General features: G+C 63.6%; 86 protein-coding genes, 4 pseudogenes and 1 other annotated feature. Of the genes and pseudogenes, 38 read left to right on the top strand and 52 right to left on the bottom strand.

All coding sequences use genetic code 11. The features are described from left to right. The first annotated feature begins 150 nt into the window (after nucleotides 1-150). The 4 genes from BEMPMBAN_RS17900 to BEMPMBAN_RS17885 all read left to right on the top strand — a co-directional run bounded on the left by BEMPMBAN_RS17900 (nucleotide 151) and on the right by BEMPMBAN_RS17885 (nucleotide 3,994). Nucleotides 151-927, top strand: a complete 777-nt coding sequence (locus tag BEMPMBAN_RS17900) for a 3'-5' exoribonuclease domain-containing protein (protein ID WP_159232509.1) — start codon at nucleotides 151-153, stop codon at nucleotides 925-927. 1,279 nt (nucleotides 928-2,206) lie between these two features. Next, entirely contained in the window at nucleotides 2,207-2,647 is a 441-nt protein-coding gene (locus BEMPMBAN_RS17895) for a hypothetical protein (RefSeq protein WP_159232507.1), read from the top strand. 532 nt (nucleotides 2,648-3,179) lie between these two features. After that, the gene (locus tag BEMPMBAN_RS17890) at nucleotides 3,180-3,470 is read left to right on the top strand and encodes a hypothetical protein (RefSeq protein WP_159232505.1); all 291 of its coding nucleotides are present in this window, start codon (nucleotides 3,180-3,182) and stop codon (nucleotides 3,468-3,470) included. 56 nt (nucleotides 3,471-3,526) lie between these two features. After that, nucleotides 3,527-3,994: a DNA adenine methylase gene (locus BEMPMBAN_RS17885; RefSeq protein WP_159232503.1), complete on the top strand. Its 468-nt coding sequence runs from the start codon at nucleotides 3,527-3,529 to the stop codon at nucleotides 3,992-3,994. Here the strand turns inward: BEMPMBAN_RS17885 and tnpA are convergent. Continuing rightward, nucleotides 3,950-4,354, bottom strand: a complete 405-nt coding sequence (gene tnpA / locus BEMPMBAN_RS17880) for an IS200/IS605 family transposase (protein ID WP_159232518.1) — start codon at nucleotides 4,352-4,354, stop codon at nucleotides 3,950-3,952. The two genes, BEMPMBAN_RS17885 and tnpA, sit on opposite strands and share 45 nt — an antisense overlap. Nucleotides 4,355-4,452: 98 nt before the next feature. On the opposite strand from tnpA, the gene BEMPMBAN_RS17875 reads away from it, so the two are divergent. The 7 genes from BEMPMBAN_RS17875 to BEMPMBAN_RS17845 all read left to right on the top strand — a co-directional run bounded on the left by BEMPMBAN_RS17875 (nucleotide 4,453) and on the right by BEMPMBAN_RS17845 (nucleotide 9,073). Then, entirely contained in the window at nucleotides 4,453-5,670 is a 1,218-nt protein-coding gene (locus BEMPMBAN_RS17875) for an RNA-guided endonuclease InsQ/TnpB family protein (protein WP_159232501.1), read from the top strand. A gap of 458 nt (nucleotides 5,671-6,128) precedes the next feature. Then, the gene (locus BEMPMBAN_RS17870; RefSeq protein WP_159232499.1) at nucleotides 6,129-6,569 is read left to right on the top strand and encodes a hypothetical protein; all 441 of its coding nucleotides are present in this window, start codon (nucleotides 6,129-6,131) and stop codon (nucleotides 6,567-6,569) included. Between the two features lie 86 nt (nucleotides 6,570-6,655). Continuing rightward, nucleotides 6,656-7,138, top strand: coding sequence for a hypothetical protein (locus BEMPMBAN_RS17865; RefSeq protein ID WP_159232497.1), 483 nt, complete (start codon nucleotides 6,656-6,658; stop codon nucleotides 7,136-7,138). A gap of 404 nt (nucleotides 7,139-7,542) precedes the next feature. Further along, complete coding sequence (locus tag BEMPMBAN_RS17860) at nucleotides 7,543-7,734, top strand: hypothetical protein (protein WP_159232495.1); 192 nt, start codon at nucleotides 7,543-7,545, stop codon at nucleotides 7,732-7,734. A 69-nt stretch (nucleotides 7,735-7,803) separates the two neighbouring features. Continuing rightward, nucleotides 7,804-8,019: a hypothetical protein gene (locus BEMPMBAN_RS17855; protein WP_159232493.1), complete on the top strand. Its 216-nt coding sequence runs from the start codon at nucleotides 7,804-7,806 to the stop codon at nucleotides 8,017-8,019. 82 nt (nucleotides 8,020-8,101) lie between these two features. Next, a complete protein-coding gene (locus tag BEMPMBAN_RS17850) occupies nucleotides 8,102-8,437 on the top strand; it encodes a hypothetical protein (protein WP_159232491.1) in 336 nt (111 codons plus the stop codon). A gap of 387 nt (nucleotides 8,438-8,824) precedes the next feature. Further along, nucleotides 8,825-9,073 (top strand): hypothetical protein, encoded by a 249-nt coding sequence (locus tag BEMPMBAN_RS17845; RefSeq protein WP_159232489.1) that lies wholly within the window; start codon nucleotides 8,825-8,827, stop codon nucleotides 9,071-9,073. Nucleotides 9,074-9,716: 643 nt separating this feature from the next. On the opposite strand, the gene BEMPMBAN_RS17840 is transcribed toward BEMPMBAN_RS17845, so the two are convergent. After that, nucleotides 9,717-10,178, bottom strand: a complete 462-nt coding sequence (locus tag BEMPMBAN_RS17840) for a hypothetical protein (protein ID WP_159232487.1) — start codon at nucleotides 10,176-10,178, stop codon at nucleotides 9,717-9,719. On the opposite strand from BEMPMBAN_RS17840, the gene mobF reads away from it, so the two are divergent. Beyond that, nucleotides 10,090-16,773: a MobF family relaxase gene (gene mobF, locus BEMPMBAN_RS32970; RefSeq protein ID WP_425294987.1), complete on the top strand. Its 6,684-nt coding sequence runs from the start codon at nucleotides 10,090-10,092 to the stop codon at nucleotides 16,771-16,773. The genes BEMPMBAN_RS17840 and mobF overlap by 89 nt on opposite strands. Nucleotides 16,774-16,836: 63 nt before the next feature. Here the strand turns inward: mobF and BEMPMBAN_RS17830 are convergent, their stop codons facing one another. From BEMPMBAN_RS17830 to BEMPMBAN_RS17810, 6 genes and pseudogenes are all read right to left on the bottom strand, one after another. Next, on the bottom strand, nucleotides 16,837-16,971 hold the full coding sequence (locus BEMPMBAN_RS17830) for a hypothetical protein (RefSeq protein ID WP_425294986.1): 135 nt from the start codon (nucleotides 16,969-16,971) through the stop codon (nucleotides 16,837-16,839). Nucleotides 16,972-17,094: 123 nt separating this feature from the next. Beyond that, complete coding sequence (locus BEMPMBAN_RS17825; RefSeq protein ID WP_159232483.1) at nucleotides 17,095-17,511, bottom strand: type II toxin-antitoxin system VapC family toxin; 417 nt, start codon at nucleotides 17,509-17,511, stop codon at nucleotides 17,095-17,097. Beyond that, nucleotides 17,508-17,723, bottom strand: a complete 216-nt coding sequence (locus BEMPMBAN_RS17820; RefSeq protein WP_159232517.1) for a FitA-like ribbon-helix-helix domain-containing protein — start codon at nucleotides 17,721-17,723, stop codon at nucleotides 17,508-17,510. The genes BEMPMBAN_RS17825 and BEMPMBAN_RS17820 overlap by 4 nt, the downstream gene beginning before the upstream one ends. Nucleotides 17,724-17,802: 79 nt before the next feature. Then, nucleotides 17,803-17,952: pseudogene (locus tag BEMPMBAN_RS32740) on the bottom strand (Fic/DOC family protein); the annotation flags it as partial. A 7-nt stretch (nucleotides 17,953-17,959) separates the two neighbouring features. Further along, nucleotides 17,960-18,142, bottom strand: a complete 183-nt coding sequence (locus tag BEMPMBAN_RS17815) for an antitoxin VbhA family protein (RefSeq protein WP_159232515.1) — start codon at nucleotides 18,140-18,142, stop codon at nucleotides 17,960-17,962. Between the two features lie 103 nt (nucleotides 18,143-18,245). Then, on the bottom strand, nucleotides 18,246-18,929 hold the full coding sequence (locus BEMPMBAN_RS17810) for a GNAT family N-acetyltransferase (RefSeq protein WP_159232481.1): 684 nt from the start codon (nucleotides 18,927-18,929) through the stop codon (nucleotides 18,246-18,248). 218 nt (nucleotides 18,930-19,147) lie between these two features. On the opposite strand from BEMPMBAN_RS17810, the gene BEMPMBAN_RS17805 reads away from it, so the two are divergent. Beyond that, on the top strand, nucleotides 19,148-20,812 hold the full coding sequence (locus tag BEMPMBAN_RS17805) for a hypothetical protein (RefSeq protein WP_159232479.1): 1,665 nt from the start codon (nucleotides 19,148-19,150) through the stop codon (nucleotides 20,810-20,812). Nucleotides 20,813-20,952: 140 nt separating this feature from the next. After that, complete coding sequence (locus tag BEMPMBAN_RS17800; RefSeq protein ID WP_159232476.1) at nucleotides 20,953-21,978, top strand: winged helix-turn-helix domain-containing protein; 1,026 nt, start codon at nucleotides 20,953-20,955, stop codon at nucleotides 21,976-21,978. A gap of 335 nt (nucleotides 21,979-22,313) precedes the next feature. Here the strand turns inward: BEMPMBAN_RS17800 and BEMPMBAN_RS17795 are convergent, their stop codons facing one another. The 8 genes from BEMPMBAN_RS17795 to BEMPMBAN_RS17760 all read right to left on the bottom strand — a co-directional run bounded on the left by BEMPMBAN_RS17795 (nucleotide 22,314) and on the right by BEMPMBAN_RS17760 (nucleotide 32,226). After that, nucleotides 22,314-23,399 carry a hypothetical protein gene (locus BEMPMBAN_RS17795; RefSeq protein ID WP_159232474.1) on the bottom strand — a complete coding sequence of 362 codons (1,086 nt, stop codon included), beginning with the start codon at nucleotides 23,397-23,399 and terminating at the stop codon, nucleotides 22,314-22,316. A 79-nt stretch (nucleotides 23,400-23,478) separates the two neighbouring features. Beyond that, nucleotides 23,479-23,817, bottom strand: a complete 339-nt coding sequence (locus BEMPMBAN_RS17790) for a hypothetical protein (protein ID WP_234897549.1) — start codon at nucleotides 23,815-23,817, stop codon at nucleotides 23,479-23,481. 53 nt (nucleotides 23,818-23,870) lie between these two features. Then, nucleotides 23,871-25,064 (bottom strand): DUF1173 family protein, encoded by a 1,194-nt coding sequence (locus BEMPMBAN_RS17785; protein WP_159232470.1) that lies wholly within the window; start codon nucleotides 25,062-25,064, stop codon nucleotides 23,871-23,873. A gap of 201 nt (nucleotides 25,065-25,265) precedes the next feature. Next, nucleotides 25,266-25,784, bottom strand: a complete 519-nt coding sequence (locus BEMPMBAN_RS17780) for a hypothetical protein (protein ID WP_159232468.1) — start codon at nucleotides 25,782-25,784, stop codon at nucleotides 25,266-25,268. 232 nt (nucleotides 25,785-26,016) lie between these two features. Further along, nucleotides 26,017-27,174 (bottom strand): ImmA/IrrE family metallo-endopeptidase, encoded by a 1,158-nt coding sequence (locus BEMPMBAN_RS17775; RefSeq protein ID WP_159232466.1) that lies wholly within the window; start codon nucleotides 27,172-27,174, stop codon nucleotides 26,017-26,019. Between the two features lie 328 nt (nucleotides 27,175-27,502). Beyond that, a complete protein-coding gene (locus tag BEMPMBAN_RS17770) occupies nucleotides 27,503-29,857 on the bottom strand; it encodes a hypothetical protein (protein ID WP_159232464.1) in 2,355 nt (784 codons plus the stop codon). Nucleotides 29,858-30,625: 768 nt separating this feature from the next. Next, nucleotides 30,626-31,630: a nucleotidyl transferase AbiEii/AbiGii toxin family protein gene (locus BEMPMBAN_RS17765; RefSeq protein WP_159232462.1), complete on the bottom strand. Its 1,005-nt coding sequence runs from the start codon at nucleotides 31,628-31,630 to the stop codon at nucleotides 30,626-30,628. Beyond that, nucleotides 31,627-32,226: a DUF6088 family protein gene (locus BEMPMBAN_RS17760; protein ID WP_159232460.1), complete on the bottom strand. Its 600-nt coding sequence runs from the start codon at nucleotides 32,224-32,226 to the stop codon at nucleotides 31,627-31,629. Before BEMPMBAN_RS17760 ends, BEMPMBAN_RS17765 begins: the two co-directional genes overlap by 4 nt. Nucleotides 32,227-32,510: 284 nt before the next feature. Here BEMPMBAN_RS17760 and BEMPMBAN_RS17755 point away from each other — a divergent pair, with 284 nt between their 5' ends. The 4 genes from BEMPMBAN_RS17755 (at nucleotide 32,511) to BEMPMBAN_RS17740 (ending at nucleotide 34,553) form a co-directional block, all read left to right on the top strand. After that, complete coding sequence (locus BEMPMBAN_RS17755) at nucleotides 32,511-32,738, top strand: ribbon-helix-helix domain-containing protein (protein WP_159232459.1); 228 nt, start codon at nucleotides 32,511-32,513, stop codon at nucleotides 32,736-32,738. Continuing rightward, nucleotides 32,735-33,043, top strand: a complete 309-nt coding sequence (locus BEMPMBAN_RS17750) for a toxin (protein WP_159232457.1) — start codon at nucleotides 32,735-32,737, stop codon at nucleotides 33,041-33,043. Before BEMPMBAN_RS17755 ends, BEMPMBAN_RS17750 begins: the two co-directional genes overlap by 4 nt. A 194-nt stretch (nucleotides 33,044-33,237) precedes the next feature. Then, the gene (locus BEMPMBAN_RS17745; RefSeq protein WP_159232455.1) at nucleotides 33,238-33,726 is read left to right on the top strand and encodes a helix-turn-helix domain-containing protein; all 489 of its coding nucleotides are present in this window, start codon (nucleotides 33,238-33,240) and stop codon (nucleotides 33,724-33,726) included. Continuing rightward, nucleotides 33,723-34,553 (top strand): zeta toxin family protein, encoded by an 831-nt coding sequence (locus tag BEMPMBAN_RS17740; protein ID WP_159232452.1) that lies wholly within the window; start codon nucleotides 33,723-33,725, stop codon nucleotides 34,551-34,553. The genes BEMPMBAN_RS17745 and BEMPMBAN_RS17740 overlap by 4 nt, the downstream gene beginning before the upstream one ends. A gap of 81 nt (nucleotides 34,554-34,634) precedes the next feature. Here the strand turns inward: BEMPMBAN_RS17740 and BEMPMBAN_RS17735 are convergent, their stop codons facing one another. The 10 genes from BEMPMBAN_RS17735 to BEMPMBAN_RS17690 form a co-directional block, all read right to left on the bottom strand. Next, the gene (locus BEMPMBAN_RS17735; RefSeq protein WP_159232450.1) at nucleotides 34,635-35,144 is read right to left on the bottom strand and encodes a hypothetical protein; all 510 of its coding nucleotides are present in this window, start codon (nucleotides 35,142-35,144) and stop codon (nucleotides 34,635-34,637) included. Nucleotides 35,145-35,177: 33 nt separating this feature from the next. Continuing rightward, entirely contained in the window at nucleotides 35,178-35,657 is a 480-nt protein-coding gene (locus BEMPMBAN_RS17730) for a hypothetical protein (RefSeq protein WP_159232448.1), read from the bottom strand. Between the two features lie 280 nt (nucleotides 35,658-35,937). Next, complete coding sequence (locus BEMPMBAN_RS17725) at nucleotides 35,938-37,767, bottom strand: AAA family ATPase (RefSeq protein ID WP_159232446.1); 1,830 nt, start codon at nucleotides 37,765-37,767, stop codon at nucleotides 35,938-35,940. A gap of 134 nt (nucleotides 37,768-37,901) precedes the next feature. Next, nucleotides 37,902-39,833 (bottom strand): hypothetical protein, encoded by a 1,932-nt coding sequence (locus tag BEMPMBAN_RS17720; RefSeq protein WP_159232444.1) that lies wholly within the window; start codon nucleotides 39,831-39,833, stop codon nucleotides 37,902-37,904. Then, on the bottom strand, nucleotides 39,830-42,301 hold the full coding sequence (locus BEMPMBAN_RS17715; RefSeq protein ID WP_159232442.1) for an ATP-binding protein: 2,472 nt from the start codon (nucleotides 42,299-42,301) through the stop codon (nucleotides 39,830-39,832). Before BEMPMBAN_RS17715 ends, BEMPMBAN_RS17720 begins: the two co-directional genes overlap by 4 nt. 133 nt (nucleotides 42,302-42,434) lie before the next feature. Next, a complete protein-coding gene (locus BEMPMBAN_RS17710) occupies nucleotides 42,435-42,683 on the bottom strand; it encodes a hypothetical protein (RefSeq protein WP_159232440.1) in 249 nt (82 codons plus the stop codon). A gap of 117 nt (nucleotides 42,684-42,800) precedes the next feature. After that, complete coding sequence (locus tag BEMPMBAN_RS17705; protein ID WP_159232438.1) at nucleotides 42,801-43,106, bottom strand: hypothetical protein; 306 nt, start codon at nucleotides 43,104-43,106, stop codon at nucleotides 42,801-42,803. Nucleotides 43,107-43,117: 11 nt separating this feature from the next. Beyond that, nucleotides 43,118-44,074: a conjugal transfer protein gene (locus BEMPMBAN_RS17700; RefSeq protein WP_159232436.1), complete on the bottom strand. Its 957-nt coding sequence runs from the start codon at nucleotides 44,072-44,074 to the stop codon at nucleotides 43,118-43,120. A gap of 47 nt (nucleotides 44,075-44,121) precedes the next feature. Further along, nucleotides 44,122-45,156 carry a hypothetical protein gene (locus tag BEMPMBAN_RS17695; RefSeq protein WP_159232435.1) on the bottom strand — a complete coding sequence of 345 codons (1,035 nt, stop codon included), beginning with the start codon at nucleotides 45,154-45,156 and terminating at the stop codon, nucleotides 44,122-44,124. Beyond that, complete coding sequence (locus tag BEMPMBAN_RS17690) at nucleotides 45,153-45,554, bottom strand: hypothetical protein (protein WP_159232433.1); 402 nt, start codon at nucleotides 45,552-45,554, stop codon at nucleotides 45,153-45,155. The genes BEMPMBAN_RS17695 and BEMPMBAN_RS17690 overlap by 4 nt, the downstream gene beginning before the upstream one ends. Before the next feature lie 215 nt (nucleotides 45,555-45,769). On the opposite strand from BEMPMBAN_RS17690, the gene BEMPMBAN_RS17685 reads away from it, so the two are divergent. Both BEMPMBAN_RS17685 and BEMPMBAN_RS17680 read left to right on the top strand, forming a co-directional pair. Continuing rightward, nucleotides 45,770-46,108: a hypothetical protein gene (locus BEMPMBAN_RS17685; RefSeq protein WP_159232431.1), complete on the top strand. Its 339-nt coding sequence runs from the start codon at nucleotides 45,770-45,772 to the stop codon at nucleotides 46,106-46,108. After that, nucleotides 46,096-46,704 (top strand): hypothetical protein, encoded by a 609-nt coding sequence (locus BEMPMBAN_RS17680; RefSeq protein WP_159232429.1) that lies wholly within the window; start codon nucleotides 46,096-46,098, stop codon nucleotides 46,702-46,704. Before BEMPMBAN_RS17685 ends, BEMPMBAN_RS17680 begins: the two co-directional genes overlap by 13 nt. 98 nt (nucleotides 46,705-46,802) lie before the next feature. On the opposite strand, the gene BEMPMBAN_RS17675 is transcribed toward BEMPMBAN_RS17680, so the two are convergent. The 5 genes from BEMPMBAN_RS17675 to BEMPMBAN_RS17660 form a co-directional block, all read right to left on the bottom strand. After that, entirely contained in the window at nucleotides 46,803-47,183 is a 381-nt protein-coding gene (locus BEMPMBAN_RS17675) for an LppP/LprE family lipoprotein (protein ID WP_159232427.1), read from the bottom strand. Then, nucleotides 47,180-47,668, bottom strand: a complete 489-nt coding sequence (locus BEMPMBAN_RS32735; protein ID WP_234897548.1) for a hypothetical protein — start codon at nucleotides 47,666-47,668, stop codon at nucleotides 47,180-47,182. The genes BEMPMBAN_RS17675 and BEMPMBAN_RS32735 overlap by 4 nt, the downstream gene beginning before the upstream one ends. Before the next feature lie 20 nt (nucleotides 47,669-47,688). Next, nucleotides 47,689-48,030, bottom strand: a complete 342-nt coding sequence (locus BEMPMBAN_RS17670; RefSeq protein WP_159232425.1) for a hypothetical protein — start codon at nucleotides 48,028-48,030, stop codon at nucleotides 47,689-47,691. Nucleotides 48,031-48,111: 81 nt separating this feature from the next. Beyond that, nucleotides 48,112-49,641, bottom strand: a complete 1,530-nt coding sequence (locus BEMPMBAN_RS17665; RefSeq protein ID WP_159232423.1) for a hypothetical protein — start codon at nucleotides 49,639-49,641, stop codon at nucleotides 48,112-48,114. A gap of 4 nt (nucleotides 49,642-49,645) precedes the next feature. Then, on the bottom strand, nucleotides 49,646-51,034 hold the full coding sequence (locus tag BEMPMBAN_RS17660; RefSeq protein WP_159232421.1) for a type IV secretory system conjugative DNA transfer family protein: 1,389 nt from the start codon (nucleotides 51,032-51,034) through the stop codon (nucleotides 49,646-49,648). 95 nt (nucleotides 51,035-51,129) lie between these two features. On the opposite strand from BEMPMBAN_RS17660, the gene BEMPMBAN_RS17655 reads away from it, so the two are divergent. Continuing rightward, a complete protein-coding gene (locus BEMPMBAN_RS17655) occupies nucleotides 51,130-51,849 on the top strand; it encodes a hypothetical protein (RefSeq protein ID WP_159232419.1) in 720 nt (239 codons plus the stop codon). A 6-nt stretch (nucleotides 51,850-51,855) separates the two neighbouring features. On the opposite strand, the gene eccE is transcribed toward BEMPMBAN_RS17655, so the two are convergent. The 9 genes from eccE to BEMPMBAN_RS17610 form a co-directional block, all read right to left on the bottom strand. Beyond that, nucleotides 51,856-53,442, bottom strand: coding sequence for a type VII secretion protein EccE (gene eccE, locus BEMPMBAN_RS17650; protein WP_159232417.1), 1,587 nt, complete (start codon nucleotides 53,440-53,442; stop codon nucleotides 51,856-51,858). Further along, complete coding sequence (locus BEMPMBAN_RS32965; protein WP_272952243.1) at nucleotides 53,439-55,034, bottom strand: S8 family serine peptidase; 1,596 nt, start codon at nucleotides 55,032-55,034, stop codon at nucleotides 53,439-53,441. The genes eccE and BEMPMBAN_RS32965 overlap by 4 nt, the downstream gene beginning before the upstream one ends. 44 nt (nucleotides 55,035-55,078) lie before the next feature. Next, nucleotides 55,079-56,632, bottom strand: a complete 1,554-nt coding sequence (gene eccD / locus BEMPMBAN_RS17640; RefSeq protein ID WP_159232415.1) for a type VII secretion integral membrane protein EccD — start codon at nucleotides 56,630-56,632, stop codon at nucleotides 55,079-55,081. Continuing rightward, a complete protein-coding gene (locus BEMPMBAN_RS17635) occupies nucleotides 56,625-57,608 on the bottom strand; it encodes a MinD/ParA family ATP-binding protein (protein WP_159232412.1) in 984 nt (327 codons plus the stop codon). The genes eccD and BEMPMBAN_RS17635 overlap by 8 nt, the downstream gene beginning before the upstream one ends. Before the next feature lie 971 nt (nucleotides 57,609-58,579). Then, nucleotides 58,580-59,527: an ESX secretion-associated protein EspG gene (locus BEMPMBAN_RS17630; protein WP_159232410.1), complete on the bottom strand. Its 948-nt coding sequence runs from the start codon at nucleotides 59,525-59,527 to the stop codon at nucleotides 58,580-58,582. A 218-nt stretch (nucleotides 59,528-59,745) separates the two neighbouring features. Then, complete coding sequence (locus BEMPMBAN_RS17625; protein ID WP_159232408.1) at nucleotides 59,746-60,042, bottom strand: WXG100 family type VII secretion target; 297 nt, start codon at nucleotides 60,040-60,042, stop codon at nucleotides 59,746-59,748. Nucleotides 60,043-60,091: 49 nt separating this feature from the next. Continuing rightward, entirely contained in the window at nucleotides 60,092-60,388 is a 297-nt protein-coding gene (locus BEMPMBAN_RS17620) for a hypothetical protein (RefSeq protein WP_159232406.1), read from the bottom strand. 87 nt (nucleotides 60,389-60,475) lie between these two features. Continuing rightward, nucleotides 60,476-61,672, bottom strand: a complete 1,197-nt coding sequence (locus BEMPMBAN_RS17615) for a PPE domain-containing protein (RefSeq protein ID WP_159232404.1) — start codon at nucleotides 61,670-61,672, stop codon at nucleotides 60,476-60,478. Next, the gene (locus BEMPMBAN_RS17610) at nucleotides 61,672-61,905 is read right to left on the bottom strand and encodes a hypothetical protein (protein WP_159232397.1); all 234 of its coding nucleotides are present in this window, start codon (nucleotides 61,903-61,905) and stop codon (nucleotides 61,672-61,674) included. Before BEMPMBAN_RS17610 ends, BEMPMBAN_RS17615 begins: the two co-directional genes overlap by 1 nt. Nucleotides 61,906-62,130: 225 nt before the next feature. Here BEMPMBAN_RS17610 and BEMPMBAN_RS17605 point away from each other — a divergent pair, with 225 nt between their 5' ends. Next, nucleotides 62,131-63,213, top strand: coding sequence for a VldE C-terminal domain-containing protein (locus BEMPMBAN_RS17605; protein WP_159232394.1), 1,083 nt, complete (start codon nucleotides 62,131-62,133; stop codon nucleotides 63,211-63,213). A 28-nt stretch (nucleotides 63,214-63,241) separates the two neighbouring features. On the opposite strand, the gene BEMPMBAN_RS32720 is transcribed toward BEMPMBAN_RS17605, so the two are convergent. Then, nucleotides 63,242-63,646, bottom strand: coding sequence for a hypothetical protein (locus BEMPMBAN_RS32720; RefSeq protein ID WP_234897547.1), 405 nt, complete (start codon nucleotides 63,644-63,646; stop codon nucleotides 63,242-63,244). Between the two features lie 108 nt (nucleotides 63,647-63,754). Next, nucleotides 63,755-63,916 (bottom strand): annotated as a pseudogene (locus BEMPMBAN_RS33190) (helix-turn-helix domain-containing protein); the annotation flags it as partial. Nucleotides 63,917-64,072: 156 nt separating this feature from the next. Here BEMPMBAN_RS33190 and BEMPMBAN_RS17595 point away from each other — a divergent pair. Together BEMPMBAN_RS17595 and BEMPMBAN_RS17590 are read left to right on the top strand one after the other, a co-directional pair. Then, nucleotides 64,073-64,615 carry a WhiB family transcriptional regulator gene (locus BEMPMBAN_RS17595; RefSeq protein ID WP_159232390.1) on the top strand — a complete coding sequence of 181 codons (543 nt, stop codon included), beginning with the start codon at nucleotides 64,073-64,075 and terminating at the stop codon, nucleotides 64,613-64,615. A 605-nt stretch (nucleotides 64,616-65,220) separates the two neighbouring features. Continuing rightward, complete coding sequence (locus tag BEMPMBAN_RS17590; RefSeq protein ID WP_159232389.1) at nucleotides 65,221-67,203, top strand: hypothetical protein; 1,983 nt, start codon at nucleotides 65,221-65,223, stop codon at nucleotides 67,201-67,203. Between the two features lie 73 nt (nucleotides 67,204-67,276). Here the strand turns inward: BEMPMBAN_RS17590 and BEMPMBAN_RS17585 are convergent. From BEMPMBAN_RS17585 to BEMPMBAN_RS17565, 4 genes and pseudogenes are all read right to left on the bottom strand, one after another. Then, a pseudogene (locus tag BEMPMBAN_RS17585) lies at nucleotides 67,277-67,591 on the bottom strand (integrase core domain-containing protein); the annotation flags it as partial. A gap of 4 nt (nucleotides 67,592-67,595) precedes the next feature. Beyond that, nucleotides 67,596-68,945: an IS30 family transposase gene (locus BEMPMBAN_RS17580; protein WP_234713714.1), complete on the bottom strand. Its 1,350-nt coding sequence runs from the start codon at nucleotides 68,943-68,945 to the stop codon at nucleotides 67,596-67,598. Nucleotides 68,946-69,007: 62 nt separating this feature from the next. Beyond that, nucleotides 69,008-70,011 (bottom strand): annotated as a pseudogene (locus BEMPMBAN_RS32715) (IS3 family transposase); the annotation flags it as partial. After that, nucleotides 69,602-69,730 (bottom strand) — a sequence feature (AL1L pseudoknot). (Overlaps the previous pseudogene by 129 nt.) 304 nt (nucleotides 70,012-70,315) lie before the next feature. Beyond that, complete coding sequence (locus BEMPMBAN_RS17565; RefSeq protein WP_159232385.1) at nucleotides 70,316-70,573, bottom strand: ribbon-helix-helix domain-containing protein; 258 nt, start codon at nucleotides 70,571-70,573, stop codon at nucleotides 70,316-70,318. A gap of 208 nt (nucleotides 70,574-70,781) precedes the next feature. Between BEMPMBAN_RS17565 and BEMPMBAN_RS17560 the strand changes: the two genes are divergently transcribed. Then, nucleotides 70,782-71,036 carry a transcriptional regulator gene (locus tag BEMPMBAN_RS17560; protein WP_159232383.1) on the top strand — a complete coding sequence of 85 codons (255 nt, stop codon included), beginning with the start codon at nucleotides 70,782-70,784 and terminating at the stop codon, nucleotides 71,034-71,036. Nucleotides 71,037-71,498: 462 nt separating this feature from the next. On the opposite strand, the gene BEMPMBAN_RS17555 is transcribed toward BEMPMBAN_RS17560, so the two are convergent. Next, nucleotides 71,499-72,374 carry a DUF2637 domain-containing protein gene (locus BEMPMBAN_RS17555; protein WP_159232381.1) on the bottom strand — a complete coding sequence of 292 codons (876 nt, stop codon included), beginning with the start codon at nucleotides 72,372-72,374 and terminating at the stop codon, nucleotides 71,499-71,501. A gap of 525 nt (nucleotides 72,375-72,899) precedes the next feature. Here BEMPMBAN_RS17555 and BEMPMBAN_RS17550 point away from each other — a divergent pair. From BEMPMBAN_RS17550 to BEMPMBAN_RS32705, 3 genes are all read left to right on the top strand, one after another. Beyond that, complete coding sequence (locus BEMPMBAN_RS17550; RefSeq protein ID WP_234897546.1) at nucleotides 72,900-73,814, top strand: ParA family protein; 915 nt, start codon at nucleotides 72,900-72,902, stop codon at nucleotides 73,812-73,814. Nucleotides 73,815-74,217: 403 nt separating this feature from the next. Next, nucleotides 74,218-74,658 carry a hypothetical protein gene (locus tag BEMPMBAN_RS32710; RefSeq protein WP_234897545.1) on the top strand — a complete coding sequence of 147 codons (441 nt, stop codon included), beginning with the start codon at nucleotides 74,218-74,220 and terminating at the stop codon, nucleotides 74,656-74,658. 486 nt (nucleotides 74,659-75,144) lie between these two features. Further along, a complete protein-coding gene (locus tag BEMPMBAN_RS32705) occupies nucleotides 75,145-75,552 on the top strand; it encodes a hypothetical protein (protein ID WP_234897544.1) in 408 nt (135 codons plus the stop codon). Between the two features lie 63 nt (nucleotides 75,553-75,615). Here the strand turns inward: BEMPMBAN_RS32705 and BEMPMBAN_RS17535 are convergent, their stop codons facing one another. The 3 genes from BEMPMBAN_RS17535 to BEMPMBAN_RS17525 form a co-directional block, all read right to left on the bottom strand. Then, the gene (locus tag BEMPMBAN_RS17535) at nucleotides 75,616-75,804 is read right to left on the bottom strand and encodes a hypothetical protein (protein ID WP_200846025.1); all 189 of its coding nucleotides are present in this window, start codon (nucleotides 75,802-75,804) and stop codon (nucleotides 75,616-75,618) included. 13 nt (nucleotides 75,805-75,817) lie between these two features. Then, nucleotides 75,818-76,294: a hypothetical protein gene (locus BEMPMBAN_RS17530; protein WP_159232375.1), complete on the bottom strand. Its 477-nt coding sequence runs from the start codon at nucleotides 76,292-76,294 to the stop codon at nucleotides 75,818-75,820. Nucleotides 76,295-76,463: 169 nt separating this feature from the next. Continuing rightward, nucleotides 76,464-77,498, bottom strand: coding sequence for an XRE family transcriptional regulator (locus BEMPMBAN_RS17525; protein WP_200846024.1), 1,035 nt, complete (start codon nucleotides 77,496-77,498; stop codon nucleotides 76,464-76,466). Between the two features lie 317 nt (nucleotides 77,499-77,815). On the opposite strand from BEMPMBAN_RS17525, the gene BEMPMBAN_RS17520 reads away from it, so the two are divergent. From BEMPMBAN_RS17520 to BEMPMBAN_RS17500, 5 genes are all read left to right on the top strand, one after another. Further along, nucleotides 77,816-78,088: a type II toxin-antitoxin system Phd/YefM family antitoxin gene (locus tag BEMPMBAN_RS17520; protein WP_272952242.1), complete on the top strand. Its 273-nt coding sequence runs from the start codon at nucleotides 77,816-77,818 to the stop codon at nucleotides 78,086-78,088. 1 nt (nucleotide 78,089) lies between these two features. Next, nucleotides 78,090-78,365: a type II toxin-antitoxin system RelE family toxin gene (locus tag BEMPMBAN_RS17515; protein WP_234897543.1), complete on the top strand. Its 276-nt coding sequence runs from the start codon at nucleotides 78,090-78,092 to the stop codon at nucleotides 78,363-78,365. A gap of 115 nt (nucleotides 78,366-78,480) precedes the next feature. Further along, nucleotides 78,481-79,032 carry a hypothetical protein gene (locus tag BEMPMBAN_RS17510; protein ID WP_159232362.1) on the top strand — a complete coding sequence of 184 codons (552 nt, stop codon included), beginning with the start codon at nucleotides 78,481-78,483 and terminating at the stop codon, nucleotides 79,030-79,032. Between the two features lie 28 nt (nucleotides 79,033-79,060). Then, complete coding sequence (locus BEMPMBAN_RS17505; RefSeq protein WP_159232360.1) at nucleotides 79,061-79,441, top strand: hypothetical protein; 381 nt, start codon at nucleotides 79,061-79,063, stop codon at nucleotides 79,439-79,441. A gap of 19 nt (nucleotides 79,442-79,460) precedes the next feature. Continuing rightward, complete coding sequence (locus tag BEMPMBAN_RS17500) at nucleotides 79,461-79,805, top strand: hypothetical protein (protein ID WP_159232358.1); 345 nt, start codon at nucleotides 79,461-79,463, stop codon at nucleotides 79,803-79,805. Between the two features lie 251 nt (nucleotides 79,806-80,056). On the opposite strand, the gene BEMPMBAN_RS17495 is transcribed toward BEMPMBAN_RS17500, so the two are convergent. Next, nucleotides 80,057-80,407, bottom strand: a complete 351-nt coding sequence (locus BEMPMBAN_RS17495; RefSeq protein WP_159232355.1) for a hypothetical protein — start codon at nucleotides 80,405-80,407, stop codon at nucleotides 80,057-80,059. A gap of 73 nt (nucleotides 80,408-80,480) precedes the next feature. Further along, complete coding sequence (locus tag BEMPMBAN_RS17490) at nucleotides 80,481-80,627, bottom strand: hypothetical protein (RefSeq protein WP_159232353.1); 147 nt, start codon at nucleotides 80,625-80,627, stop codon at nucleotides 80,481-80,483. Between the two features lie 206 nt (nucleotides 80,628-80,833). Between BEMPMBAN_RS17490 and BEMPMBAN_RS17485 the strand changes: the two genes are divergently transcribed. The 5 genes from BEMPMBAN_RS17485 (at nucleotide 80,834) to BEMPMBAN_RS17465 (ending at nucleotide 85,996) form a co-directional block, all read left to right on the top strand. Further along, entirely contained in the window at nucleotides 80,834-82,555 is a 1,722-nt protein-coding gene (locus BEMPMBAN_RS17485) for a ParB/RepB/Spo0J family partition protein (protein ID WP_159232351.1), read from the top strand. A gap of 339 nt (nucleotides 82,556-82,894) precedes the next feature. Further along, nucleotides 82,895-83,932, top strand: a complete 1,038-nt coding sequence (locus tag BEMPMBAN_RS17480; RefSeq protein ID WP_159232349.1) for a DUF932 domain-containing protein — start codon at nucleotides 82,895-82,897, stop codon at nucleotides 83,930-83,932. A 511-nt stretch (nucleotides 83,933-84,443) separates the two neighbouring features. Further along, a complete protein-coding gene (nrdH, locus tag BEMPMBAN_RS17475) occupies nucleotides 84,444-84,680 on the top strand; it encodes a glutaredoxin-like protein NrdH (RefSeq protein WP_159232347.1) in 237 nt (78 codons plus the stop codon). A gap of 48 nt (nucleotides 84,681-84,728) precedes the next feature. Continuing rightward, on the top strand, nucleotides 84,729-85,373 hold the full coding sequence (locus tag BEMPMBAN_RS17470) for a hypothetical protein (protein WP_159232345.1): 645 nt from the start codon (nucleotides 84,729-84,731) through the stop codon (nucleotides 85,371-85,373). After that, nucleotides 85,370-85,996: a hypothetical protein gene (locus tag BEMPMBAN_RS17465; protein ID WP_159232343.1), complete on the top strand. Its 627-nt coding sequence runs from the start codon at nucleotides 85,370-85,372 to the stop codon at nucleotides 85,994-85,996. Before BEMPMBAN_RS17470 ends, BEMPMBAN_RS17465 begins: the two co-directional genes overlap by 4 nt. Nucleotides 85,997-86,146: the final 150 nt, after the last annotated feature.

Below are 86,146 nucleotides of genomic sequence, written 5' to 3'. Positions count from 1 at the left end.
CACCCCGGCAGCGCACCCGCCCGCGCCACCACCCTGATCGACAGCATGTACGTCCGCGCCCAAACCCGAGCCGAACGCCGAATCCGCAAGACCGCCACCGCAGCCTGAACATCACCGCCACGCCCACACACTGAGAAAGCAGAACCCCCAATGGACCACAACCCTGAGCCGCTCCATCACGACATGAGCAGGCTACGAGATGACGCGCTGGCATCTATCACCGGAGATTCACTGGCAGACGACTACGAACGAATGGCCATCTCAGCCGCTTTTGACGACGCCGAAGCGGTCGCTGCCCCGCAAAGAAGCGACTTCGGACGCAACCTGGCTCACATGTCCGCCCGGGCCGCCGACGCAAAATTCGGGACGAACATCGCAGCGAAATACGAAGGTAACCACACGACCGGCCAACCACCCCAATCCGAACCGTGGCGCTACTTTTACGACACCGAGCTGCACTGGGACGCAACCGGCATCCATCTGATATCGATCGGCATCGTCAGCGGTGACGGACGCGAGTTCTACGCCCACGCCGACCAATACGACGAGTCCTCCGCGTCAACAGATGTCTTCCTTGCCCAGCACGTTTTACCCGCAGTCACAGGTATGCCGCGCCGGCCATTGCATGAACTGCGCCAAGATCTCGACACCTTTTTCAACCCGCGTCCCCGCCAGCTGTGGGCCGACTTCGGCGCCTGGGATCAAGTCGCCTTGATGCAGATCTGGGGTGGGATGGGTCAACAACCGCAATGGCTGCCGATGCAAACCCGCGATGTTCGGCAGTATGCCGCACTGCTTGCCAGCCAGCTTCCCCCCTATCCATCCGACCGGCACAACGCCCTCGTCGATGCCAAGCACGTCCAAACAATGTTCGGCAGCATCGCTGAGCGCCTGGAACGAGTCTGCCGCATCATTCGGGTCCTTTGAGCACTTGATGCTGACTGGCTCTGGACCTGGGAACAAATTGGAACCCAGCATAGGGAAAGTGATCCAACAGTGACGATGACACTAGAGGTCGCATGCGACGGAGACGGATGCCAGGTCATCGAGGAAATTAGCGCAGGTGTTCTCGAAGCAAATGTGGTCGCTGATGTAGACCTCGGCGCCGAAGGCTGGCTCAGCATCGCCGGACAGGACTATTGCCCGAAATGCGCCCCGCAACACCAAGAGGAATCATGCACACCAACACCATCTTGACAACGCGAAATTTTCGGCGATGACAACACCAAAGGGCGACGAGTCCGGTCAACGCACATGCCGCGCTCACAGATGCCCGGCCGACGTGTCCGCAGACGAATTCATGTGCCTACCGCACTGGAAGATGGTCCCCTCAGCGCTCCGAGCTGTCATCCAGGCTAGCTATCCACTGAACCCCGAAGCCGTGGCTTCCGCGGAGTTTCTTGCCATCGCCCAGGGTGCGATTGATGCGGTCGCGCACAAAGAAGCGCGCACCGCACCTCGCAGAGAAGCGGAGGCGACCTCGACCACACGTAAGACAGCCAGCACCACAGCCGGCAAGAACACTGCCCGCCGGCGTAGCAAAGCCGAGCAACTAACCCTGTTTGAACTGAGCGACACCCCATAAACCCAACTGCGCCTGCCATCAACCACGCTCACAGCCGCCGGCGCCACACACCGTCGATTCCGCGTCTCGTACTCGTGCCCGAAACCGGAATGCCTTCCAGCACAGCGACGACGCGGTAATCGATCGACAACAGTGCGCGGCCGTCCCGGCAGCATCACCAACGCCATACAAGCACTTGCCGACGCTGACATTCGCGATCAGAGCCACTAACTACACGATCGTCTAGCCGCGGCGTCGCACGGACACGCGGCTGAGCTGGTTGGGCCGACAGATCCGGAGGTTACGTGGCGGGCCGGCCGTTGCGTTACGCCGGCGACCGGCGCACTAGGTGCGGCCCGCCGGTGTGGCCACCTGGCGGCGGCCAGTCGTCCGTAGCCCCTCACCTATAAGCCGTCAGCAGGTCGCCAAGCGTACTTCGGAACCGACCTCAGTAAACCCGTCGGGCGCAATGGGTTTCGACGGCGGAGGACATTTGCCGCCCTACCTGCTCGCTGCCGCTCGCGGGCGGCAAATCCGCCGAAACCCACCGCGTCCGCCAAGTTGACACCGGTCGTCTCCTTCAGTGATTGCTCCCCAGCGCTGACCGGCGCACCAATCACCACACAGAACGGGAGAACAACCATGGACCACGAATTCGACCTCGCATTCACACTTCTCGACGAAGCCGCCGACCGAATCGGACACCAGCAGTACGGAATCACCCGAATCCTCTTCCACAACTACGGGCCCATCCTGCTCACCACCGTCCACAACTACGACCGGGAAACCGGACACCACCTCGTCCTCCTGGCCGCCGACGACCACGGACAGATGGTCGCCATCGAAGCCACCGCCCCCGATCTCGACACCGACCCGGTGACCCGGATCGTTCACGTCCGAGCCGGAGACCTCACCTTCCACGCCGTAGACACCTGGACCTTCCGAGCCCGCAGCGAACACACCTGCACCCTCACCGCCGAAATCGGCGCCCAGCCGGCCTGGACCGTCCAGGTCGATAACGAAACCGCCACCACCTACCACAACATCGACGACGCCGTCGCCGACGCACTCGCCGCAGCCTAAGCCACCCGGTGGGGGCCGACATCCCGAAAGTCGGCCCCCACCGACTCCTCACAGAATTCCGGGGATCTCGGCGCGCCACGCGCTGCGCGACATCGAGAATCGCCAACAGCGCCAAACCGCTCCGCGACAGTCATTCGGTCAGAAATCGTGCTCCGGATCGACAACTCCAGATCCTTGTCTCTCGTACAGCATGGAGAAGGAAATGCGCATCACACCACGCCGGGCGCGCGAGCGCGCACCTTAGCTCCAATCACCGCAAATTCAACAAAACCACTTAACAGAAAAGATCCAGGTACTTCGTGAATTTACCGAAGCGCAGCCGCCCAAGAATGTTGAGCATCGAATTTCTTGGCAATAAAATTGACGAACTGCGCAAAAGAACTACACACCAAAGGAAAAGGTCGTGAAACTCCCGGTTGACGTCTTCACCAAAGTCCGCATGTCTCCAATCCGCTCCGCCGTGTCCCGATGAACCGACGAACCGACCACCAATCCGCAGACTGAACCCGCGCCCATTAACGAGGACTGACCAATGCCCACTCACGTTGTCATCGAACACAAGTGGAAAGTGACGATCCACTGCCCCGAAAACACACAACGCGTCTCATCTACGGCCTACCGGCCCGACGTCCAGATCCTCCCGGTCCGCATTGAATGCGAGTGGACCCAGGGAAAGACCGCACCCGTCTATCAGTTCTGGGGTCCACGAATCCTCAAGTCCGGCGTGCCCGGGCGCCCTATCCGCGGCACCGCCACGGGCGCCGATCCAGTACCCGCATGGGTCCGCGACATGTTCGAACCCTACCCACCCATTTGGGAGTGAACCCCACAACCACGCGCTGGGTCAGTCCACTGCGATATCCCGGCGGAAAAGGACGCATGGCCGATGCACTGGCCGACATCTTCCTTGCACAGTTCGGCTTACTCGACGTCGAGGTGTGGGTTGAGCTGTTCGCCGGCGGCGCCGGCGCAGGACTGCATCTGCTCGACCGCGGCGTGGTCGACGAGGTCTGGCTGACCGAGAAGAACCGGGAGTTGGCCGCGTTCTGGCGGACCGTCGTGGACAACGGTGTGGAACTGGCCGGGCGCGTCCGCGCTTGCCAGCCGGACATGTCCACCTGGCACACCGCACGCGAAGTCGTGGCCTCGTCGGAGGCGGGCGCCGCGATCACCGATCTCGAACTGGCATTCGCCGCGCTCATCATCAACCGCTGCTCACCGAATCTCTTCGGCGGAAGCCTGGCCGTTTACGGCCGGGAGGAAGCCGATCCCATTGTGGGCGGACGACGGAGCTGGCCGCCGCTAGTCGGGTCGGTCCTGTTGTTCGATGTATTGCTTCATGATTGACAGGGGTGCGCCGCCGCAGGAGGCGGCGAAGTAGGACGGTGACCAGAAGTGGTTGCCCCACAGGTATTTCCGGACATGGTTTGGATATCGTTGGCGTAGCCGGCGTGACGAGACACCTTTGAGCCGATTGACCAACGCCGAGATCGAGATATTCGGTAGGTAGTGCACCAGCAGATGCACGTGGTCGGCTTCCCCGTTGAACTCACGCAGCTCGGCACCCACGTCTGTGCAGACGGCAGCCATGAGCTGCAGGCAGTCGGTGAGCAACCGGTCGGTGAAGACGGGGCATCGGTATTTGGTGACGAACACCAGGTGGGCGTGCAGCGGAGTAGTCGAACTGCGACCCCGCCGCAGCTCCAATTCAGACGTGGTCGCCGTCACGGTGGTGAGGGTAGTTCTGGTGTCCGACACGTTCGCGCGATCACCGATTGTCGGTGGTGGGCGTTACGGTGTCGTTCATGGGTTCGGCCAGTGACGCGGGCAAGGTGCGGTACACCTTCCGGCTGCGCGTCTCGGGCACTACGGAGCGGTTGCTGCAGGCTGAGTGGGACCGGTGCCGGTGGGTGTGGAACCAGTGCGTGGAGGCCTCCAACACCGCGCACACAGAGACGATCACTACCGGTGTGAAAATCGAATGCGGTCCGGCGCAACTAGATAAGCGCCTGACCAGCTGGCGGGGCGAGCATGACTGGCTCTCCAACGGGTCGAGCGTGTGCCAGCAGCAGACGATCCGCGATTTCGGGCGAGCCCGCGCCAAAGCCCTCAAGGACCGCAAAGACAAGTCCCTCGCGCCGCGGCAGCGGCGGGGGCTGCCGCGATTCAAGTCCAAGCACCGTGCGGCCCCGTCCCTGAACTACACGCTGCGCGGATTCGGTATCGACGGAAAGCTGCTCAACCTTGCGGGCGGGATCGTAGTGCGGCCGGTGTGGTCCCGCGACCTGCCCGGCGCCCCGTCGAGTGTGCGCATCTCCCGCGACGTGCTGGGCCGGTGGTGGTGCTCCTTCGTCGTCCCCCGACCCGAAGTCGAGCAGCTTCCGGCCACAGGCCGCTCGATCGGGATCGATTGGGGCGTCACGGATGTGGCGACCACCACCAGCGACGATCATGACCTGCCGCATCCGCAGTATGGGCGCACCGCGGCGGCGAAGCTGGCGCGGTATCAGCGGATGATGGCCCGCCGCAGACCCGCCAAGGGCGCAGCTGCCTCACGCGGCTACAAGCACGCGAAACGGGCCGCGGCCAAACAGCATGCCCATGTCGCGGCGCAACGCGCCGACACGGGATGCAAATGGGCCAAAGCGGTGGCCGCTGATTTCGACCAGATCGCCGTCGAGGACTTCCGGCCCACGTTTCTGGCGCGCTCGACGATGGCCCGCAAAGCCGCCGATGGAGCGATCGCGGCCACCAAACGCGCGTTGATCGAGCAGGCTGGCAAGCACGGCCGGCAGCTGGTGCTGGTCGATCCGAAGTACACCACCACCGATTGCGGAAACTGCGGTGTGAGAGCCAAACACCGCCTGCCGCTATCGCAACGCACCTACCGGTGCGAACCCTGCGGACACGTCGCACCCCGCGACAAAAACTCCGCACACGTCATACGCAACCGGGCTGGTTTCAACCCGGCTGGTGCTGATGGCATAAGACCTGACCGCTCACCGAGCGAGCAGGCAGCCTGAGCCAGGAATCCTGATCCTTCAGGATCGGGAGGATTCAACAACTGTGCCGCACGCCGCTACGTGCCTCGCAGCGAACTGCGCGCAGGCCCAGTCCGACGTCTTCGGGGGGCTCACGTGGGCGGGCCGCGCGTCGTGTTGCCCCGGCGTCGGCGCGCTAAGCGCGGACCGCCGGTGTGGCCACCTGCCGGCGGCCAGTCGTCCGTAGCCCCTCACCTATAACCGTCAGCAGGTCGCCAAGCGTACTTCGGGCCCGGCCGCAGTCAACGCTCTCGGCTGGGTTGGTGTCGCCGGCGGAGGACATTTGCGGCCCAACACAGCTCGCTTCTCCGGCGCTCGCAGGGCCCCAAATCCGCCGACACCAACCCGCACTTCCGCGTGGACAACACGGCCAACCCCTCAGGAACGCTCCCTCAGCGCTGACCGGCGCACCAATCACCCAACAGAACGGGAGCAACACCATGAGCGCAATTGTCGTCCACCCCGAGCACCTCAACGTCCTCATCTGGGCAGGCCTGCAAGACCCTCGCCTGGGGGCGCTGCGCTGGCAGACCCCTCGGCTGGCCGAGGAACTGCAGCCCGAAAACGCCAGCGAGGTCGGGCAGATGCTCCTCGATGCCAATATCGCCGCCGTCAACTACATGTACGGCGGGAACTCCGAAGCCGAGACCTACACCTACCGGCCCCCGCGCCACCGCGGCTGGACCGGAGTCGAGCTACTCAACGCGCTGCACTGCTACCGCTACCAATCCGATGAGCACCCCGACTGGGAGGGCAGCCACGCGCAGGCCTTCATCGCAGCACTCGAAAGCCGGATAGTTCACCGGCTCCCCGGATACACCAGCGGGCCCTGGGCGATCACCCCGCACAGCCTCCCGGCGGCAGCCAAGCGCAGCGCCTAACCACCGCGGGCCCGGTCCTCTCCTCAGAACAGGGGAGGACCGGGCCCCAACCCATCCCACTCTCAAACAGAAAGGCAGTCACCGCAATGACCCTCGAGAAGTACTTGCAGATGCTCCAGGCCCGCTACGACGCCGGCGAGAAGCCGGCACCCATGAACCTCGATGACTACATGGCGTTGCTCCAACAGCGCCTCGATGAGTTCACCGCCGCCCAACCTGCACCGCGCTACACCTACCGGATCCCGTTGCCGCCGTTGCTCGAATGGTTCATCTTGCCCACCGATGAGCAGTTCGTCGAACTGCCCACCAAGGCACCCAAGCCCAAACCGACACCGCGCCGCTACGTGCCCAGCAGCGAACTACGGGCCCGACGGGACAAACTGGTCCAGCAGTGCGACGCGCTCATGTTCGGCGGACCCGCCGATCGAGCCGTTGCCAACATCAGCGGCCCACCCAGATGGAAGAAGCTCGACCGCGACATCGCCAAAGGCGCCCGTCTAGCCCGCCGCATCGTGGCACTCGAATACAGGATCAAAGCCGCCGAACACCGAGAGCAGAAACAGAACTGACACCCGGGCACTGGCCGGCCTCGTTCGCGGGGCGGGCCAGCGCTGGCGTGTTCGGGTGTGACGTGCCTGGCCGCGGGTTGCGTTGCGCCGGCGTCGGCGCGCTAGGCGCGGTCCGCCGGTGTGGCCACCTGCCGGCGGCCAGTCGTCCGTAGCCCCTCACCTTTAACCGTCAGCAGGTCGCCAAGCGTAATCGTGCTGTCCGGCCTCTCCCAATCGGTCGCCAGCGAAGTGCCGTCGACGGCGGAGGACATTTCTGGCCTTGTTCAAGCTCGCTTCTTCGGCGCTCGCGCGGCCAGAAATCCGCCGACGCCACCCCGCGCACCCGCATGGTCGCTGACGGCCATCCCGATTGACCGCTCCCCAACGCTGACCGGCCGGGTCAGCACAAACCGAAGGGGAGACCAATGTCCAACAACGCCACCACCATCGACCCCTGGGGCCCCTGGACGCCAGCTCATCGCCTCAGCCCCCAAGAACGCGCCGAGTACGAGCCCGAGCACGACGCCGACCACGACCACGGCGGGCCGTGCGGCTCCTGCCACGACTACACCTGCCCGTCGATCGCCAGGGGCGGATTGTGCCCCGAAACCTACTAGCCCACACCCGGCCTGGCCCCGACACCACGGGGCCAGGCACCACCCACAGCAACACAGGAAAGGCACGCCATGAACGCCCTCACCGCAGCCACCCTCGCCCAAGCCCGGGCCGACATCCACGCGGCAGTCGCCGCCTACGACGACACCACCCGACGCCGCCAGTGCGCCCAGTCCGCACGCGACAACGCCACCACCGTGGTTCTGGCCGGCGACGCCACCGACGACGAGCTGCGCCACGCGCACTACTACCTCGACGACGCCACCGGGATCCTCGCCACCACCTAACAACCCAGTCGGCCGGCCTCCACTACCCCGGGGCCGGCCGACACAACCACCCACCCCATCACCTACCCAACGGAGACACACGATGATCGACCACTGGGAAACCGAAGAGTGGAAGCGCTGGTTTCACTGCAACACACCGCCAGTCGTCATCCCCAAGCACCGCTCCAAAGTCAGCACCCGCGATGGCGTCAAGTGGATCACCTACCACGACAAGATCGACGGCAAGAACGTCACCGTCGAGATGCCCAAGGACGCACCGACAAAGAGCTGCCACCAAGGTCGCCACGACGACTGCCCCCACCGCCTCGGCCAACGCGCCGAAGGTGGCGTGCACCTCAAGATCAACGGCGAAGGGTTCATCTGGCGCTGCGGATGCCGCTGCCACTACGACCCCATGAGCATCGGCCGACTCTTCTAACCACTCAGCAGCGGCCGGCCTCGTTCGCGGGGCCGGCCGCGCTGGTGTGTTCGGGTGTCACGTGTCTGGCCGCGGGTTGCGTTGCCCCGGCGTCGGGGCGCCAAGCGCCGCCACCGGTGTGGCCACCTGGCGGCGGCCAGTCGTCCGTAGCCCCTCACCTTTAACCGTCAGCAGGTCGCCGAGTGTACTTCGGACCCGACCTCAGTAAACCCGTCGGGCGCGGTGGGTTTCGACGGCGGAGGACATTTGCCGCCCTACCTGCTCGCTGCCGCTCGCGGGCGTCAAATCCGCCGAAACCCACCGCGCCCGCCAAGTTGACACCGGTCGTCTCCTTCAGTGATCGCTCCCCAGCGCTGACTGGCAGCGCCCAACCGAAAGGACAAGACAATGAGCACCCTCTCCGCATACCGCGACATTGCCATCACGACCGCCGCGAGCGCACTCGCAATGTGCCTGGCCTACGCCCTCACCACAGCACACAAAGACCTTGCCGAACGCGACGCCGACCGCAATACCTGGGCCAGCCAGCGTGCCGAAGAGCACGCCGAGCTCATGAAGAACCTCGACCTCCAGCGCGCCCAGGCCCGCGCCGAGCACGAAGCCATCATGGCGCTCATCACCAACAGCCGCTCATAACCACTAACCCACAGCGGGCGGCCCACCTCCCNCACGGAGGCTGGGCCGCCCGCCGTCGGCGTCCTCACATTTCCTGTCGCGCAAACAAGTCTGGGCCACCCCTCGCAATCAACTCTTCGAGAAGTGGCCCAGCATCCAAGCCCTACGAGCTAGTCGAAAAGTGTCGGCTCCCCGGTCTCTAACAAGGCCGCGCGCACTGCGGCGTCGTCCCAGCCGCCTGCCACGGCCGCGCGTAGCGCGCGAGCCCGTGCCGCGCGTGCTTGCACGGACATCAAAACGTGCCGCCCACCCCTACCCTTGCGGGCCATGTCGAGCATGTTGTCCAACTGGGTGCCGATCACGATATGAGGCGCAACCTCATCACGTCGGGCCCGCACACAAACCGGGTTGTCGCATGTGACGTGACGGGCACAGTCCCCGGCCCGGATCACGCCCAGTGCCAACGCCAATGCGTACCGGTGTGCGCTGATTACCACCGGACCACCAGGCCGGTTCACCCAGAACCGGCCATAGCCACTATCAGCGATGGCCCCCGTCCAGATATCGCAATCCCTCGGTTTCGGGCCTTTGACCACTTTGGCCCGAAACCGAGCGATCTCCCGGCGATGTATCACCGGGTCAACGACGAACTCCGACCGTTCGATCACGACGCGACCGGTGCAGCATCCACATCTAGCTCACCTGGCTTCACTTCCTTGGCCTCAACGTCCTCCGGTGCCGGAGGGCCTTCGGGACTCTGAGGCGCCTGCTGTGCCAGCGCGTCGAGAAGCTTGCGCAGCTCGCCACGACTGATCTCCAGCAGTTCAATCGTCTCAGCGTGTGTCTGTCCTTCCTCCAGAAGGACTTTCACCTGACCGGCCTGATCCACAGCCCGGGACTGCTCCCGCTCTTGCAGCTCACTCACCCGACCACGCAGTTTGTCCAGCGTTGCCAGCTGCTCCAACGCGGACTTGAGTTCGGCACGCTCGGCCGAGGCCTCGTCCTCCAAAACGAAGAACGCCTGCATCGCCGCTTCAATGCGCTCCTGCTTCTTACGCCGTGCCTCGGTCTTCGCCAGCACGCGATCGGCAGCGCGCCGGCGCGCCGAAATCTCTGCACCTGCCATTTTTCCTAGCCCTCTCATCAGACCTAACCGTTGCTCCCCCGACAGCCCTCACAGCCGCTCCCATTCATCGCAACATCGCCCATCAGCAACTTCTACAAAGCTCACCCCTTCCCCGCCTTCCCTACCAAGACCAAGACCCACAGACCTCTTGCACTTAGGTCACGAAAAGATAACGACTGCTACGATGCCTTCTGTGACCGCCACTTGTCACAAATTGACCGCCGGGGACGGGTACGAATACCTCACCCGGCAGGTCGCTGTGCACGACAGCACCGAGAAAGGCCGCATGGCCTTGGCGGACTACTACCACGCCAAGGGCGAATCCCCCGGCCAATGGATCGGCTCGGGCCTGGCTGCGCTGCACCAACCGGTCGGGCGTGAGCTGACACCTGAGCAGCTCGAAGACTGGATCGTGGAAGAAGGTTCGGAGGTCACTGCCGACCAGATGAAGGCCCTGTTCGGTCTCGGGCAGCACCCCAACGCCGAAAAGATCGCTACCAAAGCCGTTGCCGCAGGCATACATCCCGATGTCGCGAAAACCATCGGCAACCTGGGNCGCCCGTTCCCGATCTACACCGGGGCCTCGGAGTACCGCAAGGCCTGCGCCGAGGCGTTCAGTACCTACAACGAAAGCATCGGCCGACCCCGCGATGCCGCGGTCGATCCCGAGGTGCGTGCCACGATCCGCACCGATGTGGCCAACGAAATGTTCGTCACCGAATACGGCCGCTCCCCCGATCAGCGTGAGCTGGCCGGGTTCATCGCCAAACAGTCCCGGCCGGCCACCACCGCGGTGGCGGGCAACGACGTGACATTCACCCCCGTCAAGTCGGCGGCCACCTTATGGGCGGTGGCACCCACCCCGGTGCGCGAGCAGATCGAACGCGCTCACGAGATGGCCTGGCGCGATGCACTGCGATCCGCGGAAGAAAACGCCCTGTTCTCGAGGATGGGGGCAGGTGGAATCGCGCAAGTCGACACCCACGGGTTCATCGGCACGGCGTTCGTGCACCGCGACTCGCGCGCCGGGGATCCCAACCTGCACACCCACGTCGCCTTGAGCAACAAAGTGTTGGCCACCGGCACCGATGGCATCCCCCGTTGGCTGGCCATGGACGGGCGCCCGTTCTACAAATCGATCGTCGCGATGTCGGAAACGTACAACTCGCGGTTCGAGGCCTACATGATCGAATTCCTGGGTGTGGAGTTCGCCGAGACGCCCACCGAGCCCGGCAAGCGGCCCATCCGCGAGATCGTCGGCATCTCACGCGAATTGATCGAATTCTGGTCCAAGCGCGCCAAGATGATCGACGATCGCCTGGCTCAACTGACCATCAAATTTCAGCAGGAAGTGGGCCGCGAACCCACCGCCGCCGAAGCCTACGACCTGTCACAGCGGGCCACCTTGGAAACACGCGACGCCAAGAAATCGCCGCGCTCGTTCGCCGAGCAGCGCCACACCTGGCACGACGAAGCCGTTCACATCCTGGGCTCCGAGCATGCGCTGGCCGAAATGCTGACCACCACCCTGGATCGCTCACACGAGCAGCTGTTGGGGCGCGTCAGCGACGAATGGGTCACCGAACACGGCGCCGCGATCCTGGCGACGCTGGCCGAGACTCGGGCCAAATGGCAGTGGGCACACGTGCACGCCGAAGCGTGGCGCATCGCCCGCGCCGAAGGTGTTGCCCACCAATCCGACATCGCGCAGCGGCTCACCACCGCTGCCCTGGGCCAGTCCGAGCGTGTGGCCTCCAGTTCCCTGGACGGCGACCTGGCCGAACCCGACTTTCTGCGCCGACGCAACGGCGAATCGGTCTACACCACCCACGGCACCGACATGTACACCTCCGCCGAGATCCTGGCCGCCGAACGACGAATCGTTGCCGCCGCCACGTCCAGCGGTGCGCGCAGCCTCGATCACCGCACCATCGAGATTGCGCTGCTCGAACACGCCGCCAACAACGACTTCGCACTCAACGCCGGCCAAGCCGCCATGGTCCGCCAGCTGGGCTCTTCACGCGCCCGCGTGCGGCTGTGCCTGGCGCCGGCTGGCACCGGCAAGACCGCCAGCATGAATGTGTTGGGACGAGCGTGGACCGACAGCGGTGGCTCCGTGCTGGGTTTGGCTCCCACCGCATCGGCAGCCAAGGTCCTGGGCGATGACATTCACTCGGTGGCCGACACCCTCGCCAAATACGTGTACTGCGTGCAGAACCCGGAAAAACCCACACCCGCATGGTTCGACAAGGTCGGCCGCGACACCCTCATCGTCCTCGACGAAGCGGGCATGGCCGCAACGCTGGACCTCGATGTGCTGATCGCCCACGCTCAATCCCGCGGCGCCACCGTTGTCCTCATCGGTGACGATCAGCAGCTGGCCTCGATCAGTGCCGGCGGTGTCCTGCGCGACATCGCCCACGAAACCGGCGCCGTGACCTTGAGCGCTCTCGTGCGGTTCAAAGACCAAGCCGAAGGCGCTGCCGGGCTTGCCCTGCGTGACGGAGACACCGCCGCCATCGGCTTCTACATCGACCACGACCGCGTCCACATCGGCTCCGATGCGGCCGCCGCCGACATGGCCTACAAGGCGTGGCACGCCGACCGGGCCGCCGGCGTCAACACGATCATGCTCGCCCCGACCACCGACACCGTCGCAGAACTCAACAACCGCGCCCAAGCCGACCGCATCGCCCGCGACGGCATCACCGGCCGCGGCGCCACTCTGCGCGACGGCGCCACCGCCTATGCCGGCGACATCGTGTTCACCCGAAAAAACGCGCGGTGGCTGCCGCTCTCACGCACCGACCACGTCCGCAACCGATACCGGTGGACCGTGCGCAAGGTCGGCAAAGACGGCTCGGTGACCGTGCAGCTACTCGGCAACGACAACACGCCCGGCCGCACCGTGCGTCTGCCCGCCGACTACGCCGCCGACCACCTCACCCTCGGCTACGCCGCCACCGTCCATGCCGCCCAAGGCATGACCGTCATGACTTGTCACCTCGTCGGCGCCTCCACCCTCACACGCCAACTGCTCTACGTGGCCATGACCCGGGGCCGGCTCAACAACCACATCTACTTCTCCACCGCCGAACACGACCCGCACAAGATTGTCAGCCGCAAGGCCGTCGTCCCCGACACCGCCACCGACGTCCTGTCATCGATCCTTGCCCACGACGGCGCCCAACAGTCGGCCACCACCGCCGCACGCGAAGCACGCAACCCGTTCACGCGCCTGGCGCACGCCGCACCCGCCTACAGCGACGCGGTCGGCTCCAGCGCCGAGCACCACGTGGGCCCCGGGGTGATGGCCGACATCGACAGCGGCTCGGAAAAACTGCTACCCGGGCTGACCCAGTACGAAGCCTGGCCCGCGCTGCGCAAGCAACTCGCCCTCATCGCCCTCGAAAACGACGGATCGGCTACCGAAACCCTGCACACCCTCCAAGACGCGATCAACAGCCGCGAACTGGACACCGCTTACGACGTCGCGGCCGTGCTGCACTGGCGCATCCGCGGCAACCTCGACGGCGGACCGCTGCCCTGGATGATCACCATCCCTACCCAGCTGCCCGAGCCGACCCGCCACTACCTGCACGCCCGGCACGCCCGCGTGCGGGAACTAGCCACCGAAGTCCACGAACAAGCCATGAACTGGACTCCGGCAACAGTCCCGGTCTGGGCCCGAGCTCTCCACGCGGTAGCCCCAGACCTCACCGCACGCGTCGCGGTTTGGCGCGCAGCGCTCGGTGTCGAAGACGCCGACCGGCGCATCACCGGACCCAGGCAATACTCCGTAGCTACCCGCCGCTACCAAAAGAGGCTTGACGCCGCAGTCGAAAGCAGGCTGCACGAGGCCGCGACTGTCGACAGCAACTGGCGCGACGCCATCGAACGGATCGAGCCACGCATCCTCACCGATCCGTACTGGCCCGACCTCACCGAGCATCTTGGCGCCGCCGACCGCGCCGGCCTCAACGTCCCGCAACTCCTGGCCGCCGTCAGCGACCGCCCCCTGCCCGACGAGATGCCAGCCGCCGCCCTGTGGTGGCGGCTGTCGCGCGAACTGGCCCCCGCCACCACAGCCACCGCGCACTCCTACCAGCGGCCGGAATGGACCCCACACCTGTACCGGCTCCTTGGCCCCGCCCTCGCCGAATACACCCTCGCCGACCCCGCCTGGCCCGCACTCGTCGCTGCCATCGAATCAGCCGACCCCACACAGTGGCGGCCCACCGAGCTCCTTGACGCCGCCCACGATCTTCTCCACGCCGGCGCCAGAGGACACCACGTGCGGCCCAACGAATGGGCACAAGCCTTGACCTGGCGGGTCGAGCTTCTGCTCAGCCCCATCCCTGACATCGACCTGCACCACGGCGACATCGAGCCTCCCCTGACCCCCGAACAGCAAGAACAGGCCGCCGCCCACTTCCCCGACCCGCAAGCCACACCGCCCACCACACCGGTGCCCGAGGACCATCACCGTGCCGACGAGGAATACCTGTCCAGCCTCCAAGACCTCGCCCCACCCGAAGACGAGCTGCATCTGCCCGAGCCGCATCTGGCCGACGACGAATACGGATCGCTGGCCTTCGACGACCTGTCCCCACACCGCCCCGACCCAGCCACCCCGGACCTGGTGGCGCTGTGGGAATCCGAACGCACCCTGCGCCATCAACTCGACGAACTCACCGCCGCCGCCGCCGACCCCAGCCACTGGGCCACACCACATCTGGCCGCCTTCCGCGACCAATACGCGACACTGCTGACTGAATTCCGCCGCCAACAACCCCACCATGAAGCGATCACCGCCGCCTACCAGGACTGGATCGCTGCCGATCGTGCCGTGCAGGCTGCCCAAGCCCGCCTCGATGACCCCGCCCGGCCCACCCCGGCCGGCGACCAGATCACCGATGATGATCCCGCCCGACACGAGCATCTGGCCGCCGTCGCCGCCGAACACAACGCCCGCCAGAGCCTCGCCGACGCCCGCGACGCACTGCACACCTTCCTAGACGGAGCCCAGCCCGTCACCGACGACCTTCTCAACCAACTCGTCCAGCACGCCGCCGACGCCGACAACCAACTCATCGCCGACACCCGCGCTCGACTGACACGCACCAGCAGCCACGTCCGCGCTGCCGAACACACCGCTGCGCTGGCCTACGCCCACGCCCGGCGCAGCACCGACCCACAGCGCATCGCCGATGAGCTGACCCAAACTCGCCTCGAATACACGCTCCTGGAGGACGCCGCCGCCCGCCCGGCCCGCACACCACGACTGGCCATCACCGCCGACGGACTCGACGCGACCCAAACCGAAGCCGCCGCGATGCTCGGCCGCTCCCCCTACACCCTCAACATCCTCACCGGCGACCACACCGCCACCCAACCTGTCCTACACGCCCTGGCCGGCGCCGCCCAACAACACCAACGACCCCTCATCGTCGTGGGCGCCACCGACACCGCCGTCACAGACGCACTCGCTGCCGGCCTGGCACCCACCGGCTACCGCGCCGATCAGATCCCGACCGCAGCCCTCGACAGCGCAACCGTCCTGATCCCCGACGCGGCCACCTGGAACCTGCACACACTGCACGCCGTGGCCACCCAAGGCCGCGCCGCCCACGCCAAACTCATCCTGACCGGGGACACCGAAACCGCCGCCTCCAGCCCCCAGTTCCGAACCCTCGCCGCCGAACTGCCCTGGACCCAGACCGCCGACACACCCACCAGCGCACTACTGGCCGACGACACCGACCAGCGCCGCGCCGCCGCACGCCAGCTCACCGACGATGGCGATCTCACCACCATCGCCGACATGGCCACCGCCCAAAGCGCGGCCATCGACGCCTACCGCCGCGACCTCGACGCCGGCCTCGACACCGTCATCGTCACCACCCCCGCCCTGGCCGCCGAACTCAACACCCGCATCCACGACCAGCGCGGCGGCCACCGCCACACCCTCGGCTGGCACCAGCTCGGACCCGGAGACATCATCACCACCACCGCGCCCACCGAAACCGCCGAGGGCTCCCCCATCACCTCCGGCGGCCGCTGGCGCATCACCGCACTCGACCCCGCCACGCACACCGCGCACGCCCAAGCCCTCCACGACCCCTCGCTCACCATCACCATCGACCCCCAGACCCAGATCGAACTCGGCTACGCCCAAACCCACGACCAATACAGCGCCAATCCGCGCGCACAACGCGTCCACCTACTGACCGAAACCCCCACCGAGCGCACCCAACTAGCCCCCGCCACGAGCAGCCAAACCCACCTGTACGTCATCGCCCCCGACGATCACACCGCCCAGGACGCCATCACCACCGCCGCCGAACATGACCACCGGCCCACACTCGGCCTAGACGCCAAACTCGCCGCCGCACAACACCACATCGCCCACGATCAACCCGTCACCGACATCGACCAACTCGCCCTGCGACTGGCCGACAAACGCGACGAACTACGCGCCACCCGCACCACCGACCACCAACACTGGATTCGGCAGCAACAACGCCTCATCGCCGCCCGCCACCGCGCCACCAACCACGACCACCACAACCACGGCCCCGACCTATCCCGCTAAGTGACTAGATCTTCCGGCGCGCAGCCCGTGGCGCGAAGCGCTCAACGATCGCCGTGGCCGACGTCAGAAGTCGTATGCAGGCTCATCGTCGAGGATCTTTGCGAACATCGCAATCAACCCTCCAAGCTCGGAATGCGCCTGGCATGCATCGTGAAGCTCAGCCAGATCGGTGACCTTGACCGCCAATCCGGGAGTCATTTGATCACCAATTTGGGAGCCGCGTTTTTTCGTTTGTCCAGGCCGAGGTGCCGAGGTTGTTGACTTTGAATGTGAGAGTTACTGCCCCACGGGCTACCGCGGTGGCCATGACGGCCAGTCGCCTCAGTGATGACTCCACGGGTCTAGGCATCGGACGCCGAGTGGTTCGAAGTGTCGGGTGTTTCGGGTCACGACGGTCTTGTCGGCGGCCTGGGCGACGGCCGCGGTCAACGCATCGTCGTAGGGAGAGTGTTCGGGCACCCGGTAGCTGGCGAGGATGCGGGCGGCGGGCAGATCGAAAGGCAGTGTGCGACGGGCGAATACGGGCAGCACCTTGGTATCGAACCAACGTCGGAGGTGTTCACCCTGGGTGGGGTCGGTACGTTCCTTGGCGATCACGCCGCGCTCGATCTCGGCCAGCGTGATCGCAGAAATGAACTGTTCAGAGGGCTCTACCGAGTCGGCCCACGCCGCCACGGCCGGATTGCGGCTCGGCACGCGCAACGCGGACACCACGTTGGTGTCCAGTACGTAGGTCACAGTTCTGGGGTTTTGGCTGTCAGACCGAGGCGCTCTGGCTCGAAATCGACGTCATGGCCGCTGTCGGCAGCCAACAGCACCGACATAGGGACGTCTTCACCCGATAACCCCGCGGTAAGGATCGCGCGGGCTTCGGCTTCGGCGGAGTGATGATGTCGCGCGGCGCGCACGCGCAGCGCGGCCTTGGTCCCCTCTGGAAGGTTTCGAATCACGATCTGCTCCATACGCAAATGATATCATTTGGGTGATATCGCGGCGAGGTCAACTGCTTCGGTGCCGGGATCGATCCTCGCGTAGCTCGACAAGATCGTTTTCCGCGTCCAGCAGATCGTCTGCTGTCTGGGCTCCTACTCGGTTTCTGAGAATGCTTGTCCCTGGGACGAAATAGCCCTGCCAAGCACTGTTGGCATCGCCAGTATCCCAGGGATGTGGGCAAACCACAGACGGACTACTTCACGTTGTACCGCCGACGCACGCGATCGGCGAGCTCCACTGCGGTGATCGAGCCGCGTGCGTAGGCCACTTGGTCAGCGCGGGTGGCGTCGGTGCTGCGCGAGCCTTCCAGCTCGGAGCTGCGACGAATCGCACGGACAGCCTTGATCCGTCGCTGTGCCTTCTGTGTCTCGGTCACCTTGCCCACCGCCTCTAATCCTTGGACACGCACACCACCACCCACCGACGGCACTAGTCCGCAAGACCAGCGGCAACACCCTGGACTGAATGCGGCGACACCATTACGGAACGGTGGTCCAGAAAATCGTCTCGGTCGACTCCACAACCAGCAGATCGCCCTCTGTACCCGTCGCCATATACAGCGGCATCGGTTCTCCGGGATCAAGCACGGTGAATCCGGCTGCCGTGTAGAACTTCCGCAAATGTGGGCGGTCCGAGCGGAATTGGCCGTACAACATAGACAGCCGATCGGCTTTGCCGATTTTCAATGCCTCCCGGATCAACCGCCTGCCATGCCCGCGGCCATGTTGATCGGGATGTACAGCTAAGACATGAAGCTTGGCCATCGCCATCGCGGCAATCATGAAATCCACCTCGCCGAGCGGGAAACCATCGATCGTCGCGCCCGTCAGATGCGCTCCCCGTTTCTTCATCATCTCCCATAGCCGCCAGTGCGCGCCCATGATCAACATGCCGATCGGCTCACCATTCAGCCTGAGTACCCGCGCGCTCGTCCTCGCGTAATACCAGCGTGACTGATCAAGATCGAGCAGCGTCTCAACATTCCCGCGACCCGGCTTGCCCACGGCCACGCCCAGATATCCGTCCTGGAGCGCGGAGGTGAACCCGTGGATCTCTGCCGAATAGTCCTTCTGGTCGACACCGGCCAGGCCGTACCAGAACGGCAGCTGCTCGAAATCTTCTGCAGCGGGTTCAGTTACAGCGATCCTGTTCGAGGGACTCACAGCAGCTCTCCCAAAGCTCAGCGGCGCGGGTCGTTGCCACACCAAAATCGATCCATTAAGCAATCTAACGTGTGGGCCGGGCTTCGACGAGGTGGACGGCTCACCCACGGAGCAGCAGAAGACTCGAATAGCGGCGATGACGCACGCAGCGGCTACATGTCGATACACTTGTGTCGACAAATGCTGCGGTGGGGTCAGCTTCTGGTTATCGTGCCTGCATGGGTAAGCGTTCGTTTCTGCGTCCAGCTCGACAGAATGAACCTGTTGGCGATGGTGAGCCGATCGCCGAGGATGAGTATTGGCGCGGTCTAGCTCGTTGGTACCGACCACGGTTGTCGGCTGCGGAGTTTGGCGCTTTGGTGGGGTTGGCGGAGGCCAGCGTGCGCCAGAACCTCACGCGTGGTGCGGATGGTTTCCCGCAACCGTTGTCGCGTGGGTGGCGCAACGAGTGGTCGGAGTCGCAAGCCTATGAGTTCTTGCGGACCCGAAAGTCGCGTCGTGGCCGGCGCGCCGTCGATGGGGTGCCGCGTTTGTATCATGACGGCTATGGTCTGGGGCCGGCGAAATTCATTGCTGCTGAGGTTCTTACGCTTCCAGATCAGCATCAACGGCCGCGTGAGTGGTTGATTCACCGGTGGGAACCGGCCGACGGCCGCGGCGTGGTGGCCGTGGCCTACATCGAGCCCGACTATCCCGAGCCGTGGTGGGCAGAGCGCCTGCTCGAAGTGCTCGGCAATGGTGTGAGCGCGGTGGCAGTGATCACTGACCAGGCGCTCAACGATGGCGTGGATTCCATTGTCCAGGGCCGCATTGTGGTCAGCGAGTACGGACCAGACAGCGGAACTACACAGACCCGGATGCTGGGCTGGTTTGATTTGGCCAACCTCCTGCGGGTGGATATCCCTTGGTGGCCCTACGGTTTGCGCGATTTCGACGCGATGGCGGCGTGGCGCCCTGGCGCTGCGGCGCAAGCGGTCCGGCCGCGAACCGATTGGTATGACGAGCGGCTACTTCCTCGCCTAGTTCCGGCCGCGGAATCTTCCGCGGCCAGGGAGTGTGCACGTGTTGTCGGGATCCTCAATCGGCGGATCGAATCGCGCATCTACACCGCCGACGATCTCGATGTGCCGGGTCACGTGGAGCGACCCGGAGTCGTTCAGGTCGCGTACCCGAGGTATGCGATGCACGACGTCCCGGACGCACCGGATCACTGGGAGTTGGTGCCGTTGTTCGACGCGCGGGTGCCCAATCGGTCTGATCGGCTTGCGGCGCGAGACTGCCTGCGCCGCAACGCCGATATTCGCCGGTGCGTTGACTACACGATCCGTTCCGAGCCGACCCGCGGACCATTGGCAGCGGAGTGGGTAGCGCGGCTGAAGCCTCTTGAGGGCGATCCGGAATCGCTGGGTTCAGCGTTCGCGGAGATCATGCTCTCAGAGCGTGAGGCGGCCCAGCCGCGCACATGGTGGTTTGACCCGCACAACAAAGCGTGCTGGGTGGTCAAGACCGCTGGCGATGTCGTGTTCGCCACAGTGGGCACGACAGTGCCCGCCACCGGGCACCTCACAGAGCTTGAATTCGATGGAGGTCGAGGCCGAGCAGCGTTCTTCCGGGACAGCGACGGGGTCGTGTGGCCGATGCCGCCCCGCGGATACGCCTATCACAATTGCGGTTACAGCGGAGCGGGACCGACCGAGTTGGCCGAGGCAGTAATCGCCCTTCGGCAGGACGCGTCGGCAGACCTGGTCAGCCTCCCCACGCCTGTAGTGTCGGGGACACCTCTGCTGGTGTTGATCGAAGAGACCACGGCGCCGCTGAGGGTGTCGGCCGAACAACTCGACGAGTTGCTGCCTCGTCGCCTGACGGGCTCCACCACGAGTTGAGCTGATAGACCACGCGGGTGTCCGGGGCCTCGACGGTGGATACCGCTGGATGCCGCGGTATCCAGCATGGTCTTGGGCGCCTCTTGACAAAAGGCATAGCTAACGACCCCTCGACCAAATCTGATGTGAGAATTGGGAACATGGATACCTACAAGTTCAGCGTCGGCCACAACGGGAATGACCTGGAGGGCGTTGTCCCAGGCGAGATCCTGGTCGATGCCGTTGTCCTCGCACTACGCAAGGTCTACCCAGAAGCGCAGCTTCAGAGCGAGGAGCAGCTGCGGTCCCAAATCGCCGAGTACATGGCCAAAGATGCGGTCGTACCCCGCTACCCAGTGATCCTCTTCCAAGAAGAGGGCGGCGATAACACGGTCACGGCGTCCTTGACGCTGAGTCGGCTCTCCGGCACTGTGCCGCCGCTGCAGAATCCACCACCCCAGCTCGCTCGACCCCATGTGGAGCGGCCCGCCGAGTGGGAAGGCCTGGTCCACAGGCAGATATATCGCTACATCCGCGGGCAAATCGAAGCCGGCATATACGCAGTCGGCGACGAACTTCCCTCCCCCGAACAGCTGGAGTGGCACTTCGGCACGTCAAGGTCGACCAGCGGCCGTCACGCCTACAGCCAACTGATCGCCGAAGGACTAGTTGCCGATCACGGCAACGACCGCTACGTCGTGTCGGCGATGACGCCGCCACCAGTGCAGACGGTAGAAGCAGCGGTTGACCGGCTCGACGCACTCGAAGTGTCCGTCCACGAAACCTTGGTGGCGCTACGCAGCCTCCGCGCCGATCTGGCCGGCACGCAAACACCCTGCTGCGGACAATGGTGGGAAGTTCGCTCACTCGCACTCGGAGCCGACCCCGCCGAAGTATCACAGGCCGTGTGCACCCGCGACAGCGACACCGGTGAACTCCAATGGCTATTTGGCGCCACTCTCACCACAAGACAGCTGCACCACTTCCAGCCGCTACGCCGCCTCACCTACCTATCGGACTGGACCTGCGACAAAAACCACGACAAGAACACACCCGACAACACACCATCAGACCAAAACCCCTACGCCGCACAGCAAACCAGCCAACCCACCACAACGACAGCCGCCGGCGCCGCCTACTACCCAACCGATGATTACAACGACACCAGCACCACCCCCGACTACTAAGATCCTCAAACCTTGGCTTACGGCTACAAAAGACAAGCGCTCCAGCCCTACGGCCTGGAGCGCTTGCTTTAATAACGGCCCATCCTGTGGGCACGTTTTCCGATATCAGACTAGCACGGACTGATCCATTTCATCGCGGCCCGGATCCTCGAACGGTCCCAGACCTGTGGGGCCAGAAGAGCTTCACGTCGACGAGTGCTTGCTCGACGTTGTCGCCAATTGCGTACTGAGAATGCGACCGGTGGCCCTGCTCGGAATCCCAGATCCGCGCCCAATCCCATAGTTCGTCTGCAACTAGTCCTGACTCGTGGCGAACCACGTCATCGACCGCTGATTCAACGTAAGCCAGCGCATCGAGCGGTTGCCCCTTCACCACGGATCTGGGTGAACACTTCGCCGCACACACCGTCGGCGGTGCAGCGACCAGACGATTCACCACGTTCGCTCAGAATCCGCGTAGCGTGTTCGCTCTGGGGCGCGGTCAATGTCGCGGTGTACGCCGGCGTGCGCACACCAGGGTCTGGAGTTGTTAGGGCCCACGCCGCGACCGCGACAACCACGAGACCGACAACCAGCGTCAAGATTCCTGCTGACCGCCTAAGCCGTTCCCGAGTCGGCACACCGAAAGGCAGTGCCCCGGTTGATGTGTCCTTAGCTGGAACGAGAGGACGGGCCAGGTAGTCGCAGTTCCACTGAACAATGAACTCCGAATCATCGTCGGTTGCAAGGTAGTCGACGTGCTGTATCTCCCTACGGAGCAGAGCGTTATCGGTGAACGCCTCGACCGCCTCATCGCTGATCGAGTAGTAGGCCAGGCCAGGCGATACCGAAAACGAGGTGGCCCGGACGTCAGTTCCCGGCTGTTCGGGCAGAATTTTCCACAGTACGGCTCCGCGTCGTTTGCCGCTTGCCGGTCCGACGAGCTTGACAAGTGTGCGCGCGAAGCGTTCTTCAGCGTGCCCGATCCTCCACGACATCCGCATCCTGGCAGCCCGCGACAAGTCCGTCTCTTCATCCTCTCCAGTCTGGTACTCAGACAACCACACGCGCAGGGCCTCAACGCCCCGGTAAAGCCCAATGAACACACCAGCTGCTGCCGCGGCCAGCAGACACAAGGTGACAGCTACCAGTGCCCACTTCAAGCTGGCGATGTAGTAATCGAGACCGCCGGTCATCACTTTCGTCGGATGGTAAGCACTGTCGGCCATGCCAAGGTCCTCCAGGACCCACGGGGCCGCGTCGATGATCAACTTCGACCACAGGCCCGCCGCCACACCCACAGCCGCGGCCGGCGCCCAAGCCTGTCTTCCTCGCTTGGGCCACGCGCGGCGATACACGTGCACAGACCCGATAATCAGCGCGGATCCGATCACGGCTAACGCGGTGAATGTAACAAGTAAAAGGAACAGTGGCTCGGTCATCGTGAACGCTCGCTTTCGTTGTTGTGCTCGAACTGCTGGTCTTGGCTGCGCATGTCTAATTCTGGTGAGGGGCAGGCATTTACCTGTAGATCAGCGAGATCGGGAACGCGCCGGGAGTGCTCTCCTTGACCTCGTCGCCGGTGTCGGTATCAATCCAGAAGCGCCACTCAGGCTTCGGCGAGATCAAGACCGCCCATCGGTGGTGCACGTCATCCGCGGTGCGCTGGGCATCCTCGGCGTCCAGGCCGCAGAGCTCGATGTCGAATTCGTTTACCTGCCGGGCGAATTCTTCGTCCCTGTGGTGGCCGTAGGTGTAGAGCATGTCGCCGTCTTCGTGCTGGATGAACATGTAGTGGTGCTCGGCGTCGTACTCCGTGTCGAAGTCCTCGGCGGTCAGTGGGGGATGAACTGTGGTCACGGTTTTCACTCCTGTGGTCGTGTGCGGATCAGGGGGTCGCGGGCTGCTTTTTGTCACAGCGGTGATGGCAGACCCGGCATGTCTTCATCGGTGCGCCAGTTCCATACCGGCAGCCCGGCTATCGAGTCATCATCGTTGGCGTCTGCGCCGGCAGGGCGGTCGATGAAGGCGGCGACAGCCGGGCTGGTGTCGGTGAAAATTAGTGAGGCCATCGCTGTCGCACTCCCGTTGTACGACAGCACTTTCCGAAACGACCGCTCCTGCTCGATGGCTGTAGTGAGCAGGGAGCGGTCGGCGTCACCAGTGAATGGGATCCAGTTGTTGTCGGTGGTCATCACCGACAGTTGTTCGACGTTGGCATATCCCGCACGCGACACCGAGAACGTGCAGATCGCCAGCAGACGCACCTCGCCGGCCTCGGCCATCTGCCAGTGTTCGAGTTCGGTGGCGAATCGTTTGGTGAGCTTGCGGTGCAAATCCTCATCAAGGAACCACGGGTGTCCGGGCTGGTGCCGAACCTGCATCTTGTATCCGTGGTTGGCCGGCTCGATCGCCTTGACCTCGCCGATCCCGATCAGCAATCGGGCCGTCTTTCCGGGCTGGTGTCGCGCCGGCGCCCACGCCTTAATCCGGCGCTGCTCGATCTCTGTCTTTCGGACCGCAGAAAATGGCTCCGGCACAAACAAAGACGGAGCGAGGGGGTTCTTTCGGACAAGTTTGCCGTCCACGGCCGCCCGCAAACGGTGGTGAACGACCGTCCAGGAGCGGTGCCCGGTGAACGCCGCGTGCCACGTTGTCAGTTCCGCCTCGTCCCAGAGGTAGTGCAGCACAGCCAGCAGCGAGAGCTTGTTGCCGTCGCTTTGAACAGTGTCCGACGGCGAACCGGACGGTTCAGGGGCAGAGCGGTTGCCAGCCTTCGACAGCGAGAATCCCAACCGCAAGGCGGTGGTGCCGTCGGCAGGGTTGTCCACGATCGACCTGTCAGCAACAGCCCCATAGCCAGAAAGCTCACTGGGAGGCAGCCACGAGCGGCACCGATGGTCATGCGCAGCGGCCGTCCCAGGCATCCGCTTGACGATGAGGTCGCGTCCAGCCGCGGCGATGTACATCTGCACCCCTGGGGACTGGCACAGGCACAGCGGTCGGAGTCGGGCGGCTTTCGCTCGGCCAAGTGCCTGTTGGGCCTCTGGAGTGTGGACATCGTCAACCACGTCACCGTCGACAAAGAACGGGGCAGCGATCGTCATAGCTGGTGCAGTCCGACCGCTGCAGACCCCAATTTCTCACCGAGGATAAGATTCGCCAATGCAGTGTCCATCAAACAGCGACCTCCCACGCTTCACACAGATGAGGCGCGAAAAACCCTGCCCTACAACGGACAACAAGAATTCGGCCTATCGCACACGAGCCTCAATTCACCCGTGAATTCACGATAAACCCGGTCTTCGTCAACTTCTACAAACGGCCCAATAGATCTCGGACGTGCCATCTTTAGTGAGCCGCTGAATGTAGCCGCGACTGTAAAGCCCGCACAGACTGCGGTAGACCTGCTCAGCGACCAACTGCGTGGCACGGCCCTGGTTGGCCTCGCGGCGTATCGCGCTGGTGCTCAGAGGCTCGGCGGCTGAGTTCAGTACGGCCAGTATCTGCTTGTGTCGCGCATTGAGTGAGCGTCGGTGATTGCTGGCCACCACCGCCACCTCCAACCCGGTCGCGACGACGCCACCAGGGTCAGACCATGCCGGGCCGCCGACGTGAACAGCGCTCACCTCGCGGTGTGCCGCGTGCCCGGTGAAGGGTTCGGGCAGCGTTGAGGTGCCGGTGCTGAGCTCACCAAACCAGGCCGTGAGGTACGTGCAGTGTCCTGAATGGATCCGCCTCCGGCACAACGCATACCACCGCTTGCGACCGTTTTCGCCGGTATCGTCATCCTCCACCATGGCAAAGGCTTGTTGCGGCCACAGCACGGGCACACATCACCGACCAGGGCTACTGATTCGACACGGCAGTAGCCGCAGGGCCACGACGCGGTGTCCATGGAAGTGGATGGACCGCCCGAAGATGCCGCCGGTGGCGATTCACCACACGGCACATCTCCGCCGGGCCTCGCACCTGCCACAGACTCACCGACACTGTCGCGCAACACGACACGGTGGTACGTGCCCATCCTCATCTCCCGTCCCCCATTCACCAGTCCAGTCAGGCGCTGACAGACCAGCTCGAAACGGAATCCGTCGCGCTCTCGTGCCAGCCCCCTGTCGGCAACCGCTGACCAGCCATGAAGGCCTCCAAAACATCGTCAGGCCACATCTGGCTAACCCCGGTACTGCCGCTTCGATGCAGCAAGCTGGCCAGCAGCTTTGGTTGTTCTGGACAGCGACCATCCCAACCAGGCTCCGTCTTGCCCCAGGTATGACCTGTCTCGCGGTTGATCTTGGTGTGAAGCTGCCGCTTCAACGTCTCGTAGCGAGCATCTGTGATCAGCCCAGAACGCCATAAATGAGGAATGAGTGCACCAATCGCGATGCCCCACTTTCGCTTCACTGCCGCAAGATCAGTGATCGTCGGCTCAGTCGAAAGCTCCGCCGCCAGCGCTGAAGCCGGCGCCAGCAGCTCGCCGGCGAAACACTCGGCCAGGTCCTCGGTATGCGGACTGCCCACCGGACTCCAACCCAGTACCAAGTGGCCCACCTCATGAGCCATGGCCCAGCGAATCCGCTCCCACGATCCGCTCTCACGCAACACGATCACCGGCCGCTGGTCGCGATCTCCCACCCACGCCGACCATCCCAAATGATTCTGCGGCAACACCTTGTCCAATGACACGCCAAGTCCATCGCCGTGTATCACGACCACAGCCCCGGCCCGCTCCGCAGCGCCGATCATGTCACCGACCGGCGCATTCGCCGATATACCCATGCAGCGCCGCGCCGCCGCCGCAAGCAGTGCCACCGAAACCTGCCCACCAATAGTCGGAAGGGTCACTATGGGAAGTGGCGCACGCTCACCAAGGAAAGTCACGAATTCACCCGCAGCAGCGCTGAAATGGGCGGCGAACTGAGTTCCCGCCGTCGGTGCCCGCTTCGTAGGACGAAAGGTCAGCTCAGGTAACCGCCGCTGCGTCGGTGGCGTCCTAAAAAACTCCACCGGAAAGCCCAACACCTCGGCCAGCGCGCACACTTCACCGACACTCAAGACAGTCGAAGGACCCTTCTCCAAGCGGGTCAACTTCGCGCCACGCCAGCTCATGTGCTTGAGCACCGCAGTTCCCGCCAACTGACGCAAGATCCGCGCTTGACGAACCCGCTGCCCATACACCACCACGGCGCTGGGTTCGGCGGCAAACTGCTCACTCATCACGATGTACGCCGACCTCCTACCGGCAGAGGCCGAGGCTTGGCACCTGAAATGCCGTGGCGGCCAGAAGATGCCAAGCCTCGAACCATTACACCCGGCACGAGGGGGAGACCGGGTAACACTCACCCTAAAGCCGACCCCGCGAAAGTTCTACAAAGCCCCTGACCTGGACAAATCAGCACACTCCGGGCTATCGACGGCCAACACGAGCACTGCGACACGCGGCTCGTCTTATCGACCATTGCCGGCCACCCAAATACGGGCCGCGACCCCACGACCGCATTAACGCGCGTCGTGGTCGCGCCGCACCCTACCGGTGCGCCTCCAGCTAAAGCGCCACCCGTTCAGCCGCCACCACCGCATACGCGGCATCAGGAAGATCCGGCACCGAATCACTCATGCGGACAAGAGCTTCCAAAATCTGCGAAGCGATCCAGGAAGCGCGGTACAGGTTCTGCATCGCGGCGTGTGACTCTGGTGGCCCATAGTCGCCCTTACCTGGCCGCTGCGTAGAAGCGAGCTGCAGCTGATTGCGACCAGCGGTACGCAACTCTTCAAGCAACGGATCCGACAGTTCTTGTCCCATACCGAGTTTCCCAATGGCATCATGCCCACAGGTCGGCAGATGCATGTCCTCGCTCACCAGGCGGCGGCATCTGTCGGTCAGCTGAGCAATTGCCCGACGAGGATCGCTCACGTCCCGCAGCTCTTTGTACAACTCGTGATCCAACGAACTCAGCCGGTGATAACGCCCGTTGCCCAGGCCCGGCACCTCATCAGTCGTGGGAATCGGATTCGTACCGATATCGGCCGACAACACGGGAACGTTCACCCGCTCCGCAGCGGTCGTAGACCCACCTGTAGCCAACCCAAGCAAGCCACCCTTACCCCCAGCGACTCGCGCGTTGGCGTACTCCAACATCAATCGAGTCACATCGCCCCACCCGAACCACCGCCGCAAGAAATCTGTCGGCAGAACCGGATCAGTCATCGCCGGCAACATCGAATTCGGCAACACCACCGTCGAGGGAACAAACCCCTGACCCTCATCGGATACAAACAGCATTTGAATGCCGCCGTAATCCTCGAAAAGCCCAACGGCCCAGTCGATATGCCAGCCCTCCCTACGGCACGCATGCTGCAACTCCCACACCCGCCGCTGCGCCGGCGCCAGATCCACCGACGCATACTTCTCCGCCAACCCCGCGCCTCCCGCCCCCGCAGCAGTCGCACCAGACAACATCGCCGCAGGCGCCCCCGTACCACCACCCTGCTGCGAACCACTCCCGCTACCGCCGGCAGGCGTCGTCGCCGCACCGCTGCCCGCACCTGCCGGCCCCGCCGCAGTCTGAGATGGGCCCCCACCACCTTTGAGATCCGAGCCAAACGGAGGAAGCGGACCCGAACCCCCCACCCCGCCAGGCGCATGCCCACCCATCGCACCCACAGGCGCGACCGGCGGCATACCCGAACTCACACCGGAACTCCCCCCTGACAAACCAGTCCCCTGCACGCCAGGAGCCTGAGGCGTTGACACAGCGCCCATCTGACTCGTCATCGGCGCCCGGGCACCCTCAGCAGGCAGCAACGGCCTCGCAGCAGCAGCAGGAGGTGCGCCGCCCGCCGAAGCGCCCGAGGTGAACCCTTTCGCAAAATCACTAACAGGCCCGCCAGACGGCGGCAAAGCACCAGCAGCCGGAGCCTTAGGGGCCGACCCCACATTCCCAAGCCCCGAAGCCCCACCACCCTGACGACCCAACCCACTCAAACCAGAAGCCCCGGAACCACTCCCAGAACCAGAACCAGCCTGCGAACCCCCACCAGCCGCAGCCAGCGGTGAAGCAGTCTGCCCCAACCCCTGCCCCGCAGCAGGACCGACACCCGCCTGGGTACCTGCCCCTGCATCAGTAAGCTTGTCTGCCTTACCTTCTAGCGCCGCGTGGTCAGCGTTCTGCGGCTTTGTGTCGTTGCCTTCAGTTGGTTTGTCTCTGTTGTCGGTTGCTGCGTGGTCGCCTAGCTCCTTGCCAGAGGAGAGTTCTTTTGCTTTCTCACTATCCTTGTCGGCTGGTGCCATGCTGTTGTGGTCACTGCCTGCCGTTCCCCCATCTTTGTTTGTGGTCGAATCGACGGGCGTAACCTTGGTCGCCCCTTGCCCGTTGGGTGGGCTGAACTGGGTGAAGATGGTTTTGGGAATCGTGGCGTTGATCGCCTCGACCTCCGCAACGGCTTTGGCGGACGCGGCCTCGGCCGCAGCAATAGCTCTCGTCACAACCGTCACCTCCAGCATCCCGTACGCTGCAGGCAGGGTTGTTCTCAGGGCTTCCTGTGCCTTCAACTCCGCGTGTGCGTCGTCGTCGATCCCCATCAGCGTCAGCATCAGGGTTTCACCGATTCTTGCCCACGCTTCGACGTTAGCGGCCTTCTGACCCCGAAACGCAGCAAGGTCTCGCCAGCCCGACTCTTCCTGTGTGTAGGCCCGAACGCTGGCGTCTGCGAAGAAGCCTTTCTCCTCAGCCATCACCTCGATGTAAGCGCGGCGCAGGCCGCGGGCGGTGTCCAGCGCTGTCTGCTGGTCTGCACGGTGGTCAGCCGCCAGATCACCCAGCGTGCTGGGACGAATATCGGGCCAAAGCGGCCACGAAATTAACCGTGAATGCTGGTTGTTGGGCTTCGACAATGCCATAACCCTGAGCCTACGGCCGTGGGTACTAGATCTGAACTGGTCGAAAACCTACGGGCGAACCGGCTCGCCAACCGACCGGCAGTACGCATTTACCGTCGTGGATGTCTCTGCCGCGTCGTTAAAAACGTATCTTGCGTCTTGGTTCCACCAGGAGTCGTCCTTGATAAAGCTCACGGCCACGGTCATATCGACTGCCCTCCTGGCCGTCCGATCAAGCCAACCGCCGACATGGTCGGCTTGATTCATAGCAGTGGTCATTCTTTCCGACCACCCCCCGACCCAAGACGCGAAATTTCGATACTCTCGTCCCCCGGGGCCATTGCTGATCACCTCAGCTGGCGTCATGTCCATTCGTTCGGCAAGAAGTGGCCGCATTGAGATGCACCACTGCTTGTCGACCTCTGGTGAGAACATGAAAGGCTGCGCAGCGGTGGGAGCAGGTGTAGGCGCCGGCGGTGCGGGCCTGGTGAGAGTGACGATCAGCGCAACCACTCCGCACACCAACCCGACGGTGCCGACGACAGCACCCAGGACCCCAAAGAGGTTCCTCGGCCGCCGAGGTGCCGGAAGCTGGGGTACGGGATAACCAGGTCCAGTTGTCGGATACGGAGCTGGCTGCTGTTGACCTTGCGGGGGCGCAGGCGCGTACGTCTGATACACCGTGCCTTGCCCCACCTCGGTCATAAAACCACGTTAACGGCCCTGAGCTGCACTGTCCACACCGATACCGACCGTTGTATCCATCGCCGCCAGCTATGTTACTTCGGATCACAGGTGGACGGCGTTGGCCCTGATCGTGTCGAGGCATTCGTCGAGTGTGGGGCGGTGACCGTATATCAGTGCCGCCGACGCTTCGTAGGCCGCTTCCAGCACATCTCGGCATTGGGACGTCGGATGCACTAGCGGGCTTTGTCCAAATCCGTCTGATGGTCGTGGTGTGCAGGGGAATCCGGCCTGCAAGCTGTGCACATAGATGTCAGTGCACAGTGCTTCTATTCCGGTCGGGCCTGCGGCTCGCAACGCGTCGAGGACCTGATCTGCGTTGAGGAGTTGGTGGACGTCGTAGATGTGGCGTCCAGCCGACAACAGTCGGGCTCGGTGTTTGTCGTCGCCGGCGTTGGTCGCAGCGTCGTGCAGCATTCCGAGCTTTTCCATCAGGGTTCGTTCCGGCGCGAGGACCTCGACGTCGAATGCCGCGAATTCGGCCCAGGTGTCAGCGGTATCACCTAGTTCGTTGATCGCGTGTTCGGCCAGCATGGACTGCATCGGATGCGTCTGGGTTGGGAAGGTTCCGCCGCGACAGCCCATCTCGAGAAGCACCCCGCCGCTGATGGCGTGGTGGCGCCGGCGCTCTCGTGGGTAGTGGTAGCGGGTGTTGCGTTTGACGCCTTTTGTGGGTGAGCCTTCTGTGGTGATATCGGCCGCCCCGAGGCCCAGGTGGGTACCGACGTTGTCGCGGATTGTTTTCAAGACACGGTCTTTGGCGCCAACACTGGCATCGACCGGTGGGAAGCCGATCAGTAAGTCCACGTCCTCGGAGAAGCGCTCGATGACGCCGTAGATCCGGCTGAGACTCGTTCCCCCTTTGAAGATCGTGTGGACCGGATGCACACCGCCGTCGCGGGATTCCAACGTGATGGGAGCGGTCGCGGCGCGCAGTGTTTCGGTAACCCAGAAATCTTTCTCGACGAAGACGTTGTTGATGCCGCGGGCGGTTGCGGTCAGGTCGATCAGGGCGCGAAGATCGTTGGGGTGATGCCGCAGAAGCGTCACGCCGCGGCCGCTATGAGGCGCTCGAAGTTTTTGCGTGCTCGTGGCGAGCGTTCGGTGGCGATCACCTCACGCAGCGCGCGTGGGCGCAGTGTGCGGGATTTGGTGCCGGCGCGGTACGTCGAGACCAGTGCCGGCCAGCCTTCATCGACGGTGGTTTCCCAGTCGCCTCGCAGGAGCTCCAGTAGCGCGATTTCCGTGTATCGCAGTCTGCGTCGGTTCATGTTGTTTCGGCGTGCGATTTTCACGCCGTGCAGCGAGGTGGGCACTGGGCCTGCCACGGTCAGTGTCGGCTCACGGGGGATCTGGGTGGTCAAGCCGAGGGCTCGGGCTGCGCTGTATCCGGTCGGGCCGACCCCGGTCTTGCCGAGGACTTCGGCGGCGATTTCCTCGGCCGACGGCCGCGTCATGCCGTACCGCGTTTTGGTGCCCTTGAAGTAAAGACCTTTGCGGACGGCGATGAGGTCGCCGGCTTTGTGCGCGCGGGACACAGCAGAGTTCTTGGCGGTGACCGTTCCGGGGAGGTCGCAGACACGGACAAAGCTGCCACGGGGTGTCCTGGCGATGGCCTTGCCGGGGGTGATATCTGCAGCCTTCATGGCATAAAAGCGTATCGAAAACCTCGCATTGCGTCTACTTTACCTGCATGTTTGTCGCTATCCGATGGTCGCAACGCGGATGACTGTCACTGCCCACCTCGGCTAGCCAGCGTCCCTGGCAGCTGAGAAGCACGGCAGCTGTGACTATGCCGTATCTCTACGGGCCGGTCGACCGCCACCGTCGACCGGCCCGCGAGGCGGGCCTGAACGGGGTGATTTGAATGGCCCGGCCTGGCCTTGCTGAGAATACGACCTTTGATCCTACTAACGGTAGGATAAGTGGTATGGCGAAGGAGAAGGTGTCGGTAACAATCGAACGCGACGTCCTCGCGACAGCCGACGTGGACGCAAAGCATGCCGGCCTGAATCGATCAGAAATGATCGAACAAGCCCTACGCAACGAACACCTACGCATCGCGCTCAACAACTACACCGCACACACCGTGCCAGCGCTCAACATCGACGCCTACGCGCAAAAGGTCTACCGGACAAACCGAGCCGCCGGCCTGTGATCACCCCAGGCGACATCACCCCCCGTCTCGACAGCGACCCCGAGCTGTACGTCGTGGTGCTATCGAACACGATCCACCTCGCGGCCCACACCGGCCGCGTCATCACATGCCCCTTCGTCCCCGGCGAAATCCCCAGCGCCACAATGGCCATGGTCGTCACCGTGCATCAACCCGAGGGCGTCGTCCTACCCGAACTCATCCAGTGGCTACCCACAGCGGCGCTTGACACCCCGATCGGCAACATCGGAACCACAGCGCTACGCGAAGCGACAACGATCGTGACCACCCTTCTCGGTCCGGAATAGGGCGGCCGCGCGGCCATCCGAGGCCTGGTCGGGTTCTACGAAGCCCATTCGTCGGTCTCGACGTTCTGGTTCTCCCCCCCGGGTTGTGCACGCCTTGGTCTTCGGCGACCTGTTGATGCCCGGAGCGCCTGCCGCGCGAATTAGTAGCGCTTGACATGCGACTATACTGATTGCATAGAGAGGTGGTGACGGCCATGGGACGCCCTGGTTCGGTACAGCAGGCACCGGTCACCGATGCTGTCCTGCGAAAAGTGGGCGCACAGCGCCGGCTGGTCGCATACCGCGAGCGCAGTGTGATCGTGGCAGCCGCACTGGCTGGCCGCCCGCAGACGGCGATCGCGGACTTGCTTGGTGTATCGCAGCCGCACGTCAGCCGCACGCTTGCCGCGGTGAAACGTGAAAATGATGGTGTGCTGCGGGTGGCGCCGTTGTCGGTTTCCTGCATCGTCGACGAGCGTGACGCCGGCGAGATCGACACGGACACGATGCTGCAGATGCTCAGCGAGCTCGACTACACCGAGGGATACGTCCCCGAAGTCGGCGGCCTTCCCACCGACGCCTACGTGCGGGGCACCTGGGACGATATCGAATTCGCCTACCAGCAAGACAAACTGACCTACGAGGAGTACGAGCAACTGTTCCGGGCTCGTCGGGCCCGCGAGAACGCCGTCGCTCCCGGGTGAGCGCGTCGACTGATCCGCTACGTGATGCGGTCGCTGCCGAGCTGGTGCATCTCACCGCCTTAGGCGGATTGCTGGCGCCCGACAGTCCCCGCGCCACGCATAGGGTGTTTGAGAATGATCCGCGGCGTGCACAGGTGCGCAAGCGGATCGTGACTGATTACCTGGCTCCGGCTGGGACCCTGGCCCCTGGCGGTGTGGCCGTGATAACGGCTGGCGCCCCGGGGTCGGGCAAGTCGCGGGCGCTCGATGCGGTTCTTGGTGCCAGCAAGGCCGGTTATCGGCGGCTGGATGCAGACACTGCCAAGGATCACATCCTCAACGAGGCGCTGCACAGCGGTCTGTTCGATGATCTGCTGTCGATGACTCTGGGTGATGGCCAGCCGATCGCCCCTCGTGAGCTCGCTTCCCTCGTGCACGATGAGTCCATTCGGATCTGGGATACGCTGCGCCGGCACTGCATTGGCCGTGGCGAACCGATCATCATCGAGGGGACGCTCAAGTGGCCGCCGCTTGGGGCGCAACTGCTTCGCGAGCTCCACCAAGGCGGATACACCACGGTCCGGATCGTGGCCGTCGACGTTCCAGAGGAAGTCGCCCAAGCCCGAGCGATCGGCCGGTGGTGGGACGTTCGCAGCGCGGGCACTGACTACTTGGGTGGGCGCTTCACACCCTCCGATGCCATCTCAAAGGCCTATCGGCCGGACGGAACGTGCGTCTGTATAGCCAATGCGGCTGCGCTGGTCGGTCCGGGCAGCGAGATCCCGGAAGGTTTGTCGGTCATTCTCGACGTGGTCGATGAAACAGGAGCCGTCAAACGCCAAAGCTGACCGATGTTGTACGGATTCTGCAATCGTTCGACCGGCACTCAGCCGCGACAAGCCCCCGAGCCGCGACCACGTGGCTGGGTTTTACCCGACGCGCTTCGGGATCCCGAAGCATAGGTCGGTGTCGACGTTCTGGTTGTCCCCTGGTTGTGGCACGCCTGGGTCTTTCGCGCCGACGATGCTTGGCAGTGCCGGCGGGGCCTGGGTTAGAGCCGGCGGCGAGTAGTAGGGGCCATGCTCGGTGTCGTCGCTGCTGCGGTGGTCGCGGTCCCACTGGAGGCGATCGATCGCGGCCAGCGCGCGTTGTCGCGCGGCGGCCATTTCTTCGCTGCTGCGATAGCAGTGCGTTCCCGGAGCTAGCAGTTGGTCGAGGTCGTCGTCGGCGGTCGTGGGCGATGAGCCGGACCATAACGCTCCGACGATGGCGACGATGATCCCACCGGCCAGCATGAGCACGACAAGGATTCCGAGGGCGTTGATTTCGCGAGTGAGGTAGCGGTGTCGGCTGGTGGTGCGGCTGCTCAGCTCGGTGAGGTCATGGCGCAGGGCTTCGATGCTGTCAGGTTCTGGTGTGTCGGCGGAGTTCTCGCTCAAAGTGGCTACCTGTCCAAATCCCGTTGTCGTCGATCAGATGTAGCGGACGGATGCCTGTTCGGCGGCCGCCTTCTCGTCGGCGGCCTCGATGGTGGCGGTGCCGATTCGCCGGCTCGCACTGGTTGATACCGATCGCACGCCGAGCTGGCCGCGGCCCGCGGTATCAATCACCTCCTGTTCGACAGCCCCCGTCACTACGGCCGCGTCGAACGGGGCCTTTCCTGCCAGGCCTTGAGGTCCTGATTTCTTGGCTAAGCCGCTGGCTGATTCCTGCTCAGCCTTGCTCGTGGTGGCATGAGCTTTCTCAGGGTCGAGTTGGACCTTGTCGCCACCTGAGGGTGACCCGGCACCAGCAAGACCATTGCCCGCGGGTTGCGCCAAGGCTGAGGCCATAGACGGCAGGGCCTGCGCTGCTTGCATCGCTGGCTGCAGCCCTTGGCCCAGCTGGGTGGGCAGCTCACCAACTTTCGACCCGAGTTCCTGGATGGGCCCCAGAAAAGTCGACGGGTCCATGTCGCTGAGGGGGTCGGATCCGTCGAGTCCGGACACACCTTGGGTCGGGTCTAGGCCAGGAGGCCAATCGCCACTGGCAGACGGATCGCCACCGGCAGAAGGGTCCTCTGCCGGGCCGCTGTCGTGTTGCGCTTCAGCGGGCTGGGACTGTTCAGAGTCCGAATGCGGGTGGTCGTGCTGCGCCTCGACCGCTCCGGTTGGCGGCATTGGTTTGTCGGCCATGCGATGTAACCTCCTGAGGTCGCTACCAGAATTTTAAGGGCGGATCCGCCCCAATCGATCACAGCGCAATCAAAGCGCTATCGGTGTTCACGTCGGCGATCTGCGGATCGCACTTTTGCGCCTTCAACACCAGCGGCGCCGCGCGCCGCAGGTCAGCCTCGCACAATGTGCGCGCTTGCCGGCGCCCATCCGGGGTGCTCCGGTCGATCAGCGGGTCGCTCATCGCTCGGTTCTTCATCCAGATGGAAGCCTCCGTCAGCAGCATGCGTACAAAGCGCCCGTTGGCTGCGCGGTCGACCAATGGACGCGGCTCCCCGCCGTAAGGATTGTAATCCTCGTATGTGCTGGTCAACTGGGTGAAAATCGCGGCCAAGTATCCACGTGCGCTCGGGTCGAGAATCGCTTTGGAACTCAGCCGGGCGATCACGTCGCTGATCGACAGCATCTCCTCGGCCGAGTACGACGGGAATTCCAGCTGCGCGGGGAACCGGCTTCGCAGACCTGGGTTGGCATCGAGCATGGCGTCGATGCGCAGCTTGTATCCGGCCAGGATGATCATGATGTCGCGACGGTGCTCCTCAGCGAAATTCATGATCGTATCGAGAGCTTCCACGCCGAAATCATTCGTCGTCTGCGGCTTCCACAACTCGTGAGCCTCGTCGACCACGAGCGTGGCTCCACGTGCCCGCTCCAGCCACTCGCTGGTGCGCTGAGCTGTTTGACCGATCGCCTCGCCCACGAGGTTCATCCGCGTTACCCGATACACGTCGGGGAATCGCAGCAGCCCCAATCCGCAGAAAATCTTGCCGGTCGCCCTCGCCACTGAGGTCTTGGCAGTGCCCGGTTCACCAACGAAAGTCATGCAGAGACTTTCGATTTCACCGACCGGCTCGCCAGCCGCCCGCATCTCCAAGTCGAATTTCTGGGCAGTCTTAAGCTGTTCTATCCGATCCTTGACCACGACCAAACCCACGTGGGCGGCAAGCTCGGCTTCCCCCTCAGCCAACAGCTCAGGGTCGCCGACGCGGCGCATCTCGCGCTCGAGTTCCTCCAGCGATGGTGCACTGTTGGGATCCCACCGGTTGGTGCGCGCGCTGATCACATCGTCGGTGACGACGGTCAGAACATAGCCGGAGTTATCCAGTGCTGCTTTGGCTTCCGGGCTGGTTCCGGTGGCCGCTGCCTTGGTCAGCCATTCAGTGGCCTTGTCGGCCTGGCTCAGGCTGCGCAGCGCGAGACCCGCGGTCAGCGCCGCAGACCCCTTCGTGGCCGGGTCGCCGTGCAGGTAGGCGAATTCGGCGAGCTCCACCGCGCGCCCGAACTGCCCCATTTTCGCGGCCGCCTGTGCGGTGAGCGCATCCATGGTGGCCGCCATCGTCACATCGGCGGGGCGCCGGCCCTTGTCCGCTGTGGTCAGCAGGTCAGTCCAGCGTTCGGTTACCGCGTACAGGATGGTCGATATCATCGTCACGTAGGTGTTTTCGGGCTGGTTGAGTTCGATCAGCAGATTCTCGGCGTCATCGAACCGGCGGTCACTGACCAGCAACCCGGCATAACCGGCGGCTAGTGCCGTCTTGCTGGTGATCGTAAAATTGCCGCCGATGGGTGTGCGCACAATGGGTGCCAGATGGCTGTCGGGCACTTCGAGGCTGCGCACTTCCCGATACATGTTGCGGGCATGAGTGTGCGCTGCGCCCAGGACTTGGGCGGTGGAACCTTGTGCGTAGGCCAAGCCCAGCCAGGCATCACACATCGTGGGGTCAAGGCGGGTGGCTTCACGAAAGCATCCTGCTGCTGTGGCAGCATCATTCCTGCTGGTTGCCACGCCCGGCAGCAACCCCAGGTGCCGCAGGCCTTCGGCGAACTTGCTGCTTGCTGTTGTCGGCATAGTTTTCAGCCTCCCGGGTTGAACGTAGTAGCTGCTGAGAACGCCAGACTCACAATGCCGGAGAAATACACCCCAACCTCCCACACCAACACCCCTACGGCAGCGCCAAGGGACCAATACCAAGGTTTCATCGTCTATTGGCCTTCCGGTGTTGTCGAAACGCTGGGTCCGTTGTTGCCTGGTTCGGCGTTGGCCGTGTCGGCCGCGACGTCGGGCAGACCCGGCACGGCCGGCGTGCTGTCCGTGTCCCCGCGGCGCGGGGCCCCATCATGGTCGGGCACGTGATCATCGGTCAGGTACTGCTGGGCAGCGCGTGTGGCGCCCGCACCACCGCCGCCGGCGCTGGGGTCCTCGTTTTCGCCGTGGCCACGGCCACGGACGCGTTCGGCGACGCGCTGGGCCACCGCGGCCTCCGGGGCGACGGTGGCCACGGCGGCGTCGGTCGCTGCTTGGGTGCGGGAGGTGGTAGAGCCCTGCGCTTCTTGGCTGTCGGGGGCTGAGGCTGTGGTGGGCATGACCGTTTCGGGAATGTTGTCGGGGAGTGTGGGCACGTCGGGATCCCGCGGGCTGTTCTTACCCTGCCCATCGCTGTCCTCATCGTCGGCGTCGTCTGATTCGCCGTCGCCGCGCGAATTGAGCCAGTTGTGCGCCCATTCGCCGGCCGATTGCCCTTTGGCGAAGGTGCCCAGCATGGCCGCTTGCGCCGCTGTCGCCGGGCCCGACATGGCCCTGGACACTTTGCGAAATGACATGGTGCGAAACGATCCCGTGATTTTCCAGAACGCGACGATCGCGGCCCCAGACAAGATCGTCGCGACGAGAAACTTCACCACCGGGTGGTTGATGCCGGTGCGTGCTGCGAACTCTTCTCCTGTGGCCGAGATCATCAGGACCGCAATGAATGAGGCGAACACGGTGTAGGCGAACCATTCGAACGCGGCCATACCCAGGTTCTTGATCAACTGAATCCACACACGTTGTGTAGGACCTGGAATCGCCCCGGGGCCGCTCATAGGGATAACACTGATGGCGTAGGCACCTGCCTTGAAACCTACTTCGACCTCAGCGATCACCACGTAGATGATGAACAGGCCCATCACGGCCGCCAGCAGCCCGAAGATCCCGACGGCCGCCAAGGCCTCCCACGCGAGGTGTTCAGCGTAGTCGGCCGCGGCGCTATCGCATCCCCTGATCTTATCCAGCGCCACAGAGCTATCGGCGGTGGCCAATGCCTGCTTGTAGGCCTCGTCGCACTGCGAGCCGAGGACGTGACCGAAGTTGACCTGCATGAGCGGCCCCTCCTGTAGGGAGGTCACCATGCGGGCCATCGCATTGTCGAGCTGGGCGGCACCGGTGGCGCCCGGCAACGCCCCGTTGCGGGCAGCCGCCTCACCCACCTGAAATCCCAAGTGACGAATGGCCGCCAGTAGCCCAGTGTCGGGCGAGTACAGATCCCCCACAGGATCAGAGAAGAACGCCAGGCTTAACAATCCGACCCCGAACGCAGCGGCCATCATCGCCATGCCGCGCCCGCGTTCACCCAGCATGAACACCACACCACCGGTTGTCAGCCCGATCAACAAGCAGACCGGCAAGATGCCCAGCTGCACCACCACCTGCACCAGCGCCGTGAACAGGGGCGCGAACAGCGCCGCGAGCCACTGCAGCCACACCATCGACTGCGCGAACTTAAACAGCCACAGGATCAGTGACATAAACAGCAGGAAGCAGGCCACCGCGCCAGTCAGCAGACCAGCCGGAAAGGTAAAAGTAACAATGTCTTTGAAGACCTGCACAATCGCCAGAATGACGTCGAAGAACCCGTTTCCGCGTCGATCGGACAACGTGATCAGATGCATTGATGAGGACGGGATTCCGCGCAGGCTGTGCAGCCCAGTCCAGCCCATCATGTTCCCTGAGCGCGATACCGCCTCGGTAGTGTCGTCAGCGCGAGCGATGGCGGCTTGCGACTTCATCATCCACACGCACACCAAATAGCACACCGTATAGATGCGGATCGTCCAGCGCAGCCGCGACGAGCGAGTGTACCACCACGCCGCGATCACGCCGCACCCCGCTGACCATTGCTCGGCTTACTGGCCCCGTCGGTGCTCTTTTGTTCGTTTGGGTTGGTGTTCAGTCTGTCTGCCAGCTCCGCAGTCGGTGCGCCCAGCAGCTTGCCGCGCCCCACCCTGCGGAACTCGTCGCGGAAGAAGCACTCACCCTCACGCCCAGATATCGTCTTGCCGAAATCTGACATGGCCAGATCGAAATCGTCAGTGGCCATCGACATTTCGAGGGTGTCATTCAGCTCAGGCGGCGAAGTGTCGTCAATATAGCGACGCACCACGTCGGGATACTCGGCCTCGGTGATCCCCATGAACCGCTCCAGATGGGCTTTGGCGACATCATCTTCATCGAACCGGGTCAGGATCGTTTGGGTCACGAACTCCGTCCCCATCTTCCTGCAGTCGTTGATCAGGTTCTGGCTGATCACGACAAGGCCCGTTTGCAGCCGCCGGGCCTCGCGGGTGATCTTGTGAGCCCGCTTGCCCCCGGCCGGGGAGTTCAAATAGCCCTCGGCCTCTTCAAGCACGATGAAGTCGCTGCTCTGTGAATCGTTGAAGAACAACTGCTGCGACAGTTCGGCGCAGATGCCATAGATCGCCTGCCCCGCCCGCTCGCGCCGTGAGATTCGGCTCGCTAGATGCTCCGTGTCGTTCTCCGTGCTGGTGGGCAGCGGAATGCCGGCCATGTTCCACACCAGCCCTGAAAGCTTGCTGATATCAGGGGCTTCCAACAACTCATCGGTCAGCGCCCGCATATACGAGCGGTTCGACAGCACCTCGAACTTGTTGAGCATTTCCCGATCGGCGTCAGTGCTGGCCTCTTGCCTCAACACTTCCACCAGCCGGTTCCAGCTGCCGATGCCCTTCGTGTCACGCGAGGCGGGTTCCAGCAGCAGCTCCAGGCGATCACCCTCGCTGCTTTCTGCCGGATACCCCAACAATGGCATGAGATGGTCGACGAACACCTCCCCGCCGACGTCGGGGCTCAGTAGGCGCAGCAAGTCCATGGAGACCTTGCCGCCGGCCACGTCAATCACCTTGACCCCAGGTTCCTGCCCGATCGCCTTTTCCCATTCGCGGGTATCAGTGGGGTCCACGACGTGAATCCGTGAGCGGCGCTTCATCAGTCCGATCACAATGATCTTCGAGCAGTGCGACTTACCGCCACCAGGTGATCCACCGATCAAGATCACGCCCACATGTCCGCGCCCCGAGGCTCCCTGCAGGTCCAGCAGCACGATCTCGCGGCGCAACGTCGAGTAGTTCACCAGCAGTGGTATGCCTGTGGAGTTGCCCAAGCCGGTCGAGATCAGCGGCACGAACCGAGAGAACTTCGTCGGTGTCGTCGGATGGCCCATACCCTCGAGTCCGGCCTGCTTCTCGTTGCCGGGAGCGAAAACCTTGATCAGCCCGGCCTGCGACCCAGGGAATGATCGCAGCGAAACACCCGAGCGATCCATGATGCTGAGCAACGCCTGTTCCAGGTTGCGCGCTTTGCTCAACGAGTCCGCGCCGGCAGCGAACACGACATCGACGTTCATGCCCTTCTGCCCAGGTTCGGCGCTGAGTAGATTGTTGTACTCGCGCAGATCCTGCATCTGGTGCTTGAGTTCGTCGTCATTGAGCGCGGCGATACCGCGCTGGCGGACCTGGTCTCGAATGTTCTTGGCGGTACTGGTGTTGTGATTCTTCTCGTCCTGCACGTGGTTCAAGCTCAGCCGCATCGCGCAGTTCACCCGGCCCAGGGCGGGGTCGATGTGGTCGATCAATTTGAAGATCTCCGAGCCAGGGAATCGCAGCTTCTTAGCGCCAAACAGCGTCACCACGCTCTGATAGCTCGGCCTGATCTCGGGGGTGTCCGGGCGCGTCACTTTCAGAATCGACTCGTCGCGCCGGCCGCCGCGGGGGTGGAACTTGGCCCGCCGGAAAACGCCCCTTGCCGGCACCGTCGGTGCCGGAAACGGGTCGTTGAATGCGCCGAGGGAACAGAACTGGTCCCACAACCACTCCTGCTGCGCCTCGGTGACCGGTGTGGGTTTGAAGTCACGCGGCAGCCCCCGAACCATGGTGTCTGCGGTCTCCCGCCAGCCCTCCAACGTGGTGGCCGCTTCGCTGTCGGCACCAGCAAGCCAGTTCCGGAAGCGTTGCTTTGCAGAGCCTTTGGCGTACCCTTCCAACCCGGCATCCACAGGCATCGCGATCCAGAACAGACGCTGGTAGGGCGCGTAGGCCCGGAAAGTGGATTCATAGGCCTGCACGTGTTGAACCCACGGATCCTGCAACTCCCCCGCGACCGCGCGCCGCAGTTGCGCCGGGCTCAGGTGTCCCCACAAGGCGCGTCGCATGATGAAGTCGATGTCAGTCGGTGCGGCCACCAGATACAGCAACGTCCCCGACGGCAAGGCCTGTGTGAGCTGGCGGTGCAGTTCCGCGAACCGGCGGCGACGTTCCTTGCGCTTGAACATGTATGGCATGCCAGATAGCAAATAATTTGCGTAGACGCCACCGTCACAGACAGATAGGTTTTTCTCTGCGAATTCCGGGGGTTGTATTTGCACAAATAGACGCTAACCCCGGTATGCCCGAAGTGCTACAGAGCTACTTTCTTAACGGTTTCTTGTAGATTCCGTCGCCCGTGTCGACGATTTGAGGGAACCAGCGGCGCACCATCCACACGAACCGCGTGAGCAGCGGCGGTCGGCCCTTCTTGATCTGCCGTGCCGCCGCTACCGCGCCCGCCGAGATCATGACACTGAAAATGCCCTTAGTCAGGGGATCGTTATCGAGGTTGATGATCACCCAGAACACAGTCCAGGCCAAACCTAGGACACCGATGACCAGATCCACTGGGCCCCATGGCCCCAGAGGGATCTTGAACGAGTCCGACTCCGAGATCGATATTGGGACATCCCGAAACGAGCTGAACAGCTGTGCTGAATCCTCCTGCGCCATAACGAGAAGTCCTTAGCTGCCGTACGGGGTGCCGCCGCCGGGCGGAACCACTTGTACCGTCCGCACACCTTGGCTATTGAGCCAGCCGCCCAGCAGGCTGTAAGCACCCCAACCTGCGCCCACAATGCACGCCACCAGGATCACCCCGAGCGCTGATGCCACCGCGGCGCCAATACCGCCATGCCTGCTCATCATGCTCTTCACCGTCACCACCGCGCCGACAGCGAAAACCACCGACACGCACGTGATCACGACCTGTACCGCCGTGCTCTGTACGAACGAGAACGGGTTCACGGCCGCAAGAATCTGGGTAGTCATCAGGAAATCTCCTATCGGGTAGAGGTCGGTGAGGATGCCGCGGATTCGATGGCGTCTGCGCTTACATCGACCAGCGGCATGTAGTCCAAGCGCGACACGGCCCAAGCGCCCTTGGTGAAAGTGACCGTCAACGGATAGGTCATGGGCCAGTCCAACACCTGTTCGGTTTGCACTGTCACCTGAGCCAGCACCTGCCGTTCGGTACCCTCAACGGGGCTATCCGGAATAGGTTGAGTAGCTTCGAGTTTGGTCAAGAACGCCGATTGATAGGCCCCCAGAGGCCCAATCTGCGCTGTCCCGGTGACGTAATGGGCCAGCTGCCCGGCATCGCTGGTCGTGAGGAACACCGTGAAGAATCCCGCCAGATCGGTAGCCAGCGGAGCTCCGCCCTTGCCCGTCTTCACATCAGGGGTCGTCACTCCGTAGCTGTAGAGCGTTGCCAACCTGACCCCAGCCGGCGGTCCCCCGAGACGTTCTGGAAGGCTGACACCAGCCGGACCGTGATCGACCACGCTGACCGGCACGGCGTAATAGGCACGCTTGGCGGCAGCCCCCGCGTACGGGCGCTCCAGCGTCGTCAAAAACACGGTGTACAGCTGCGCCGTACTGGTGGACTGGCGCTTGTCTTCCAACGTCGTCAACGCCAGCGGCGTCGTGATGAAGATCTTCGGGGTCTCCGGCAGCGCGTAGTCGTCAGGCAAAGGAAAGCAATCCTTGAGCAAGTCCCGCTCCGCGGTAGTGGCGATTTTAAACAGCGCAAAGCACTCGATCGCCCAGGCGGTGGCCACCGCGCTCTCGTTGGACGTCGTCTGAGAGATACCCCGCACATTCGGACCCTCAGGCGGACGTATCCAGCTCCATGTAGTGGACGTGCCAGCAACGATCGTGCAAAAGCTCAAATAAATGGCCAGCAGAATGCCAACAACTTTGCCGATCAGTTTGAAACGGTTCTTCCAGGTCCGCGTCATGCGACTATTCCCTCATGCCATCCGGCAAATCTCTACAGACCGTATTCTCAGTTCGGAACATGGCCTATCACCTCGATCCGGCTCGTCGCGAACGACTGATCGATCGCATCGCGCATGCCCGGATCCGAGGAAGCGTTAGGTGCATCCCCGGTACCGGGGCTTCCCGGTGAACTCGACCCGTCCGGGCCGAACAGGCCCCCGAAGATCCCGCCACCTGAGGGTGCCGAGTTCTGCGGCACCTGGTCTGTGGGCGGCCGAGAAGTCTGCACCACGATTCCCCGAATCCAGCGAGTGCGGATGTTCTCCACCGGCACCGTCGCAATGCCTTTAACGTTCTTGGTGTCCTGGTCGACATAGCGGCCCTTGACATCGTTCATGAACCACCACCGGATCTTGGTGATGATGCGGTGCTGGCCCCACTCCTCCTTGCCGCCCGGGCGTTTGGCCAGCCATCCCGGCGCCAGCTTGATCGCCACCGCGGTGATGTCATCGGAGAACTTCAAATCGATCGGCTGCCCCAGCCCCAGCCCCGGCCCGTAACACACCCACGCGCTGTCGCCGGTGGGGTCTTCGACGTTGCGTGCTGTCGTTGAGCCTTCCCCGCAGTCGGCGGAGGCCTCGAAAGGCATGGACCGGTCCGTGCTGGCGGACTCAGTTGCTGAAACCGGCGGTGTCGTCGCAGAGCCGGCGACGTTGACCCTGCGCTGAGGCTCAGGGGCGGCCACGGCCGCAGTATCTTTGCTCAACACATTGACCATCACGATGATCACCACGGCCACAAACACACCGACACCGCCCAACACCGCCAAGGTGGTCTTGGTACGCCCATTGACCGTGCTGTCCTCATCTGAATCCTGCTGCCCGCCCGCAGGTTTCTCGATCTCGGATTGCTCGATCGCCACAGTGGAGAACCGGTCCCCGAAATCTTGGTCATCATCATCGTTATCTGCGGTCGGCACGTCCTCGTCAGCACTCGCCTCGAGCGGTTCCTCGTCAAGGATCACAATGTCGTCTTCGCGGCTATCCCCGGCGGCCGCCTCCGGGTAGATGCGGCGCAAGAACTGCGCATCGGTCTCGCTCATGGCGACGCCTTCGGGTAGGCGCGGGTATCGAGCACCAGTGCGCGACCCACACCGCCGCCTGGATGCCGGCGCCGGTACTGCTCGAAAATAGACGCATCCGGGTTCTCCCCTGATGTATCAGGGCCAGGCATGTCGGCGAGCTCCGCGCCGCGGTAGCGCGGACCTACCAGCGGCACGTCTTCGGCCAGTACAGCACGCTGAGCCGAGTCGGTCGCGGCCATGGGCTGAGCCCCTGCCCAGCGCCATATCCCTTTGGTGCCGGCCCACATCAGCGCACACACCGCCCCCACCACAGAGAAGACCATGACAGTCAGCACTGTCACCGCACCCAAAATCAACGCGATCAACGGCCCTGCGATGGCCCCAAAGATGAAGATCGACAACAGAACCTTCCACATAGTTCGGATCGTAAGCCCGGTTTAGGTGAAGTTGAACTGCGCCAAAGCGGCGATAGGCTCGAATTGTGCTCACTGTCGACGTCCGTTTGGATCAGTACATCGGCCGTCGACTGATGGCGATGGGTTGTCGGCGCGGTGATCTAGCCGCCCTAGGCGGGCCATCACGCTCACATATGGCGAAAGTCTTCGCAGGCCAACGGACTCTGACACAGCGCATGGCCCTACGCATCGACAACGCGCTCCAATGGCCACCCGGCTCGACGATGCGTGCAGCCCGCGACGGCACCGTGCCCGTACCGATGGACTTCCCAGGGCCCCTGCACACGTTGCTGTGCCAGGCAGCCCAACTCAACCATCAAATCCGCCAAGACGCCGACCACATCAGCGAGGCGATCACCAAAACCTATGCCGCCGTGGACCACTTCCCAGCGGCACATACCACCGGGCAGATACGCGAGAGCCTCCAAGCCGCTCAGGACTACTTGACAAGTTCCCAGCGCCTCATGGCCCAGCTGCACCACACACTGCAGCGTTCTCACGATTGGATTCCCTGATGCGCACCTGTACCCAACACGTCGATGACCTACGGCGTGAATGGATCATGCACAACCAAGGTCCCTTCCTCATGCAGCACCGCCGCGCCGAACTGCTCGGCAGGTCGCTGAGGCGCCGGCGCCGCCAGGAGTTCACGCCGTCCCCCGATCAGCATGAAGACGAAGTCACCCCCACCATCTGGCAGCGGCAATGGAACACCCCCGCCGACTACGCCGAAGGTGCAACTGTGCTGGTGCTGGCAGCCGTGGCGCCGGCGGGGTGGGCAGCCGCCCGGATTCTGTCCAATTACCTTGTGTCCCTTATTCCACAGCGCCTCTACGCCTACCCGCTAGCCATGCTGTTCGGTCTCGCAGCACTCACCGGCGTTGCGTTGCCGATGTTCTACGACCCGCCCATGACCGTGCTTGGCGTGCTGGTGGTGCCGTGGCTGATCTGGCAAATCCCCGCAGCCCTTTTCATCGCCGCTGGCTACGGCATCCTCGAAGGGTGGCTGGCCATACCGGAAAGCCAGGACTGGCTACCACTGAAGCGGCCCGAAGCCGAGATCGAAACGTTCCAGATCATGGAAGCGCGGGACCACACCCCACGCATTTGATCGAGCACACCCGATAACGACCTACCGATGGTGCTAAGTGTCGAGCGCCTGCCAATACGGGTTCGGCGAGGTGGAAGTGAACACGCCGTACCTGCCGCTCATTGCTGCGGCCACGGCGGTGCGTCCAGAGGCTGTATCCCCTGGGCGCTGACCTGGTAGCGGACGGTGCCCACACCGGCCGGGGCCGCCAACGGCTCCTCGCCCAGGGGCCATCGGTACTCCACTGTCACCACATCGCCGGTGACGTCGAGAACGCGCGTGTACGGGCGCGGATCCGCGGTGGCGGTCCCAATGTAGGTGCCGCGGTAAAACAGAAGCAGGTGTTCCGGTGAGGACACAGTGCCCTGCGTGATGACGGCCAACGCCCACGTGACATCGCCGTTCTGCTCGCTGCGAGCGAGCGACCACGCGTGCATACCCCACAGGGGCGGAACGAGCCTCAGGGCCGCTTCGATATCGGTGGGGGCGGCGTGCGTCATGCGTTGTCTCTGTGAGCGGGCGCGAGAGCCGTCTGTGCGCGTTCAATGAGGATTCGATCGTCGGTGGCGGATCCCACATCGACATACACCGCGCGGTCAACCAGTTTGAAGGACTCGGGGTTGGGTAACGGCAAGGGCGGCCGGAACGTATCGGCGGTTGGCAATCCCCATGTGTCCCCCACTAAGTCTGCCGTTGGCCAAACACAAGAGCCGTCTGAGCCTAGTCCCCACTCCGGCGGGCGCAGTGGGGAAGGCGCGAAGAAAGTACCTTCTGCAGTGAAGATCCAGGTCGTTCCCCCGTCACGCATCCGCTCCGCATCGAACACTGTGACCTCGCGCATCTCAGCCCCTAGGCTTCCCACGTACAGCCGGAAGTTCCTGTAGTTGCCATCGGTGGTGACAAGGATCAGCGCGTCGCCGGCATTGTTGACACAGAGGTACTCAACACAGCGTTCAGCCGGACCACTTCGGTCTGTGTCAGCCATAAGTCCCCCCCATTTGTACGCTAGGCCGGCCTGTTGAACGACAGGCATTGTGCCCACTGACTGCGCGCGTCCTCATTGACCACAGTGAAGATTTCGTTGAGGATTTCTTCAAGCTCGATATTGGTCAGCCGGGCGGCCACAGCAGGATGCAAGCTGAGCTTCTTCCACTGACCGTCACCGTGGATTTCCAGGTGCACCAGATCATCACTGGTGCCGGCATCAGAGGTTAACGAGTCGAGTTCCTGACGCTTGCTCTTGAACACCGCCTGCACCTGCTGCAGCTTTGCCTGAGTTGCCATCACTCGCTGTTCGGGTGGCAGACGACGTAGCGCCTCGGAGGAAGGTAGATGCGGAATCTCCACAAAATGATCCAAACACGGCCCCCGCTGGTTGTCTACAAAGGGCTTTGCCCCTGTGTACAATCCCCCCGGAATTGAGCGTTGTCACTGGTCAGCGGGTTTTGCCTTACGGCTACCGAGCACGATCCGCCGGGTGCCTTCTGGCTGACCATTCTCCCCCGCGGGTTCATTGGCCTCAGACGGCTGGCGGTCCTGACCTGTTGGCTGCAGCACGCCCTTGACCGGCTCGGAGTTGCGCGGCGCCCGGACCAAAATCTTGCGCTCTTTGCCGCCCTTGTCCTTGTCCCCCGCGCCGCCACCTGCGCCCATCGGGCCCATGCCCCCCATGGGCGCCATCCCCATCCCCCCGCTGCCGGCAGGTGCGGGCGCAGCCGGCACCGGATGCGGGGTTCCCGCGGCCCGGGAAGTGTCCAGGCCGCCCGCCGGGGGGGTCTGCACGCCCGGGGCCGGGGACAGCCCCCCGGCGGGTGCGGTACCCCCACCAGAACCCTCACCACCGCCCAGACCGCCGACACCGGGATCATCCCAGGACGGCATTTTCAAACGCCCCGAACCTTTTTGGGCTGCGCCCATCGCCGACCCAATACCCGAAACTGCCTGTGTGGCGGCTTGTCCCGCGGCTTCAGGCACCTTGGCGGCCAGGCCCCCGACTGCCCCGAGAATGCCGGCAGCCAGCGAGGCCATCATCCCCGGAAGCGCGGCCGCTAACCCTGCCGCCTGACCCATGTCCTTAGCCTCATCCGAGGGCGGATCAGCCTGCGACTCGTCGTCGGCCCCATCGTGATAGTCGGCCCCGTTTTTCTGGTTGCGTTGCTCCATCTCAGTGAGCTGATCGTTGAGCGATTTCAGTAGTCCGCTGTAACGCCCGACATTGGGAGGAGTGTTGTTCGCGGCCTCTACCTGCGCGATCTGTGCCCGCAATCGTTCGAAATCCTGTGGGGAATCTGCCTGGCTCTTGTGCGCAGCGAAGTTCTGGGCGTGCTGGGATGCCGAGTCTGCCGTCTGACGATGCTCTGAAGCCACCAACCCAAAAAACCGGGACTGATTCGACAGGTGCTCGATCGCCGGTGCCGCCGAGACAGGCGATTTCCATGCCGAGTCCAACACTCGCACGGCTGAATGCGTTTGCGCCGAGGCCAATTCCGCGTGATCGGCGGTGGCCTGCATCTGCGAGATGAACCCCGCGCCACGCGAGCCATCCCCAGTATGAAACGTCGCCGCCACCACCTCACCGGGCCGCGGTACCGGGGCCGGCATCGGCACTTGCGCCCGGTTTTCACGCGCCGGTATTGGTTCCACGTGCGGAACCTGACCCGCCCCGGCACGCGGCATCTGCAGCATTGCGTGCGCGCGCGCGATCTCTTCGTCGGTCTCCTCGTAGTTGCCCGCGATGGCCCGCAGCGTCGCCGCGGACGACAGCAGCCCCCGCGCGCCATTGCGGACATCACTGGACAACGCCGTGGCACGATGAGTGAAGCGCGTCGCTGCGGTCACCGACGCGACATCGGCGGCCAGCGGCGGATGTACCGCCCCACTGCTGGCGAGCAGCCCTACGGCCGTCTTTTCCAGTGACCGCGCGACGGCCACCAGAGCATCGGTGTCGACCCGCAACATGGGGTCAGCCTACTGCCGCCGGCTTGACCGGTATATTTCGATTCTGAGCCATCTTGGGCCAAAATTTCGCCACGAACTCTGTCACGTGTGGCAAATAGACCTCTTGACCCACCGTGCCCCGCAGCAGCAACCGGGCCTTGTCAGGGTTGCGTGACATCAACTCCTGCCATTCGACTTCCTGCTCCAAGCGCCCGGACTGGTTGCGGCCACCATCGACACTCTGAGCCTCACCGCGACGATGCTGCACCCCACGCTCTTCGGCGCCCGCCCGCAGCAGCTCCTCCTCGGCTGCTCCGTGCATCACACACACCGCCGGAAAAATCTTGCGCAACACTTCGGTGTAGATCGGGCCGTGGGTGATATCGGTCTGATTGCTTGCCTGCTGCGCAATCACCAGATTGGCACCAAGACCCCGTGCCTCACCGACATAATTCGCCTGCCGGGGCATCGGGGCGGTATTCGGGGCCTCGTCGATCACACCCAGCAGACGGCTCAGATCCTCCCACTGGGAAGTCTTCTCCCGCCACCGCTCCACAAGCTGCTCAATCAGCGTCACCGCCGCCGGCGCGGTCGTACCGTTACCCGGCGCCATCACATACACCGTGGCGGTCGGGTCATCGAGAAACTCCGGAGTGAACGCACCCTCCGGCTGCTCACGCAACGCCATCCGCAACCATGCCCGAGTGGCTTTCGACAACGAGAACAATATCGAATCGCGTTGTCTGGGATCCATGTCAGCGGCGTGATCGACTTCAGCCTTCAACTCAGGAACATTCACCAGCTCGGCCGCCATGGCCCACGACGGCGTATCTGCGGGGTCATCCTCGAACAAGATGGGTTTCTGAATTGCCTGCAGAACCCACCGCATCCCCAGATTCGTTTGTGCCGGCGACGCCGCATACAAAAACGCTGCCAGCGGCCCCTCACCTAGCGACTCCCACGTGCCCCCATCAGTAACCTGCTGCGCGCCCGCGCCGTAGGCGGTAGAAGCCATCTGCAGCAGCGTCGAGGCCGTCGTGTACGCATCATCAACACTCTGTATCGACGTAGTCGGATCGAACCGCACCGGTTCGACATCCCTCGGATACATCGGATTGCGGACAGTCCGCAAATCAATGAGCTTGGATGGACCCGGCCGGTACGGCAAAATCCACTGAAGCAGATCGTCTTTCGACGAAACGATGAACGCAGGACCCTGATGTGCAATCGCCATCGGCGCCAACACCAAAGTGGTCTTCCCGGCCCCCGTCCTGCCCAACACCCAAATATGGCTGTCCGTTTCAGCCGGAACATAAAACTTGCGCCGCGTATCCGGATCCACGCGCTCTACAAAGCCGCAGTACGGCCCGGTGCGTGGCGGACGCTTATACGGTTGGGCATACGGATCAAACATGATCCGACCCTATTGCCGCATACGCCGAAGTTGAACTGCGCAACCTCATTCTTCCTGTGCAGAGCAAACTCCCCCGCCAACGGTAAGGTTTGAATATGGCTGCCCGTCTTGTTTTTGCCCCCGAGGTTCGCAAGATCATGCCCGAACAGGTGATGGCCGAAGCCCGTGCCACTGTGGGTGTTTACAACTGCGTCGGATGTGGTGGACAGGGCGATGCTCGTGTGGAGCTGACCAGTGTTGTCGTGGCAATACCGCCGAATTATCCGCCGGTGGTGCAGTTCGCCCACCACAGGTGCGTGCTGTCGCACGTGGCCGACGCTGCACCTGTTGATCCTAGCCAGATTGACGGTGACGACGTCACGACCCTCAAAGTGGTCTTCGGGCCGGGTCGCGACGGTCAACGTGTGGAGGCGATGCTGCTTGTCGACCTGCCGCGCGACGTGTTCGCTGTTACCGATACCGGTGAGCAGACAGGTCTTGCCGCCGGGTTGTATTTGGGCGACGGGTTTGATCTGGCAACCGCATTCGATCAGCCTTTCCCCGAAGTTACCGGGTACACGGTTCATCTGAATCCCGACGGCTCCGGTCATATCGACCAGCTACCCGGCCGGCCAGGTCCGTTCCTGGAGCACTTCGGCGATGATGATCCAGCCGGGATGTGGGCTGCAACGGCCCGGTCGACTGGTTGGCTGACCGTCATCACCGGGGAACTGGGGTTAGCGGCCGCAGAGGCCGAAGATGCCGAGACGGCGGTAAAGCAAGCGTTCAGATCCGGCAACGTGGTCGGTGGGCGCATCCGCGTCGTTCAGCGCTAATGGGTTTTAGGCGTAGCTCGGCTCGTTCAGGAAGTTCGCTTCATCAGCGTAATAGACCGGCTCGATCATCCAGCTCTCAGACTGAGTCCCCACCGTCAACTGGTTGTTGTCGTGTTCGGTGATCGACACATCAACACGCTGATCGGCTGTCCCCGCCGCCGTGTGTCGCGCTTGAACTTCTGACGCCGCTAGCACAGGTTCTACGGTAATCACGGTGGACGCCGCAATCACGGGTGCCTCCACACCGTCGGCGACGATCATGGTGACCGGCCCTGGCGGTTTGGTGTGCGGCGAAGGTGCGATCCAGATTCGCGACGAACGCCCAACATTGGCCCATGCCATGGGATTTGGCGTATAGATCGCGATCCGCTCCCCGGTTCCCTCCGCGCGTAGCACAATCTGTCGGACCAGGGTCGGGTTGGCGGCAACCGACACCGAAGTGGATCGCAACGGGTCTGTCAAGGGGAGCAGAAACGGTGTCTTGTCCTCGACCGTGCGCCCAAGCAACACTCCCGATGGGCCTGCGTGCAAGTTCAGATCAACCGCGGGCACATACTCCAGGTGCGGGACATCCTCAGCGCTCGCCCGCGCAGCCCGCAATGCCCTGGCCTGCTCGCCCGGTATCCGACTGAACACTGCGGGCACATCAAAGTCCTTGTGTTGCACGGTCTCTATCCGTACAGACACCGCCATTTGGGGCCCAGTTTCGGTGGGTTTGAGGTGCACGCTGTGGGCGACGGCGTTCGCACGCATGATCCACAGACGATCAATCGGACGCTCTCGAAGATCCTTTGCCTGCACCACATAGGTAGCGACACTTCCTGCCGCTGACTGAATGTGGGACCAACGATCCTCAACTTCTGTGCTGCCGGGGCCAAGAAGGAGCTTCTCGGCCTCAATGAGGTCATCGGCGGTGCAGGGACGTGCCCGGCATCCTGCTTCGTCGAGTTGCCGTGCGCACCGCTCGGTGGCCGCAGCCATGGCCGCAAAAAGGCTCTTGCGGGATGCCAGCCCCTGGATGCTCTTGACGACATCCACGCGCAGGATCAGCCACGTGCGTCGCTGCCCAGCGACAGGGCGAGTCCCAATGATCTTCTCGTACAAGGCAGCATAGATGCCCATCAGTGCACGACGTCGGCCCGCGGAGACAACCTCGATACTGACCGCCAACCCGAACTGATCGACCAACGGAGCCAGCACGCTCATCGGGACCGTGTTGGTCGTCGATGCCGTGCGGGTACGTTCCAAAAACGTTGGGGTGTATGAGCTTCCGGCGACCGCGATCATCGACGTCAACGTTCCGGCGTGCAGACGCACCCCGACCACCGCCCCATCGAAGCCGGTGTCCACCGGTGCTGGCAGCGCCGCGCCCATCACTTTCCTGCGCGACCACGGCCATCGCCCGCCCAACGCCAACCATCTCGCCGGCGAATGCCGTTTGATAGCCACGGTGCCCGCCAGGACCACTATCAGGGCCGCAGCCACAGCTGCTTGCCACGCCACACCTGACCACACGAGGGTCAACCCGGCTGCCGCCGCAACAACCTCGCTGGCCAGCAGGGCCCGAATGTCAAATCCGACCAGTGAACTCATCCGCGCCTCCGTGCTACACGGATCAGCACGGTTGCCGCCGCGATCACCGCGATAGCGGCCAGCGCGGCCACCTTGCCCGGGCGCATATCGCGACCAGGCGGCGGCGGTGGCGCGATCAGCTTGTCGGCCAGATGCTCGTCGAACTGCACCGGGCCATCGGGAATCGACTTGGTCAGGGCCGCGACGGGATCCACGATGCCGTAGCCGACCCGGTTGTCGACTCCTCCGGCTGGGGGGTGGGCACTGGCCACCAGGCGGTGAATGACCTGTGGTGCCGACAGTTTCGGCATGGCCGCCCGTACCAGTGCCGCAGTGCCCGAGACGATCGGCGCGGCGAAGCTTGAACCATAGATCCGCACCGGCGGTTTACTTGGCTCCACATTCGGGTTGGCGTTCACCACGGTCCCCTCGGGGCCAAGTCCCATGATCTGGTTACCGGGTGCGGCGATCTGCACCCACGGTCCTGGTACGGAGAACGCTGCGGGCTCACCGTTGGGCTCCACTGCGCCGACGGCGAGCACATAGGGCTGCCACCACGCCGGCGCCACAACCGTCTGAGCGCCGGCCCAGTTGCGTGGGTCATCGGGATGGAGCGGGTCATACAGCGGGTTGGCAGGGCAGTCGCCGCTGGTGTTTCCCGCCGCTGCCACCACCACGATGTCTTTTTCGACCGCCGCATAGCGCAGCGCAGCGCCTAGGGCTGCCTGATCGATGGGGGTGGCGGCGTTGATGCAGTTGACCACCGAAATGTTGATCACGCCGTGTTCCATCCCGGGAAGATCCGCCACATGGCGCACCGCCAGGGCAAGGGTGCCGGCGTCACCGGCTTTGTGGTCCTTGTCGTTTGCGTTGTACGACTTGGGGCCGTGCGTCTGCGAGGACTGCCGCACTGACACCAGCCGTGCATCCGGTGCCACACCAACCAAACCGTCGGGCGCCCCTGGCGGAGGAGGAGCAACAACCCGTGTGTCATCGCCTGCTGCCGGATCGGTGCCGGTGATCGTATCGCCGTCGCCAGCTGCCGGTGCGACCTCGCCATCGCCCTCCGGCGGCGGTGGCGGCGGAGGTGGTGCGGGTGGCGGCACCGTGACCGTCACCGTGGTCGGGCTTGGTGGTGCCGCAGTGGTCGGTGGCGGCGAGGGAATCGCGCTCACCCCGTCGATGGGAGGCTGGGCCGGCGCATTCTCCGGGCGGCGCGGCGGCACCGGACTGCCTTGCGGCTGTGCGGCGATCAGCGAGGCCACGATCGTCCCGTGGACCTGACAGTCCTCAAGGCCGTCACCGTACCTGCCCATCACGTAGTCGCCCCCGCCCACCAGATCTTTGAAACGTGGGCTCGGCGTCACACCGGTGTCGATGACTGCAACGGTCACTCCCGCACCTGTCGAGAACTTCCACGCCTCAGGAAGGTTCAACATCGCGGTCGCCGGTGCTGGCTGCGTGACATCAGGTTGTGCGATCGTCAGAGCCTGGCGGCACGCCTGTTTGAGCTCCATCTCCTCAGCAGGTTCGGGCGGCCCGTCGGGCGGTAGAGCCGCAGGATCAACCTTGGGTGGCTCTACCGCCCATACAGGTGAGGCAGACAGCGTCATGGTCAAAAGTGCGGCAACCCCGGCTGCCGCGCCGATCCGTTTCATCATCGCGACCTCACCGCGGTCAGCAGCCCAATACCCCAGAGCAAGAACGGGAATCCCAGTGACATCGCTAGCAGATACATATATTGCAGCGCGCGCCGCGTCGGAGGGGACAGATCTCCGGGCAGGCCGACCAGTGCGGTCAGAACGCCAATTCCCACCAGGGCAGCGGCTAGCCATCCTAGAGCGGTCACTGTCGCGGGCACGGTTTGTGCATCCGAGACCGCGAGTTTGGCGACGACGACTGCTCCGGTGAGCAAGATGCCGCCGATCAGTGCCGCAACGACTTTGGCGTCGCGAGTGATCCATGCGCGACCGAGCAGTGACACCAGGCCAAGGCCTGCCACCACTTCGATCATCCACAGCCGCGGTGACCCTGCGTGAATGGCACCCCATGTGGTGGCCACCAGCTGCACCATCAGGGCTGCGATGATCGCCCGATGCGCCGTAATCGAATGCCGGTTGCGGCGACGTAGATCCTCGGGCGAGACCACATCTGGATACGGTTGATCGTTTGGTGTCGCCGGCACCACAGGTGACACGGTTTCGTCAGGCTCGTCGGGGTTGCGTTCCCACACCCCCGCGCCCGTAGGCAATTCCAAATTCGGAGGGCGCAGCCCCGCAAGGCGATTAGCCAAACCAGGAGCGGCCAGCACTAAGGGCAACGCGACCCACATCAGGCATGCGGCGATGATCGGGCCGGACACTCCGAACAGCCAGCGCACGCCAACACCCACGCCCAGCGAAACCCCGAGGGCAAGCGCGAACGTCGACAGCCACCACCACCGATCGGTGGCTACCCGTAGCACTACCAGGATCGCCGTCACCAGCAGCCATGCCAGCCACGCATGCGCCGCCCCCAGGGGCCCCGGCACACCCGTGGCCGCTGCGGTCGCCGCCGGGATCAACGCTCCCAGTATCAGCGTGTCAGATAGATCGCCATGGCGGCCGTGACGTCCGATGCCCCAACCTGCGGCGAGCATCGCCGCGGCCAGGACGATGCAGATCACCCAGGCAGGCCACCAGGTTGGTTCTAGGAGATGGGTTCGTATCAGCAAGGCGCTTGCGGCTGCCACGAGTATGCCGATGCCGATGCCGCCGAAGACGAGTGCTTGTTCTGGCTTGATCTCGGAGGTCTCATCCTTGACCTGTTTGGCCAGGCTCGCTGAGCGATCCTCGGTGACCGGTTTGAAGGTCTCCTTGGCCACCCCTGGTTTGAGAACCAGCGGGACACCGTCTGCCACACCAAGCTCGAGCAAGGACCTGGACGCATCCAGAGTGATCCCGTTGACCTGCTGGAGTTCGTAGGCGGTGGTCTCGGGCATCGGGATGTATCCCTGCCGCGTCGCCCCGTCCTTGTTCAGCAGCTTGATCAGTGCCTGCATTGCCGCGCGAATCGGCACGGCCGCAGGAAACACGACGTCAGTCTGCCTTTCACCGACAAAGATCGCGCCGCGCCACCATGGCGGCATCTCAACCATCGCCACGTTGGTGTCGGTTTGACCTGACGTATCCGGGGGCGCCGACGCTTCAGGCGCTTTGGCGGTCTCAGTCATGGCTCAGATCGGTGGTGCTGGCGAAATTGTTCGCGATGGACGCCGCTATCTCCACGAACTTGCGGCGGGTTTTGGGTTTGAGGCCGTTGTTGAAGTCGATCACCGTGGCCGCATCCAGATGCTTGTCAAAAGGTAGTACGAACACGTCGTCGACTTCGTGGCCGAAGCGCTCCTGGAGCTTCAGGCGAGCCTTCTTGGCGGAGTTGCCTTTCAGATCGTTGATCACGACGATCGTCCGCTTCAGCAGGTCGTGATAGCCGTTCTCGCTCAACCAATCCAGTGTCACTCCAGCGCCTTTGGCCCCGTCAGCTTTGGTGGAGCTCACTACGATCAGAGCGTCGACGCTGGCCAGGACTTCGGGCATCACTGGATGGTCGATCGTCGGTCCGCAATCGACAAAGATCACCCGGTGGAATTTCTCGACGTGCGGCATCGCGTGCCGATAGGTTTCGGGGGTCAGCTGCGGCCGCTGGGTCAGCCTCGTGTCCCCAGCCAACACCATCACGCCCAAGTTGTTGGCGCCGACGTGGGCGCGGATCTGGTCGTCGCTTCCCAGCATGTTTCGGCTACCCGAGTCCACGACCGTCAGCAGGCTGCCACTTGCCGTTGGGTCGATTCGGTCGGCCGCTGTTCCGTAGCCGGGGTCCGCGTCGACGACAATCGTGCGGTCTTCTTTTCGGTGTGCGGCGAACCCGTTGGCTGCGCCCGTGGCCACGGTTGTTTTCCCAATGCCACCGCGTGCGTTGATAACTCCGATCTTAAACCGGCCGCGCAAGGGGCTTTGAATGGCCGCGATCCACTCGGCCATCTGCTTTTCCTTTTTGGACCTGCCGGGATTGATTAAGTGCAACGAGCCCTTGTAAAGGGCTGCGCGCCAGCCTGTTTCCGGTCTCGGTCGCTTTGCGCGGACAAGTTCGTCGCTCCACTGGGCTTCCGACATGCGGGTGCGCCCTGGCGCGCTGTCAAGCTGGGTCATACTCTCGACCACGGCTGCGTGGCGCTGCGCTGATACCGGGGCCGGGCTCGCACCTGTGGGGGGAGCATGCGGCGGCTGCTGCGGTGCCGGTGCGGGCTGGTTGAGCGGCCCCATGTTCGGTGTCCCAAACATGTTCGGCGGGTATGGATCCCGGCCAAATTGCCCGGGGGCCGGCCCGTGTGGCGGAGGCTGCGGTGGTCCCCAACCGGCAGGCGGCGCCATCGTATTGCGCTCGAACCCCGGTGCATTTGGGGGAGGTGGTCCGCCGCGCGGCGGGAACCCGCCTGGCCCGGGCCCTGCTGGGGGTCCCGGCGGGAAAGGTGGCTGCGGGTACCTGCCCGAGTTGGGTGGCGTACCCGGCCGGGCCTGGTAATGAGGGTGCGCGTCCGCTGCCCGCCGCGCTGATTCCCTTTGCGGCGCAGGGGGAGTCGGCGGTGCCGCTACCTGGATGTGCGGCGTGGTCAGCTCCCATGAACGATGAGCAGCCGCCGCCGGCGGCGATGCGGGTTCGGTCTCGCCCTGCGGTCTGGAATTCTCCCCGAGCTGCGCTGCGGGCCATACCGGTTCCTGTGGTCTGTCTTCTGGTGTGGCGGGGGCAAGTGGCTCACCGGCCTTGTCCTCCTCGGAGGCGGCGTTAGCTTCAGCATCGGATGTGCCGGGTGCTTCGCGCTCAAGGGGCTGTAGGTCCACAGCGTTACTGGATTGTTCTGCCTCGTCGAGTGCAGGTGGGGGCACCTGTGTATCACCTGCGGTGCCCGACAGCGAGTGATTGGGCTCGGTGGCCGGAAACGGGCCTGATGGATTTTGCTCGTCGGCCCCGTACCCCAGGTCAAATTCGCGGGAATGACGTGGTGGTTCGCTATTCGGGCTGGTCATGCTTTCCATACAAACACCCATTCTGACCCTTGTCTACAAAGCCCTAACCCGGTGTGTACAAACCATTTTGGCCAAGTAGAGCAGCGTGTTCTGGCTCACATTGCGCGGCGGTGGTCCCACTGGACTCCGGCGGCGCTACGCTCAAGAAGCGTGGCCAGTTCGGCGGTAACCCGGGCGCGATCCGCGGGCGCGATGGTCAGCCAGGTTTCAATCTGGTCGGACCAATGGCCGCCAAGGAACTCGGTGGTGCTCATTACACGGCCGTACTCGGTATCGATAAGACACAGCACAGTGTTCCCGCACGTTTGCTCGGGATATTCAACCACGCCGACTGTGAGCATTGGCGCCATCGGATTACCGGCTGCCGCAACAACTTCTGCCTGGTGCGCAGACATGCCCATGCCGAAAAGGTCAGCCAATCCGGCGCCGCCCAGGCAGCTGCCTACAGCGGCCAGAAGTTCGTCTCGGCGCCCGTGTACAGGATCGATGTCGGCCGATTCCAGTTCGCCGGCCAGACCCAGGATCACCTCGGTCAGCGTGCTCAGCGCCATGTCGCGGCCCATGTCGCCCAACGTCGACAGCACTACTTCCGCTGGTAGCTCTGCTGGTGCACTGGATTCGGCCGATTCCGGCGGTGCGCCGTTGTTGCCGGCCAAAGCGGATACGTCGTGCGGTTTGGCTGCCCACCCATGTGTAGTCGCTCCGACCCACGTGGAGCCTTGGCGGACAAGGGAGGCCACCATTTCTCGCAGTGTGTCATCATCGTGCCAGCGGGTGATGGACAGCGAGACCTCGATGTCAGGGTTGGACAGCACCCGCATTTGTTCGGCGTACTCGTCTTTCACGCGGCCGTATACGTCGATGACCTCGCCCGCGAGCAGTTCGTGCCACACAGGATCCGCAGTCGTAGGAACACCAGACTTAGGCAGCCAGGGCGGTATCCGAAGAGTCTGCGGCAGAGACTCGCAGCCAGTCAGCGCTTGCGTAGCCCACAGTTGCGGAAGTGTGAATGCTCCGATCGCCGTGCGATTGTTGGTGTTCAACTACCGACCTCACTGCGAATTTCTGGTCTTGCCCAAGGGCTTTAAGTGCGACGCGAGTTCACGCGGCCGCGTGTCAACGCTCGCATGTGCCGCCATCTCTGCTTGCCGCGCGTACCACTGTCGATCAGCCGATAACACCTGGGTGTCCGCCACGCTCCTTATGCGGGGGACCAGCCCATCGACTGGTCCCCCGCACTTCGAAGGAGGGTGTAACCGATTCACACTCCGGCAAAGCCCGAGCCCGACACCGCGTCGGCGTCCTGCATGCCCTGGTTGCCGCCGCGGGTTACCCGTGCATGGTCGCCGACTGTCTGGCGGATGGCGATCTGCATCTGGTCGGTCTGTGCCTGGATCTCACGGAATTTCACGCCCGCGTGACGTGACTCGAAAGTTCCGTCGAGCGATCCGACCAGTTTCTTAATCGCGCTCATGTGCTCTTCGAGAGCAGCGCCGATGGCATCGGTGCCTTTAGCATGGCCATCCATTGCCTCGTGATCCATAGAGATCAATGCCATGGGTTTGATTCCTTTCCTGAAAAGTTACGTCGCGGGCCGGCCTGAGCTCTTAGCCGGCAATCCCGGCCTGCTGGGCGGCGTGCTGGGCGTCTTCGTTCTGCCAGCTGGTCACGGTGTTGCGCAGTTGGTGCACGATGCTCTGGGCCACAGAGTCAATTTTGGCTTGCTTCATTGTGATGTCGGTGGCGGTTTGGACGTTCTGTGCCTGCGACTTTCCCTTCCAGAATGCGTCCGACGCCAAGTTGCTCGACTTGTACTTGCTCATCAGGTTGAAGATTTCTTGGCGATGATTGTCGATCTCGTTGGTCACGCCGGTCACCTGGTCGGGATCCATGATCAACGTCATGCTGACCGTTCCTTTCGTTGCTGTCAGTGACCGTTGATGATCACCTTGTTGTGGAGTCTAAACCCGGTTTTGCGGGTGTGAACGGGGTCAAATTTCCCCGCCGCCCGCGGTAACTACGGGTGGTTGCTTGGCCAGTCGGATACCCAGCCGACCGGCGGTAGCGCTGTGTGGCTCGCTCGAACCCTCCCCTCGGCGTGCTGCACCCATCGGCCCGTACATCGGTGCAGCGCCCCCCAACCCGGTGGCTGCGGCCGCCGAAGCTCCCCGACTCACGTTCTTTGTGGTCGCTGCAGGAGACCAGCCGGCCGGAACCCCGAGTCCGCCGCTGACCGTCCCGATCCCGCTGACCGGCCTGGTGGCACCTAGCGCCGCCGACAGCCCACCACCGCTGCCTGCGCCAACACCGCTCAATGCTGTGCTGGCGGGCAGAGCCGAGCTGGCCCCGCCGAGGCTCGACATTCCCTGCCCCAGGCTCGACAACGCGGGCGCGAACAAACTCATGGCTTGCTGTGGCATCGACATCAACGGTTGGACCAGCGTCTGCAAAAGCTGCGGCAGCATACCGGCGAGCTGGCCCGCCATCGACGGCGCCATCGTCACGATCTGCATCATCTGGCCCATAACACCGCTGTTCATCGGGCTGGCGGCTTCGGCCGAGGCACGCATGGATGCGTTCACGCCCGTCTGGGCAGCCTGCTCGCCTTGCATTGCGGAGGCCCCAGCTGCCTGTATCGCCGGGTTCGCCGGCGCTGCGGTGACCACCGGCGGGACCGCCAGTGCGCTCACTGCGCCGTCGACAGCACTGCCATACCCCATGCGCAAAGCCGAGTTTCGAGGCCAGTAGTCCAGGAAGTACTCGCCGTCGAGAAAGTTCATCGGCGGAAAGTTCTGGCCAAACACGTTGGACCCGGCCAACGCAGCCCACGTCATGCGGTTTCCATCGCAGACCGGTTCGGGAACCATGCCGCCCAGCGCGGACGTATAGGCCTGCACCATTGACTCGGCAAGCACCGAGTTTTTGAGGCAATGGGCAGCCATCACAGCGAGGTCGGCGATCTCGGGGACCGCTGAGCTCGCCATGGCCGTGCCACTGACCCCAATCCACTCGGTAGCAGTGGTCGCAGTGGTGGCACCTTTGGCAGCCGCCTGGGCGGCGCAGCCATCGGCTATTGACTGCATCAACGCGCCCCACGCCGCTACCCCAGCCGGTCCGGTGCCCGGGGCGCCGACCATCAGCATGTGGTTCTGCCCAGGGGGCAGAGCCGCCGCGTCAGCTCCCAGCATTAGCCAAGCGACCCGTTCACAGCGTTCACCAGGTCCTGCTCCTCGATGATCAGCCCACCAGTGGCCATAGATACCGCTCGCGCGATACGCGACGCCGCGATCTCACCAAGGATCCCGTGCGTTACCCCGGCATTGGCTCCCAGCGCCGTCGACAACGCAACCGCCTCCGGGCCTGCCCCCATCGGCGGCACCACGAGGGTGCTTGCTGCGGTCGCCGCTGAGTGAGCGATCATCGTTTCCGCGCCAGCGGACTCCGCTGCCGCACCGGAAAGAATCGTCGGTGTGTTTGTCAGAAGCATGGTTACCTTTCCCCGTCCCTAAGGCTTTGCCGAACCCCGGACGCGCGGGGTCCTCTTGGTAGCAAACTACGCCCGTGGTATGCCGATCTCAACAAATGCCCAGCAGCCAGGCTCCGCGCGTTGGTGAGTTTTGTGGGGGTGGGTCTGATACTTGGGGGTATGTCCTCGGGGTTGCAGGTGTATGTGGATATGGCGGCTGAGGCGTTGCGTGATGGCACGGATTTGTATGGTCAGCCGTTGCCTCGGGGGGCTGGCGGGTTGGCTGATCAGGGTGTGATTGTTGAGCAGTTGGCGCAGAAGATGGCCGCTGATGATCCCGCGGCGCTGGGCTATTCGGGTGTGACTGCGCAGATGTGGCGTGATCACGCGGCGGCCAATGCGCGTGCGGTGGCCGCGGTGGCGGCCAAGGATCGTTCTGCTGCGGTGCATTTGGACGCCTCTGGCCAGGTGGTCGCTGAGGGTAGTGCGGCCATGGATTCCAATAATCAAGCCGCAGCCGACAACACCGCAGCGATTGCCCCGTATACGGGCAGTCCTGCTGGGGATCGGCAGATGTTGCGGGAGTTGGATAACCGCACCGGAACCGCCCGCAATCTGATCAAGGCATCTGATCAGCGTGCGGTGATGTTAGCGCAGTTGCTGCGTGGCGGCTCCCCTGCCGGGAGCGCAGCGATGGCCCCCGCCGGCGCCATGGGTGGCGGCGCTCCAGCATCCATGGGCGGTGGCGGCGGCGGCTTCGCCTTCCCCAACCTCTCCGGCATCACCAAAACCGCCAGCGCCTTCCAACCATCCAGCAACGCAACCATCGATGCCGGCACGGGGGCTAACGTATCCGGCCGTGACCTGCCGCCCGGGGTCGCCAATGAATATAAGCTGCAACGCAAAACCATCCTGGCCGCCCGCGCCATCAGTGCCGCTTTTCCCGAAATACAGTCCATCGGCGGATTCCGCGCAGACTCGCTCAAATGGCACCCCAGCGGCCTGGCGATCGACGTCATGATCCCCAACCCCACCTCGCCCCAGGGCATCGCCCTGGGCCAGCGAGTGTTGAACTTCGTGTTGGCAAACCAACAGAAGTTCGGTCTCGACCACGCCATTTGGCGTCAGACCATGTACATCCCGGGCCGCGCACCTTCCATGATGGAGAACCGGGGCGGCGCCACAGCCAACCACATGGACCACGTCCACCTCGCTACCAGCGGCGGCGGCTACCCCAGCGGAGGCGAAGCCTACGCCCTCTAATCCTCCAACTTCCGAACACTCGAATTCGTTATACCCCAACAATTTTCGCCAGAATACGTGCCTCGCCGTCCGTGGGCGGTCGCGCATTCTCCAACTCCGCCAGGCGCTCAGCCGCCAGGCCCGTCATCTCCGACACCGTCTGCAAATCCACCCCGCTGTCGCGCCGCCACACATACAACTGATGACCCACCATCGCTGCCGGCGACGCGGCGATATCGGCCATCACAGCGTCCTTGGTCTTGTTGATCTCAGCGACCAGCTTCATGGCCTCCCCCATCTCAGATGCGCGAACGCCTTTGGTCAGCAGGTGCCCGGCGTGACTGAGTAGGCGTACCACGTTCATTGCCATCGCCAGATACACGCGCGGATCAGCATCCGGATCTGGCAGCGTCGTCGCCGCCTGACGGGACGTATCGATCACCATCTGGGTCATCCCCAGCAGTCCGTCAGTGGCTCCGCCCTCGGGAGGGCCTTCGGAGGCGGGCAGCTCGCCGGTCTCCCCGACCGCCTCTAGCGTTCCCAAACTCCACTCTAAAACCGACTCAATCCGTACCCTAGTCCGAGGCTGAGGATACGTTTCCCCTCGCTCGATCGACCCGAGCGTCCCCTGCCGTATCTCGGCCTGTTGCGCCAGGTCACGCTGGGAAAGGCCTTTCTCGGCGCGACGCGCCAGGATTGCTTTCCCAATGCGTTGCGCCGCCACAACCCGCCGCGCCGCCACCACAAAAAATCACTATACCGTTTACCCCCTCTGACCTGCACCGACTCGAAAAACCGACACAAACCGTTGCAGAAGACGGCAGAAAATGTTTACTCTTGCCACTAGCAGCATGTTCCTCCGGGCGAAAAGGACTCCCAGATGCGCGAGTTGATCAACACAAGTCGCGAATTGCGCAACAACCGCGGCGATCTCTACACGCAGCCCTGCCTTGCACAGACATGGGACCCGACTGTGTGGACAGATCCCGAAAAGTACTCCGAAGCTGAGCGCCAACAGGCCAAGATGCTGTGCCGGTCAGCGTGCAGCCGGCGTCTGGAGTGCATCCGCGAAGCCCTGGTACCTGACAAGAGCCAAGACGCGGCTACCCAGGGCATCTGGGGCGGTGTGATGTTTCCCGGCACCTTCGACGAGGCCCTGAACAGCACCTATGACAGGCTCGTCGAGATCTACAGGGTTCTCTCCGGCACTGGTGAGCCCCCCGTCGGCTTCAAGCACCGCCGCCGCGGCGAAAAGCCTGACCTGCAGGCCGCACCGGACAAGACACCCAAACCGCGCACGTCACGCGCGAAAAAGAAGCAGACTCCCGTGGCCGACCTTGCCCAGCAGAACGAAGCCAACCCGATCCCGGTAGAGGGCATCGTCGTTGGTCAGCCTCTCTACCTGTTTGCCATTCCGGCCTAGAACCACAGCCGCCCATGCAGCAGCTTCCCGGCGTGAACGTATTGATTGCTGCCCTGTACGCACGTGCGGGCATGCCCCACCAGAGGCGCTACCCCGAAGCCCGCCATACACCTATGCCGCGTTGAGTGCGTAATCGAAACACCTGCACACATCCCGATGGGGAAAGCAACAACCACCTAACCAAAAAGCTTAGGACGCTGACCAGCGTGTCATTGCGGAGCTACCGCACAGGTGCGTGCAAGACTCCCCATAACCGTAATCCCAGGAGGCCCATCCGCAACACCAACACACACATGTACATATCTGAACTGCCCCCCGATAGCAGAAAACCCCGCCGAAGCGGGGAACTTCTGAGAATCGAAGAAGCACCTTCGATTCGGGATTCCCGAAGGAACCAGCCTGAGCAGCTGGCTCCAGGATAGAGGACACCGTCTTGAGCCGCAACAGGTTCCAGCAATCCGGGTTACGCGTGCCGACACCCAACATCTCGCAGCCGACCACGCCGGTGTCGCCGTGCTCGCGCCAACGGGTGCTCCTCCCTCACGGTGGCCACCGCCCTTCACTGACTATGCCCGCGGCCACACCGACCACGCTCGCGTAGCCCCATGACCCCAGCCGCTCGTCCCGCCGACTCCCCCACCGCAGTCTGGAAAGCCTTGGCACGGCGCCTGTCCCCGACCGGCAAGGACCGGTACAAGGCATTCGACCCAGAGACCCGCGAGTACAAACGCCGCCAAAAAATCACCGACACACTGCCCAAGACAATGGCGGCCGTCGACATCTACAGCGCCGCCGGCTTCACCACGCAGCTCGTGCTGGACTTCGATGCCAAAGAACACGGCCGCGCCCAGGTGGACGCCGACTTCGCCCGCGCGGCCCGCTGGGTTCGCGACTGCGGCGGCCGCGTTGTATCCGACCGCTCCACCAGCGGGGGACGCCACCTCATCGTGCCATTAGCGATCGGGACCTCGGCCACCCTCGCCGAAATGCGCCAGCTCGCCGATCAGCTCAAAGCCCGACTACGCACCCTGGACCCCAAACCCACCAAGAGCGCCGCGGGCTGCATCAGCGTGCCCGGCACCCGCTGCTCCGGAGGCGGACACCGACTCCTTGACGGTCCACTCAACGAGGCCGTCGCCGCACTGACCGAACGCAGTGATTCCAGGTTTCTGCCCGCCCTCTACGCATTGTTAGGCACTCTGCCTGCCCCGACCACTCCGCAACCCTCCGACTTGGAGGCAGCCCAGTACGTCCACGGGCAAGACGAGGACCAACGCATTGTGCAGGCCTACTGGTGGAACCGCCCCATTCCAAACGATGTCCTGGACTTCGCCACCCACGGGTGGATGACCGGCGCGTGGAACACACCCTCAGAAGCACGGCAAGCCGTGGTCACCAACGCAGTCCTGCGCGGTTACACGCGGGGACGAATCCGTGCCGACATGCAGCTAGACGGGCCCTGGCCAGCCCTCGGCGAGGCTTACCGCCAAAAGCACGGGATTCGTGCCGATACGCAGTTCGACCGGGACTTTCAGACCGCCATCACATTCGCAGTGGGACGAGCCCGGGCAATCGGGAAGAAAACGAAACGAGAGACACACAGAGATAACTACACACACTTTTCAGAGCTGTCTTTGAGGAGGGATTTGGAGGAGTCCTACAAAACGTGGCTGGCGTACGCGCTGGCTTGGACTGACCACCACTTCAAGGGGACGGAGCGCTGGTCCACTCGTGACGTGTGGCAGAGCCTGGCAGTGAAGGCTGTAGTCGCTGGAGAGCTCCGAGAAGGCGTTCCTGTAGTCGGTGTGGGTGGTCGATCAATCTCGTTGTCTACCGGCCTACTAAGCCACAAAGCGACTGCGCGTGTGCTGCGGAAAACCCGCGATATGGTTGGCGCGCCCATCCTGCTCAACAGACGCTCAGTCGGACGTGATCCAGACGTATACGCGCTCGTGGCGGTCAACCCCGACGGAATACAACCGATCCCGCTTGACCGAGTTCATTTGGCCGCCGTGCACCCAGCCTGGAGCAAGCTCGGCCGTCATCACCGAACGGTCTATGAACTCATCGTTCACAACAACATGACCACGCCGTCGGAGATCTTTGCAGCAGCCAAGGTCAATGAGCGCAGCGGCCACTACAGCCTGTCGGCCTTGGCCGGCGAAGGCCTCATTACTCGCCGGCGCGGCCATGTCAGCCCGGGACCAGTCACGTTGGACGATATTGCCGACGAACAGCACCTTGACGAGGTATTTGCCGCCCGACAGGCACGTTATAAGCGCGAACGAGCAGCCTGGCACACGTGGCTCGCACTACGAGATGAAGCACTGCGAGCCCCCGACACTGACCGATCTGACTGGCGAAGCAAGCACCTTGACTACGTCCCCCCCGACCATGCCGAATTCCTGGCATCAGTAATGGCGGACCTACCTCCACCGGATGACCAAGCTCAACGAAAGCTGGCGCACCTCGAACAGGCCGACAGCGTGACTCTGGCCCTCCACGCGGACGCTATTGCCTTGTTGAGCCGTGTCTTGGGCGCCAGCGTCGTGGCGAACAACTCAGAGCCTGTTTGCACACACCTGTAGCGTGCCCCGCGCGGTTGCAGGGCCGTGGCGATGTGCGACGTCTTGGGTGAATCGCCCCGGCATGTCCGGAGACTTACGGGGTTGAGAACTCCGCGGTGTGCTGAGTTCGGTGGTGACGGTAGTACAACGCTTCGCACTCGGACGGTGGCATGTCCCCGCAGTACTCATAGAGGCGGCGGTGGTTGAACCAGTCGACCCATTCCAGGGTGGCGACTTCGACTTGGTCCACGGTGCGCCACGGCCCGAATGGCTTGATCAGCTCAGTCTTGTAAAGCCCGTTGATGGTCTCGGCCAGGGCGTTGTCGTAGGAGTTTCCGGTGGCTCCGATCGAGGCGTCGATGCCGGCCTGCAGGAGTCGATCGGTGAACGTGAGGGAGGTGTATTGGGCGGGTTCAATCGGTCGTTGCAACACCGGGTTGTTGGAGTGAGTGTAGCTGTTGGGCAAAGACTTCGGCGGGAGTCTTCCAGCCGAGGACCTTTCGGGGTCGGTTGTTGAGCGTCAGTGCGACCGCTTCGAGGTCTTGAGCCGACCATCGAGATAAGTCGGTGCCTTTCGGAAAGTACTGACGCAGAACGCCATTGGTGTTCTCGTTGGTAGGCCGCTGCCATGGCGAGTGCGGGTCGGCGAAAAACACCTTCGTTCCGGTGTCGAAGGTGAACTGGGCGTGCGCGGCCAACTCTTTGCCGCGGTCCCATGTCAACGTCTGACGCAGCTGCTTGGGTAGCTGTGCCAGTGAGGCGATCAGGGCAGCGTTCATCGCCTCGGCGCCGTAGCCGCTGAGCGCCGGCCCGTTCTTCACCGGCGGCGCCAGACCCCACCCCTCGAGGCGGGGAAGGTGAACCAGCATCACCGAGCGGCTCTTGCGTTCCACCACGGTGGCAATCGCCGACCGGCCCGCACCGATGATCAAATCACCCTCCCAATGCCCAGGAACTGCGCGATCGGCGGCTTCGGCAGGGCGTTTGCTGATCACGACGTCCGCGGTGACATGTCCCTGCGGTTTGTTCTGTGTCCTGGCCCGCGGGACCCGCAGCGCACGACCGGTCCGCAGGCACGCGACCAATTCCCGTTTGAGCGCCCCACGCCCCTCGATGAACAAGGACTGATAGATCGCCTCATGGCTGATGCGCATGGACTCATCATCGGGGAAATCCAGCGGTAAGCGGTGGGCAATCTGTTCCGGGCTCCATGCTGTCGACCACCGTCGGTCTTGTCGGTGCGGCTTGTTGCGGCCGTTCCAGGCCTTGGTCTGCGGACCTGCGACGGCGGTGCCGTCGGGTCCGCGGACACTGCCATCGAGCCGCTGCTGCACGTACTCACGCAGCTGCGGGTTGACTGCCAGTTTCGCGGGTTTCGGGCGCTTTGCTGCTTGCTGGGCCTTCCACTGCGCCACCCCTGCGCGGTACACCTGCGTGCCGCTGCGGGTGGCTGCGTTGCGCCGCAGTTCCCGCGAAACTGTCGAGGGGTCACGCTTGATCTCGCGGGCGATCTCACGCACCCCGGCGCCCTGGGCGCGTAGCAGTGCGATCTCCTCCCGCTCGGCGAACGACAGATACCGGCCCGTGGGCTCATCCAGACTGATCGGCGTCATGCCGCCAGCGTGGTGGAACCACCTGGTCGCCACCGGTGTCGACACGCCGACCTCTGCGGCTGCGTCGTCGGTGGAGACACCCTGGGCGATCAGCCGCCAAAACTGACGCTGCACCGACCGCGACGGGTCCGGGCGCCCTGGTGAGCGCATCGCAGGCCGCAACGCACGGTCAGCCGCCCACTGCCGTCGCCTACCAACCGATTCCGCGTCCTTACGCTTGGCCACACCACACCTCCGTGATCAAGGTGTTGCGACGACCAGTTGAATCCGCCTTGACTGCCGCGGTCGTTGTGGTGGATCAGCCCGGACAGATCCTCGACACCCTCGCGTTGACGAGTCCAGATTGCGTGCTCGATCGCATCGAGTACCAACTGGGTGGTCATGGTGGTCGCGGTGCGCCAGCCGACGATCCGCCGGGCGTAGGCGTCGATCACGAACGCCACATACACCCATCCTGACCACGTCGACACATAGGTAAAGTCCGCTACCCACAACATATTTGGTGCATTCGGACAGAAGTGGCGGCCGACCAGGTCATCGGGTCGATCGGCTTGCGGATCGGCGATCGTGGTGCGCTTGACCTTGCCTCGCCGAGCGCCGTGCAGGCCGAGTTCGCCCATCAATCGTTCGACGGTGCAGCGAGCCACCTCGATGCCCTCACGGCGGCATTGCAACCACACCTTGCGTGCCCCGTAGACCGCATAGTTCTGCCGGTGTACCCGACCGATCTCGACCTTGAGCTCCTCGTCGCGCACCTGCCGCTTGGACGGCTGGCTGCGGCGGGCGCAGGCGTCGTAGTAGGTGGACGGCGCGATCTTGCAACCATGCGCGGACAGCACACGGCAGATCGGCTCGACGCCGTACTCCTGTTTGTGAGTGTCGATGTAGTCGAGGATCACCGGTTGCGGCGGTCGAGCTCCGCCGCGAAGAAAGTCGATGCAGATTTCAGAATATCGTTGGCCCGCTTGAGTTCTCGGTTCTCCGCTCGCAGCTTGCGCAGCTCTTCAGCCATGTCGCTGGTCACCCCGGGTCGAATGCCGGAGTCGATCTGGTCCCGGCGCACCCACGTCAACAAGGTCTGCGGGGTGCCGATGCCCAGCTTTGTGGCCACCGACTCGATCGCTGCCCACTCCGACGAATACTGATCGCGCACCTCAGCGACCATCCGCACCGCCCGCTCACGCAGCTCAGCCGGATACTTCCTCGAACCTGCCATGACTCCATCCTTCACAAGAGACGAAGTCTCCGGACTCACCGGGGCGATTCATGGCTGACCTGGCGATCGATGACGGGAAGCCGTCACGGGCAGTCGGTTTCGTTACAGCTGAGCGTCATGTATGCGCTGTCGATATGCGGCTTGACGGCAGTGGTTTCTCTGCGCTTAGTTACCGTGCATCGCATCGAGTTTCAGCCGGCTGTTTCTGCGTTGCCGTGGTAGGCCAAGTGCCACCAATTCGATTAGCCAACAAGATGTTTCACGTCGCGTCACGGTGACGTTAGATGCGAACGGACAGACTAAGTCATCCGGTGGCTGCTAAAGGACTCTCAGCGGTCTGTAGCAGCTTGGCCTCGTTAAGAAGCTTCTCCACATGTGGTGCCAAGAGATCGGCCTCTGAGACTCCCCGATGTTGCGCCAGCCGCCTGATCAGTTCCTTCTCTGACTCCGTCAGGCGCTTGCGGATGAACTGCGTCGACCGGCGCTGCTCAGACCCATGCTTGATACCCGTCGGTCCATACACCTTGCGGCCCGGCTTCTTCGTCGCCACGTCAAATCCCATCCGGTTGGTCTACGTATCCCTGACACGCTCTTGCTCACATAATACAACGCCCTGACCTGCTGTTACGCATATCGCGTTACGCTATATACGTTACGCGAGACACGTAACGCGCATCGCGTAATACTATGTCGGCGTGTCGTACGCCCAGTCTGAGCGAGTTCAGGAGATCTCGTACGCTCTGTTCGGGCAACGACACAGACTTGCCGTAATGGCCGCTATTGCGCAAAGCCCTAACGGTCGTGTCAATCCCTCAGACCTCGTCAAAGAACACGGCTTCCCATCGCAAAGCTCGTTCCAGAACGTGTTCCCCGGCCTGGTCGTCGCAGGCTTGATAAAGCGCGTGGATGGCGTGGACCGCAGGGTCTACTACGAGCGCCAACAAAGCACTGCCTGGACCCTCGCCATCGAGCTTCTTGCGAAAGCACTCGCAGAAGACACCCCAGTCCCCGATACCGTCAATTGATACTCGGCGGCCGAGAGTTCGTTCTGTTGATCGCCCTCCGGCCCCCGGTAAGCCCAACTCCTTCGAGGATCTTCCGAGCTCCGGAGAGCCTGTCTCTGATTCGCCGCACCATCGGCAGTAGCCGTGCCGTAGTCGCTGCCAGCGTGGTTCGACCCAGCGGGAAGGCCGCCGCCAGACGCGGACTGGCGGCGGCTGCGATCAGGAACAGGCCAGGCAACACCGGATAGGTCGGATTAGCCGTCGTCCCGCGAACCCCCACCGTCGATCAAGCGGAATGTCATGAAGCCGTATGCCGGGATATGCGACAGCCGTCGACCACGAATTTCCAAACGCCCCGCGACCCGGCTCCACACTCTCAAGGGTATCGCGCGCAATATCTCATGAGATATTGCGCGCGATAGCATTGGTGATGAGCTGGCGGGCATCCCGCCAGCTCTCGCCACGGCTCCGCCAGGCGTTTCGTCAGCTGGCAGGCTCTGGGGCCATACCTACCCCGAGCAGGGAAGACACCTCGTCGCGCACCCTGCCCACCACGTCATGGTGCCGATCGACCATCCTGCCGATCTCGCGCAGCTTCAACGGTGGTTCGGTCTGGAAGAGCAGCCGAATCATCTCGGCGACCTCGTCCTCCGGATAGCTGGTCAGCTTGCCGCCAGCCTGAATCCGCCCCGCCACCGCGCGCGACAGCTCCGCCACTCCCCCGGCAGAATCCACCACCACTGTGTCGGCAACCGCCACCATCCCCTTTTCGAAGTCATCCTCCGGGCTGAACGCCCACAACCGCGCGAGCAGATGGGAACACGCCAGAAGTGCGATCGGAGGGATACAGGACATGCCGGCCCCCAGCCACATGCCCGCTGTCACAGGCCCCTGTGCCTGCCCCATCAGATGTGGCAACAACGGATGAACGAAGTTGGCCGCCATGCTGACCACTGCCCCGAAGATCAGGACGGACCACGAATAGACGACGTTGGCCTTCTGACCGGTGTATCCGCCGAAGGCCACCAGGGACATCGTGGCGACGATGATCATCCCGTCGACGATCAGTGGCCACAGCCACGCGATGTACCCCGGCCACGCCAGCTGGGACGCCATATCCCATAGGGAGTAGAACGAGAGTCCGAACGACCCGCACGCGATGAACACCGTCACCGCGACCGCGCTCTTACGGGCACGCTGCAGCATTCGCAACTTATCAGCCGCGCGGTCGACCCCTCCCCCGCTATCGGACGGCGCGGCCTCTCCCGGCGCCGGCGCCGCGGGTGTCGTGCGTGGAGACGGGGCCGGTTCGGCCGCTACGTCCGGAGCAACTGCGGGTCGCTCGTCCACAAGAGTCATCAGGGCTTCCTTTTCGTAGCTCGGATTGTGTGTCGAAGTGTCAGGTGCGCGATCTCGCCGGTTATGCGACAGCCATCGCCCGAGAGAGATCGAGTGAAGTGCGCCAGAAGGTAATGCGGGGCCTGCCCCGCGACTTATTGCGTGACGTAATCCGGAAGACATCGGAGTGAACCTCCCGTCAGAGTTGACGTGGAATGACGCGAGCCATCACGCATCGCTCAACGTGAGAACTATTGCGCGAGAGTGCGCGTGAATGGCCGGCTGGATTAGCAGGTGCGGAAACGCATACGTCGACGTATGTCCTACCGCGCGTCATATCCGATCAGATGATGCGTGGCGCAGTGCGTACGATAACACGTGCAACAGGGGGAGCGTGGACGCCGCCGTTATCGCGTCGCGTATCTCGCGCACTATCGCGTGAAGTAGTAGACACGCGGTCGTTTGAGATAGCTAATGAGATATTGCGTGAGTTAGTATGTGGGACATGACGCGGAACACCGCGAGGCATACCCGAGAAACTACCGCGTGAGCGGGGGAGTGGCGGAAAGCATGACGACTACCAGCGTGATTGATGCCGAGATCTCACCGATCGACCTCGCCCTGGAGCGCCTGAGGTATCCGTTTGGTCGCGACGACGACGAGGACTCCGACTGGGGGGACTCCCTGCTGTCGAGCACGCCAGAGCCGGTGCTCAGGCAGGCGTTGAGCAATCTGATTGTGACCGTTGCTGCCTGGAAAGGCGGCGTTGGCAAGACCGAAATCTCCAAAGAGATCGCATGGATTCTCGGCGCAGTTCTTGTCGACTTCGACTGGGACCGAGGCAACGCAACCCGCGCATGGGGTTACCGCTACGAGACCCGCACCAACGCACCCCTGCTCGATGCGTTTGAGACCGGACGAACCCCACGGCCACTCAAGGGCGGCGAGTTCCGCGCCGATCTCGTTCCGTCGCACCCCGACTGGATGGCCAACCAACCCGAAGACGAAGTCATTACGCGCCACATCGAGCAGTGGTCGGCCGAGTGGCGGCGCCCGGTTGTCATCGACACCCACCCGGGCGGAGGCGACAGCACCTACGGCGCCGTCGCGGCGGCCCATGTCATCGTCACGCCAGTGGAACTGGAAGTGCGGGCACTCGAAGCTCTGGAGGGTCAGGTCGAGGAACTGCGAGCGTATCCGCTGTTAATCGTGCCCAACGTGGTGGCTGCGGCTCCGAAAAAGCGGGTCGACCACTTGGAACGGATCAGCAAGACCTACGACATTCCGGTGCTGCCACCGATCAGCAAGTACCCCTGGCTTGCCCAGCGTCAGTACCGCATGGCTGTGTCTGCACGCAAACCGGTGCCGGCCCGCAGCCGGCCATTCGTACAAGAGGTGACGGCAGTCGCCAGGGCAGTGGTGGAACTGGCCATCACCAGGTCAGCAGGGGAGAGTGAGTAAGACCATGGCACGGAGTGGAATCGACGCACTGAACAACCGACGGACGCGGCGCACACGCCAGGCGCCGCCGCCGCGTCACCCTGCGACATCAACGCCTCTGGCTGTCGTACCCGATAAAGTCGACGATCCTGAGCCTGCGCCGGTCCAGGAGGCCTCGGCGCGGCCTGAACCGGTCGTCGACGCGGCTGACAAGCAGTCGCCATCGCCGGTCGAGCAGGAGACCAAGCCGCAAGAGCCCGGCTCAGCCGCGCCCACCAGCACCGATACCCCGCAGCGCGCCGCCGCCGCGCCCGCGGCGCCTGCTCCCGTTGAGCCCGCCGTGGACGAGAAGCCTAGGGGAGAGCTGGCCAGCCCTAACGACAAGTCGGGTCAGGAATCATCGACGACGGCCGCCAAGCTCCCGGTGCTCGACATCGATCTGCGAGATCCCGAAGCGCAGATCGTATCGCCGACCGTTATGAGCATCCCGGAATCGATCGTTGCGCGATTCGACAAGGCCCGGTCGAAAGCTCCCAGTCACACTGCCGTCGTGCTCAATGCTCTGCGTAAGCACGCGCCCGAGCTGCCGTCGCTGATACTTGCTCGTCGGCCAGGGCCCAACCCGGGTGACCTCTTTCCGTGGCGTGATGCGCCGGGTGACTCGGGGTCTGAAACGCCTCTGCCGCTGCGGATTCGGCCGACAAAGGCTGAGCTGAAGGTGATGAAGACACTGCAAGACTGGTCGACCAAGCAGATCCGGGAACAGCGTCCGGGCGCGCGGGAAACCAACCGCAGCGAGATGGTCGCGGCGGCGCTCGACGCCTATTTGCCCAGCAGTGCGGGACCAGGCAAGAAGCAAAAGTAAGCCGACGGGCGCGGTTGGGGGAGTCGGAGTCGGGCCCCGGCTCCCACCGTGCGATCACGCTAAGAGCCACGTGACGTAGCGCCAGATCCTGCGCGCTTCGAGTTCGGGCTGCACCAACGCCACGACGTCGGCGGCCCCGACCTCGGCGCATTTCATGGTGAGACGCTCGTTGCCAGGCAATTCGGCGTACGGGTGCGGGGCCTTGGCTCAGCGGTGTCCAGGCCGTCCCGCAGCGCGTTCGCCAACATCTCAATGACTGGCCACGCGCGTTCCAACACACACGACCAATCCGGTTCCCCCCTGTTCGGGATGCTCGAATCGAGTCTCGCCCGCCGCACTCACGAGGTTGATCCGGCGCGGGCTCGCATCGCGTCTCGTCGCAGCGCCGCGGCCAGGTCGTCGTTGTCGGTGAGGTCGGCGACGGTGGTCAATGTCCGCGCAATCCGTGCGAACATCGCTGGGGGAGCGGCTACAGGGCCAATTGGTGTGATCGGACTGAACCAGGCCGGCCACCGACAAGAGCTGGGCAATCTCGTGGATTCTGGCGCGCCGATCGGCATCGTCGATCTCTTGGAAGATTCCGAAGAACTGGATGGCCTCGGCAAGGCCGGCGATGAACCGGCCGAGGTTGGCCACGCTGATGTGTGCGGTCCGCGGAAGGTCGAACAGATTACTTCCCGGCGCTTCGTCGGCGAAGCTAGACACGAGCTCGTCGGCGAGCTCGTCGAGGGTGTCGTCATCGAGGTACTGCCGAGCGTTGCGCTCATCAACGCCCAGGTTGCAGGCAGCAGCGTAATTCTGTTCTCTCAGAAACGATTCCGCGACCTCAACTGTCAGAGTCATTCCGCGCTTGCTCACACGCTCCACCAAGCCTGCCGCTGTTTGACTGTTTGACGAAGCCAGCTTGATGTTCGGCATTGGCCGGCGGCGGGTTGTTCTGGGTCGGTGCGCCGACGATCAGTCATCGTTAGAGCCGTCCTGGGGATTGATGTGATCTAGGGCTGGTCGCGCCGCTCCGTGGCGGCGGGGGACCACCGTGGTGAAGATGTTCGGTTGTTCAAGTTTGGCCGCTTCCTCCCAAGCCTTGTCTTTATTGTCGATCCGCTCCGATGTGGTCGCCTCGCCCGTGTCCCGATCGACGCTCACAACCCAGTACCCGCTACCCATCGCCACCTCGTCCGAACGAAAGCCTGGCCGGGTTGCGCGAATCGCCGTTTCGCTCTGCCTCGATGTACACGCGCACGGGTTCAGCTAGCCAGTCTTCGTCCCACGGCTCACACGTGAACGACATCGGCACTGCGACTGTCGACTCACCGGTAAGGGCAGCAGCGACCTCGCGGGCTGTCTTTCGGTCAAGTTCACACGCGAGGTAGTACCCGGGCAAATACAAGCCGACCCAAACCGTTCCGGTGTTGGGATCCTCTTCCCACGCCTGCTCGGCTTTCATGTCGAGGCGGACGCCGTTGATCGATTGCCGGTCTTGGAAGTACCACCAGCCTGTATCACGGCTCAGATAACCAGCTAGTTCGGCGGCGTCTGGCTCGGTTAACACGACCGTCAGAGGCGCAGGCGGCCGCCATGCAGGGATTTCCGGTGTTGGTCGAAACCTCGGCTCGGGCTCGGTAATCTCGTCCATCCCGCCTACCTCCTACCGCTGTCGACGAAACTCATTGTCGGATGAACATGCAGAGCTGTGAACTCTCGTTTCAATCGGCCATCCGGCGATCGATGAGGCGCTTCGCGCGGTGCCGGTCGAGATTCTGCAGTGGTCGGAAAGAGCGGTGACCCACGATCAGATTCAGTCATCAATTGCTCCCGTTCTGCTCGCGTTGGAGTGCGGCTTCTGCCCGCTCCAACGGCGTACCGGGCAGGGTGTCGGGTGTCGGCGTTTCGGCGATCGCTTCCGCGATAGCTCGGTCGATCCCTCCGGTGGCCCAGTCCTCCAGGGGGCTTTCTGGTACCTGATGCCATGGAGTGGCGAGGTCGACCGAAACAGTCACTGGGACGGGCAGGTTGAGGGCTGTGAGACGCTCTCTGACGGCCTGGGCGACCTGGCGGCCGTATTCAGCGCGTTCTTCGCGCTGGAGGGCTTCCAGGCGGTCACTAAGCACCCCGATAGCTGCTAGCGCGTCTTCGTCGGCTTGTTCCTCCGGGGTGAGCTCGGTGGGGTTTTCTCGTTCGGCCGCCATCGCTGTCTCGATCTGCTCGACCGTTGGCAGTGGTGGGGGAGGGCCGTCAATGATCTCGACACCCAGATCTGTGTAGTACGCGCGCATGTCGTCGCTGAGCTCGTGGCCGGGATAGCTGTACGTGTGGCTTGGTCTGATCGCGTTTTCCCGGCGATAGAGCTCGGTCTCGGCGGCATGAAATCCGTTTTCCCACACCGATGCACCCATGTCGTACAGGATCCGTTCGGGGTGCACGACGACGTTGACCGGTTCGGTCCGGTGACGCCACAGATCCCATTCATCGTGGCCCACAGCGGCATTGAGGGCATCCCGAATCACCCCGGCTTCCCAGGAGCCCGGCCGGCCCGCCAAAATCGCATCAATGCCACCGATGTTGGCGGCCGCGCCAGCAAGGGCTGTGGTGACGAACGCGGCCCAATCGATCGGGAGGCCATCGGCATCGAGGTCAGGTTCCCAAGAACCATCGGCTGCTCGACGTACCGGCTGGTTGGTGAGCCTCGCGGCTTCGGTGAGCACCCGCACCGCCTCGTCGAGCACCACCTGGTGCGGCCGCGCCGCGGCCGTGGAGCTCCTGCTGGTATCCGCATAGCCGCTATCAGCCAACACCGCCTCGAGCACCTCTCGATATGGCCGGCCGATCGTTGCGGCCAACGCGTCGAGGGTGGCCCGCGCCGGCCATCCACGCACACCATTGGAGCGCCACTGAGACAGATTCGCTCGCGTGATGCCGACCCGTCGCGCGATCTCGGCGTCCGTGACGTCCGGATGAGCGTTCTTGTACCAGTCGATCAGGTCGACCAGGCGACTGCTGGGGGGCATTCACTCAGCATGAGGGCGATACGAGCCTATGTCAATAGGTACTTATCACTAGTGTTAAGTACCGCTTAACTGACATAAGATAAATTATCGGCCTTTATTTAGGCCTTGCAAGGGCCCAAATAACGGCCTATGGTCGGACTATGAGGATCATGCCGATCTCACGTCTGAAAGACAAGATCAACGAGTACGTCGACGCGGTATCCCAAACGCATGACCAGATCACCATCACCAAGAACGGTGCGCCGGCCGCGGTCCTGATAGGCGTCGACGAGTGGGAATCTCTGCAAGAGACGTTGCACTGGCTCTCGCAGCCCGGCACCGTCGCCTCGGTCAGCGAATCCGAGGCCGACATCGCCGAAGGACGCACGTTCGGCGAAGATGAGATCCGGACGGCCTACCAGGTGCCCCGGCGGACTCCCTGACGTGGGCGCTCCGGATGGCTACGCGACACGTTTTACCGCTACGGCACGTCGTGACCTCGACAAGCTTCCGCCGCGAATCGTGGGCGCAGTCATCGAGTTCGCGTTCGGAGACCTGGCCCGCGAACCGCGGCGCGTCGGCAAGCCGCTCGGACGAGAACTGGTCGGCCAGTACAGCGCCCGCCGGGGTCCCTACCGCCTGCTGTACCGGATTGACGACGAGGCACAGACAATCTGGGTGCACCGAATTGACCACCGGGCCAACGTCTACCGCCCCTAGCCCCGTGTCCCCGGCAAGCCAACCCCCTGCAGGATAAACGTCACTTGACGAAATTACCGGCTCGAACAGGACCCGCCGAGCCGTAGATGTCAGACCTCAGAGAGAGGATGTCCCCATGGCAACCAACGCGCGGTCAGCAGCATGGGCAAAGGTGCGGACGGCTTCGAGCGTGCTGTTCGGACTGGCTCTTATCGTCTATGTGATGGTCACCGGAATCCGCATGATGGCAGGGCTCATCGCCCCCGGGATCTGGGGATATCTCGGCGTGGCCGGCTATCTCACCCTGGTGGGACCGGCTCCATTTCTGTTGCTGCTCAGCAGAAACCCTCGCTGGGTGGTACGCAACCTGGGACCAGTGATCCTCGTTGGAGCAATGACGATTGCGCTGGCCGTGGCGGGTGGCAACCACGGGTGGCCGGCGTGGGTGGCTGCGGCCTGGATCCTCGTTCTCCCAACGGGATACCTAGTGGCACGTGGACTTGCATCCCTGCCGGTACGACTCACGAGGCGGCGCGCTGCTCGACTGTTGCGTCGACGTGACGACGCAACCGCGAATGCGTGGAATGTCGACGAGTGGGAATGGGCATTCACTCAGATCGGCACCCCCATTGCGCTCGACCAGGCCGCTCGGTGCCGAGCACGCCAATCACTCCTCAGCACGACCTAACTGATCACTCCCCCATAGAATGGATGCTGTGAGTCACAGCCTCGCATCGAAGCTTAATCGCCTGTTCAGCGTCATGCACAAAGCGTCTGAGCCACCGATCTCCACACAAGCAGCTGCGGCCGCGATTACGGCTGATCATGGCGTGTCGATGACAGCTGGCGCGCTTGATGCGCTTCTGGACGGGCGTAGAACCGATCCTGATCACACCGAATTATCCGCTATCGCAGCGTTCTTCGGGGTGACACCGGAGTATCTGCTCACGGATGGCCCTGTCCCCCGAATCGAGTCACAACTCGCCCTGCTTGAAATGTTGCGCGATGTGTCAAGCGAGGTGATCTCGGTACACGTGTGCCACCGGAGCTGGCCGACGACCACACCGGAGGAACGACCCCAAATCTCTTACCGCTGAATCACTGTGGAGGACAACCATGCTCGACGACTTGGACAACTCTGCCTTCGATCTTGCTGTTACCGTGAACGCGACCGACGGTTGCGTGCAGGAATGGTCCATCACTCTCAACGATCAGACGATCTGCGGTTCGTCAGAGGAATCCCGTGATGATTCGATCAGTGCGATGATGAACACAGAGCCGGGCTCTGAGTGCACCATCCCTGAAGTCGGCACCATCCGCGTGCCGCATCCGCAGGCCGCGATGGCTGCCGCCGTGATGATGCTTGACTCTCGCCACAGCTACTATCTGACGCACTCAGTCCGACTCGTGCCCGACTCCACTGAGATTCGCGAGTTTCTTGACCCATTCTTTGTTTGCTGACAGCACGCACCTTGGGACCGTTGGCCGGCAAAGACCTATGAACACCCTCAACCGGTCTTGTGCATTGCCTCCGAAAGGCTTGTAGCGGGCCACTATCAGTGGCATTTCTCACCGAGCTCGGATAGGTCGAACTAAGAGCCTGTTTGCACACCTGTAGCGTGCCCCGCGCGGTTGCAGGGCCGTGGCGATGTGCGACGTCTTGGCTGACCTGGCGATCGATGACGGGAAGCCGTCACGGGCAGTCGGTTTCGTTACAGCTGAGCGTCATGTATGCGCTGTCGATATGCGGCTTGACGGCAGTGGTTGGAGCAGTAGACGGCGTCGCGCCGGCGACGGACGCCTTGCCAGACCACTTTCGCGCAGATGGGGCACTGGATGCCCTCGATGATCAGGTATCCGGTGACGATGCCCGCCTTTTCCAGACGGTTGAGCTGGCCGAAGCTGGCGATGACCTCGCGGGCCCGGGCGGTCCGCTTGAGCAGGCGGACGCGCTTGCGGTAGGCCCGAGAGACGCAGGCCTGCCCACAGAATGATCGGCGAGCATCGGCGTCGGCCGGCAGTGCCGCACCGCAGTCCAGACAGCGCCGTGGTCGGCCGATCATGATGGGGCCCGGCGACGGTGACGTTAGATGCGAACGGATAGCCTACGCTCCGCCCGGGTTTACAAACAGGCACTCAGGCTGCGATGGCGCCGTAGCGGCGGCGCGCGGACGCGGCCAGTAACTCCATCAGCCGCGACTCCAGCAACCACCGAGTCATCAAAACGCCCGCCTGCATTGCAAAGGAACAGCTGAGTTCCATTGCCTTCTGCACATCGATCATAGGCCGGCGTCCGGCTCGCGCTAGGCCACCGGCGGCGCTGCGCTTGGCCTTCGGCGGCGCTCAGCCGGCCACACTCGCTGCGCTCCCTCGCCGCCTTCCCACCCCGGGGCCCAGACGCTCCCACGGCCTGCTCGGCCTCGATCTCTTGTGCCAGAAGGCAAAAAGAACGGGCGGCCGCGAGGCCCCCACCACAGGAAGGCACTGCCATGACCGACACGAGCATCGACACCCAGGCCACCACCGCCGAGGACAGCGCCACGCTCGAACACCTCGACCCCCGCTCGCTGGTTGTGGACACCAACGTCCGCAACGTCGCCAACCTCAAGACCGACTTCATCGCCAGCATCAAAGAGCACGGCGTTCTAGAGCCGATCGTCGCCGTCCGCGACAGCGACGGCCAGGTCCTCGTACGGATGGGCCAGCGCCGCACGCTGGCCGCCCGCGAAGCAGGCCTGGCCACCGTTCCGGTCTACGTCCGCCCCCACACCACCGGGGACCAGACGGTGGAGCGCGTCAGCGAGCAGATTGTCGAAAACGCTCACCGCGACGACCTCACCGACGCCGAGTACGCACGCGGCATCCAGCAGATGATGGACGCAGGCCTGAGCGTCACCAAGGTCGCCAAAAAGCTGTCCGTGGACAAAGAAACCGTCAAAGCAGCCGACACCATCCGCAAGTCCACCGCTGCAATGCAGGCACTCGACGTCGGCCAGCTCAGCCTCACCGAAGCGGCAGCACTGACCGAGTTCGAGGACTTCCCCGATGCATTGGACCGGCTCACCAGCGCTGCGGGAACGCCGCGTTTCGATCACGTCGTGGCCCAGCTGCGCGAGCAGCAGGCCAACTGGCAGGCCCAGTTGAAGGCCCAGGCCCAGTGGCGCGACAAAGGATTCACCATCTTGGAGGATCGGCCCCGTCCGTGGGATATCGAGTGCGTCGCGCTGCAGAACCTGCGCAGCGCCACCGGCGAGAGCGTCAGTGAGGACGTGGTGACCGATCCCGCGCACTGGGCCGTCCTGGTCGAGGAGGAAGAAGCCTGGCTCGACGCCGAAACCGGTGAGGTGGTCGATGAGTCAACGGTCGACTGGAACACCGAGGACAACCCAGAAGCCACGCCCGAGGAAGGGATGCGCCACTACAACACCATCAGCGACCGCACAGTCTTCGTACCCGCGTACTACTGCCTCGACTACGCCGCCGCAGGGCTCACCCTCGACCCGTGGTTTCTGCGCTACGCCCAGCCCGAGGACACCGCTGAGTCATCGACAGGCGGCGACAGCGTCAACGCCGCCGACGACGGCGAGGGCGACACACCTGCGGCCGAAGTACTCACCGAGGCGCAGCAGCAGGAGCAGGAGGCCCAGGACCAGCGACGAGCGCGCCGCAAGGTGATCGCACTCAACCGACTCGGCGAAGCGGCAACGGGTGTGCGCCGCGAGTTCGTGACCAAGCTACTGACACGCAAGACGCTGCCCAAAGGAGCATCTATCTTCATTGCGGAGTGCCTTTTCCGCGAGCCAGCACTGATCAACGACTACCACGCGGCAGCCACAACCAACGATCTGCTCGGTGTGCCCAAAGGCCAGGAAATGCGCAAATTCATCACCGATCTGCCGCCCACCGGCGACGGCCGCGCCCAAGTCCTGATCCTCGCGGTGGTTCTCGGCGCGCTGGAAGCCCGCACAACCAAGGATGCGTGGCGCAGCGGCGGCGCTCGCCCGTTCATGCGGTACAGCGTCGGCAGCATCGATTACCTTGCCTTCCTCGCCGAGAACGGATACCAGCTCGCCGAGGTCGAACGCATCATCCTCGGTGAGCGCACCGAAGACGAGGTATACGACGAAACCCTCTCAGCAAGCGCCGCCGCGGACACCAGCGACAGCCTTGACGAGGACGCCGTCGAAGTACCCAGCACTGAGCACGAGTAGGTGACGGGCGGGGCTGCGGAACCAGCGGTTTCGCAGCCCCGCACCCCGAACTGACAGGGCGGAAGCGCCTGCGGCGCTGCCCAACTCGAAAAAAACGTTTTCGTTTGCCTTTCCGGCCATCGATCATAACCGGCGGTCCGGCCGCACAAGTGCCCGCTTCGGCCTACGGCGCGGCCCCGGTCCCCCTGCCGGTCGCTGCGCTCCCTGGGACACCGGCACCGCCGGGCACTTGCTGCTTTACCGGCCCTGATGCCGGTTTTTGATCTCGGTGCCGGAAGGCAAAAACAACGGGCAGCACCCAAGCAGCCCCTCACCTCAACCCGAAAGGTCACGATCACCATGGCTCACGAACTCGACTCCACCAACAACGTTGTCTCCTTTGCCAACTCACGCCCCGACGCCTGGCACCGACTCGGCCAGTCGGTCAATCACACGATGACCGCCCGCGAAGCGTTGGAAGCCGCCCACCTGGCCGGATGGAACGTGCGAAAGATGCCGCTTCAGGTCGCACTTGAGCCCGTCGTTACCGCCGACGGGGTCAGTACCCCGGCCCCGCTGAGCGTGCCCGACCACTACGCCACCGTTCGAGACAACCCGATCGTCCCCGGGCGTATCGACGTGCTCGGTGTGGTTGGCAGCAAGTACGAGCCGCTGCAGAACGAAGCGTCCTGCGATCTGCTCAATGCCCTCACCGACCAGGGCGGAGCCGTGTTCGAGACAGCCGGAGCGCTGCGCGGAGGCCGTGAAACGTTCGTGACCATGAAACTGCCCGAGGCCATGACGTTCGACGGGGTCGACGGATCCAAAGACCGCACAGAGTTCTACTTGGCCGCGCTCAACTCCCACGACGGCACCAGCGCGTTCCGGTTCCTGGTCACCCCCGTGCGGATCGTGTGCGCCAACACCCAAAGCGCCGCGATCCGGGAAGCGAAGGCAAGTTTCGCTATCCGCCACACCGGCGGCGCCCGCCTGGCCATCGCCGAAGCCCGCGAAGCGCTGCGGCTGACCTGGAGGTATGTCAAGGCATTCGAAGACGAAGCCGCCGCCCTCTACGCCCGACCCATGGACATCGACCAGATGCGCGCATTCACCGACGAGCTGCTCGCAGTGGACGCGGCCACCACCGCCGCGACCAAGAACACCCGCAGCCAGCAGTCCCGCGCGATCGTGAAGCTGTGGACGTCATCGCCCACCGTCGCCCCGATCGCCAACACCCGATGGGCGGCCTACAACGCGGTCACCGAGTACGTCGACCACTACTCGACCGTGCGCGGCCGTGGTGACGCCGCAACGACCCGCGCCCTGCGCGCGGTGACCATCGGCAGCACGGCGCAGACGATCAAGACCCAAGCGTTCCGGATGCTGCAAACCCTCTGAAACCCCGCCACCCGGGCCGCCGGCACACCCGCCGGCGGCCCGGGCCCGGTGACGTTGCCGCGCGGAAGCGCCTGGCGGCGCTGCCCCATTACTGCGACCAAACAGCATCACCCTTTTCGAATAAATGCCAAGGTTGGGTTTCTGGTCACGAATTTCTCACCCCGGTTCTGGCCTTTGGATCATGCACTGATGGTGCTGGGTAGCGCAAGGCCATCGGCTTCGGCCTGCGGCGAGGAAACTTTTCCCCACAACCTCGCTGCGCTCGCGGAAAACTTTCCCCCCGAAACCTTGCGCTACCCAGCACCATCAGCGGGTTAACTACTTGCCAGAACCGCCGAAAGAAAGGGTTTCAGGACAAAAGAAACACAACGCTGTGTTTCGCTGAGGAATGGCCGTAACGTTTCGGTTTCCGATTAAAAAGAATGGAGATTGAAAGCAACGAAGCGTAGCAAATCCAGCAAATTAGACATAGAATAGAAGAAATCCCGCACCAATTCGAAGGAGGCCACAAATGTCTCACATCACCGTTTACACCAAACCGTCTTGCGTGCAATGCACCGCCACCTACAAGGCCCTGGCCAAGGCCGGCCTGAGCTACGACACCGTCGACATCGCCACCAACAGCGAAGCCCGCGACTACGTGATGAGCCTGGGCTACCTGCAGGCGCCCGTCGTCGTGGCCGGCGCCGAGCACTGGGCGGGCTTTCGTCCAGACCGCATCCGTTCACTGACTTCTCGGGTGGCCTGACCACATACCCCCGCCGCAGTCACCGACCCGCACCGAGGAGCTCACACCATGCACCAACTCACCGTCACCCGCGACGAAACCACCACCACCACACCAGGGTTCGTCGACTTCGAAGACGCCCACCGGATGCTCATGTCCCACGCGATCGGCGAAGACCTCTACCTGCACGCCCACGGCAATGCCAACACGCACGCCTCGACGTTCAACCTGGTCAAGCTCGAAGGCTCACCCAAGGCCCAGCCCCGCGTGGTCGGAACCGCCACCATCGAACCCCAACCCGGCCAACCCGTGATGTCCCCGTACTACTGCGCAGCGGCCGCCCAGGAATGGATCGCCGACCACGAGGCCGCCTACTACCACGGCATCGACCACGATCCCGGCCGCAACCGCGCCGGCCATGTGCTGACCGCGGCCCGCGCCGAAGCGCTGCGCCAGTTCCGCGCCGGAACCCTGTTCGACGAAGCCGCCCGCCTGTCCGACAACGGAAACCAGGACGTCCCACGGCCGCGGCAGACACGCCTGGAGATCCTGCGCGACTACGCCATCGACCTCGCCAAAACCGGCCACACCCTCAGCGCCGCCCAACTGGCCGGCGAAGTGCAACGCCACCTCACCCCCGACATCACACCGCAGCAGACCGCCGCACTCATCTGGTGGACCGCCCTACTCATCTGGGGAGCAAAAGCATCATGACCGCAGCAATCCAGCGCCCATCCCTGCACCTGGTCGACGACGTCGACGACCCCACAACGGCCGCCCCGGACATCGACACCTACGACGGTTGGCACGCCGATACCGTTCTGGCCCAATGGAACCCCGAAAACCAACTCGTCGGATCCCTGATGTGGCTCACCACCACCCAGGCCCAACCGCTCCTGCAGGCAGTGCCAGCCACCGCCATCTGGCACCCCACCGCCCGCTGGGTCTACGAGATCATCACCACCCTCGTCGACGGCGGCCAAGATCCCAACCCGGTCGCCATCATGGCCGCCGCCCGGACCCAGCCTTACAGCGAAGCCCTGCAGCCCGACCAGCTCCCCACCGCTCACCAGATCAAGACAGTCGCGCTCTACGTATTCGACGCTTACCGCCACGCCATGACCCCCGACGTCGCCGCCGGCACCTACGCACGCGACGTCCTCGAGGAGGCCTACCGCCGCGGATTCACCCAAGCCGGCCTGCGCATGCAGCAGCTCGGAGAAACCAACGCCGAACCCGAAGCCCTCACCGCCCAGTTCATCGCCATCCGCAACGAGCTCGCCGAACTGCGCCGCCGCGCCGAAGCCACCGCAAAACCAGGCTGGTGGAAGCCATGAATACGGGTAACACCCTCGACTCTCGCGTAATCGCCTGTACCGCTCGGCATCTGGCTGCGGTCAACTTCACCCACCCCNGCAGCGCACCCGCCCGCGCCACCCCCCGGCTCGACAGCATGTACGCTGTCTCGTATACACAGCGGACGCTCC

This window comes from Mycolicibacterium austroafricanum (genome assembly GCF_902705885.1).
GTDB lineage: Bacteria > Actinomycetota > Actinomycetes > Mycobacteriales > Mycobacteriaceae > Mycobacterium > Mycobacterium vanbaalenii_A.
The sequence above is the reverse complement of the archived record's forward strand: the minus strand, read 5'-3'. Positions and strand labels throughout refer to the sequence as shown.

Bases quoted from the DNA above. Each gene is read 5' to 3' on its own strand.
- BEMPMBAN_RS17785 (WP_159232470.1), bottom strand. From the start codon at position 25,064: ATGACGATCGCTGCCCCGTTCTTTGTCGACGGTGACGTGGTTGACGAT.
- BEMPMBAN_RS17695 (WP_159232435.1), bottom strand. From the start codon at position 45,156: ATGAGCGAGACCGATGCGCAGTTCTTGCGCCGCATCTACCCGGAGGCG.
- BEMPMBAN_RS17760 (WP_159232460.1), bottom strand. From the start codon at position 32,226: ATGAAGGCTGCAGATATCACCCCCGGCAAGGCCATCGCCAGGACACCC.
- BEMPMBAN_RS17555 (WP_159232381.1), bottom strand. From the start codon at position 72,374: ATGACTCTTGTGGACGAGCGACCCGCAGTTGCTCCGGACGTAGCGGCC.
- nrdH (WP_159232347.1), top strand. From the start codon at position 84,444: ATGTCTCACATCACCGTTTACACCAAACCGTCTTGCGTGCAATGCACC.
- BEMPMBAN_RS17845 (WP_159232489.1), top strand. From the start codon at position 8,825: ATGAGCACCCTCTCCGCATACCGCGACATTGCCATCACGACCGCCGCG.
- BEMPMBAN_RS17590 (WP_159232389.1), top strand. From the start codon at position 65,221: ATGACCCCAGCCGCTCGTCCCGCCGACTCCCCCACCGCAGTCTGGAAA.
- BEMPMBAN_RS17595 (WP_159232390.1), top strand. From the start codon at position 64,073: ATGCGCGAGTTGATCAACACAAGTCGCGAATTGCGCAACAACCGCGGC.
- BEMPMBAN_RS17870 (WP_159232499.1), top strand. From the start codon at position 6,129: ATGAGCGCAATTGTCGTCCACCCCGAGCACCTCAACGTCCTCATCTGG.
- eccD (WP_159232415.1), bottom strand. From the start codon at position 56,632: ATGACTGAGACCGCCAAAGCGCCTGAAGCGTCGGCGCCCCCGGATACG.
- BEMPMBAN_RS17510 (WP_159232362.1), top strand. From the start codon at position 78,481: ATGGCAACCAACGCGCGGTCAGCAGCATGGGCAAAGGTGCGGACGGCT.
- BEMPMBAN_RS17675 (WP_159232427.1), bottom strand. From the start codon at position 47,183: ATGACGCACGCCGCCCCCACCGATATCGAAGCGGCCCTGAGGCTCGTT.
- BEMPMBAN_RS17665 (WP_159232423.1), bottom strand. From the start codon at position 49,641: ATGTTGCGGGTCGACACCGATGCTCTGGTGGCCGTCGCGCGGTCACTG.
- BEMPMBAN_RS17770 (WP_159232464.1), bottom strand. From the start codon at position 29,857: ATGGCATTGTCGAAGCCCAACAACCAGCATTCACGGTTAATTTCGTGG.
- BEMPMBAN_RS17500 (WP_159232358.1), top strand. From the start codon at position 79,461: ATGCTCGACGACTTGGACAACTCTGCCTTCGATCTTGCTGTTACCGTG.
- BEMPMBAN_RS17895 (WP_159232507.1), top strand. From the start codon at position 2,207: ATGGACCACGAATTCGACCTCGCATTCACACTTCTCGACGAAGCCGCC.
- BEMPMBAN_RS17530 (WP_159232375.1), bottom strand. From the start codon at position 76,294: ATGGACGAGATTACCGAGCCCGAGCCGAGGTTTCGACCAACACCGGAA.
- BEMPMBAN_RS17795 (WP_159232474.1), bottom strand. From the start codon at position 23,399: ATGACCGAGCCACTGTTCCTTTTACTTGTTACATTCACCGCGTTAGCC.
- BEMPMBAN_RS17465 (WP_159232343.1), top strand. From the start codon at position 85,370: ATGACCGCAGCAATCCAGCGCCCATCCCTGCACCTGGTCGACGACGTC.
- BEMPMBAN_RS32735 (WP_234897548.1), bottom strand. From the start codon at position 47,668: ATGGCTGACACAGACCGAAGTGGTCCGGCTGAACGCTGTGTTGAGTAC.
- BEMPMBAN_RS17660 (WP_159232421.1), bottom strand. From the start codon at position 51,034: ATGTTTGATCCGTATGCCCAACCGTATAAGCGTCCGCCACGCACCGGG.
- BEMPMBAN_RS17480 (WP_159232349.1), top strand. From the start codon at position 82,895: ATGGCTCACGAACTCGACTCCACCAACAACGTTGTCTCCTTTGCCAAC.
- BEMPMBAN_RS17580 (WP_234713714.1), bottom strand. From the start codon at position 68,945: ATGCGCTCACCAGGGCGCCCGGACCCGTCGCGGTCGGTGCAGCGTCAG.
- BEMPMBAN_RS32965 (WP_272952243.1), bottom strand. From the start codon at position 55,034: ATGACGCTGTCTGCCTCACCTGTATGGGCGGTAGAGCCACCCAAGGTT.
- BEMPMBAN_RS17490 (WP_159232353.1), bottom strand. From the start codon at position 80,627: ATGATCGATGTGCAGAAGGCAATGGAACTCAGCTGTTCCTTTGCAATG.
- BEMPMBAN_RS17805 (WP_159232479.1), top strand. From the start codon at position 19,148: ATGGGTAAGCGTTCGTTTCTGCGTCCAGCTCGACAGAATGAACCTGTT.
- BEMPMBAN_RS17830 (WP_425294986.1), bottom strand. From the start codon at position 16,971: ATGACTCCCGGATTGGCGGTCAAGGTCACCGATCTGGCTGAGCTTCAC.
- BEMPMBAN_RS17615 (WP_159232404.1), bottom strand. From the start codon at position 61,672: ATGCTGGGAGCTGACGCGGCGGCTCTGCCCCCTGGGCAGAACCACATG.
- BEMPMBAN_RS17485 (WP_159232351.1), top strand. From the start codon at position 80,834: ATGACCGACACGAGCATCGACACCCAGGCCACCACCGCCGAGGACAGC.
- BEMPMBAN_RS17860 (WP_159232495.1), top strand. From the start codon at position 7,543: ATGTCCAACAACGCCACCACCATCGACCCCTGGGGCCCCTGGACGCCA.
- BEMPMBAN_RS17700 (WP_159232436.1), bottom strand. From the start codon at position 44,074: ATGACGCGGACCTGGAAGAACCGTTTCAAACTGATCGGCAAAGTTGTT.
- BEMPMBAN_RS17885 (WP_159232503.1), top strand. From the start codon at position 3,527: ATGGCCGATGCACTGGCCGACATCTTCCTTGCACAGTTCGGCTTACTC.
- BEMPMBAN_RS17560 (WP_159232383.1), top strand. From the start codon at position 70,782: ATGGCCGCTATTGCGCAAAGCCCTAACGGTCGTGTCAATCCCTCAGAC.
- BEMPMBAN_RS17850 (WP_159232491.1), top strand. From the start codon at position 8,102: ATGATCGACCACTGGGAAACCGAAGAGTGGAAGCGCTGGTTTCACTGC.
- BEMPMBAN_RS17655 (WP_159232419.1), top strand. From the start codon at position 51,130: ATGGCTGCCCGTCTTGTTTTTGCCCCCGAGGTTCGCAAGATCATGCCC.
- BEMPMBAN_RS17725 (WP_159232446.1), bottom strand. From the start codon at position 37,767: ATGCCGACAACAGCAAGCAGCAAGTTCGCCGAAGGCCTGCGGCACCTG.
- BEMPMBAN_RS17620 (WP_159232406.1), bottom strand. From the start codon at position 60,388: ATGACGTTGATCATGGATCCCGACCAGGTGACCGGCGTGACCAACGAG.
- BEMPMBAN_RS17855 (WP_159232493.1), top strand. From the start codon at position 7,804: ATGAACGCCCTCACCGCAGCCACCCTCGCCCAAGCCCGGGCCGACATC.
- BEMPMBAN_RS17470 (WP_159232345.1), top strand. From the start codon at position 84,729: ATGCACCAACTCACCGTCACCCGCGACGAAACCACCACCACCACACCA.
- BEMPMBAN_RS17605 (WP_159232394.1), top strand. From the start codon at position 62,131: ATGTCCTCGGGGTTGCAGGTGTATGTGGATATGGCGGCTGAGGCGTTG.
- BEMPMBAN_RS17755 (WP_159232459.1), top strand. From the start codon at position 32,511: ATGGCGAAGGAGAAGGTGTCGGTAACAATCGAACGCGACGTCCTCGCG.
- BEMPMBAN_RS17565 (WP_159232385.1), bottom strand. From the start codon at position 70,573: ATGGGATTTGACGTGGCGACGAAGAAGCCGGGCCGCAAGGTGTATGGA.
- BEMPMBAN_RS17840 (WP_159232487.1), bottom strand. From the start codon at position 10,178: ATGGCAGGTGCAGAGATTTCGGCGCGCCGGCGCGCTGCCGATCGCGTG.
- BEMPMBAN_RS17900 (WP_159232509.1), top strand. From the start codon at position 151: ATGGACCACAACCCTGAGCCGCTCCATCACGACATGAGCAGGCTACGA.
- BEMPMBAN_RS17690 (WP_159232433.1), bottom strand. From the start codon at position 45,554: ATGTGGAAGGTTCTGTTGTCGATCTTCATCTTTGGGGCCATCGCAGGG.
- BEMPMBAN_RS32720 (WP_234897547.1), bottom strand. From the start codon at position 63,646: ATGACCCAGATGGTGATCGATACGTCCCGTCAGGCGGCGACGACGCTG.
- BEMPMBAN_RS17520 (WP_272952242.1), top strand. From the start codon at position 77,816: ATGCCGATCTCACGTCTGAAAGACAAGATCAACGAGTACGTCGACGCG.
- BEMPMBAN_RS17890 (WP_159232505.1), top strand. From the start codon at position 3,180: ATGCCCACTCACGTTGTCATCGAACACAAGTGGAAAGTGACGATCCAC.
- BEMPMBAN_RS17635 (WP_159232412.1), bottom strand. From the start codon at position 57,608: ATGACCCAGCTTGACAGCGCGCCAGGGCGCACCCGCATGTCGGAAGCC.
- eccE (WP_159232417.1), bottom strand. From the start codon at position 53,442: ATGAGTTCACTGGTCGGATTTGACATTCGGGCCCTGCTGGCCAGCGAG.
- BEMPMBAN_RS17685 (WP_159232431.1), top strand. From the start codon at position 45,770: ATGGCCCTACGCATCGACAACGCGCTCCAATGGCCACCCGGCTCGACG.
- BEMPMBAN_RS17705 (WP_159232438.1), bottom strand. From the start codon at position 43,106: ATGACTACCCAGATTCTTGCGGCCGTGAACCCGTTCTCGTTCGTACAG.
- BEMPMBAN_RS17865 (WP_159232497.1), top strand. From the start codon at position 6,656: ATGACCCTCGAGAAGTACTTGCAGATGCTCCAGGCCCGCTACGACGCC.
- BEMPMBAN_RS17715 (WP_159232442.1), bottom strand. From the start codon at position 42,301: ATGTTCAAGCGCAAGGAACGTCGCCGCCGGTTCGCGGAACTGCACCGC.
- BEMPMBAN_RS17610 (WP_159232397.1), bottom strand. From the start codon at position 61,905: ATGATCGCTCACTCAGCGGCGACCGCAGCAAGCACCCTCGTGGTGCCG.
- BEMPMBAN_RS17495 (WP_159232355.1), bottom strand. From the start codon at position 80,407: ATGATCGGCCGACCACGGCGCTGTCTGGACTGCGGTGCGGCACTGCCG.
- BEMPMBAN_RS17625 (WP_159232408.1), bottom strand. From the start codon at position 60,042: ATGGCATTGATCTCTATGGATCACGAGGCAATGGATGGCCATGCTAAA.
- BEMPMBAN_RS17730 (WP_159232448.1), bottom strand. From the start codon at position 35,657: ATGGACCCGTCGACTTTTCTGGGGCCCATCCAGGAACTCGGGTCGAAA.
- BEMPMBAN_RS17875 (WP_159232501.1), top strand. From the start codon at position 4,453: ATGGGTTCGGCCAGTGACGCGGGCAAGGTGCGGTACACCTTCCGGCTG.
- BEMPMBAN_RS17745 (WP_159232455.1), top strand. From the start codon at position 33,238: ATGGGACGCCCTGGTTCGGTACAGCAGGCACCGGTCACCGATGCTGTC.
- BEMPMBAN_RS17775 (WP_159232466.1), bottom strand. From the start codon at position 27,174: ATGAGTGAGCAGTTTGCCGCCGAACCCAGCGCCGTGGTGGTGTATGGG.
- BEMPMBAN_RS17800 (WP_159232476.1), top strand. From the start codon at position 20,953: ATGGATACCTACAAGTTCAGCGTCGGCCACAACGGGAATGACCTGGAG.